Origin of the sequence: Micromonospora sp. RHAY321 (assembly GCF_023896955.1) — a bacterium.
GTDB lineage: Bacteria > Actinomycetota > Actinomycetes > Mycobacteriales > Micromonosporaceae > Micromonospora.
Genome location: NZ_JAMHIW010000001.1, coordinates 54,013 through 168,158 on the forward strand (window position 1 = coordinate 54,013; position 114,146 = coordinate 168,158).

The 114,146-nt window shown below is 70.8% G+C and carries 109 protein-coding genes and 1 pseudogene (1 of these 110 running past the window's edge); 56 read left to right on the plus strand and 54 right to left on the minus strand.

The window, feature by feature from the left end:
- Window positions 1-74: 74 nt before the first annotated feature.
- Window positions 75-379: pseudogene (locus M8C17_RS32060) on the plus strand (DUF4158 domain-containing protein); the annotation flags it as partial.
- 35 nt (window positions 380-414) lie between these two features.
- Complete coding sequence (locus M8C17_RS32245; RefSeq protein WP_374556535.1) at window positions 415-639, plus strand: hypothetical protein; 225 nt, start codon at window positions 415-417, stop codon at window positions 637-639.
- A 54-nt stretch (window positions 640-693) separates the two neighbouring features.
- Here M8C17_RS32245 and M8C17_RS00310 read toward each other — a convergent pair whose 3' ends face one another.
- Window positions 694-1,407 carry a VOC family protein gene (locus tag M8C17_RS00310; RefSeq protein ID WP_252414084.1) on the minus strand — a complete coding sequence of 238 codons (714 nt, stop codon included), beginning with the start codon at window positions 1,405-1,407 and terminating at the stop codon, window positions 694-696.
- A gap of 36 nt (window positions 1,408-1,443) precedes the next feature.
- On the opposite strand from M8C17_RS00310, the gene M8C17_RS00315 reads away from it, so the two are divergent.
- Complete coding sequence (locus tag M8C17_RS00315) at window positions 1,444-1,983, plus strand: hypothetical protein (protein ID WP_252414085.1); 540 nt, start codon at window positions 1,444-1,446, stop codon at window positions 1,981-1,983.
- A 62-nt stretch (window positions 1,984-2,045) separates the two neighbouring features.
- Window positions 2,046-2,714 (plus strand): HAD family hydrolase, encoded by a 669-nt coding sequence (locus tag M8C17_RS00320; RefSeq protein WP_252414086.1) that lies wholly within the window; start codon window positions 2,046-2,048, stop codon window positions 2,712-2,714.
- A 211-nt stretch (window positions 2,715-2,925) separates the two neighbouring features.
- Here M8C17_RS00320 and M8C17_RS00325 read toward each other — a convergent pair whose 3' ends face one another.
- Window positions 2,926-4,146 carry an MFS transporter gene (locus M8C17_RS00325; protein WP_252414087.1) on the minus strand — a complete coding sequence of 407 codons (1,221 nt, stop codon included), beginning with the start codon at window positions 4,144-4,146 and terminating at the stop codon, window positions 2,926-2,928.
- A gap of 53 nt (window positions 4,147-4,199) precedes the next feature.
- On the opposite strand from M8C17_RS00325, the gene M8C17_RS00330 reads away from it, so the two are divergent.
- A complete protein-coding gene (locus tag M8C17_RS00330; protein WP_252414088.1) occupies window positions 4,200-4,967 on the plus strand; it encodes a DeoR/GlpR family DNA-binding transcription regulator in 768 nt (255 codons plus the stop codon).
- A gap of 17 nt (window positions 4,968-4,984) precedes the next feature.
- Complete coding sequence (locus M8C17_RS00335) at window positions 4,985-5,635, plus strand: HAD family phosphatase (RefSeq protein WP_252414089.1); 651 nt, start codon at window positions 4,985-4,987, stop codon at window positions 5,633-5,635.
- Window positions 5,636-5,761: 126 nt separating this feature from the next.
- On the opposite strand, the gene M8C17_RS00340 is transcribed toward M8C17_RS00335, so the two are convergent.
- A complete protein-coding gene (locus M8C17_RS00340; RefSeq protein ID WP_252414090.1) occupies window positions 5,762-6,445 on the minus strand; it encodes a TMEM175 family protein in 684 nt (227 codons plus the stop codon).
- A gap of 268 nt (window positions 6,446-6,713) precedes the next feature.
- On the opposite strand from M8C17_RS00340, the gene M8C17_RS00345 reads away from it, so the two are divergent.
- The 4 genes from M8C17_RS00345 to M8C17_RS00360 all read left to right on the plus strand — a co-directional run bounded on the left by M8C17_RS00345 (window position 6,714) and on the right by M8C17_RS00360 (window position 10,031).
- Entirely contained in the window at window positions 6,714-7,724 is a 1,011-nt protein-coding gene (locus tag M8C17_RS00345) for a mechanosensitive ion channel family protein (RefSeq protein WP_252414091.1), read from the plus strand.
- 3 nt (window positions 7,725-7,727) lie between these two features.
- Window positions 7,728-8,084, plus strand: a complete 357-nt coding sequence (locus tag M8C17_RS00350) for an aldo/keto reductase (protein ID WP_252414092.1) — start codon at window positions 7,728-7,730, stop codon at window positions 8,082-8,084.
- 286 nt (window positions 8,085-8,370) lie between these two features.
- The gene (locus M8C17_RS00355; RefSeq protein ID WP_252414093.1) at window positions 8,371-8,859 is read left to right on the plus strand and encodes a hypothetical protein; all 489 of its coding nucleotides are present in this window, start codon (window positions 8,371-8,373) and stop codon (window positions 8,857-8,859) included.
- A complete protein-coding gene (locus M8C17_RS00360) occupies window positions 8,856-10,031 on the plus strand; it encodes a zinc-dependent alcohol dehydrogenase (RefSeq protein WP_252414094.1) in 1,176 nt (391 codons plus the stop codon). Before M8C17_RS00355 ends, M8C17_RS00360 begins: the two co-directional genes overlap by 4 nt.
- Window positions 10,032-10,345: 314 nt before the next feature.
- On the opposite strand, the gene M8C17_RS00365 is transcribed toward M8C17_RS00360, so the two are convergent.
- The 3 genes from M8C17_RS00365 to M8C17_RS00375 are packed head-to-tail and all read right to left on the minus strand — an operon-like array spanning window position 10,346 to window position 12,911.
- Window positions 10,346-11,128 carry an ABC transporter permease gene (locus tag M8C17_RS00365; protein ID WP_252414095.1) on the minus strand — a complete coding sequence of 261 codons (783 nt, stop codon included), beginning with the start codon at window positions 11,126-11,128 and terminating at the stop codon, window positions 10,346-10,348.
- Window positions 11,129-11,159: 31 nt separating this feature from the next.
- Window positions 11,160-11,918, minus strand: a complete 759-nt coding sequence (locus tag M8C17_RS00370) for an ABC transporter permease (protein ID WP_252414096.1) — start codon at window positions 11,916-11,918, stop codon at window positions 11,160-11,162.
- Between the two features lie 15 nt (window positions 11,919-11,933).
- Window positions 11,934-12,911: an ABC transporter ATP-binding protein gene (locus M8C17_RS00375; RefSeq protein WP_252415040.1), complete on the minus strand. Its 978-nt coding sequence runs from the start codon at window positions 12,909-12,911 to the stop codon at window positions 11,934-11,936.
- A gap of 362 nt (window positions 12,912-13,273) precedes the next feature.
- On the opposite strand from M8C17_RS00375, the gene M8C17_RS00380 reads away from it, so the two are divergent.
- The 5 genes from M8C17_RS00380 to M8C17_RS00400 all read left to right on the plus strand — a co-directional run bounded on the left by M8C17_RS00380 (window position 13,274) and on the right by M8C17_RS00400 (window position 19,259).
- Window positions 13,274-14,953, plus strand: coding sequence for a glycoside hydrolase family 3 protein (locus tag M8C17_RS00380; RefSeq protein WP_252414097.1), 1,680 nt, complete (start codon window positions 13,274-13,276; stop codon window positions 14,951-14,953).
- A 10-nt stretch (window positions 14,954-14,963) separates the two neighbouring features.
- Window positions 14,964-16,253: an exo-beta-N-acetylmuramidase NamZ domain-containing protein gene (locus M8C17_RS00385; protein ID WP_252414098.1), complete on the plus strand. Its 1,290-nt coding sequence runs from the start codon at window positions 14,964-14,966 to the stop codon at window positions 16,251-16,253.
- Window positions 16,254-16,264: 11 nt separating this feature from the next.
- Complete coding sequence (locus tag M8C17_RS00390; protein WP_252414099.1) at window positions 16,265-18,064, plus strand: serine hydrolase; 1,800 nt, start codon at window positions 16,265-16,267, stop codon at window positions 18,062-18,064.
- 67 nt (window positions 18,065-18,131) lie between these two features.
- Window positions 18,132-18,638, plus strand: coding sequence for a hypothetical protein (locus M8C17_RS00395; RefSeq protein ID WP_252414100.1), 507 nt, complete (start codon window positions 18,132-18,134; stop codon window positions 18,636-18,638).
- Between the two features lie 45 nt (window positions 18,639-18,683).
- Entirely contained in the window at window positions 18,684-19,259 is a 576-nt protein-coding gene (locus M8C17_RS00400; RefSeq protein WP_252414101.1) for a maleylpyruvate isomerase N-terminal domain-containing protein, read from the plus strand.
- Window positions 19,260-19,271: 12 nt separating this feature from the next.
- Here the strand turns inward: M8C17_RS00400 and M8C17_RS00405 are convergent, their stop codons facing one another.
- Complete coding sequence (locus M8C17_RS00405; protein WP_252414102.1) at window positions 19,272-19,808, minus strand: GNAT family N-acetyltransferase; 537 nt, start codon at window positions 19,806-19,808, stop codon at window positions 19,272-19,274.
- Window positions 19,809-19,844: 36 nt separating this feature from the next.
- Window positions 19,845-20,330, minus strand: a complete 486-nt coding sequence (locus M8C17_RS00410; RefSeq protein ID WP_252414103.1) for a DUF1992 domain-containing protein — start codon at window positions 20,328-20,330, stop codon at window positions 19,845-19,847.
- Between the two features lie 224 nt (window positions 20,331-20,554).
- On the opposite strand from M8C17_RS00410, the gene M8C17_RS00415 reads away from it, so the two are divergent.
- Window positions 20,555-21,205 (plus strand): LysE family translocator, encoded by a 651-nt coding sequence (locus M8C17_RS00415; protein WP_252414104.1) that lies wholly within the window; start codon window positions 20,555-20,557, stop codon window positions 21,203-21,205.
- Between the two features lie 14 nt (window positions 21,206-21,219).
- On the opposite strand, the gene M8C17_RS00420 is transcribed toward M8C17_RS00415, so the two are convergent.
- From M8C17_RS00420 to M8C17_RS00430, 3 genes are read right to left on the minus strand one after another with little or no spacing between them, the layout of a single operon-like run.
- Window positions 21,220-22,059: an SDR family oxidoreductase gene (locus tag M8C17_RS00420; RefSeq protein WP_252414105.1), complete on the minus strand. Its 840-nt coding sequence runs from the start codon at window positions 22,057-22,059 to the stop codon at window positions 21,220-21,222.
- A complete protein-coding gene (locus M8C17_RS00425; protein ID WP_252414106.1) occupies window positions 22,056-23,390 on the minus strand; it encodes an NAD(P)/FAD-dependent oxidoreductase in 1,335 nt (444 codons plus the stop codon). The genes M8C17_RS00420 and M8C17_RS00425 overlap by 4 nt, the downstream gene beginning before the upstream one ends.
- Window positions 23,391-23,446: 56 nt before the next feature.
- Entirely contained in the window at window positions 23,447-24,094 is a 648-nt protein-coding gene (locus M8C17_RS00430) for a TetR/AcrR family transcriptional regulator (protein WP_252414107.1), read from the minus strand.
- A 70-nt stretch (window positions 24,095-24,164) separates the two neighbouring features.
- Here M8C17_RS00430 and M8C17_RS00435 point away from each other — a divergent pair, with 70 nt between their 5' ends.
- The 4 genes from M8C17_RS00435 (at window position 24,165) to M8C17_RS00450 (ending at window position 27,967) form a co-directional block, all read left to right on the plus strand.
- Window positions 24,165-25,514 carry an MFS transporter gene (locus M8C17_RS00435; protein ID WP_252414108.1) on the plus strand — a complete coding sequence of 450 codons (1,350 nt, stop codon included), beginning with the start codon at window positions 24,165-24,167 and terminating at the stop codon, window positions 25,512-25,514.
- 46 nt (window positions 25,515-25,560) lie between these two features.
- Window positions 25,561-26,736 carry a hypothetical protein gene (locus M8C17_RS00440; protein WP_252414109.1) on the plus strand — a complete coding sequence of 392 codons (1,176 nt, stop codon included), beginning with the start codon at window positions 25,561-25,563 and terminating at the stop codon, window positions 26,734-26,736.
- A gap of 49 nt (window positions 26,737-26,785) precedes the next feature.
- The gene (locus tag M8C17_RS00445) at window positions 26,786-27,376 is read left to right on the plus strand and encodes a pyridoxamine 5'-phosphate oxidase family protein (RefSeq protein ID WP_252414110.1); all 591 of its coding nucleotides are present in this window, start codon (window positions 26,786-26,788) and stop codon (window positions 27,374-27,376) included.
- Between the two features lie 249 nt (window positions 27,377-27,625).
- Complete coding sequence (locus M8C17_RS00450; RefSeq protein ID WP_007460094.1) at window positions 27,626-27,967, plus strand: RNA polymerase-binding protein RbpA; 342 nt, start codon at window positions 27,626-27,628, stop codon at window positions 27,965-27,967.
- Between the two features lie 62 nt (window positions 27,968-28,029).
- Here M8C17_RS00450 and M8C17_RS00455 read toward each other — a convergent pair whose 3' ends face one another.
- The 9 genes from M8C17_RS00455 to M8C17_RS00495 all read right to left on the minus strand — a co-directional run bounded on the left by M8C17_RS00455 (window position 28,030) and on the right by M8C17_RS00495 (window position 38,305).
- Window positions 28,030-28,554 carry an FxsA family protein gene (locus M8C17_RS00455; protein WP_252414111.1) on the minus strand — a complete coding sequence of 175 codons (525 nt, stop codon included), beginning with the start codon at window positions 28,552-28,554 and terminating at the stop codon, window positions 28,030-28,032.
- A gap of 65 nt (window positions 28,555-28,619) precedes the next feature.
- Entirely contained in the window at window positions 28,620-29,429 is an 810-nt protein-coding gene (locus M8C17_RS00460) for a polyprenol monophosphomannose synthase (RefSeq protein WP_252414112.1), read from the minus strand.
- 34 nt (window positions 29,430-29,463) lie between these two features.
- The gene (gene lnt, locus M8C17_RS00465; RefSeq protein WP_374556560.1) at window positions 29,464-31,098 is read right to left on the minus strand and encodes an apolipoprotein N-acyltransferase; all 1,635 of its coding nucleotides are present in this window, start codon (window positions 31,096-31,098) and stop codon (window positions 29,464-29,466) included.
- 482 nt (window positions 31,099-31,580) lie between these two features.
- A complete protein-coding gene (locus M8C17_RS00470) occupies window positions 31,581-32,918 on the minus strand; it encodes a glutamate mutase L (protein ID WP_252414113.1) in 1,338 nt (445 codons plus the stop codon).
- On the minus strand, window positions 32,915-33,307 hold the full coding sequence (locus tag M8C17_RS00475) for a hotdog domain-containing protein (RefSeq protein ID WP_252414114.1): 393 nt from the start codon (window positions 33,305-33,307) through the stop codon (window positions 32,915-32,917). The genes M8C17_RS00470 and M8C17_RS00475 overlap by 4 nt, the downstream gene beginning before the upstream one ends.
- The gene (locus M8C17_RS00480) at window positions 33,304-34,062 is read right to left on the minus strand and encodes an OAM dimerization domain-containing protein (protein WP_308209329.1); all 759 of its coding nucleotides are present in this window, start codon (window positions 34,060-34,062) and stop codon (window positions 33,304-33,306) included. The genes M8C17_RS00475 and M8C17_RS00480 overlap by 4 nt, the downstream gene beginning before the upstream one ends.
- Complete coding sequence (locus M8C17_RS00485) at window positions 34,059-35,618, minus strand: lysine 5,6-aminomutase subunit alpha (protein ID WP_252414115.1); 1,560 nt, start codon at window positions 35,616-35,618, stop codon at window positions 34,059-34,061. Before M8C17_RS00485 ends, M8C17_RS00480 begins: the two co-directional genes overlap by 4 nt.
- Window positions 35,619-35,685: 67 nt before the next feature.
- A complete protein-coding gene (locus M8C17_RS00490; RefSeq protein WP_252414116.1) occupies window positions 35,686-37,251 on the minus strand; it encodes an amidohydrolase in 1,566 nt (521 codons plus the stop codon).
- Window positions 37,252-37,255: 4 nt separating this feature from the next.
- Window positions 37,256-38,305, minus strand: a complete 1,050-nt coding sequence (locus M8C17_RS00495; protein WP_252415043.1) for a zinc-binding alcohol dehydrogenase — start codon at window positions 38,303-38,305, stop codon at window positions 37,256-37,258.
- A 154-nt stretch (window positions 38,306-38,459) separates the two neighbouring features.
- Here M8C17_RS00495 and M8C17_RS00500 point away from each other — a divergent pair, with 154 nt between their 5' ends.
- The 3 genes from M8C17_RS00500 (at window position 38,460) to M8C17_RS32065 (ending at window position 41,992) form a co-directional block, all read left to right on the plus strand.
- Window positions 38,460-39,866, plus strand: a complete 1,407-nt coding sequence (locus tag M8C17_RS00500; RefSeq protein ID WP_252414117.1) for a KamA family radical SAM protein — start codon at window positions 38,460-38,462, stop codon at window positions 39,864-39,866.
- Between the two features lie 75 nt (window positions 39,867-39,941).
- The gene (locus M8C17_RS00505; RefSeq protein ID WP_252414118.1) at window positions 39,942-41,096 is read left to right on the plus strand and encodes a low temperature requirement protein A; all 1,155 of its coding nucleotides are present in this window, start codon (window positions 39,942-39,944) and stop codon (window positions 41,094-41,096) included.
- A 194-nt stretch (window positions 41,097-41,290) separates the two neighbouring features.
- A complete protein-coding gene (locus tag M8C17_RS32065) occupies window positions 41,291-41,992 on the plus strand; it encodes a DUF2382 domain-containing protein (protein ID WP_252414119.1) in 702 nt (233 codons plus the stop codon).
- Window positions 41,993-42,091: 99 nt separating this feature from the next.
- Here M8C17_RS32065 and M8C17_RS00515 read toward each other — a convergent pair whose 3' ends face one another.
- Window positions 42,092-42,985 (minus strand): polysaccharide deacetylase family protein, encoded by an 894-nt coding sequence (locus M8C17_RS00515; RefSeq protein WP_252414120.1) that lies wholly within the window; start codon window positions 42,983-42,985, stop codon window positions 42,092-42,094.
- 59 nt (window positions 42,986-43,044) lie between these two features.
- Between M8C17_RS00515 and M8C17_RS00520 the strand changes: the two genes are divergently transcribed.
- The 3 genes from M8C17_RS00520 to M8C17_RS00530 all read left to right on the plus strand — a co-directional run bounded on the left by M8C17_RS00520 (window position 43,045) and on the right by M8C17_RS00530 (window position 45,766).
- The gene (locus M8C17_RS00520) at window positions 43,045-44,037 is read left to right on the plus strand and encodes an AraC family transcriptional regulator (RefSeq protein WP_252414121.1); all 993 of its coding nucleotides are present in this window, start codon (window positions 43,045-43,047) and stop codon (window positions 44,035-44,037) included.
- A 169-nt stretch (window positions 44,038-44,206) separates the two neighbouring features.
- Window positions 44,207-44,656 (plus strand): nitroreductase/quinone reductase family protein, encoded by a 450-nt coding sequence (locus M8C17_RS00525; protein WP_252414122.1) that lies wholly within the window; start codon window positions 44,207-44,209, stop codon window positions 44,654-44,656.
- A gap of 81 nt (window positions 44,657-44,737) precedes the next feature.
- Window positions 44,738-45,766, plus strand: a complete 1,029-nt coding sequence (locus M8C17_RS00530) for an aldo/keto reductase (protein WP_252414123.1) — start codon at window positions 44,738-44,740, stop codon at window positions 45,764-45,766.
- Window positions 45,767-45,805: 39 nt separating this feature from the next.
- Here the strand turns inward: M8C17_RS00530 and M8C17_RS00535 are convergent, their stop codons facing one another.
- Both M8C17_RS00535 and M8C17_RS00540 read right to left on the minus strand, forming a co-directional pair.
- Window positions 45,806-46,147, minus strand: coding sequence for a YnfA family protein (locus M8C17_RS00535; protein ID WP_252414124.1), 342 nt, complete (start codon window positions 46,145-46,147; stop codon window positions 45,806-45,808).
- A 45-nt stretch (window positions 46,148-46,192) separates the two neighbouring features.
- Window positions 46,193-46,387: a CsbD family protein gene (locus tag M8C17_RS00540; protein ID WP_252414125.1), complete on the minus strand. Its 195-nt coding sequence runs from the start codon at window positions 46,385-46,387 to the stop codon at window positions 46,193-46,195.
- Between the two features lie 238 nt (window positions 46,388-46,625).
- Here M8C17_RS00540 and M8C17_RS00545 point away from each other — a divergent pair, with 238 nt between their 5' ends.
- Entirely contained in the window at window positions 46,626-47,237 is a 612-nt protein-coding gene (locus M8C17_RS00545; RefSeq protein ID WP_252414126.1) for a histidine phosphatase family protein, read from the plus strand.
- Here the strand turns inward: M8C17_RS00545 and M8C17_RS00550 are convergent.
- The 3 genes from M8C17_RS00550 to M8C17_RS00560 form a co-directional block, all read right to left on the minus strand.
- Window positions 47,167-47,673, minus strand: coding sequence for an Lrp/AsnC family transcriptional regulator (locus M8C17_RS00550; RefSeq protein ID WP_252414127.1), 507 nt, complete (start codon window positions 47,671-47,673; stop codon window positions 47,167-47,169). The genes M8C17_RS00545 and M8C17_RS00550 overlap by 71 nt on opposite strands.
- 117 nt (window positions 47,674-47,790) lie before the next feature.
- On the minus strand, window positions 47,791-48,933 hold the full coding sequence (locus tag M8C17_RS00555; RefSeq protein WP_252414128.1) for an acyl-CoA dehydrogenase family protein: 1,143 nt from the start codon (window positions 48,931-48,933) through the stop codon (window positions 47,791-47,793).
- A complete protein-coding gene (locus tag M8C17_RS00560) occupies window positions 48,930-50,045 on the minus strand; it encodes a Xaa-Pro peptidase family protein (protein WP_252414129.1) in 1,116 nt (371 codons plus the stop codon). Before M8C17_RS00560 ends, M8C17_RS00555 begins: the two co-directional genes overlap by 4 nt.
- A 230-nt stretch (window positions 50,046-50,275) precedes the next feature.
- Here M8C17_RS00560 and M8C17_RS00565 point away from each other — a divergent pair, with 230 nt between their 5' ends.
- Complete coding sequence (locus tag M8C17_RS00565) at window positions 50,276-51,646, plus strand: glycosyl hydrolase family 18 protein (RefSeq protein ID WP_252414130.1); 1,371 nt, start codon at window positions 50,276-50,278, stop codon at window positions 51,644-51,646.
- Window positions 51,647-51,706: 60 nt separating this feature from the next.
- On the opposite strand, the gene M8C17_RS00570 is transcribed toward M8C17_RS00565, so the two are convergent.
- Window positions 51,707-52,588 carry a winged helix-turn-helix transcriptional regulator gene (locus M8C17_RS00570; protein ID WP_252414131.1) on the minus strand — a complete coding sequence of 294 codons (882 nt, stop codon included), beginning with the start codon at window positions 52,586-52,588 and terminating at the stop codon, window positions 51,707-51,709.
- Between the two features lie 83 nt (window positions 52,589-52,671).
- Between M8C17_RS00570 and M8C17_RS00575 the strand changes: the two genes are divergently transcribed.
- Window positions 52,672-53,949, plus strand: coding sequence for an MFS transporter (locus M8C17_RS00575; protein ID WP_252414132.1), 1,278 nt, complete (start codon window positions 52,672-52,674; stop codon window positions 53,947-53,949).
- A 12-nt stretch (window positions 53,950-53,961) separates the two neighbouring features.
- On the opposite strand, the gene M8C17_RS00580 is transcribed toward M8C17_RS00575, so the two are convergent.
- The gene (locus M8C17_RS00580) at window positions 53,962-55,029 is read right to left on the minus strand and encodes a DUF4037 domain-containing protein (protein WP_252414133.1); all 1,068 of its coding nucleotides are present in this window, start codon (window positions 55,027-55,029) and stop codon (window positions 53,962-53,964) included.
- A 119-nt stretch (window positions 55,030-55,148) separates the two neighbouring features.
- Here M8C17_RS00580 and M8C17_RS00585 point away from each other — a divergent pair, with 119 nt between their 5' ends.
- Window positions 55,149-55,376, plus strand: a complete 228-nt coding sequence (locus M8C17_RS00585) for a hypothetical protein (protein WP_252414134.1) — start codon at window positions 55,149-55,151, stop codon at window positions 55,374-55,376.
- A gap of 58 nt (window positions 55,377-55,434) precedes the next feature.
- Window positions 55,435-56,361, plus strand: a complete 927-nt coding sequence (locus M8C17_RS00590; RefSeq protein ID WP_252414135.1) for a 5'-3' exonuclease — start codon at window positions 55,435-55,437, stop codon at window positions 56,359-56,361.
- Between the two features lie 30 nt (window positions 56,362-56,391).
- Here the strand turns inward: M8C17_RS00590 and M8C17_RS00595 are convergent, their stop codons facing one another.
- A complete protein-coding gene (locus M8C17_RS00595) occupies window positions 56,392-57,003 on the minus strand; it encodes a TetR/AcrR family transcriptional regulator (protein WP_252414136.1) in 612 nt (203 codons plus the stop codon).
- A 136-nt stretch (window positions 57,004-57,139) separates the two neighbouring features.
- Between M8C17_RS00595 and M8C17_RS00600 the strand changes: the two genes are divergently transcribed.
- Window positions 57,140-58,159: an aldo/keto reductase gene (locus M8C17_RS00600; RefSeq protein ID WP_252414137.1), complete on the plus strand. Its 1,020-nt coding sequence runs from the start codon at window positions 57,140-57,142 to the stop codon at window positions 58,157-58,159.
- Window positions 58,160-58,204: 45 nt separating this feature from the next.
- On the opposite strand, the gene M8C17_RS00605 is transcribed toward M8C17_RS00600, so the two are convergent.
- The gene (locus tag M8C17_RS00605; RefSeq protein WP_252415044.1) at window positions 58,205-58,924 is read right to left on the minus strand and encodes a SigB/SigF/SigG family RNA polymerase sigma factor; all 720 of its coding nucleotides are present in this window, start codon (window positions 58,922-58,924) and stop codon (window positions 58,205-58,207) included.
- Between the two features lie 384 nt (window positions 58,925-59,308).
- Between M8C17_RS00605 and M8C17_RS00610 the strand changes: the two genes are divergently transcribed.
- The gene (locus tag M8C17_RS00610; RefSeq protein WP_252414138.1) at window positions 59,309-60,133 is read left to right on the plus strand and encodes a hypothetical protein; all 825 of its coding nucleotides are present in this window, start codon (window positions 59,309-59,311) and stop codon (window positions 60,131-60,133) included.
- Window positions 60,134-60,165: 32 nt separating this feature from the next.
- Here M8C17_RS00610 and M8C17_RS00615 read toward each other — a convergent pair whose 3' ends face one another.
- Complete coding sequence (locus M8C17_RS00615) at window positions 60,166-60,558, minus strand: DUF6223 family protein (protein WP_252414139.1); 393 nt, start codon at window positions 60,556-60,558, stop codon at window positions 60,166-60,168.
- 276 nt (window positions 60,559-60,834) lie between these two features.
- Here M8C17_RS00615 and M8C17_RS00620 point away from each other — a divergent pair, with 276 nt between their 5' ends.
- Complete coding sequence (locus tag M8C17_RS00620) at window positions 60,835-61,965, plus strand: sensor histidine kinase (RefSeq protein ID WP_252414140.1); 1,131 nt, start codon at window positions 60,835-60,837, stop codon at window positions 61,963-61,965.
- On the plus strand, window positions 61,962-62,624 hold the full coding sequence (locus M8C17_RS00625; protein WP_252414141.1) for a response regulator transcription factor: 663 nt from the start codon (window positions 61,962-61,964) through the stop codon (window positions 62,622-62,624). The genes M8C17_RS00620 and M8C17_RS00625 overlap by 4 nt, the downstream gene beginning before the upstream one ends.
- Window positions 62,625-62,720: 96 nt before the next feature.
- On the opposite strand, the gene M8C17_RS00630 is transcribed toward M8C17_RS00625, so the two are convergent.
- Window positions 62,721-63,929, minus strand: a complete 1,209-nt coding sequence (locus tag M8C17_RS00630) for a sugar MFS transporter (RefSeq protein WP_252414142.1) — start codon at window positions 63,927-63,929, stop codon at window positions 62,721-62,723.
- 49 nt (window positions 63,930-63,978) lie between these two features.
- Here M8C17_RS00630 and M8C17_RS00635 point away from each other — a divergent pair, with 49 nt between their 5' ends.
- On the plus strand, window positions 63,979-65,070 hold the full coding sequence (locus tag M8C17_RS00635; protein WP_252414143.1) for a LacI family DNA-binding transcriptional regulator: 1,092 nt from the start codon (window positions 63,979-63,981) through the stop codon (window positions 65,068-65,070).
- Here M8C17_RS00635 and M8C17_RS00640 read toward each other — a convergent pair.
- Complete coding sequence (locus M8C17_RS00640; protein WP_252414144.1) at window positions 65,051-65,713, minus strand: response regulator transcription factor; 663 nt, start codon at window positions 65,711-65,713, stop codon at window positions 65,051-65,053. The two genes, M8C17_RS00635 and M8C17_RS00640, sit on opposite strands and share 20 nt — an antisense overlap.
- Complete coding sequence (locus M8C17_RS00645; RefSeq protein WP_252414145.1) at window positions 65,710-66,840, minus strand: sensor histidine kinase; 1,131 nt, start codon at window positions 66,838-66,840, stop codon at window positions 65,710-65,712. Before M8C17_RS00645 ends, M8C17_RS00640 begins: the two co-directional genes overlap by 4 nt.
- Before the next feature lie 144 nt (window positions 66,841-66,984).
- On the opposite strand from M8C17_RS00645, the gene M8C17_RS00650 reads away from it, so the two are divergent.
- Genes M8C17_RS00650 through M8C17_RS00665 form a run of 3 tightly spaced genes read left to right on the plus strand, consistent with a single transcriptional unit; the run spans window position 66,985 to window position 70,163 of the window.
- Window positions 66,985-67,971: a carboxymuconolactone decarboxylase family protein gene (locus tag M8C17_RS00650; protein WP_252414146.1), complete on the plus strand. Its 987-nt coding sequence runs from the start codon at window positions 66,985-66,987 to the stop codon at window positions 67,969-67,971.
- Window positions 67,972-67,980: 9 nt separating this feature from the next.
- Window positions 67,981-68,427, plus strand: coding sequence for a DUF6220 domain-containing protein (locus tag M8C17_RS00655; RefSeq protein WP_252414147.1), 447 nt, complete (start codon window positions 67,981-67,983; stop codon window positions 68,425-68,427).
- Window positions 68,424-70,163, plus strand: a complete 1,740-nt coding sequence (locus M8C17_RS00665; protein ID WP_305884669.1) for a multicopper oxidase family protein — start codon at window positions 68,424-68,426, stop codon at window positions 70,161-70,163. The genes M8C17_RS00655 and M8C17_RS00665 overlap by 4 nt, the downstream gene beginning before the upstream one ends.
- A gap of 85 nt (window positions 70,164-70,248) precedes the next feature.
- Here M8C17_RS00665 and M8C17_RS00670 read toward each other — a convergent pair whose 3' ends face one another.
- Window positions 70,249-71,022: a hypothetical protein gene (locus tag M8C17_RS00670; RefSeq protein ID WP_252414148.1), complete on the minus strand. Its 774-nt coding sequence runs from the start codon at window positions 71,020-71,022 to the stop codon at window positions 70,249-70,251.
- A 399-nt stretch (window positions 71,023-71,421) separates the two neighbouring features.
- On the opposite strand from M8C17_RS00670, the gene M8C17_RS00675 reads away from it, so the two are divergent.
- Window positions 71,422-72,206, plus strand: a protein-coding gene (locus M8C17_RS00675; protein WP_252415046.1) for an IS5 family transposase whose coding sequence is annotated in 2 segments (ribosomal slippage) — window positions 71,422-71,731 and window positions 71,731-72,206 — 786 coding nt in all. Because the reading frame shifts where the segments join, the coding sequence is not laid out codon by codon here.
- Between the two features lie 23 nt (window positions 72,207-72,229).
- A complete protein-coding gene (locus M8C17_RS00680; RefSeq protein ID WP_252414149.1) occupies window positions 72,230-72,607 on the plus strand; it encodes a hypothetical protein in 378 nt (125 codons plus the stop codon).
- A 53-nt stretch (window positions 72,608-72,660) separates the two neighbouring features.
- Here M8C17_RS00680 and M8C17_RS00685 read toward each other — a convergent pair whose 3' ends face one another.
- The 7 genes from M8C17_RS00685 to M8C17_RS00715 all read right to left on the minus strand — a co-directional run bounded on the left by M8C17_RS00685 (window position 72,661) and on the right by M8C17_RS00715 (window position 78,997).
- On the minus strand, window positions 72,661-73,368 hold the full coding sequence (locus tag M8C17_RS00685; protein WP_252414150.1) for an alpha/beta hydrolase: 708 nt from the start codon (window positions 73,366-73,368) through the stop codon (window positions 72,661-72,663).
- A gap of 582 nt (window positions 73,369-73,950) precedes the next feature.
- Window positions 73,951-74,607, minus strand: a complete 657-nt coding sequence (locus M8C17_RS00690) for a DedA family protein (protein WP_252414151.1) — start codon at window positions 74,605-74,607, stop codon at window positions 73,951-73,953.
- Window positions 74,608-75,044: 437 nt separating this feature from the next.
- The gene (locus M8C17_RS00695) at window positions 75,045-75,695 is read right to left on the minus strand and encodes a DedA family protein (protein ID WP_252414152.1); all 651 of its coding nucleotides are present in this window, start codon (window positions 75,693-75,695) and stop codon (window positions 75,045-75,047) included.
- Entirely contained in the window at window positions 75,696-76,253 is a 558-nt protein-coding gene (locus tag M8C17_RS00700; RefSeq protein WP_252414153.1) for a phosphatase PAP2 family protein, read from the minus strand. It lies immediately after the preceding gene.
- 452 nt (window positions 76,254-76,705) lie between these two features.
- Window positions 76,706-76,918, minus strand: a complete 213-nt coding sequence (locus M8C17_RS00705; protein ID WP_252414154.1) for a hypothetical protein — start codon at window positions 76,916-76,918, stop codon at window positions 76,706-76,708.
- Between the two features lie 878 nt (window positions 76,919-77,796).
- Entirely contained in the window at window positions 77,797-78,324 is a 528-nt protein-coding gene (locus tag M8C17_RS00710; RefSeq protein ID WP_252414155.1) for a carboxymuconolactone decarboxylase family protein, read from the minus strand.
- 370 nt (window positions 78,325-78,694) lie between these two features.
- On the minus strand, window positions 78,695-78,997 hold the full coding sequence (locus M8C17_RS00715) for a hypothetical protein (RefSeq protein ID WP_252414156.1): 303 nt from the start codon (window positions 78,995-78,997) through the stop codon (window positions 78,695-78,697).
- An 848-nt stretch (window positions 78,998-79,845) separates the two neighbouring features.
- Here M8C17_RS00715 and M8C17_RS00720 point away from each other — a divergent pair.
- Window positions 79,846-80,754 (plus strand): helix-turn-helix domain-containing protein, encoded by a 909-nt coding sequence (locus tag M8C17_RS00720; protein ID WP_252414157.1) that lies wholly within the window; start codon window positions 79,846-79,848, stop codon window positions 80,752-80,754.
- 66 nt (window positions 80,755-80,820) lie between these two features.
- The gene (locus tag M8C17_RS00725; RefSeq protein ID WP_252414158.1) at window positions 80,821-81,402 is read left to right on the plus strand and encodes a dihydrofolate reductase family protein; all 582 of its coding nucleotides are present in this window, start codon (window positions 80,821-80,823) and stop codon (window positions 81,400-81,402) included.
- Window positions 81,403-81,451: 49 nt separating this feature from the next.
- Here M8C17_RS00725 and M8C17_RS00730 read toward each other — a convergent pair whose 3' ends face one another.
- The 4 genes from M8C17_RS00730 to M8C17_RS00745 form a co-directional block, all read right to left on the minus strand.
- Window positions 81,452-82,327 (minus strand): endonuclease/exonuclease/phosphatase family protein, encoded by an 876-nt coding sequence (locus tag M8C17_RS00730; RefSeq protein WP_252414159.1) that lies wholly within the window; start codon window positions 82,325-82,327, stop codon window positions 81,452-81,454.
- A 91-nt stretch (window positions 82,328-82,418) separates the two neighbouring features.
- Window positions 82,419-83,081 (minus strand): GyrI-like domain-containing protein, encoded by a 663-nt coding sequence (locus tag M8C17_RS00735; protein ID WP_252414160.1) that lies wholly within the window; start codon window positions 83,079-83,081, stop codon window positions 82,419-82,421.
- Entirely contained in the window at window positions 83,065-83,598 is a 534-nt protein-coding gene (locus M8C17_RS00740; RefSeq protein WP_252414161.1) for a PadR family transcriptional regulator, read from the minus strand. The genes M8C17_RS00735 and M8C17_RS00740 overlap by 17 nt, the downstream gene beginning before the upstream one ends.
- Before the next feature lie 68 nt (window positions 83,599-83,666).
- Window positions 83,667-84,608: a DMT family transporter gene (locus M8C17_RS00745; protein ID WP_252414162.1), complete on the minus strand. Its 942-nt coding sequence runs from the start codon at window positions 84,606-84,608 to the stop codon at window positions 83,667-83,669.
- A gap of 91 nt (window positions 84,609-84,699) precedes the next feature.
- On the opposite strand from M8C17_RS00745, the gene M8C17_RS00750 reads away from it, so the two are divergent.
- Complete coding sequence (locus tag M8C17_RS00750) at window positions 84,700-85,596, plus strand: LysR family transcriptional regulator (RefSeq protein ID WP_252414163.1); 897 nt, start codon at window positions 84,700-84,702, stop codon at window positions 85,594-85,596.
- Between the two features lie 114 nt (window positions 85,597-85,710).
- Here M8C17_RS00750 and M8C17_RS00755 read toward each other — a convergent pair whose 3' ends face one another.
- The 3 genes from M8C17_RS00755 to M8C17_RS00765 form a co-directional block, all read right to left on the minus strand.
- Window positions 85,711-87,369, minus strand: coding sequence for a thiamine pyrophosphate-binding protein (locus M8C17_RS00755; RefSeq protein ID WP_252414164.1), 1,659 nt, complete (start codon window positions 87,367-87,369; stop codon window positions 85,711-85,713).
- 13 nt (window positions 87,370-87,382) lie between these two features.
- Entirely contained in the window at window positions 87,383-88,144 is a 762-nt protein-coding gene (locus M8C17_RS00760; protein WP_252414165.1) for a cyclase family protein, read from the minus strand.
- Between the two features lie 151 nt (window positions 88,145-88,295).
- Window positions 88,296-88,640, minus strand: a complete 345-nt coding sequence (locus M8C17_RS00765) for a DUF1801 domain-containing protein (protein WP_252414166.1) — start codon at window positions 88,638-88,640, stop codon at window positions 88,296-88,298.
- A 211-nt stretch (window positions 88,641-88,851) separates the two neighbouring features.
- On the opposite strand from M8C17_RS00765, the gene M8C17_RS00770 reads away from it, so the two are divergent.
- Window positions 88,852-89,316 carry a MarR family winged helix-turn-helix transcriptional regulator gene (locus M8C17_RS00770; protein ID WP_252414167.1) on the plus strand — a complete coding sequence of 155 codons (465 nt, stop codon included), beginning with the start codon at window positions 88,852-88,854 and terminating at the stop codon, window positions 89,314-89,316.
- A gap of 156 nt (window positions 89,317-89,472) precedes the next feature.
- Here the strand turns inward: M8C17_RS00770 and M8C17_RS00775 are convergent, their stop codons facing one another.
- A complete protein-coding gene (locus M8C17_RS00775; protein WP_308209332.1) occupies window positions 89,473-91,059 on the minus strand; it encodes an alpha/beta hydrolase fold domain-containing protein in 1,587 nt (528 codons plus the stop codon).
- A 1,259-nt stretch (window positions 91,060-92,318) separates the two neighbouring features.
- Between M8C17_RS00775 and M8C17_RS00780 the strand changes: the two genes are divergently transcribed.
- Both M8C17_RS00780 and M8C17_RS00785 read left to right on the plus strand, forming a co-directional pair.
- Entirely contained in the window at window positions 92,319-92,564 is a 246-nt protein-coding gene (locus M8C17_RS00780; RefSeq protein WP_252414169.1) for a GNAT family N-acetyltransferase, read from the plus strand.
- Between the two features lie 186 nt (window positions 92,565-92,750).
- A complete protein-coding gene (locus M8C17_RS00785) occupies window positions 92,751-93,122 on the plus strand; it encodes a helix-turn-helix transcriptional regulator (RefSeq protein ID WP_252414170.1) in 372 nt (123 codons plus the stop codon).
- A gap of 129 nt (window positions 93,123-93,251) precedes the next feature.
- Here M8C17_RS00785 and M8C17_RS00790 read toward each other — a convergent pair whose 3' ends face one another.
- Window positions 93,252-93,821, minus strand: a complete 570-nt coding sequence (locus M8C17_RS00790) for a hypothetical protein (protein WP_252414171.1) — start codon at window positions 93,819-93,821, stop codon at window positions 93,252-93,254.
- A gap of 137 nt (window positions 93,822-93,958) precedes the next feature.
- Between M8C17_RS00790 and M8C17_RS00795 the strand changes: the two genes are divergently transcribed.
- The 6 genes from M8C17_RS00795 to M8C17_RS00820 all read left to right on the plus strand — a co-directional run bounded on the left by M8C17_RS00795 (window position 93,959) and on the right by M8C17_RS00820 (window position 99,735).
- Window positions 93,959-94,840 (plus strand): fructosamine kinase family protein, encoded by an 882-nt coding sequence (locus tag M8C17_RS00795; RefSeq protein ID WP_252415047.1) that lies wholly within the window; start codon window positions 93,959-93,961, stop codon window positions 94,838-94,840.
- Window positions 94,841-95,010: 170 nt separating this feature from the next.
- On the plus strand, window positions 95,011-95,331 hold the full coding sequence (locus M8C17_RS00800) for an IS110 family transposase (protein ID WP_252414172.1): 321 nt from the start codon (window positions 95,011-95,013) through the stop codon (window positions 95,329-95,331).
- Window positions 95,307-95,627, plus strand: coding sequence for an SDR family oxidoreductase (locus tag M8C17_RS00805; RefSeq protein WP_252414173.1), 321 nt, complete (start codon window positions 95,307-95,309; stop codon window positions 95,625-95,627). Before M8C17_RS00800 ends, M8C17_RS00805 begins: the two co-directional genes overlap by 25 nt.
- A gap of 162 nt (window positions 95,628-95,789) precedes the next feature.
- Complete coding sequence (locus M8C17_RS00810) at window positions 95,790-96,251, plus strand: MarR family winged helix-turn-helix transcriptional regulator (RefSeq protein ID WP_252414174.1); 462 nt, start codon at window positions 95,790-95,792, stop codon at window positions 96,249-96,251.
- A gap of 482 nt (window positions 96,252-96,733) precedes the next feature.
- A complete protein-coding gene (gene wrbA / locus M8C17_RS00815) occupies window positions 96,734-97,351 on the plus strand; it encodes an NAD(P)H:quinone oxidoreductase (RefSeq protein WP_252414175.1) in 618 nt (205 codons plus the stop codon).
- A 116-nt stretch (window positions 97,352-97,467) separates the two neighbouring features.
- Window positions 97,468-99,735, plus strand: coding sequence for an LLM class flavin-dependent oxidoreductase (locus M8C17_RS00820; protein WP_252414176.1), 2,268 nt, complete (start codon window positions 97,468-97,470; stop codon window positions 99,733-99,735).
- Between the two features lie 826 nt (window positions 99,736-100,561).
- Here M8C17_RS00820 and M8C17_RS00825 read toward each other — a convergent pair.
- A complete protein-coding gene (locus M8C17_RS00825; protein ID WP_252414177.1) occupies window positions 100,562-100,831 on the minus strand; it encodes a hypothetical protein in 270 nt (89 codons plus the stop codon).
- Between the two features lie 313 nt (window positions 100,832-101,144).
- A complete protein-coding gene (locus tag M8C17_RS00830) occupies window positions 101,145-101,645 on the minus strand; it encodes a hypothetical protein (protein ID WP_252414178.1) in 501 nt (166 codons plus the stop codon).
- A gap of 859 nt (window positions 101,646-102,504) precedes the next feature.
- Between M8C17_RS00830 and M8C17_RS00840 the strand changes: the two genes are divergently transcribed.
- From M8C17_RS00840 to M8C17_RS00850, 3 genes are all read left to right on the plus strand, one after another.
- The gene (locus tag M8C17_RS00840) at window positions 102,505-105,459 is read left to right on the plus strand and encodes an AAA family ATPase (RefSeq protein WP_252414179.1); all 2,955 of its coding nucleotides are present in this window, start codon (window positions 102,505-102,507) and stop codon (window positions 105,457-105,459) included.
- Between the two features lie 80 nt (window positions 105,460-105,539).
- Window positions 105,540-105,692, plus strand: coding sequence for a hypothetical protein (locus tag M8C17_RS00845; RefSeq protein WP_252414180.1), 153 nt, complete (start codon window positions 105,540-105,542; stop codon window positions 105,690-105,692).
- A gap of 14 nt (window positions 105,693-105,706) precedes the next feature.
- Entirely contained in the window at window positions 105,707-111,895 is a 6,189-nt protein-coding gene (locus M8C17_RS00850) for a S8 family serine peptidase (RefSeq protein WP_252414181.1), read from the plus strand.
- Window positions 111,896-111,977: 82 nt separating this feature from the next.
- On the opposite strand, the gene M8C17_RS00855 is transcribed toward M8C17_RS00850, so the two are convergent.
- Window positions 111,978-114,146, minus strand: partial view of a penicillin acylase family protein gene (locus M8C17_RS00855; protein ID WP_252414182.1) — the 3' portion only. It continues 1,017 nt past the right edge of the window; the window shows 2,169 of its 3,186 coding nt (coding positions 1,018-3,186); the start codon falls outside the window, past its right edge; its stop codon occupies window positions 111,978-111,980.

The following is a 114,146-nucleotide window of genomic DNA, read 5'->3' on the forward strand; positions in this document are numbered from 1 at the left end:
ATCGCCGTTTCCGGGCATGGACGGCCACGACGACCAGTCGACTTCCGACCCGGCCATGACCCGACTTCCCGGAGATCAACCAGGCTGAGCTCATCCGGCACTTCACGTTGACCGGTGCGGACGAGGCGTTCGTGCGTCAGTTCCGTACGGGCCGCAACGTGCTGAGCGTGGCGTCCAGCTGTACACGCTGCCGTGGCTGGGCTTCGTACCCGACGAGGTCGCCACGGCGCCGGCCGCCGCCGTGGGCCGGCTCGGGATCGCGATGATTGAGCTGTGTGGGTATGGCGAGCGGCAGCAGACCCGTACGGATCATCTGCGCGAGGTGGCCGGCTACGCCGGTTGGCGGTCGATGGACACTGGCGAGTGGAAGGACCTCGAGCCCTGCGGCGTCGGCATCACGAGCAGACTGAGCAGATGTGGTGCCTGACCCTGGCCACCAACGCGATCGTCTGCTGGCCAACGGAGTACCACGGCCTCGGCGTGGCCGCCTTACGCCGGACCGGCCGCGACGTCGACGACGAGGTCCTGGCGCACATCTGGCCACCCACCACGAGACGTGCACTTCTACAGCACCCACTCCCCCGACATCGACGGCGAACTCGCCCAACTCGACACCGACGGCTCCCGGCAAATAGCTGACCGTGCCCTGGCTCAAGGTCTCAGCCGGGGCACGGTGTCAGCTGGATGCGGCACCTAGGACAGCGCTGCCGCAAGGTCGTTAGCGGCCTCATACGCAGTAGCAGCCCGTGTCGCTTCGTCCGCGCTCAAAGCGACACGGTCAACACGGGCCAGCATCTCGACCACCGTGGCCGGATCGTTCAGGACCAACGCAACCTCAGCGCGGTAGACGAGCACCTCCACCAACGCGACCGGGTCGTCATCTGCCTCGGGATGGGCCAACGCACTGTCAAGAATTCGAGCCGCCTGCCGGGCGTCCCCTCTGGAGTCGGACTGCACGACGGCGTTCGCCATCGCCTTGCCCAGCCGCCCAGTCGGCGCCGGCCCGGGGGACGCCGGGGCGTTTTGGAAGACGCGGATCCAGTTGCCGCCCGGATCGATGACGCTGAAGCCGCTCAGCCCGTCGGCGTTCTTCCGCGCCCGGGGCCGGGTCATCCGCGGCGTCCCGGAGACCAACACCTTGCCGTACGCGGCGCGCATTCCCGCCGCGAAAGCCCGGTACAGCTGCCCCGTGTCCGTGGTCAGCACGAGACACGAACCGTAGGACTGCGCCGGATCGAACCCCGCGATCTCGAAGAACTGCAGATGTAGATCTTCACGTTGCAACCCCACGCACGGGTTGGGCTTGCGCTGCTTGTAAGTGGTGTGGAAACCGAGCACCTCGTAAAAGGCGACGATGTCGTCGATAGACGCGCAGGGCAGCAGGGGAACGGTTACCTCGTTGGTCACCCGTACTTCGTAGCCGTCGTGAATGGGCACATGCACATGGAAATGACCGATCGTCAGCCAGAGACGACTGAACGGCCGATACAACGCAAGCTGCGGTTCGAGCGCTGGCTACGGCGCCGCGCGAACGCGGGCCCGTCAGCAGTCGCACCCGCAACGACCTCGGCCAGCAGATCCAGCGCGCCGGCGACTTCCTCGCGTGGACGCAGCAAGACGACCTCTGTCATCACCCAGCACCGCCGTTTCGGCGACCCGCCAACACCGGTCCCCGAAACCGTCGCCGAACTCCTGCTGGCCCTAGGCGACCAGCGCACCAACATGCACACCGCCATCAACCGCGACGCCGGCTGGCTGTTCCACGGCCGCCGAGCAGGCCAACCCCTGACCACCCGCACCATCGCCCTTTTCAGCCGCGACCTCGGCATCCCGACGGTCCCCAGCCGCCTCGCCGCGCTGCGCCAGCTCGTGCTCCAAGCCCCGGCACCCGTCATCGCCCAAGCCCTCGGCTCACCACACCACCCAACGGCACCACACCGCCGCTGGTGGCACTGGAACCGTTACGCAGCCGACGACAGCTGACCAGACCGGCAGCCGCTGAACGTTGTCGAGGCGGACGGACAGCGATCAATTACCGTGCCAGCATGCAGCGACTGGCGTTGTTCGACCTGGACAACACACTCATCGATCGGCAGGCGGCGTTTCACGCATGGGCCGAAGAGTTCGTGACCGATCTTGGACTCGACGACAAGGCCCTGACCTGGCTGATCTTCGCCGACGCACACACGTCCGGCCCCAGAGGCCCCTTCTTCGCCGCAGTCCGTAACGAATTCGATCTCACGCAACCCCCCGAGGATCTCTGGCAGCAATACCGCCGACGCATGCCCGAACTGGTCTCCTGCCGAGCCGAGAACCTCGCCGCTCTCCGACAGTTGCGCTCGGCAGGCTGGCGCATCGGGATCGTGACCAACGGCATGACCGACAACCAGAAGGGGAAGATCCAACGAACGGGGTTGGACGCCCTGACAGACGCCTGGTGCATCTCCGATGAGGTGGGCATCCGCAAGCCCGACCCGGCAATCTTCCAGATCATCGCTCAACGATGCGGAACCTCCACGGAGCACGGCGGGTGGATGATCGGCGACGACCTGACTCTCGACATCGCCGGCGGTCACGGAGCAGGCCTACACACGATCTGGCTGCACCCCACCCGATCGCCCCACAAGTTCGTGGACCCACCGCCAGACTTCACCACGGCCACCGTGACCGACGCCGTCCAGATACTCCTGACTCACGACGGCCTTACACCCTGACACCGCAGGCACGCACCGATGATCACCGGGCGTGACGATCAAGACCGAACTGGGCCGAATACGCGACGTCCGATTACCGCACCCTGCCAGTCGGGCGGGCCTCGGGGCGAGCGCGCCTGGCCGCACGTCCAGGGATTCCGCCTTTTTCACCGGCCGCCCGTCCAGCCTCGCCTCGATTCCCAAACTGTGGTGGACGCTCGGTTCCGGTTGCTCAGTTCGCGGAGTGGGCGTTGACGTACGCCGGCTCGGTGGTCGATGCCTGCGACCGGCTGGCGCGCAACATGGGCGCGGTCACCGCGGCGATCACGCAGAAGATCAGCGGAAGCAGGAACGCGTGATTGAGCCGCGTGACGTGGGTGAGCGCGCCGATGACGGCCGGCCCGGCCAGCATGCCGAGGTAGCCGAGCCCGGCGACCCGGGAGACGTTGGTGGCCGCCGCGGCGGGATCGGTGTGCCCGGCCGCGCTGAACAGCTGCGGAATCGTGCCCGCCAAACCGGCCCCGAACAGAGTCCACCCGGCCAGCGCCACGGGAATCGACGGGGACCAGACGACCAGCACCAGCGCCGACGCGGCCAGTGCGGAGCCCCACCGCAGCACGGCAACCGGGCCGAAACGGGCGGCGATGCGGTCGATGAGCAGCCGCCCGACGGTCATCGCGGTCGCGAATGCGCCGTAGGCCAGCGCCGCGGTGGCCGGCTGCGCGTCCAGCACGTCGCGCATGGCCAGCACGCTCCAGTCGGCCGCTGCGCCCTCGCTGAGCATGAGCATCAGAGCCAGCGCGGCCAGGATCCAGATCCGCGGCGGGGTCGACCGCCAGCTTGGCTTGACCGAAGCCACGTCAGCACCGGGTGCGGTGCTCTGCGGCTTGGCGAGCAGCCCTGGGAAGGAGCCCGCGGCGATGACCAGAGAGAGGACGCTGACGGCGGTCAACGTGGTGGCGGGGCTCCAACCCCAGCTCAGAGTACGAGCCGCCAACAGGGACGCGAGCACCCCGCCGAGGGAGAACAGTGCGTGGAACGCCGACATGACCGGACGCCGGTAGCCAGCCTCCACCTGCACGGCGTGCGCGTTCATGCTGACGTCCAGGCAACCGTTGCCCAGCCCGAGCACCAGCAGGGCGGCCCCCAGTGCCCAGCCGTTGGTCGACAGGCCGGGCAGCACCAGCGCGGCGCTGAGGAACAGCGCGCTCAGCGGGACCACCCGCCGGGCGCCGAAGCGGTCGGTCAGTGGGCCGGCGATCTGCATGCCGATGAACGCGCCGCCGCCGAGCACAAGCAGCAGCGAGCCGAGGGTGGCGTGGCTGATGCCGGATCGGTGCTCGATCGCCGGGATGTGCACCACCCAGATTCCCAGCACGAAGCCGTTCAGCGCGAAGTACAGGAAGGTGGCGGCCCGAGCGGCTCGCAGGTCTTTGGACACGTCAGCGAACATAGCAAACAGATTTGATGTTCGTAAGGTTGCAAGTCGGGCGGGGGTGATGTTCAATGGCCGTCATGACGACGACCGCTGATCGACACCGCCACATCGTCGATGCCGTACATCAGGCCGGGCAGATCAGCGTCGCCCGACTGGCGGAGCTGACGGGAACGTCGGAGATGACGGTGCGCCGGGACCTGGACCAGCTGGCCGAGCAAGGCGTGCTCGAGCGCTACCGCGGCGGTGCGCGCAGTCTGGTGCTGCGTGGGCAGGAGCCGCCGTTCGCCGTGCGCGCCCATGAGGAGCGCGAAGCCAAGCAGCGCATCGCGGCCGCGGTAGTGGAGATGCTCGCCGACGGTGAGGCTGTCGTGCTCGACAGCGGCACCACCTGCCTCGAGGTCGCCCGCTTGATGACCGCACGCCGGCTGACGGTCATGCCGATGTCGCTGCACGCCGCGAACGTCCTGACGGGTGCACCGCAGCTGAGGTTGCTGTTGCCCGGCGGCGAACCGCGCTCCGGCGAGCTTGCCCTCATCGGTCCCCTTGCGCAGGCATCTCTGCAAGCCCTGCGTTTCGACACCGCGATCATCGGCTGCTGCGGGCTGAACGCCGCCGGGCTGACCGCCTACGATCTGGACGACGCGGCGATCAAACGCGCGATGATCGCCTCCGCCCACCGAGTCATCGCAGTCGCTGAACCAGCGAAGTTCGCCCGCACCGCGCTGGCCCACGTCGCACCGGTGTCCGCACTGAGCATGGTGATCACCACCGACGAGGCATCGCAGGACGATCTGACCAATCTGACCGCCGCCGGCACGATCGTGCGTACGGCATGAGTACCACCCCGGCCGCCGTGCTGTTCGACCTGTTCGGTGTCATCGCCCGCAACCAGCCTCCGGCAGCCCGGGACGCGCTCACCACGCTCGCCGGCGTCACTGCCCCCACGTTCTGGGACGCCTACTGGAAACACCGCGCCGCCTACGACCGCGCTGATGTCACCGCCACCACCTACTGGCATCGCGTCGCCGCAACCCTGAACGTCAGCTTCGACGAGGATCGCACCGCCGCGTTGATCGTCGCGGACATCGGGAGCTGGAGCACCGTCGACGACGACATGGTCAGCCTGATCGACCACCTCGCAGCATCAGGACCGCGCCTCGGGCTGCTGTCCAACATCCCCGAAGAACTCGCCGCGCACTACGAACTGCACCACGGCCGCTGGCTGCGCCACTTCGACGTCGTCGCGTTCTCCAGCCGCACCGGCCGGGCCAAGCCCGACCCCGCCGCCTACCGCTGGTGCTGCCAGGCACTCGGTCTCGCCCCCGAGACCGTCCTGTTCATCGATGACCACGCCGAGAACGTCCATGCCGCAGCCCGATTGGGGATGCGAACGCACCTGTTCACCAGCCGAGACGAAGCCGCACGAGCTATCTCCGGCACGTCGCCGCGTGCGCCGGCCAACAAGCACAGGCCAGAGACCGCACGTGGTGGCCGGGCTGGATGAGCGGCGACCGGCGTGCACGAGTGCGGCGAGCATGGTCAGCGCGTCGTACACGACGGGCTCGGCGAGGATGTCGCCGTCTGCGAGTCGATCAGCTTCCGAGCTGTCTTCGAGCCGGTCGCCGGATCGTCAGTTCTCCGATTGCGGGGGGCGAGGCGCGAACCGGCGGGTGAACGGGACCTGGTAGAGACCGGCGCTGGTGACGGCGTAGAACAGCGGCAGCACGACGAAGATCACCAGACCGGCGAGCGGCGCGACCAGGTACCCGATGAGGCCTGCGGCGGCATAGAGGATGACCCCGACGAGCGCCCGCACCCGCTCGGTGGGGAAATGCCGCTCACTCACCTCCGCCACGAGCAGGTCCTTGCGCCGAGCCAGGTAGTGGAAGAACGCCAGCCAGCTCGCGCAGAGTAGCGCGCCGATCAGTGCGTAGAAGGCGACGGCCACACGTTGGTCCTGCTGGTCGTGCTCTTGGAGTGCGTGCGAGACGACCGCGGTCGGGAACGGCAGCAGCGCGGTGGTGAACAGGACGAGGAGGTTCACCCAGTGCAGGCCCCGATCACTCTCCTTGACGCGATTGAATGCGCCCTTGTGGTTCAGCCAGACGATGGCCACGTAGGTGTACGAGGCGAGATAGGCGAGGTAACTCGGCCACTGCTCCAGCAACCCGAACAGCAGGCGACCGGGCGGCACGTCCGGCACCCGGAGATCCAGCACGAGCAGCGTGATGATGATGGCGAAAACTGCGTCACTGAACGCTACGGCACGGCTGTTGTCCGACCGGATGCCGATGTCGTTGGTCGGCCTGCTCATGGCCGTGGCTACCCGCCGACACCCGCGCTAATCGGCTCCTCGTAACGGAGCCGCTGCGCAGCAATCGCCGCGCTCGAGCTCTGGCTGTTCGGCATCCGCAAGCGCACCAAGCCCGGCTACCCGGAGACCGCCGAGCGGCTGACGAAGGCCGCTCAGCGCCTGTTTGTCGATGTTTGCCGCTCATCACCGGACCGGATGGCACCCTGGGCACGTGGACTGGGCAGGGAGCTGAGAAAGGCGGCATCGGGATCACGGTGAACGACCTCTGATGCGTACCGCGTTGATCGTTGTAGCCGCGCTGGCGACGGCCGTGGTCGTGGACCTGATCTCCGGCATGGTGGTCCGCCGGGTAGCTCGCGGCCGTTACAGGTGGCTCCTGGAACCGCTGCGGCACGCCTGCCGCCGCCCGGCGGCCGCGGTCCTGCTGGTCGCAGCGCTGTACTACGCGCTGCCACCCGAACCGGCAGGGTGGCCGCGTCACCTGCGGCACGCCATCCTGCTGATCCTGATCGCCGCCAGTGCATGGCTGGTGAACAGGACGTTGAGCGTGGTCGAAGTGGTCTCGTTCAGCAAGCTGCCGAGCGACTTGGTCACCAGCCGGCGCATCCGGCGGGCCCGGACCCAGATCCGCCCCGTGCGGCGGCTCACCGTCGCCGTGGTGACGATCGTCGCGATCAGCCTGATCCTGATCACGTTCCGGCCGGTACGCGTCTTCGGCATCTCCATGCTGACGTCGGCGGGAGTGGTCGGCGCAGTGATCGGCCTGTCCGCCCGAACCGCACTCGGCAACGCGTTCGCCGGCGTCCAGGTCGCCTTCGCCGACGGGCTGCACGTCGGCGACGTGCTGGTGGTGGACGGCGAATGGGGCCGGGTCGAGGAGGTGAAGCTGACCAACGTGGTGATCCGGCTCTGGGACGACCGGAATCTGATCCTGCCGACCACATACTTCACCGAGCGGCCGTTCCAGAACTGGACCCGGAACGAGTCCCGGGTGGTCGGCAAGATCCAGATGCATGTCGACCACACCGCCGAGCTGGACGACCTGCGCCGGGAGGCGCGCCGCCTGGTTGAGTCCTCACCGCTGTGGGATCGCGGCCAGTGGGTGCTCCAGATGGTCGACTCCACCCCGCAGACGGTGGTCATCCAGGTGCAGGCCTCGGCGGCCGACGGTGCCAGCGCCTGGGACCTGCGCTGCGACCTACGCGAGGGACTGATCCGGTACCTGCGCGAACAGCACCCCCAGTGGCTGCCCCGCACCCGCAACCAGTACCAGCCCTGACCGGTGACCAATCAGATCCTGTACAACCTGACCCGCCGCGGCCCGGAGCACGACCTGCTGCCGTGGCTACGCGAGCACCGCATCCCGGTGATGGCGCACTCGCCGATCGAGCAGGGCAGACTGCTGGGGCACGCCCAGGTCGCTGAGGGCGCCGCCCGGCACGGGCCCACGCCCGCTCAGGTGGCGCTGGCCTGGCTGCTGCGGCAGGAGACGGTTGCGGCCATCCCTCGATCGTCCAGGCCCGAACACACCCGGGAGAACGCGGAAGCGCGCGACCTGCAGCTGACTGAGGAGGACGTGGCGGAACTCGACACGGCGTTCCCGCCGCCGTCCGGCCCGCAACCGCTGGAGATGTTGTAGGGCCAGCGACCGTTTCGGCGGGAGCCAGGCGAGATCACCGTCGAGCTGGTGGCGCGATGTCATCGGGGTTTCCCCGCATGCTCACCGGCGGCCGGATGTGGTCCCGCATAGCCAGGTCGACGACCGTCATCACTGGCATGGTCTCGTCCCACAGCACCCGACCAGCCGGCAGTCACCTAGTGCCAGAATCACCCCTGTGCGGCCCGCCCCTTATGAAATGGTTTGCTCTGAACGCTGCCAAATATCGACGGCACCCACACGAGCAGATCAAGCGACAGGGGCGGACATGAGGTGGCTGATCGGCGGAGGGGCCGTGGTTGCCGGCGGGATGGTCGCCCGGCGCCTGCTCGGCGGGGCTGGCCGGGGCAACGATCACTGGCAACGGGGTCAGGCGCAGCGGCGCGAGCCGCGGTGGCATGTGGCGACGGTGAACCGACCGCCCAGTGACGTCGCCCCGGGCGGACGGTTTCCCGAGCCGCTGGCCGGGCTCGGCGACGCCGTCGAGGTCCAGGTCCGGCCTGCCCCCGGCGACCGGGGAACAGAGATCGCCGTACGGCTGCGCGACGGTGCCCGACTCCCTGTTGCCGCCGCGGCCCGACGGGCCACCGGCCGAGATCCTGAGCAGGCGATCCGGGCGGCCCTGCGAGAGTCGAAACAGCTTATCGAGACCAGTGAGGTCCTCCGCCCGGACTATCCACCCACCACCGAGCCGACTCCGGTGAACAAGCCACTGCGGATGGCCACCCGACAGGGTCGGCGGGAGGGACGGCTGTGAAGGCCCTGGTCTGGGAAGGAGCCAACGAGCTCGCGGTGCGGCAGGTTCCGGACCCGCAGATCCGCAACGAGCAGGACGCCATTGTCCGGGTCCGCCGGACTGTGACCTGTGGCTCTGACCTGCACCTGCTCGGCGGGTACATCCCGTTCATGGAACGTGGCGATGTCCTCGGGCACGAGTTCCTTGGCGACATCGTCGAGGTCGGCCCCCAGGTACGCAACCACAAAGTAGGCGACCGGGTCGTCGTCTGCTCGTTCATCTCCTGCGGCAAGTGCTGGTACTGCCAGCAACAACAGTTCTCGCTGTGCGACAACGGGAACACGAACCCGATGATCACCGAGAACATCTGGGGTTCCGCGCCCGGAGGCTGCTACGGCTACTCGCACGCACTCGGGGGCTTCGCTGGCAGCCACGCTGAGTACATCCGTGTCCCCTACGCCGACCAGGGTGCCTTCAGCGTCCCGGACGGGGTGAGCGACGAGCGCGCGCTGTTCGCCTCCGACTCCGCGCCGACCGGCTGGATGGGCGCCGACCTCGCCGGGGTCAAACCGGGTGATGTCGTCGCAGTCTGGGGTGCCGGCGCGGTAGGGCAAATGGCCGCCCGCGCATCCGTGCTGCTCGGTGCCGATCGGGTGATCGTGATCGACCGACTCGACAACCGGCTCCAGATGGCCCAGACGCATCTCGGCGTCGAGACGCTGAACTACGAGCAGCAGGACGTCAGCGGCGAGCTGCTGGAGCGCAGTGGCGGTCGAGGCCCAGACGTGTGCATCGAGGCAGTCGGCATGGAATCGCACAGCAGCGGTCCGCAGTTCTGGTACGACCAGGTCAAGCAGCAGCTGCGGATCGAGTCCGACCGTCCGATCGCTGCCCGGGAGGCGATCTACAACTGTCGCAAGGGCGGCAGTGTGTTCGTCCTGGGCGTGTTCGCCGCCCTGGTGGACAAGTTTCCACTCGGGGCGGTGATGAACAAGGGGCTGACGCTGCGCGGCGCACAGCAGCACGGACAGCGCTACATTCCCATGCTGTTGGAGCGGATGGCCCGCGGCGAGCTGGTCACGGAGCATCTCGCGACGCACACCATGCCGTTGGACGAAGCTCCGCGCGGCTACGAGATGTTTAAACAGAAACTCGACGGATGCGTACGGGCCGTCTTCCAACCCACCAGCTGACCGGTACCGCCGAGGCCACCGTCACCGTCGTCCTCGCACCGCCCGTAGCTCGACCTCACTGGCCGCACCGCCACGCCGACCGACGTGCGTCGCGAGGCCCAGTCCCGCGGCGGCGACGACTTCCTCGTCCACGTCGCCGTGCCCAGCGTGGACAGCTTGCACGCCTTCCTGATGACAAGTTCAGCGGACGCCGCGAGATCGCCGGGTTCCGCAGCTCGGTGATCTACCAACACGCCCGCAAGCGGGTCATCGAACCCCTCGACCCGTAACACGGCGAGATGATCCGCACCGCCATCGGCGACGTCGAGGTGTTGTCAGCGCAGCATCGCCCGGGTCATTCGGCGGGTGGCGACGTACATCGCGATGGACCCGAAGGCGATGAGGTAGACCACGGGGATCAGCAGGTCCCAGCTGAGGCGGCCCAGCGCGGGTTCCCGGACGAGCTCGATGCTGTGGTAGAGCGGTAGCGCCCGGATCAGCGGCTGCACGGCCTCCGGGTAGACCGACAGCGGGTAGAACGTCGTCGCGAAAAGGTACATCGGCAGCATGAAGAGCTGGATGTACTGGAAGTCGGGGAAGTCACGCAGGTACGTCGTGACGGCCAGTCCACCCGCGGCGAACGCGTAGGAGATCAGCACCGACGCCGGCAGGGCCAGCAGCACCCAGGCCGAGGTGACGAGCCCGCCGAGCGCCATGAGGGTGAGGAATCCGATCGACGTCAGCAACGCGTTGATCATCGCGCTGGTGACCTCGCCAACGGCGATGTCGGTGACCGAGAGCGGCGTCGGCAGGATCGCGTCGTAGGTCTTCTCGACCCTCATGCGGACGAAGACACCGAAGCTGGTCTGGTTGAACGCGGTGTTCATCGCGGTCGTGGCCAGGATCGCCGGGGCCACGTAGACGGCGTAGGGGACATCGACCCCGGGTACCGTGCCGACGAGCAACCCGACGCCGACACCGATCGACAACAGGTACAGGATCGGTTCGACGAGGGCGTTGAGCAGCGGCGTGACCGACCGGCGGTAGAGCATGAAGTTGCGTTCGACCAGAGCCAGGGTCCGACGTCGCGTCCAGGTGGGTACGGCGACGGTGGTCATGGTCTCTCCACGGGGTTGTTGGCGTCGGCGGTCACGGATGCAGCCTTCGGCGGTAGGTGATGCGAGCGACCAGGAAGCCGCCGACCGCGAGCGCCAGCAGGTAGATGACGTGGACGGAGCTGCCGATGATCGTCGCCGTGCCGAGGCTGAGCGTGCGGCACAGCTCCACCCCGTGCCACAGCGGCAGCACGTAGGACACCGGTCGGATCCACTCTGGTAGCTGCGAGACCGCGAAGAACGTACCGGAGAACATGTAGAGCGGCATGATGACGAAGCGGAACACCGTGTCGATGTGGCGCAGCTTGCGCACGCCGACTGCCCACGCCGCGGCCGGTGCCGCGAACGCGACGCCGGTCAGCGTCGCGCCGAGCAGGGCGCCGAGCGCCCACCACCCTCCGATCAGCCCGAACGCGGCCATCACCACGATGAAGGCACCGCTGGCGATGAGCACCCGGAAGGCGATGAAGAGCAGGTGCCCGGCGGCGAGCTGCTCCGGCTTGAGCGGCGTCGGCGTGGCACCCCGGTAGGCTCCGAAGCCCGCAGCCCGGGCGACCCCTGCGGATCCCTCCAGGAACGCGTTCTGCATCGCCGCCGCGGCCAGCATGCCGGGAGCGAAGAACGCCGCGTAGGTGACACCGGCGATCTGGGTTGGCGCGTTGTCGTCGACGAGGGAGCCCAGGCCGGCGCCGACACCGATGAGGAACAGCAACGGGTTCAGGACGTTGATCACGATCGAGCCGCGCCAGGTGCGCCGATAGAGCGTGATCCAGTATCCGAAGGAACGAAGCACCGGTGGTCTCTCCTGCTACTCGATGAGCGATCGGCCGGTGAGCTTGAGGAACACGTCCTCCAACGTCGCGCGGCGGACCAGTGCGGTGAGTGGCGTGAGCGACATGGCGTGCACCGTGGACAGGGCCGCCTCGCCGTCGGCGGCGTAGACGAGCACCCGGTCGGGAAGCAGTTCGACGCGGCCGTCGGTGTCGTTGCCGCCGGTGGCCAGTGGCGACGTCCGGAGCTTCTCCGCCGCGGTGTCCCGTTCGTCGAGGCGGAAGCGGAGTTCGAGAACATCTCTGGTCGCGTACCGGGTGATCAGATCGCGAGGCGAGCCGTGCGCGACGATCCGACCGTGGTCGACCACGACGAGGCGGTCGCAGAGCTGCTCGGCCTCGTCCATGTAGTGCGTGGTGAGGATGAGCGTGACGCCCTCCTGCTTGAGCCGGAAGAGCCGGTCCCACAGGATGTGCCGAGCCTGCGGGTCGAGGCCGGTGGTCGGTTCGTCCAGCAGCAGGATGTCGGGTTCGTTGATCAGAGAGCGGGCGATGGTCAGCCGCCGGCGCATGCCGCCGGACAGCGTCTCGACCTGGTCTCCGGCCTTCTCCTCAAGCTGGGCGAAGCCCAGCAGTCGGGTCACGCGCTCGCGGATGACCGCCCGCGGCAGGCTGAAGTATCGCCCGTAGATGTGCAGGTTCTCCCGGACGGTGAGCTCGTTGTCGAGGCAGTCGTCCTGCGTCACGACACCCAGTCGGGAGCGGATCTCCGGCCCCTGTCTCATCGGGTCCATTCCGAGCACGCGCAGGCTGCCGCCGCTGATCGGGGACGTCGCGGCGATCATGCGCATGGTCGTGGATTTGCCGGCACCGTTGGGGCCGAGAAGTCCGAACGCCTCACCCCGCTGGACCTCGAAGTCGATGCCGTCGACGGCGCGGAACTCCGCTGTGGACCTGCGCCGGGGATAGACCTTGGTCAAGCCGGTCGCCGCGACCAGAGGACGTTCGCTCACCAGGGCAGCCTACGGATGACAACTTGCAACTGCAAGATTTAAACAAGAGTACGCAAAATCTAGACAGGGCAGTCGGGGCGGGGCGCGCCGGTCGGTACCAGCAAGGCCGGCCGGAGCGGGTTGCCAGCACCTTCAGGTGATCGCTGGCGGCAATTTGTAGGTTGTCTTCTTGACGGGCGGTTGACACGTAGCTAAGTTTCAGCCACCCGGACTGAGAGGCGTCTATGCAGACCCGACTCGTTACCGCGACCGCCTGGGCGGCCACACTGGCGGTCACCCTCGCCCCCCTTCCCGCCCGAGCCTCCGACCGACCAGCACACCCGTCGTCGGCCGAGCACGGCTGGGTCACGTCGACGCTGCGACACATGAGCCTGGAGCAGAAGGTCGGGCAGCTCTTCGCCACCTACGTCTACGGCGGTGACGCCACCGAACCCACGGCCGCCGACCGGGCCGCGAACCGGGCCGCGTTCGGCGTCGAGACGCCGGCGGAGGTCATCGACCGGTACCAGCTCGGGGGCGTCTGCTACTTCTCCTGGTCGCACAACCTGGACAGTCCCCGCCAGATCGCCACCCTCTCCAACGGACTCCAGCGAGCCGCCCTCGGCAACGGTGCGAAGGGCCGGGTTCCCCTGCTCATCTCCACCGACCAGGAGCAGGGCGCCGTGCTGCGGATGCCCTCCCCCGCCGCCCAGTTCCCCGGGTCGATGGCGCTGGGTGCCGCACGCTCCGCGGGGGCCGCCCGGACGGCGGCGGAAATCACCGGGCGTGAGCTGCGCGCCGTCGGCATCCGCCAGCCGTACGCGCCGATCGCCGACGTCAACGTCAACCCGGGCAACCCCGTCATCGGCGTACGGTCCTTCGGCGCCGACCCGACCCTGGTGGGCGACCTGACCGCCGCCCAGGTCGCCGGCTTCCAGGACCGGGCCGGGGTGACCGCCGTGGCGAAGCACTTCCCCGGGCACGGCGACACGGCCACCGACAGCCACACCGGCATCCCGGTGATCAACCACAGCCGCGCGGAGTGGGACCGGATCGACGCGCCGCCGTTCAAGCGGGCGATCAGCGCCGGCGTCGACTCGATCATGACCGCGCACATCGTGGTCCCCGCGCTCGACCCCTCCGGCGACCCGGCGACGTTGTCGCCGACGATCCTCACCGGTGTGCTGCGCGGTGAACTCGGCTTCCGGGGCGTCATCGTCACCGACGCGCTGAACATGGCCGGCGTACGAACGAAGTACGGCGACGAGCGGGTGCCCGTGCTGGCGCTCAAGGCCGGCGCCGACCAGCTCCTGATGCCGCCGGACCTCGCCCTGGCCCGGGACGCGGTGCTGCGGGCCGTCGCCGACGGCGAGCTCACCGAACGCCGCATCGACGAGTCGGTCCGGCGCATCCTCGCCATGAAGTACCGCCAGGGACTGGCCCGCTCACCGCTGGTCGACGTGGAGAAGGCGGTACGGACGGTCGGCGCGCCGGAGCACCTCGCCGCCGTCACCCGCGTCACCGACCCGACGCTGACCGCCGTCCGCAACGACGCCGGCATACTGCCGCTGCCCCGCGCCGACCGGTCGGTGCTGGTCACCGGTTGGGACAGCGCCGCCTTCACTCCGATCGCGACGGTCGCCAACGGATTCACCGCCCGCGGCGCCCGCACCACCGCCCGGCCGGCGACCATGCCCTCCGACGCGGTGATCGCCGCGACAGCCACCCAGGCCGCCGCGCACGACCTCACCGTCGTGCTGGTGAACAAGGCGTGGGACACCACCGTCACCGACCCGCGCGCCACCCAGCAGCGCCTCGTCGCGGCGCTGCTCGGCACCGGGAAACCCGTGGTCGTCGTGGCGGTCCGCGATCCCTACGACATCGCGTACCTGCCGGGCGTGACCACCTACCTGGCGACGTACTCGTACACCCGGGCGGCGATGGACGCGCTCGTCCGCGCGCTGCACGGCGAGCTGTCCCCGAGCGGACGGCTGCCCGTCACGATCCCCACGGCCGATGGGTCGGGCTCCGTGCTCTACCCCTACGGCCACGGCCTGAGCTGGTAGGAGGCAACCAATGCAGCGGAGGAATTTCCTGGCCGGCGCGGTCGGTACGGGCGCGCTGGGAGCGACGGCGCTCGGTGTCGGACCGGCGGCAGCCAACTCCCGTGGCCGTCAGGTCCGCACCGGCCTGGACGAGCTGGTGTCCTCCGGGTTCGCCGAACTCGCCGGCCAGCGGGTGGGTGTCGTCTCCAACCCGACCGGCGTCGACGCGTCCTACCGGCACCTCGTCGACCTGATGCACGGCTCGGGTCGGGTGCAACTGGTCGCGGCGTTCGGCCCCGAGCACGGCTTCCGCGGCTCCGCGCAGGCCGGCGGCAGCGAGGGCACCGGCACCGACGCCCGCACCGGCATCCCCGTGTACGACGCGTACGGCGCCTCGCTGGCCCGGTGGGAAGCCATGTTCACCGAGGCCGGTGTGGACACGGTGGTCTTCGACATCCAGGACGTGGGGGTCCGCTTCTACACCTACATCTGGACGATGTACACGTCGATGGTCGCCGCCGCCCGGGTCGGGAAACGCTACGTCGTGCTGGACCGGCCCAACCCGATCGGCGGGCGGGCCTACGGGCCGATGATGACCACGCCGTACACCTCGGGGGTGGGCCTGAAGGAGATCATCCAGCAGCACGGGATGACCGTCGGGGAGCTGGCCCGCTTCTTCAACGCGACGTTCCTGCCGGTCGAGGCGGGCCGGCCGGTCGACCTGCACGTGGTGCGGTGCCGGCACTGGAAGCGCGACGACCTCGCCGCCGACACCGGCGTGCCCTGGGTGATGCCCAGCCCCAACATGCCCACCCCGGACACCGCGCTGGTCTACCCGGGCACCGGCCTGTTCGAAGGCGTCGCATCGATCACCGAGGGGCGCGGCACGTGCCGACCGTTCGAGCTGATCGGCGGGCTGGCGACCGACTTCGACCACCACTGGGGCGACCGGCTCAACGCCCGGAACCTGCCCGGAGTGGAGTTCCGCGAGGCGTACTTCTCGCCGACCTCCGCCGGCCAGAAGCCGGCCCTGCTCAACAAGCTCTGCGCCGGCGTGGAGGTCAAGGTCGTCGACGCGGCCGCGTACGACCCGATCCGGACCGGCGTGGCGATGCTCGTGGAGGCGCACAAGTACCCGGCGTTCGCCTGGCGGCAGGACTCGTGGGACACCGTGCGCCCGTACTGGATCGACAAGCTCACCGGCTCGCCGCGGCTGCGTACCCAGATCGACGCCGGAGCCGACGTGGACGACGTCGTCGGCGCCTGGGCCGACGAGCTGGCCACCTTCAACCGGCGACGCCGGCCCTACCTGCTCTACTGAGGAGTGCGGTCATGACCAGGTCGACCCGCCGTCCGCTCCGCCCACTCGCGCTCGCCCTGGCCCTGGCGGCCCTGACCACGACGCTGCCGGCCACCGCCGCGGCTGCCGCGGCACCCCCGTCCGGGCCGCCGACCGTCACTCCCGCCGACATCCACTTCCGGCACGACACGCTGCGCCGCGGCACGGCCCGCCAGGTCGGGCTGCTCCCCGACCAGGTGGATCGCCTGCCCACCGACCTGGCGGCGTATCTGCAGCCGACACCGGACCATCCCGGATACCCGGCGTACTCGGGCGCGGTGGTGCTGGCCGCCAAGGACGGCGTGGTCGTCCAGCACGCCGCCGTGGGCAGCGCCGTCAAGTACGCGTCTGTAGGGCCACCGCCCGGCCTGGTCGGCGTGGAACTCCCCGCCGACCAGCAGATCGCGACCCGGCCCGACACCATCTTCGACCTGGCGTCGGTGTCGAAGCTGTTCACCACGATCGTCACCATGCAGCAGGTGGAGCGGGGGCGGGTGGAGCTGGACGCGCCGGTCGCCCGGTACGTCCCGGAGTTCGCGGCCGGCGGCAAGGCGACCGTCACCGTCCGGATGCTGCTCACCCACACCTCGGGTCTGCCCGCGTTCACGGCGCTGTGGAGCAGGTACCCGACGCCGGAACAGCGGTTCGCCGCCGCGCTCGCCACACCCCTGTCGGCGGGTGCGACACCCGGTTCGCAGTACGTCTACTCCGACCTGGGGCTGATCGCGCTGGGCGTGCTGGTGGAGCGGGTGACCGGACGGCCGCTGGCGGAGCTGGTCCGCGACGGCGTGACCCGGCCGCTGGGCATGACCGACACCGGCTACAACCCGGGCCCGGAGCAGCGGTCACGGATCGCCGCGACCGAATACCAGCCGTACGCCGGGCGGGGCATGGTCTGGGGTGAGGTGCACGACGAGAACGCCTGGTCGCTCGGCGGGGTGGCCGGGCACGCCGGGGTCTTCTCCACGGCGGCCGACCTGGCCGTCCTCTGCCAGTCGCTGCTCAACGGCGGCGAATACCACGGTCGGCGGATCCTGCGGCCGGACACGGTGCGGGCGATGCTGGTCAACCACAACGCGCCACTGGAGTCGGCGTACCCGGAGAGCGACCGCGGGCTCGGCTTCGAGCTGAACAAGCACTGGTACATGATGGGGCTCTCCTCGCCGGTGGCCTTCGGGCACACCGGCTTCACCGGAACGTCGATCGTCGTCGACCCGCTCTCCCACTCGTTCGTCATCATGCTCAGCAACCGGGTGCACCCCGACCGCGGCTGGGGCAGCAACAACGTGGCCCGCCGTGCCGTCGCCCGCGACCTGGCCGAGGCGATGCCGGTGCGGCCGCGCTCGGCCAGCGCCTGGCGGGCCGACCCACGCGACTCCAAGACGAGCACTCTCACGGCGCCGCTGCGCCGGCCCGCGCGGGACGCGACGGCGAGCTTCCTGCTCTGGTACGACACCGAGCCCCGCTACGACAGCGCGCGGTTCGAGGTCTCCACCGACGGCGGGCAGACCTGGGCCACCGCGCCCATGCGGCTGCGCGACGGCGGACACCGGTGGACCTCCGACGGCACGGTCACCGGCTACGGAGGCCGCGTGTGGTGGCAGGTCTCGGTGTCGCTGCCCGACCAGGCCACGCACCTGCGGTGGAGCAGCAGCACCGACGGCTCCGGCCAGGGGCGTGGCGTCTACGTCGACCGGGTCGTCGCCCAGGACCGCGACGGTGTGCTCTTCTCCGGCGAAGGCGCCGACGCGTCCCGACTCGTCGCCAACGGGTGGTCACCGGCGCGGAGTTGAGCCGTTCGTCCGGGGCGGGCGTCAGCAGTTTGACCCTCGACCGGGTTGAGGCCCGAGCATCGGCGACATGGACGACCAGCCGACACCCGACCCGACCATGACGCGCATCATCGAAGCGGTGCAGCTCGGCCAATCCGGTACACCGGTCCAGGCCCGCGAGTTGCTCAGCACACTGTGGGACGAGATCGGCCCCACCGGTGACGCCCTGCACCGCTGCACCCTGGCCCACTACCTCGCCGACCTGCAGGACACCGCCGAGGCCGAGCTGGTGTGGGACGAACGCGCGTTGGCCGCGGTCGCCGACCTCACCGACGAACGCGCCCGGCAGCACCACCACGCGCTTCAGGTGCGGGGCTTCCTCCCGTCGCTGCACCTGAACCTCGCCGACGTGCACCGACGACTGGGTCACACCACCCGTGCCCGGGCGCACCTGGCCACCGCTCGCAGCCTCGCCGAGGACCTGCCGGCCGACCAGTACGGCGACCTGGTTCGTGCGGGCATCCAGCATGTCGACCAGGCGCTGGCGGCGGGCTCGACACACCGCCTCGACTCGCATCCCGCCGCGGCTGGGTGACGATCCCGGTTGCGCCGTCGGAGCACCAACTGCGAGGGTCGACGGATGTCAGCGGTGACCGGCGCCGACCTGCTTCAGGCGGCCGACGAGACGATCCGGGTGCTGCACCCACACCGGGAGCGCGACTGGTCGGTGCCGGCCGGCACGCTGACCTGGAGCTGCTGGACCACAGCGGCGCACGTCGCGCACGACCTCCTCGCGTACGCCGGCCAGGTCACCGGCCGCCCGGATGACGGCTACCTGCCGTACGACCTGCGGGTCTCCCCCGACGCGAGCCCGGCGCAGGTGCTCACCGTGCTGCGTGCCTGCGCCGGCCTGCTCGCCGCCGCCGTCGACGCCGCCGCGCCGGACGCACGGGCCTGGCACTTCGGTCCCTGCGACCCGGCCGGCTTCGCGGCGATGGGGGTGGCCGAGACCCTGCTGCACACCCACGACATCACCCTCGGTCTCGGCGTGCCGTGGCAGCCGCCGCAGCGGCTGAGCGCGCTGGTGATGCGGCGACTCTTCCCGGACGCCCCGGACGGCGACGCAGCCGACGTGCTGCTCTGGATGACCGGTCGCGGCGAGCTGCCGGGTCGGGCACGGCGCACGTCCTGGAACTGGCGGGCGGCGGTGGACTGAGCCGTTCCCGCGTCAGGGGGCGGTGAGCGTGTGCCGGTGACCGTCGAGGGGGAAGGGCGGCCGCGCCGGCAACACCTCCTGGAACAGGTAGCCGCTCTTCTGCGCCACTCGGCAGGACGCGACGTTGTCCACCTGGTGCAGCAGGTCGAGGCGCTCCAGCGCTTCGAACCGGTCGAACGCCCACCGACTGACCATGGTGACCGCCCGTGGTGCGATCCCCCGGCCGCGCGCCCACGACGCCGTCCAGTAGCCCACCTCGGCTGCCGGCCGGTCGGGAGCGGCGCCCTTGAGCACCACGTTCGCCACGAGCCGTGGACCGTCCGCGCCGTCCTCGAGGACGGCGAAGCTGTACCGACTGCCGTCGTCCCAGTCGTCCCGTACCCGATCCAGCCACTGCCGACCCTCGGCGGCGGTGGTCGCGGGGACCCGGGTCCACCGGCGCAGCACCGGATCCCGGTATGCCGCCAGCAGCGCGTCCAGGTCGTCCGCGCACCAGCGGCGCAGGACGAGTGCGGGAGAGGTGGCCGACGCCCTCGACTCGATGACCATCCGCACAGTCTGCCGTCGCCGTCGCCGCCGCGGGGGTCAGCCCCGGCGGCGCCAGCGCAGCCACCAGCCGCGGCGGGGCCGGCGGGCCGGTGCGGCGACGGTCGCCGGCTCGGTGGCCGGCGTGTGGGCCTCGCGCCGGTCGCGCTCGGCGCGCCAGCCGCGGACCACCTCGTCGGCGTTCACCGGACGCACCACCACCCGAGGCCCCTCGGGGTTGCGCAGCCAGGCCACGATCTGCGCGTTCAGCTGCCCCACGAAGTCGCGTACGGACTGCTCGGTGGGCAGGTCGCGGACCTCGTCGGGGACCTGCTCGATGCGCCGGCGCAGTTGCAGCGGGGTCGGCAGCAGCAGGTCGCTGGGCAGCGCCTCGCGCTCCAGGAAGCTCTTGATCCACCACGACTCGTCGTACGGCGTCCCTTTGCCGGGGATCGGCTTGCCCATGCCGGGCAGGTTGTCGAACTCGCCGCGTTGCACGGCTCCCCGGATCTGCGCCTCGACGGCCGCGTCCCACGCCTCGGTCACTCTGCGGCACCTCCCTGGCCACCGTAACGCGCCGCCTCCGGCGGGCAACGCGCACCGCAAGGAGACAGCGCGGTCGGGCCGGTGACCATTCCCGGGCTCGGTCGAGAGGGTGGTTTCGGACCGGACGACCGCTTCCGGCGGCAGGCCACGACCTGGCAGGTGGCCCTGTGCCGGGATCCTCCTCCGGCCTACGGTCGGTGGGGGTATCGGTGAAACGGGGCGTCATGGTGGGTACGGGTGCACTGCTGGGCATCACGCTGGTCGCGCTGGGGCTGGTGCTGACGCCCGGCCCGAACATGGTCTACCTGATCTCCCGCTCGGTGGCGCAGGGCCGCCGCGCCGGGATGATCTCGCTGCTCGGGGTGGCCGCCGGCTTCGGCGTCTACCTGGCCGCGGCGGTCGCCGGCCTGGCCGCCGTCTTCGTCCTGGTGCCGACGCTGTACGCGGTGGTGAAGCTGGCCGGGGCCGGCTACCTGCTGTGGCTGGCCTGGCGGACGCTGCGCCCGGGTGGGCAGAGCCCGTTCAGCCCCGCGCCGCTGCCGCCGGACCGGCCTCGACGGCTGTTCACCATGGGCCTGGTCACCAACCTGCTGAACCCGAAGATCGCCATCCTCTACGTCTCACTGCTGCCGCAGTTCATCGACCCGGCGCGGGGGCACCTGGCGGCGCAGAGCCTGCTGCTCGGCCTGACCCAGATAACCGTCGCGCTGACCGTGAACGCGCTGATCGTGCTCACCGCCGGCTCCCTCGCCGGCTTCTTCGCCCGCCGGCCGCTGTGGCTGCGGGTGCAGCGCTGGGTGACCGGCACCGCGCTGGCCGCGCTGGCCGTCCGGATCGCCACCGACCGCTCCCGCGCCGCGGTCGCCACTCCCTGAGCCGCCGCGGTGGTTCAGCGGCCCGGTTCGCGGTGCCGCCGCAGCATCCCGGCGGCCAGCGGCGCGGCGTCGAGGTCCCCGGCGGCCAGCCGGGCGGCGAGGGTACGACGGACCAGCCGGTCAGCCAGCCCGGGCGCGTGCCGGCCGACGGCCAACTCGACCCGCCCGCGCGTCGTGGTCGCCACGTCCCGGGGTGCCCGTCGGGCGGCGGCGGCGCGCAGGATCGCCGCGACCACGCCCTTGACGGGCTCCGGCCGGGACACCCCGCGCAGGGACAGGCCGGCCTCGGCGGTGCTGTCGTGGATCGGTGAGGCCACCATGCTCGGGTAGACGACGCTCACGCCGACGTGGGTGCCCACCTCGTGGCGCAGCGCGTCGGCGTAGGCGACCAGTGCCCGCTTGCTGACCCCGTACGCGGCGGCGAGCGGCAGCGGCAGCACCGCCATCCGGCTGGCCACGAAGATCACCCGTCCCCGTGCGGCGATCAGCGGAGGCAGTGCCGCGGCGGTGGTCCGCCACGCGGCGAGCAGGTTCACCTCGAGCTGCCGGCGGACCGTCTCGTCGGGCGGCAGCTCCGCCGGGGCGGGGCCACCGACCCCGGCGTTGTTGACCAGCAGGTCCAGCCCGCCGAGCCGCTCGACGGCGGCGCGGACGGTCGTCGGCACGGCGGTCGGGTCGGTCAGGTCGCAGCCGAGCACCGGCAGGTCGTCGTCGGGGCGCGCGTGCAGGTCCAGCCCGACGACCCGGGCGCCGGCGGCGGTCAGCGCGGCGCCGAGGTGACGGCCGAACGTGCCGCTGGCCCCGGTCACCAGCACCCGGCGGCCGGCCAGCCCGGTCGCCGTCCGGTTCCTCACTGCCCCGCTCCAAGCAGCGAGGCCGTGCGGGCGCGGCGGCTGCCGGCTGCCAGCTCCCGGGTCAGCTCGGCCAGGTACGCGTCGAAGTCCACCCGCATCGCCGGGCGGCGTTGACCCCAACGGGCGGTCGCCGCTCGCAGTTCGGCCCGGCAGGCGGCCCGCTGCCGCTGCGCCTCGGGCAGCGCGTACCGGCCGGCGAGCTGCGCGGCGATCAGTTTGGCCTGCGCCTCCACCAGAGGAAACGCCGATCCGGTGGACTGCATCAGCCCGACGAACGCCAGGCCGGGCGCGTCGGGGTGGAACACGTGCCGGTACAGCGGCAGGGTGTCCGCACCCCCGCCCAGCAGCGCCGGATCCAGGAACGGGATCTCCACCCGGTAGCCGGTGCACCAGATGATCAGATCGACCGGGTCGCTGCGGCCGTCGGTGAACTCCACCCGGTCGCCGTCGAGGGCGGCGACGCCGGGACGGGCCTCGATGTCGCCGTGGGTCAGCCGGGACAGCAACCCGTCGGAGAGCGTCGGATGGTCCTGCAGGAAGCCGTGGGTCGGCGCGGGCAGCCCGTACCGGGTGGGACTGCCGACGGCGGTGGCGAGCATGGCCTGGGTGATGCGTTGGCGCAGTCGCCACGGCAGCCGGCGGGCCAACGCCCCGTTGAGCGTGTCCGAGGGGCGGCCCAGCAGGTATTTCGGGACGACCCACACGCCTCGGCGCAGCGACAGCAGCGTGCGGGAGGCCGCGTGGGAGGCGTCCACCGCGATGTCCATCGCGGAGTTGCCGCCCCCGACGACCAGGACCCGCTTGCCGGCCAGTTGCTCCGGGCCCCGGTAGTCGTGGCTGTGCAGCTGCTCGGCGGTGCTCGCGCCGGGGTACGGCGGGTCGGGCAGCCGGGGCACGCGGTTGTGGCCGTTGGCGACCACGACGGCCTCGACGGTGACCTCGACCGGGCCGTCGGGTCCGCTCGCCCGCACGGTCCAGGTGCCCGCCGGTTCCCGGGTGACCCGCTCGACGGTGTGGCGCAGGCGGATGGTGTCGCGCAGTCCGAAGCGGTCGGCGTAGTCGGCCAGGTATCCGGCGATGCGCCGGTGGTCGGGGTAGTCGGGCCAGTCGGCGGGCATCGGGTGGTCGGCGAACTGGGTGCGGCCGCGGCTGGTGTTCAGGTGCAGCGTCCGGTACGCCGGTGAGTCGGGCGCGCCGTACACCCAGAGGCCGCCGACCTGGTCGGTGGCCTCGAAGCAGACCGCCGGCACACCGGCGTCGCGCAGTGCCTTGACGGCGGCGAGCCCGGCGGCTCCGGCGCCGATCACCGCCACCCTGGGTCGTGCGCCCATCGCTGCCCCCATTTAATCCAACGTCCGATGGATAATCGTCGGGCGCGGGCGACCCGTCAAGGGGCCGGCGGTCCGTACAGGCCGTCCAGGAAGCGGTGCACGAACGTGCGGAACTCGCGCCGCTCCCGGGCGCCCGGCGCACCCGCCGCCAGCGCCACCACGTGCCCGTGCGCCGCCCAGACCAGGCTCCGGACGGTGATGTGCGGAATCGGTTCGACCAGCGCGCCGGCCGCCGCCGCGGCGGTGAGCAGCTCCGTCACCAGCCGGTACAGCGGCTCGGCGTAACGCTGGTCGAGCTCGGCGTGCCGCTGTGGCTCCAGCCAGCGCCGCAGCCACAGCGCCGTGGTCTCCGGCCGGTCCTCCAGGAAATCCACGAAGACGTCGACCAGGTCGTGCAGGGCGCGCCGCGCCGCGTCGGGCCCCGCGTCGAGGGCCGAGTGCGCCTGCTCGGCCGCCTTCGTCAGGACCTCCCGCTCGGCGGCGAAGACCCGCGCGAAGCAGGCGTCGTAGAGCGCGGCCTTCGTACCGGTGTGGTGGGCGACCGTGGCGACGTCCACGCCGGCGGCGGCGGCGACCTCCCGCAGCCCGACGGCGTCGAAGCCGCGCTCGGCGAAGAGCGCGGTGGCCGCGGTGAGCACCACCTCGCGGGTCTGGCGGGTCTCGTCCCGCCGGGGCCGACCCGGGCGGCGTCGGGGCATGGTCATGGCCGCCATTCTGCCCCTAGAATCCAGCAACCGTTGGATTGGCGGGCTGATGCCCGGAGAGGACACGGCGATGACCGGGCTCGACCGGCGGCCCGCCGCCGCCACCGACGAAACACTGCCCCGCGGCCCGCTGGCCGGCTTCGCCGCCGGCTCGCTCGGCATGGGCGTCTGGGTGACCGTGCCCGGCCTGCTGCTGCTGTACTTCCTCACCGACGTGCTGGCCGTCGGGCCGTGGCTGGCCGGTCTGGCGCTGCTGCTGCCGAAGGTCGCCGACGTGCTGCTGCACCCGTGGGTCGGGCACCGCGCGGACCTCGAGCAGACCCGCCGCGGCGACCGGCGACGACTGCTGCTGCTCGGCTGCGCCCTGCCGCTCGCGTTCGCCGCGCTGTTCGCGGTGCCCGGCGGGCTGACCGGCGCGCCGGCCGCCGCGTGGGTGGCGGTGTTCTTCGTCGCCGGCAACCTGCTCTTCGCCGCCTACCAGGTGCCCTACCTGGCCACCCCGGCCGACCTGCGCATCGGCTACCACGAACGCACCCGGCTGATGGCGTTCCGGATGGTCGTGCTGACCCTGGGCATCCTCGTCTCCGGGCTGCTGGCCCCACTGCTGACCGGCGGCGACGCCGCGACCCGCGGCGGCTACCAGCGGATGGGCGTGGTGCTGGCCGTGGGGATGGCCCTCGCCATGCTGGTCGGGGTCGTGGGCATCGCCCGGCTGCGCGGCTCGGCGGCGGCGACCGGTCCCGGCGGGCACGGCGGGTGGCGGGCGTTGCGCACCGCCCTGCGCGACCGGCAGTTCCGCTGGCTGGTCGCCGCCTACCTGGCCATGTCCACCACCACCCACCTGGTGCTGGCCGGGGTGCCCTACTACGCCGAGTACGAGCTGCGTGACCCCGGCCTGACCACGGTCCTGGTGGCCGCGTTCGTCGCACCGGCCCTACTGGTCACCCCGGCCTGGCTGGTGCTGGCCCGCCGTGTCGGCAAGCAGCGGGCGCTGCTCGGCGCGCAGGGCGCGTTCGCCGTCGGCTCGCTGGTGCTGGCGGTGGGCCGACCGGCCGGCCTGCCGGTGCTGGTCGGCGCGGTGGCGGTGCTCGGGGTGGCGTTCGCCGGCATGCAGCTGCTGCCGTTCTCGATGCTGCCCGACGTGATCCGCGCTGCCGGCGCGGCCGGCGCCGGCACCTACACCGGCGTGTGGACGGCCACCGAGGCCACCGGTGCGGCCCTCGGCCCATACGCGTACGCCCTGTGCCTGACCGTCGGCGGGTTCGTGGCCTCGACCGCCGGTCAGACGCCGGTCCAGCCGGATGCGGCGCTCGCGGCGGTCCGCTACGGGTTCGGGCTGCTGCCCGCCGTGGCGATGCTCGTCGCGCTGCTGCTGCAACGCCGCTACACCCTGGACGCGACCGCGCGGGCGGCCAGCTGACGGCACGGCGACGCCGCCGGTCGCCCGGCACTAGACTTCGCCCTCGATGGACGCCCAGCCCACCTCCGCCGAGACCCGCCCGTGCGCCCACTGTGGACAGCCGGTGCCGCAGCGCGTCGGCGCGGGTCGACCGTTTCGCTACTGCCGGGACAACGACGGCGCCTGCCAGCGCGCCTCCCGCAACAGCCGGATGCGCCACCGCAACGCCCCGGGCCTGCCCGGGCAGGTGGCGCGCACCTGGGAGGTGGTGGACCGGCTCGACCAGATCGTCGAGACGCTCACCGAGTCCCTGCACGCCGAGCTGTCCCCGGTGGGTGTGCAGCGGCAGCTGGCCCAGGCCCGCGCCGAGGCGGCCACCGAGGTCGCGGCGGCGCAGACCGAACGCGACGAGGCCCGCGGTGACGCGGAGGACGCCGCGGCCGACGCGGCGCGGGCCCGCGAGCAGGCCCGTGCGGCGCGGGTCGACGCCGAGGACGCCCGGCGGAGCGCCGAGGCGGCCGTGCAGCAGGCCGCCGCGGCGCAGGAGCGGGCCCAGCACGCCGAGGCCGCGCGCGACCAGGCACGCCACGACGCCAGCGCGGCCGAGGCGTTGCGGGCTCAGGCCGAGCGGGACCGCGACCAGGCGCGACACGAGCTGCGGGACCTGGGCGCGCAACGGGACACCGACCGGCAGCGGATCGCCGACCTGAGCGTCGAGCGCGACGCGCTGCGCGCCGACGCCGAGCGGGCCACCCGGGCCGCCGCCGAGGCGACCGAACGGGCGCACCGGTGGCAGGGCGAGGTGCAGGACGTACGGCGCCAGATCGAGCAGGCCCGCGCCGACGCCGCGCGGACCCGCACCGAGGCCGCCGACGCGGTCCGGGCGCGGGAGCAGGCAGACCGGGCTCGCGACCGCGCGCAGGTCGCCGCCCGGGAGGCCGACGACGCGCGGCAGGAGGCCGCCGAGCTGGCGGCGCAGCTGCGCGCCGAGCTGGCCGCCACGGTCGCCCAACGCGACGCGCTCGCCGCCGAGGTGGGCGCCGCCCGGCAGGCCGCGGCCACCGCCGAGGGCCGGCTCACCGCCCTGACGGTACGGCTGGAGGCCGCCGAGACCGACCGCGACCTGGCCCAGCGGCGGGTGGCGCAGCTCGGCGACCAGGTCAGCGACTTGGCCCTGGCGCTGGCCCGGCTGGGCCCCGCCCCGCAGCCGCCGGCCGCCGGCGCGGACAGCGCGGTGGGATGAGCCGACGGCGGGTGCCCGGTGCGCGCCACGACCGGGCGATGATGGGCGGGTGGGAAAGACATACGAGCGCATCGAAGGCCGGCTGCGGACCTTCATCGAAGCCCAGCCGATGTTCTTCACCGCCACCGCGCCGCTGGCCGGTGACGGCACCATCAACCTCTCCCCCAAGGGCCTGCGCGGGTCGTGGGCGGTCCTCGACGAGCAGACGGTGGCCTACCTGGATTTCGCTGGCTCCAACGCCGAGACGGTGGCCCACCTGCGGGAGAACGGCCGGATCACGCTGATGTGGTGCGCCTTCGAGGGCCCACCGAACATCGTCCGGGTGCACGGGCGCGGTGCGGTGGTCTTCCGCGACGACCCGCGGTGGGCCGGGCTGATCGGTCACTTCCCGGACGTCGACACCAGCCAGCACGGGCTGCGCGCGATCGTCGTGGTGCACGCCGAGCTGATCCGGGACACCTGCGGCTACGCCGTGCCGTTGATGACCTACGACGCGGACCGCGATCTGCACGGCAAGCGCTTCGCCCGGGAGGACGACGCGTCGCTGAGCGAGTACTTCACCAAGAAGGAGCACGTGGCGCGCAGCATCGACGGCCTGCCGGGGCTGCCGCTGCCGCTGCCGGCGACCCCGGTGGTGTGAGCCCACGCGGCGTGGGGTGATCGCCACCGCAACCTGCGCCGCATTCGGGCGGTTAACATCCCCGGTGGCGGCGGAAACGCTGCACCGTCACGACCCGCCCGGGGATCACCTGGTGGAGTGACCGTCCTGGCCGGCTACCCTTGGTCGCGGCCCACCCGTGGACGCCTCACGCCCTCGGGCGGGAATGGCTGGGCGGGAACGCACCGTTACACCCAGAAGACCAGCACCACGAACGAGGGGAAGTCGATCATGGGCGAGCGTATGCTGCGCGGAAGCCGCCTGGGCGCGGTCAGCTATGAATCCGACCGCAACACCGAGCTCGCGCCGCGTCAGACCCGCGAGTACCTCTGCGCCAAGGGCCACCAGTTCGAGGTGCCGTTCGCCGTCGACGCCGAGGTCCCGACGACCTGGGAGTGCAAGTTCGACGGCAGCGTCGCTCGACTCGTCGACGGCAACGAGCCGGAGCAGAAGAAGGCCAAGCCGCCGCGTACCCACTGGGACATGCTGCTGGAGCGGCGCTCCATCGCCGAGCTCGAGGACATCCTCGCTGAGCGGCTCCAGGAGGTTCGTACCCGCCGCGGCCGCGCCTGAGCCGCACCACGCACGACACGGCGCCCCCGGGGTTTCCCCGGGGGCGCCGTGGTGTCCTGCGGTCAGTTGCGGCCAGGCTCGACGATCTCGCCCTCGATGGCCCGGCCGCCGTCGACCACCACCGGTTGCTCCGGGGCGGGACGCGGCGGCGGTTGCGGCGCACCCTGGCGCACCCGCACGGTGCGGGGGCCGAACAGGTCACCGGCGACCATCGACGACACCCGCCGCTCGGTGGTGCGTTGCACACCGGCGCGCGCCAACCGGCGCAGCGGCGGCACCAGCAGCAGCAGGCCCACCAGACCGCTGACCAGACCGGGCACCGCCAGCAGCAGCGCACCGCCCAACCCGACCAGCCCGTCGGTCACCTGCCGGCCCGGGGGCTGCCCCGCCTGAGCGGCGGAGCGGAAACCACGCCAGGCGCGCATGCCCTCGCGGCGCAGCAGCACCAGCCCGAGCAGTGAGGCGGCGAACACCAGCAGCACCGCCGTGCCGAACCCCAGCGCGCGCCCCACCAGCACGAACACGGCCAGCTCCAGCACCACCGCCAGCAACAGGGCCAACGGCACGAACCTCAGTCCTCGGCGCATCTCACCTCATCGCCAATCCGCGGCACCCGGACAAGTACCGCCCTTCCAGCATGACACGGCCACGCTCACGGCCACCGCACCTGACCGGTGGGGGTGCCGTTCAGGCTCCGGCGCAGCGCCTGCCGCCGGTCCTGCACTCCCCAGGTGGTGATCCGCCACAGGGCCTCGGCCACGATCCGGGGGCTCATCTTGCTGTCCCCACGTTCCCGTTCGGCGAAGGTGATCGGCACCTCGACGATCCGCACCCCGGCCCGGTGCGCCAGCCGGGACAGCTCCACCTGGAACGAGTAGCCCTGGGAGCACACCGACTCCAGGTCGATGGCGTCCAGGGCGCTGACCTTGTACACGCGGTAGCCGCCGGTGGCGTCCGAGACCGGCATGCCCAGGGCCAGGCGCGCGTACAGGTTGCCGCAGCGCGACAGCAGTAGCCGCCGCAGCGGCCAGTTCACCAGCTGCGCGCCCCTGGTCCACCGCGACCCGATGACCACGTCGGCGTCGCGGGCGGCCTCCAGCAGCGCCGGCAGGTCCTCCGGGGCGTGCGAGCCGTCGGCGTCCATCTCCACCACCGCGTGGTAGCCGCGCTCGCGGGCCCAACCGAACCCCGCCAGGTACGCCGCACCGAGGCCCTGCTTGCCCTCCCGGTGCAGCACCTGCACGTGCGCGTCGGCGCCGGCCAGGTCGTCGGCGATCGCGCCGGTGCCGTCGGGGCTGTTGTCGTCGGCGATCAGGATCTCCACCGCGGGGGCCGCCCGGCGGACCCGGGCCACGATCGCGGCGACGTTGTCGGCCTCGTTGTAGGTGGGGATCACCACCAGCACCCGACCCACCCCGGGCACGCCGCCCGGACGCCGGATCGTATCGGTCGCCTGGATCACGGTTCCTCCGCTTCCGCCGGCGTACCGGCTGCTGCTATCCGGGCATGACCCTCTGCCGCCGGCGCAGCGTCGCCGCGCCGACCAGCGCGGCCGCCGCCAGCCCGGCGAGCGCCACCTCCGGCCACCAGCCGAGCCGGGTGGCGAGGGTGGTTCCGCCGTCGAGCCGCAGCTGCCGCACCACGACCTCCCGGGTGTTGAACCCGGTGGCGTCGCTTACCCGGCCGTCGGGGGCGACGAACCCGGACACCCCGACCGTGGAGGCCATCAACGCCGGCCGGCCGTGCTCGACCGCCCGCAGCCGCACCATGGCCATCTGCTGGCGGGCCTCGGCCACGTTGAACGTCGCGTTGTTGGTCTGCACGACGAGCAGTTGCGCGTCGCCGGTGACGGTGTCGCGGACCACCTCGTCGTAGGCGACCTCGAAGCAGATGACGTCGCCGAGGACCATCCGGCCGGTGCGTACCACGCCCGGGGTGCTGCCGGCCACGAAGTCCGACCGGATCAGGTCGACCTTGTCGCTGACCATGCGGGCCACGTTGCGCAGGGGCACGTACTCGGCGAACGGCACGGGGTGCCGCTTGGCGTACAGCTGGGTCAGGTCCGGGCCGGTGCCGGGCTGCCACAGGACGCCCGCGTTGCGGACCTGACCGGCGCCGGGGCCGAGCAGCACCGCGCCGACCAGGATCGGCGCGCGGACGGCGTCGGCGGCCTGGGAGATGCGGGCGCCGGCGGTGGGGTTGCGCAGCGGGTCGATGTCGCTGGAGTTCTCCGGCCACACCACCAGGTCGGGTTGGCGCTGCGCGCCGGTGGCGACCCGGGCGGCCAGCTCCAGGGTGGCGTCGACGTGGTTGTTGAGCACCGCCTGCCGCTGGGCGTTGAAGTCCAGCCCGAGGCGCGGCACGTTGCCCTGCACGATCGCCACGGTCACCTCGGCGCCGTCACCGGCGGCGGCGACGGGCACCAGCAGACCTCCCGCGCTCAGCGCCACCGCGGCGGCGGCCGGCACGGCCACCGGCAGCCACCGTCGCGCCGGTGGCGCCTCCGCGGGTGTTTCCCGGGCGGCGGTCCAGCCACGCCACGCGGCGGTGACGAGCAGCCCGCCGACGAGGGCGACCGCGAAGGTGACCAGCGGGGCGCCGCCCAGCGAGGCCAGGCGCAGCAGTGGGGAGGAGTCCTGGCTGAACGCCAGCCGTCCCCACGGGAACCCCCCGAACGGGGTGCGGTCGCGCAGCGCCTCCTGGCCCACCCAGAGCAGCCCGGTCAGCACCGGCCACGCCCACCGGCTGCGGTCGGCCAGCGGCGACACCCAGGCCGTGGCCACGCCGAGCAGCGCCAGGTAGCCGGCCTGCAGCAGCGACAGCAGCACCCACGGCAGGTAGCCGGTGTGCAGGTTGGTCCAGGCCAGCAGCGGCCCGAACAGCGCCAGCCCGGTGAGGAAGCCCAGTCCGGCGCCGGCGCGCAGCCGCCGTCGGTGCGCGGCGGCGGCGAGCAGCGCCACACCGACCGGCGCGAGCGGCCACAGCCCGTACGGCGGGAACGCCACCAGCAGGGCCAGGCCGGCGGCCACCGCCATCGGCACGGCCACCCTCAGCGGCAGTGGCCGGTCGGCAACCGTCGGCTCAGGCGGCACCGCCGGGGTGTGGGTCTCATCCCGGTCCAGTGTCGTCACGGCAGCTTCCCCTCGATCACGGGGCGAAGGCTACCTGGCCTGCGGGGGTGGCGGCCGCATCGGGCCACCGGGGACGAACCACCCGGCGGACATGAAATCGGGGCGCGGCTCGCGCCGCGCCCCGATGCTCCCAGGCCCTCCCCGGCCGGTGCGGCGAGGACGAGGCACGCCGACCTTCGGACCGACCGGACGCGGACTGGCTGCCCCCGCCGGGCCGTTGTCTACTGGCCGTGCACCTCACCCTGCCCGTACACCGGTAACCGCGACCGGTTCGCGCCGCCCCGCCGACCCCCGCCCGCTGGACCTGGCCGCCGCGACGATGATGCTGAAACATGTCGCTCGGCCAGCGGACGAAGGGACGAAGCGAACAACAGCCGCTTCCCGTGGTAGGACTCAAAGACGGTACGTGTTGCACCCCGCCTCCTGTCAACCCGCCCCCGGCCTGTCGTGTGTTGCGACACGGCGTGTCGGGTCGGCGTGTCTCAATGCGTGGTCAGGTGGTGGCGCAGCAGAGCGCTCGCGGCCGCCCGGTGCTCCTCGGCGAGCAGCCCACCGGCGGCCAGCACGTAGTCGACGTCCACGGCGGCGCGGGCGTCGCGCGGCAGCGCCCACCCCCCGGCGTGGTCGCCGAGGACCGCCGCCAGCACCTGTCCCGCCGTGCCCGCCGGGGCGTGCCGCAGCACCCCTCCGGAGCCGACCATCAGTCGCACGTCGCGCAGGTCCCGGCCGGCGCGTTCCCCGGTGGCGGCGCCACGGGCGTGCCGGCGCAGCGCCACCGTCGCCGCGAGGGTGGCGATGCGGGCGTCCACGGCCCGCTCGGCGTGGTCGGCGGCCAGGAACGCCGGGTCGGCGGCGCGTCGTGCCGCGGCGGCGGCCAGGTCGTCCTGCTCGGCGGGGGCGAGCAGTCGTTCCTCGGCGGCGGCGCGGACGACCCCGGGGGCGCTCCACCGCATGCCCAGGTCCCCCTCCACGGTGCGGGCCCGCCACAGGCTGCCGGCGACCTCCCGGCCCGGGCCGGTGGCCCGCTCGTCGGGGGTGAGCACCGAGTACACGTCGGTGGTGGCCCCACCCACGTCGACCACGGCGAGGTCCCCGCCGATGGTGTCGGCGAGCACCTCCACGCCGGTGAGCACCGCGTCGGGGGTGGCCGCGCGGACCAGCCGCGCGAACCGGGTGCCCCGCGACAGCCGTTTGCCGCCGATGACGTGACGCAGGAACACCGCCCGGATCGCCGCGCGCGCCGACGCGGGCGCGAGCACCCCGATGCGGGGCAGCACGTTGTCCGCGGCCGTCACCGGCACCCCGGCGGCCTCCAGCAGCGCGGTCAGCTCCGCGCGTGTCTCGCCGTTGCCGGCGAGGACCACCGGCACCCGCCAGCGGGCCCGGGCCAGCCGCGTCGCGTTGTGGGCGATCGTCTCGGCGTCACCGCCGTCGGTGCCGCCGACGAGCAGCACCACGTCCGGTCGGGCCGCCCGCAGCGCCGCCAGGTCCGCCGCGCCGAGCCGACCGGCGGCCACGTGCACCACGTGCGCGCCGGCGGACAATCCGACCCGCCGGCCGGCCTGCGCGGTGACCAGCGGCTCGTAGCCGATCACGGCCAGCCGCAGCCCACCACCGGCCGACGAGCACACGTACCACGGCACGTCGCGGACGCCGAGCCCGGCGGTGGCGGCCGCGACCGCGGCGTCCAGGCCGCGCAGCACGTCGGTGCCGACCGTGGTGGGCGCCGACGCCGCGCCCACCAGCACACCGGCGGCCAGGTCCACCACGGCCGCCTTGGTGTACGTGGAGCCGACGTCCGCGCAGACCGCCAGGGTCACGACGCGGCGGGAACGACCACGGTGCCCGTCGCGGTGACCGCCACGATCGGCGGGTCGAGCACCTCGGCGGCGGACTCGGAGCGGTCCGGGCGGCCCCGGCACACCACCGCGCAGCTCAACTCCAGGGTGCGGCTGCGGGTGCCCACGCGGGACACCTGCGCGGTCACCTCCAGCACGTCACCGGCGCGGATGGGCGCGGTGAACCGCACGTCGGAGTAGCCGGCGAACAGGCCCTCGTCGCCGTCGGTGCGGATGCACACCTCGGTGGCCACGTCACCGAACAACGCCAACGCGTACGCCCCGTCGACGAGGTTGCCGGCGTAGTGGGCGTGGGAGTACGGCACGTACCGCCGGTGCGTCACCGTCAACCCGAGCCTGGAGTCGGTCATGCCATCGCCTTCCGCTGCGTGATCAGGGCGTGCACCAGATAGCTGGCCACCTCGCCGGGGGTGGTGCCGCGACCGAAGATCCGGTCCACGCCCAACTCGTCGGTCATCGTCTCGTCGAAGCGGGGACCGCCGACGATCAGCAGCGGGCGCCGCCCGGCGGGCATCGCCTCCCGGAACGCCGCGGACATCTCCCGGGTGTTGTGCAGGTGCGCGTCGCGTTGGGTGACGACCTGCGACACGAGCACCGCGTCGGCTTTCTCCGCCCGGGCGGCCTCCACCAACTCCGGGACGCTGACCTGCGCGCCCAGATTGGTGACCTTCAGCTCCCGGTAGTACTCCAGGCCCTTCTCCCCCGCGATGCCCTTGACGTTGAGGATCGCGTCGATGCCCACGGTGTGCGCGTCGGTGCCGATGCACGCACCGACCACGGACAGCTTGCGCCGCAACCGCTGCTTGATCACCGTGTTGACGTCCTTGGCCGACAGCAGCGCGAAGTCCCGCTCCACCACCTGCACCGCGTTGAGGTCGACCAGGTGGTTGACCCTCCCGTAGACGACGAAGAACGTGAACCCGTCGCCCATCGGTTTGGCGTGCACCACCATCGCCGGGTCGATGCCCATCCGGTTGGCCAACTGCACCGCGGCGCCCTCGGCCCGCTTGTCGTGCGACACGGGCAGGGTGAACGACACCTGCACCATCCCGTCGCCGGTGGTGTCCCCGTACGGCCGCACGATCGCCTTCTGCGTCCCGCTCACGCGGCGGCCTCCAGGATCTCGGTGGCCGGGTTGCAGTAGTCGGCCTCGTGGGCGGCGACCCCGGCCAGGCCCTTGCCACGGTCCGCCGGCCGCTTCATGATCCCGAAGGTGCCCTCGGCGATGGCGGTCAGCAGTGTCTGTTCGCCGATGCGCTCCAGCAGGTCCAGCGCCTCACCGAGGACCTGGTTGGCGCGCCGCCGGATGAACCCGCCCGGCGCCGGCACGAAGTCCTCGTGCAGCCCGCCGGCCGCGCCCAGCACGTAGCGCACGTTCTGCAGGGCGATGTCCCGGTCGGACAACCACGGCGTCACCACCGCCTCGGTCATCATGCCCACCAGCAGGATGCCCTGCCCGGTCAGTGTGCCCGCCAGGTTGAAGAACCCGTCGAGCAGGTTGCCGCGGAACACGTCGCCGGTCATGTGCTTGGTCGGCGGCATCCACTTCAGCGGCGCGTCGGGGAACAACTCCCGGGCCAGCAGCGCGTGCGCCAGCTCCAACCGGAACGACTCCGGGACCTCCGGGTTGATCTCGAAGGCGTGCCCCAGCCCCAACTGCCAGTCCGCCAGCCCGGCCTCGTGGGCGAAGAACTCGTTGAGCAGCTGCGACACCGTCACCGTGTGCGCCTCGTCGACCGCGTCGGCGGTGGTGAGGTAGTTGTCCTCACCGGTGTTGATGATGATCCCGGCGCGGGCGTGCACCTGCCGGGAGAACCGCTGGTCGACGAACGTGCGGATCGGGTTGATGTCGCGGAACAGGATCCCGTACATCGAGTCGTTCAGCATCATGTCGAGGCGTTCCAGGCCGGCGAGGGTCGCCATCTCCGGCATGCACAGACCGGAGGCGTAGTTGGTCAACCGCACGTAGCGGCCCAACTCCTTCGACGACTCGTCCAGCGCCGCGCGCATCAGCCGGAAGTTCTCCTGCGTGGCGTACGTGCCGGCGAACCCCTCCCGGGTGGCGCCCTCGGGCACGTAGTCCAGCAGCGACTGCCCGGTGGACCGGATCACGGCGATCACGTCCGCGCCCGCCCGCGCCGCCGCCTGCGCCTGCGGGATGTCCTCGTAGATGTCCCCGGTCGCCACGATCAGGTAGATCCACGGCCGCTGCTTCGGGTCCCCGTGCCGCTTGATCAGCCGGTCGCGTTCGGCGCGCCGCCGGTCGATGCGCCGAACACCCGCCGCGACGGCCCTGCGCGCCGCCGACCGGGCGGCTGTGGCGGCCCGACCGGTGGGCACGGCGAAACGCACCGACCCGGCGGCGGCCTTCTGCGCCAGCAGCGTCACGTCGGTGATGCCCTCACGGGTCAGTGCGTCGAACACCGGCACCGCCACCCCGTGCCCCAGCCCCACGTCCGCGACGACCGCGTCGACGAGCCGGTTCACCCACGGGATGCCGTCGGGGTCGGCGCCGGTCACCCCGGCCAGGCGCAGCACCGCCCGCTCCACCGACACCGTCGTGTGGCTGCGCGCCAGGTCCACCACCGGCTGTCCGGCCCGGCGCGCCAACTCCCGTGCCCGCGCCACCAGCACCGGATCGAGGTCGAGTTTGCCGGTCACGCCGCCGCCCCCGCCACATCGACCATCGGCGCGCTGCCGTGCCTGCCGGTCCGCTCGCTCTGCTCGCTCACGACGACCCTTCCTGATAGATGACCTCACCGCGCAGCACCAGGCTCCGGCACACCGGCAGCGGCGTCGGGTCCTGCGGACCCCGCAGCTCCGGGTCCTCGGCCTGCAGCACCGGCAGGCCCCGCTCGACCCCCGCGGGCGTCGACCACACTGCGAACGTCGCCGGTGCGCCCAACGCGAGGACCCCCTCGACGTCCAGGTGCACCGCCCGCCACCCACCGCGGGTGTGCGCGGCGAACGCCGCCCGCACACTCATCCGCTGCGCCGGGTTGTGGTGCGCCGCCGCGGCCCGCACCGACCCCCACGGGTCCAGCGGCGTCACCGGCGAATCCGACCCGAACGCCAGCGCCACACCCACTCCGTGCATCGCGCCCATCGGGTTGGACTCCAACGCCCGGTCCAGACCCAACCGCGACTCGTACATCCGGCCCGCGCCGCCCCACAGCCGGTCGAACGCCGGCTGCATGCTCGCCACGATCCCGTACTCCACGAACCGGGCGATCATCGGCTTGTCCATGATCTCCGCGTGCTCGATGCGGTGCCGCGCGGCGCGCAACCGCTCCACGCCCAGCGTCGACGCCGCCGCCGCGAACCCCTCCAGCACCGTGCCGATCGCCGCGTCACCGATGGCGTGGAATCCGCCCTGCATGCCGTGCGCCGCACAGTCCAGCAGGTGGTCGCGGACCTGCTCGGCCGACAGGTACCCGTGCCCGCAGCCGTCGCCGTCGCCGTACGGCTGCGACACGTGCGCCGTGCGCGAACCCAGCGCCCCGTCGGCGAACAGGTCACCGCCGGCGCCCACCGCACCCAGCTCCCGGGCCCGCGCCGCGCCGCCCAGCTCACCCCAGTACCCGTACACCTCCGGCAACCCGGCGCCGGAGATGCCCAGCAGACCGGTGAAGTCCTCCTCGTCGGAGATCTCCGGGCCGCCGCACTCGTGCACCGCCGCGATACCCAGTGACGCCGCGTGCGCCAGCGCCACCCGCTGCGCAGCGACGCGCTGCGCCCGGCTCACCGAGCCCTGCGCCGCGGCCCGCACCACGTGGTGGGCGTCCCGACGCAACCACCCCGACGCGTCGTAGCCCGCCTCGGCCGCCGCCTGCGGGCACGCCGCCAGCAACGCCGTCGACACCAGCGCCGAATGGATCGACGCCTGCGACAGGTACACCCGTCGGCCACCGGCCGCGCGGTCCAGGGCCGCCGCGTCCGGCAGCGCCGGATCCGGCCAGCCCGACTCGTCCCAGCCGTGCCCCAGCACCACCGCGTCGGCCGGCAGACCCGCCGCGAACGCGGCCACCGCGTCGAGCAGCTGCGCCGCCGAACGCACCGCGGACAACTCCAGCCCGGACAACGTCAACCCGGTGTCGGTGGCGTGCACGTGCGCGTCGACGAACGCCGGCGTCACCAACGCCCCACCCAGGTCCACCACCCGGTCGGCGGGCGGCGCGTCACCGTCGGGTCCCAGCCAGGCGATCCGCCCACCGGAGACCAGCAGCGCGGTCGCGCTCGGATCGGCGGGACAGTGCAGGACGCCGCCGCGGTACAAGGTCGAGGGGTTCGTCATGACCTCAGTCTGCCGCGATCCGCGTCGCGAACAGCCGACGCACCCCCGGCTCGGCGCGCAACAGCCCCAACGCCAGCTCCGCGTGCCCCGGCACGTACCCGTTGCCCACCAGCATCGTCACGTCCGCGGCCAGCCCTTCGGCGCCCAGCGCCGCCGCGGAGAAGCTCGTCGCCATCGAGAAGAAGATCACCGTGCCGCCGTCGGCGGTCGCCAGCACCGCCCCGTGCTCACAGCCCGGCACGTCCACGCAGACCACCGTGACGTCCGCCGGGCTGCCCAGAGCCGTGGTCACCGCCGTGGACAGCGCCACCGGGTCCCGCGCGTCGGCCAACGCCACCACCGAGGCCAGGCCGGCGGCCGTCAGCGCGTCGCGCTCGGCCTGCACCGGCACCACCCCGACGGTACGCGCGGCGCCCGCCCGCCGCGCTGCGGCGAGGGACAGGGAGCCGCTCTTGCCGGCCCCTCCGATGACCGCCACGCGCACCGGCGTCGGGTCACCGGCCCGCCGTCGATCCTCCACGTAGCGCGACACCACCCGCGCGGTCAGCGCGGGCGCGCCGCACACGTCCAGCACCGCCAGGGACAGTTGCGGGTCCTCGTCGTCGGGCAGTACCGCGGCGATGGAGCGGGCGAACAGGATCGCCCACCCGTCGCAGGGCACCTGCTCGCTGCGCCCGTCCCAACGGGCCAGCCCGTCGGTCACCGCAAGGGGGGTCAGCGTCAACGACACCAGGGTGGCCACCCGGTCGCCGGGCCTGAGGCCCAGAGGGGAGCGCCGGCCGGCCTCCTCCACGGTGCCGATCAGCATCCCGCCGGAGCCGGTCACCGGGTTCTGCATCTTCCCCCGGGTGGAGATGATCTCCAGCACCTCGGCGCGGACCGCGTCACCGTCACCGCCGTGCTTCTCCGACAGCTGCCGGAAGCTCGCCGCGTCCAGGTTCAGCCGCTGCACCCGGATCCGCACCTCGTTCGGGGCGATCGCGGCGGACGTGTCCAGCCGCCAGGCCGCCTGCGGCAGCACCCCCGCCGGTTCCACGACGCGGTGCAGTCCCACCGGTGACGTCACGCCCACCTCCCCTGTCCAGCCGTCCGAAGCCCCGGTCAGGGGCTCGCGCAACGGGAAAACTTACGGCAGACTAATTTCTTCGCCGGATATTTTCCAGTAGCCTTCGGGTTTCGATGATCAGCCGCAGCACCGAGGAGGGGCCGTGACCCAGACCCAACCGGTTGAGACCATCCCTCAACCCCGTCACGCCCCGGTCGCCGTACCGACCGCCGGGCAGCCGTACGAATACCACCGCCGCCCCCTGGTCGAGCCCGACTGGACCCGCTTCCCCGGCTGGCGACACGTCACCCGCGACCAGTGGGAATCCGCCCAGTGGCAGCGCGTCAACTGCGTCAAGAACATCAAGCAGCTCCGCACCGTCTTCGGCGACCTCATCGACGAGACCTTCTACGCCGACCTCGAGGCCGACCAGAAGGCCCTGGCCACCATGTCGATGCTGGTGCCACCCCAGATGATCAACACGATGGTGCCGTTCGCGCCCCTCACCACCGAGGCGCTGCTCGCCGACCCCATCCGGCGCTACATGATCCCGGTCGCCTCCGACCGACGCACCGACTGGCCGTCACACCCCTACGCCAGCCGCGACTCCCTGCACGAGCACGACATGTGGGTCGCCGAAGGCCTCACCCACCGCTACCCCACCAAGGTCCTCGCCGAGCTGCTCTCCACCTGCCCCCAGTACTGCGGGCACTGCACCCGCATGGACCTCGTCGGCAACTCCACCCCCGCCGTCGACAAACTCAAGCTCACCCTCAAGCCCGTCGAGCGCTACGACGCCCACATCACCTACCTCAAGGCCCACCCCGGCGTCCGCGACGTGGTCGTCTCCGGCGGCGACGTGGCCAACGTGCCCTGGCGCAACCTCGAGTCGTACCTCATGCGGCTCCTGGAACTGGAGACGGTGCGCGACATCCGGCTCGCCACCAAGGCCCTCATGGGCCTACCCCAGCACTGGTTGCAGCCCGACGTGGTCGAGGGCCTGGAACGCGTCGCCCGCACCGCCGCACGACGCGGCGTCAACCTCGCCATCCACACCCACGTCAACCACGCCCAGTCACTCACCCCACTGGTCGCCCGCGCCGCCCAGACCGCCCTCGACGTCGGCGTCCGCGACGTCCGCAACCAGGGCGTCCTCATGCGCGGCGTCAACGCCACCACCCCCGAGCTGCTCGACCTCTGCTTCGCGCTCCAGGGTGAGGCCGGGATCCTGCCGTACTACTTCTACATGTGCGACATGATCCCCAACGCCGAACACTGGCGAGTCCCCGTCTGGCACGCCCAGCAACTCCAGCACGACATCATGGGCTACCTGCCCGGCTACGCCACCCCACGGATCGTCTGCGACGTCCCCTTCGTCGGCAAGCGCTGGGTGCACATGCTCACCGACTACGACCGCGAGCACGGCATCTCCTACTGGACGAAGAACTACCGCACCTCCATCGAGTCCGCCGACCTGGAGGCGCTCAACAAGCGCTACGCCTACTACGACCCGATCGACACCCTGCCCGCCACCGGCCAGCAGTGGTGGACCACCCACCACAACGACTGACCCACCAGCCACGACGCCCCCGCGGAACCCGCTTCCCGGGGGCGTCGCGCATTCCCGACGACTACCGTCCCCACCATGGGACACCCGCGGCCCGCCCCTGACACCGGCACCGCCGCCCGCGTCGCTCCCATCGAGATCTTCTTCGACGTCGTCTTCGTCCTGACCATCACGCAGCTCACCCACACCCTGGAGACCGACCTCAGCTGGGCCACCCTCGGCCGCACCGTGCTCATCTTCGGGCTGCTCTGGTACCTCTACACCGGCTACGCCTGGCTCACCAACCACGTCCCACCCCGACGCAGCACCGACAAGCTGCTGCTCCTCGCCGGCATGGCCGGCTTCCTGCTCACCGCCGTCGCCCTGCCCGCCGCCCTCGCCGACACCGGTCTGGTCTTCGCCATCGGCTACCTGATCGTGGTCCTCGTGCACCTCCTCCTGTTCACCCACTCCGACGCCCGCGCCGGCGTCCGCCGGCTCGCCCCCTACAACCTCGGCGCCGCCCTGCTCGTCCTGGCCTCCACCGCGTTCAGCGGCCCCGCCGTGCCCGCCCTGTGGACCGCCGCCGTACTCACCCAGGCCGTCCTGCCCTACCTGCTCCCCCGCCACTCCTGGATCAGCGTCGCCGCCGCCTTCCACCTGAGACCGGCGCACTTCGTCGAACGACACGGCCTGCTCGTCATCGTCGCCCTCGGCGAATCCGTCATCACCATCGGCATGGGCGTCCCCACCGACCACTTCACCGCCGGCAGGGCCGGCACGATCCTCCTCGCGCTCGCCCTACCCGCCGCCCTCTGGTGGATCTATTTCGCCGACACCCGGCCCGCCGAGGCCGTCCTCGCCGACGCGGCACCCGCCGCCCGCAGCCGAATCGCCGCCAGGACCTTCGTCCTCCCCCACTTCCTGCTCCTGCTCGGGGTCATCCCCGCCGCCGCCGACCTGCACGCCACCGTCGCCCACCCCGACCAACCGGCCACACCCGGCGCCGCCCTCGCCCTCAGCGGCGGCGTCACCCTCTTCCTGATCGGCATCGCCGCCACCCGCCGCGCCCTGGGCCTGCCCATCCCCCGCAGCCGCCCCACCGCCGCACTGGTGGTCCTGGCCACCATCCCCGTCGGAGTCACCCTCCCCGCCACCGTGCAACTCGCTACCGTCACCGCCGTGCTGGTGCTCATGCTCCTGTCCGACGCGCGCAGGCGTGTCGGACGCCCCAGGACACCGGTCGGTCCCTGACGAGGGATGGGATGAGTGTTCACGTCTTTTCCTTCCCTCGCATTTGCCACAGGGTGAGCGCAACATCCCCGTCGGCTCCGGTTACGCCTGGTCAGCCGTTCGGGCCACTCGTCCACTTCGCGTAGGCGCGGGGTGCCGAATAGCCGGGGACTCGTCGGGTACGCGGACGGTGACACGCGAGAGGAGGACGACCCGTGCAACTCAATGAACAGCAGGTGCGTTCGCTGTACGGCCAGGACGTCCAAGACCAGTCGGGTTCCACGATCGGCACGGTCCGCCAGGTGTGGGCCACCGCAGGCCACCCGGCCTGGGTCAGCGTGCAAACCGGCGGTGGCCGTGATCCGATGGCCCCGCTGAGCAACGCGCAGATGCAGAAGGGCAAGCTGAAGGTCGCCTACGACCAGGCAGACGTCCGCAGCGCCCCGAGCGTGGAGCCCGACAACGACACGCCGCTGAACGCCGAGCAGACGACGCAGCTCTACGCGCACTATCGCATGCAGCCGAAGCAGACGCCGCAGGCCCGCGAGGAACTCATCCGCTCCGAGGAGCGGCTGCGCGTGGGCACCGAGAGCCAGCCTGCCGGCAAGGCGGTGCTGCGCAAGAACGTGGTCACCGAGAACGTGCACACGACCGTCCCGGTCGAGCACGACGAGGTCTACGTCGAGCGCGAACCGATCACGGCCTCGGACGCGGGCAACGTTCGCGCCGGCATCGGCGAGGCACAGCAGGAGATGCAACTGCGCGCCGAACGGCCCGTGGTGGCCAAGGACAGCGTGCCGGTCGAGCGGGTCCGCCTGGCCAAGAACGAGGTGGTCGAGGACCAACCGATCGACGAACAGGTCCGCCACGAGGAGATCGAGGCAAACATCCCGGAGCCCAGCCGCCGCCGACGGTAAGCGCCAGGCTGGACACCAAGGGCGGGCGGGTCATCAGTACCCGCCCGCCCGCTCCGTGCCGGCACGGAACGGGCGGGCGGGCCGAGTCGGCCCGGCGCTTCAGGCGCCGGCCAGCACCTCGGACAGCGGCGCCGGGACCAGGCCCCGCTCACGCAGCCCGGCCAGGATGTACGGCAGCGCCTCGTCGGTCATCCGGGCGTTCGCCTCCGTCACATGCATGATCACAACCGACCCGGGGCGTACGTTGTCCAGCACCGCCCGCACGAGCGGCTCCCAGGCCGTGGCGAAGGGGTCCCCGCTCACCACGTCCCCGTCGACCACCGTCACCCCCAACGGCGCGAGCGCCTCCAGGGCCGCCGCGTCATGGCAGAGCCCCGGAAAGCGGAAGTACCGCGTCTGCCGCCCCCCGTACGCCTCGATCACCTCGAACGTCTTCGCCGCGTCGTCGGTCATACCCCGCGCGGGCAACCGCGGCAGGTCGTAACAGTCACCCGTGTACGCCAGGTGCCCGAAGGTGTGGTTGGCCAACTCGAAACGCGGATTGCCGGCGATCCGCCGGGTGGTCTCCGGATAGCGCTGCACCCACTTGCCGGTCAGGAAAAAGGTGGCCGCAACCTGCTCCCGCTCCAACACATCGAGGATGCGCAGATTGGCGTAGGACCTCACCCGCCCGGCGCGCAGATTGCCCAGCATCCCGTCGGTCATGTCCGCGTCGAACGTCAACGCCACCCGGTTGCCGGTACGCGGTCCGTGATCCACCACCGGCGGCCGGGTCCCCGGGCGCGACGCGCCTGGCATGGTGGCCGCCGGTCGGGGCTCCTGGGTGGTCGCGGCAACCGCAGGCACCGTCGGGGCAACCGGCGCGACGAACGACCCGCCGATGGTCGTGGACGGAGCGGGCCGCGCGGACCGCCCGATCAGCGACGCGGCAGCGCCGACGACGGCCACCGCCACCAGAACACCGAGCAGCGGGCGCACCCAAGATCGGATCACGGCGGTGATCATCCCAGACGTGAAGAAGAACCGTGTCCCCCAACTGTCAACCAGACCCGGTGGACGCTCTCACGAAACTGGCGACTCCTTGCACGATCCTGCCGCTCGCCAGCGGTCATCGCAGGTGTCGTGCTGCACTGTCGGATATGCCCCTGGCCGAGCTTCGCGACCTGCTGGAACGGCACGTACGCCTCGATCTGAACACCGCGATCGAAGGCGTGCGGGTCTGCCGGATCGACCACACCGCCTCCCCGGTCTCCTCCATGTCCGGCAAGGTGCTGGCGGTCATCGCCCGGGGTGGCAAGCGCCTCGCACTCGGCGACCAGATGTACGAATACGGCCCGGGTCAGTACCTCGTCGCCTCGGTTGACCTCCCGGTGACGGGGCACGTCATCGAAACCACCCCGGGCAACCCCACGCTCGGCTTCGGGATGACCCTGGAACCCGCCGCCATCGCGGAGCTGCTACTGGGGGCCGGGCCGGGCGACCTGCCGCAATCACCCGGCACCGCGCGGCCCGGAATCGCGGTCAGTGACGCCCCGGACGAACTGCTCGACGCCATCGTGCGGCTGCTACGCCTGCTCGACCGCCCACACGACCGCAGGACGCTGGCCCCCCTGTTCAAGCGCGAGATCCTCTGGCGGTTGATGACCGGCGAACAAGGTGAGACCGTCCGGCAGATCGGCCTCGCCGACAGCAGCCTGAGCCACATCGCCCGGGCCGTGCGATGGATCCGGGAGAACTACACCCGGCCGTTCCGCGTCGACGAGGTGGCACAGCTCTCCGGAATGAGCGTCTCCGCGTTCCACCGGAACTTCCAGGCGGTGACGGCGATGAGCCCCATCCAGTTCCAGAAGCACATCCGCCTGCAGACGGCGCGACTGCTGCTGACAAACAGCCCCAACGACATCAGCCGCGTTGCCCACCGCGTCGGATACGACAGCCCGTCCCAATTCAGCCGGGAGTACCGGCGACTGTTCGGCGCCCCGCCCAGTATCGATGCCTTGCGCATACGGGCCGGATCCGGAAGCACTGGCGCCGCACTTCCCTGACACCGGCAAGAGGATCGTGCAACCACTCGACACGATTTGCCTAGTTCGGCCTCCGCGGCGCTGCTTCAATCGACGTATCAGAACATGGGGGAAGAATGACATACCGCGCAATAAGCCGAACCAAAACCGAGGGCGACATGGCCCACCACGACGAGCCCTCAATCCGCCCATGACGGCTAACGACGCCGTCGCACGCGCCCTCGCCATCGGACCGGACTCGTCCGCGGCCGAGCGCACCATCGACATCACGACACTGGGAGCACGCAGCGGCATCCCACGCCGCGTCGAAATCTGGTTCCACCGCGTCGACGGCCGCTGGTACCTGACCGGCATGCCCGGGCCCCGCAGTTGGTACGCGAACCTGCGCGCCCACCCACGGTTCACGGTGCATCTCAAGCACGGTGTCACAGCCGACCTGCCCGCCACCGCGGTACCGGTCGACGAGCCGACACGACGGCGGGTGATCACCGCGGTCCTCGACCTCCAGAATCGACCCGAGATCGCCGCCCGGGTCGGCCGGCGCCAGAGGTTCGACGACTGGTTCGCCCGCAGCCCACTCGTCGAAATCGTGTTCGACGACGAGCAACTGCGCACCGCGGCCTCCACGCAGTCCGGATAGCACACACCACAGGAACGGTCACGCGCGCCGTTCCTGCCCCGCACGGAACCGACCAGTCACAGAATCACTCCAAGGGACGAAATGAAATACCGCAACCTGGGCCGTACCGGAATCAGCGTCAGCCCGTACTGCCTCGGCGCCATGATGTTCGGCGCCATGGGAAACCCCGACCACGACGATTCGATCCGCATCATCCACAAGGCACTGGACGCAGGGATCAACTTTGTCGACACCGCCGACGTGTACTCCGGCGGCGAATCCGAGGTGATCGTCGGCAAGGCCCTCAAGGGCCGCCGCGACAACGTCGTGCTCGCCAGCAAGCTGCACTACCCGATGGGCGAGGACCCGAACCAGCGCGGAAACTCACGCCGCTGGATCACCACCGCGGTCGAGAACTCCCTGCGCCGCCTGCAGACCGACCACCTCGACCTCTACCAGATCCACCGCCCCGACCCGTCCGTCGACGTGGAGGAGACCCTGTCCGCCCTGTCCGACCTCATCCACAGCGGCAAGGTTCGCGCGATAGGCGCGTCGTCCTTCCCCGCCTCGGACATCGTCGAAGCGCAGTGGGTCGCCGAACGGCGCGGCCTCGAACGCTTCCGCACCGAGCAACCGCCGTATTCGATCCTCAACCGGAGCATCGAACGCGAGGTGCTGCCGGTCTGCCAGCGGTACGGGATGGGCGCGCTGGTGTGGAGCCCGCTGGGCCAGGGCCTGCTCACCGGCCGGTACCGCAAGGGCCAACAGGCCGACAGTCACCGGTCGGGCTACACCCCGCAGCACTTCAGCGACGAGCGCAAGCTCGACGTCGTGGAGCAGCTCATTCCGCTCGCCGAACAGGCTGGCATGCCGCTGACCCACCTCGCGATGGCGTTCGCGATCGCGCACCCGGGCGTCACCTCGGCGATCATCGGGCCGCGCACCATGGCACAGCTCGACGACCTGCTGGCCGGCGCCGACGTCACCCTGACCGACGAGATCCTCGACCGGATCGACGACATCGCGCCGCCCGGCACCGACGCAGGCCCCAACGACGTGGCCTACGTACCACCGGCCATGTCGAACGTGGGCCTGCGCCGCCGGCCGGTCGCGGAGCGTTCCGCCGTCTGAACGACGATCGCGTGACGGCGCGTCGGCATGCCAGCGACGCTAGGCCGACGCGCCGCGCGGCGCGTACATGATGACCGCGACGCCGAGCAGGCAGAGCGCCGCGCCGACCAGGTCCCACCGGTCCGGCCGGAAGCCGTCCACCAGCATCGCCCAGCCCAACGAACCCGCCACGAACACCCCGCCGTACGCGGCCAGGATCCGGCCGAAGTGCGCGTCCGGCTGGAACGTGGCGACGAAGCCGTAACAGCCCAGCGCCGCCACTCCGGCGGCGATCCACCACAGGCCGCGTTGCTCCCGCCAGCCCTGCCAGACCAGCCACGCCCCACCGATCTCGGCCAGCGCGGCCAGCGCGAACAACACCAGCGAACGAAGCACGGTCACGCCGCCGACCCTAGCCGGCTGCGAACGCGCGGGTCCCCGGTCAGCTCACTTGTTGAAGGCGTCCTTGATCTTGCTGCCGGCTTCCTTCACGTTCTGTCCGGCCTGCTTGGCACGCGCGTTGCTCTGCTGGCTCGCGCCCTCGCCGCGCATCGACTCGTTGTCGGTCGCGTCGCCCATCCGCTCCTTGGCGGCGCCGGCCACCTGCTCGACCTTGTTGCGTGCCTTCTCGGTGAAGCTCATCGCGCCTCCTCCGTCTGGCGGGTGTTCCGACCGCTTGCCCACCCCGCTGGTGCCGAAACGTTTGTCGCGGACCGCACATCGCGTAAGGCATCCTAGGAAGATAGTAAGGGACCCTTCGTTCGGTGCCTACGACGCATGGATCACCGTGGGTGACGCTCAACGGCTGCCGTCGGAGCCACCCCACAGCGGCATCCGTACCCACCCGGTGCTGTCATCCCCGCGATGGTTAACTGGGCGCATGGGAGAGCTCCTGCTGATCCGGCACGGCGAGACCACCTGGAGCGCCACCCGACGGCACACCTCGTACACCGATCTGGAGCTGACCCCCGACGGCGAGCGGCAGGCCCGCACCCTCGCGGCGTTCCTCGCCGGCCGGCGTTTCGTCACCGTGCTGGCCAGCCCCCGCTCCCGGGCGCTGCGCACCGCGCAGCTGGCCGGGCTCACCGTCGACGCCGTTGACGAGGACCTCAGCGAGTGGAACTACGGCGAGTACGAGGGACGCACCACCGTCGACATCCACTCCGACCAGCCGCACTGGAACATCTGGACCGACGGCTGCCCCGGCGGAGAGTCACCCGCGCAGGTGGGTGACCGGCTCGACCGGGTGCTGACCCGGGTCACCCCGCTGCTCGACCGGGGCACCGTGGCGCTGGTCGGCCACGCCCACAGCCTGCGGGTGCTCGGCGCCCGCTGGATCGGCATGCCCCCGTCCGCCGGCGGCCGACTGCGGCTGGACACCGCCACGGTCAGCGTTCTCGGTCACGAGCACGGCCGGCAGGTCATCCTGCGGTGGAACCAGCCGGCTCCTCCGGCACCCGGGACCGCGACCGACTCGGTGGCGCGGCACTGATCTTCGGGGGCCGGTTCTCGTACGGGGTGGACAGGACCACCGTCGTCCGGGTGGTCACGTTCGCCGAGGTGCGGATCTCCTGGAGCACCCGCTCCAGGTCGGTCGGGCTGGCCACCCGCACCAGCAACATATAGAAGTCCTCCCCCGCCACCGAGTAGCAGGAGTCGATCTCGGGCAGGTGGGCCAGTCGCTCCGGCGCGTCGTCCGGCTGCGACGGGTCGAACGGCCGGATCGCCACGAACGCGGTCAACGGCAGGTCCAGCGCCTCGAAGGAGACCCGGGCGGCGTACCCCTTGATGACCCCGCGCTGCTCCAGCCGGCGCACCCGCTGGTGCACGGCGGACACCGACAGGCCCACCTTCTCGGCCAGGTCGGTGTACGACAGCCGGCCGTCACCGGTCAGCGCTGCGACGATGGCGCGGTCGATCTCCTCCACGGCGAGCAACCTACCGGGAAAAACGGCTGACGGCGACGACGCTCCCACGGCACCGCGCGGGCGGCGGGCCGCGGTGGACCCACCGCAGCCGCGCCACCACGCATCGTCGCCTGGTGCTCAGCCCTTGGCGAGAGCCCGGGAGATCACCACCCGCTGGATCTGGTTGGTGCCCTCCACGATCTGCAGCACCTTGGCCTCGCGCATGTACCGCTCCACCGGGTGGTCGGCCACGTAGCCGGCGCCGCCGAGCACCTGCACGGCATCGGTGGTCACCCGCATCGCCATGTCGGTGGCGAAGAGCTTCGCCTTGGCCGCCTCGATCGAGTACGGGCGCCCGGCGTCGCGCAGCCGGGCCGCCGCGAGGGTCAGCGCGCGGGCGGCGGAGATCTGGGTGGCCGCGTCGGCGAGGGTGAAGCCCAGCCCCTGGAAGTCGATGATGGCCCGGCCGAACTGCTGCCGCTCCCGGGCGTATCCGACGGCGTAGTCCAGCGCGGCCTGGGCCAGCCCGACGGCGCAGGCCGCGATGCCCAGCCGGCCGGAGTCCAGTGCGGACATCGCGATGGTGAAACCGACACCCTCGCCGCCGATCAACCGATCGGCCGGCACCCGCGCCTCGTCGAAGGCGAGCTGCGCGACCGGCGAGGCGCGCAACCCCATGGTCCGCTCCGCGGCCTGCGGTGTGATGCCCGCGGTGCCGGCGTCGGCGAGCAGGCAGGAGATGCCCTTCGGGCCGGGCCCGCCGGTGCGACAGAAGATGTTGTAGAAGTCGGCGACCCGGGCGTGGGTGATCCACGCCTTGGTGCCGGAGACGACGTACGCGTCGCCGTCGCGGACCGCCCGGGTGCTGAGCGCCGCCGCGTCGGAGCCGCCCTGCGGCTCGGAGAGGCAGTACGCGCCGAGCAGGTCGCCGCCGAGCATGTCCGGCAGCAGCTTGCGCTGCTCGTCGTTGCCGAACGCGGCCACCGGGTAGCAGGACAGGGTGTGCACGCTGACCGCCTCGGCGACGGCGAGCCAGCGGCTGGCCAGGATCTCCAGCACCTGGAGGTACACCTCGTACGGCTGGGCCGCGCCGCCGTGCTCCTCCGGGTACGGCAGGCCGAGCAGGCCCGCCCGCCCGAGGGTTCGCAGCACGTCGCGGGGGAACTCGGCGCGCTCCTCGAAGCCGGCGGCTTTCGGCGCGAGCTCGCGGTCGGCGAGCTCGGTGGCGAGGTCCAGCAGGTCGTGGGCCTCGTCGGTGGGGAGGATCCGGTCGACAGTCATAGCGCGATGAGCTCCGTGGGGGTGGTGTTGAGCCGTTGCACGCCGTCTGAGGTGCAGACGACGATGTCCTCGATGCGGGCGCCGTGCCGGCCCGCGAGGTAGATGCCCGGCTCGATGGAGAACGCCATTCCCGCCTCCAGCGGCCGGTCGTTGCCGGCCACCAGGTAGGGCTCCTCGTGACCGTCCAGGCCGATGCCGTGGCCGGTGCGGTGCAGGAACGCCGGGCCGTAGCCGGCGGCGGTGATCGGCTCCCGGGCGGCGGCGTCGGCTTGCGCGCCGGTGATCCCGGGCCGTACCGCCGCCACGGCGGCGCGCTGGGCGTCGTGCAGCACCGCGTAGTAGTCCAGGAACTCGGCCGGCGCCGGCCCGCCCGCGACGTAGGTGCGGGTGCAGTCCGAGCGGTAACCCGAGGCCATGGTGCCGCCGATGTCCACGACCACCGGCTCGCCGGCGCCGATCGGCCGGTCCGAGGTGCCGTGGTGCGGGCTGGCGCCGTTCGGCCCGGCGGCCACGATGACGAAGTCGACGGTGACGTGCCCGGCGGCGCGGATCGCCGCGGCGATGTCGGCGGCCACCTCGGCCTCGGTGCGCCCGGGGCGCAGCCACTCCCCCATCCGTCGGTGCACCTCGTCGATCGCCGCGCCGGCCTCGGCGAGCGCCGCGACCTCTGCGGGGGATTTGCGGATGCGCAGCTCGCGCAGCACCTCGCCGGCGAGCCGCTGCGTGGCGTCGGGGAGAGCGGTGCGCAGGGCGAGGACCTGCTCGGCCCACATCCGGTCGGCCAGACCGACCGTCGTGACGGGGCCGTCGAGGGCGGTGACGACCAGGGGGTACGGGTCGGCGCCGTCGGGGTGGTCGACGATGCGTACCCCGGTGGCGGGTGCCGGGGACGCCTCCGCCGCCGGCCGCTCCAACGTCGGCACGATCAGGGTCGGCTCGCCCTGGGCGGGCAGCACCAGGCAGGTCAGCCGCTCCCCCTCGTGGGCGTCGTACCCGGTCAGGTAGCGGAGATCGGAGCCGGGGGTGAGTAGCAGGGCGTCCAGGCCGGCGGCGGCGGTGGCGCGCTGCGCCGCGGTCAGCCGGTCCGGCGGGTACAGCTCGTCGGTTCCCACGCCGTCAGCTTAACGGTCGTTTGGGGATCGCCGGGAGTGGGCGCGTCGCCGCGCCGCGTACATCCCGGCCGCCGGAAGCCCGGAAATCCACCGACGTTGATTGACGTCGACAGTTAACACTCTTTAAGATTTGGCTGCCTCGAGGCCCACCCGTCCCTGCGTCCCGTACCGCCCGCCCGCGACGACCCCGCGCGGGCGGCTGTCGTCCCCCGCCCACGGGAAGGCCCCCGATGTCCTCACCACTGCGCCGCGCCCTCGCCGCCGGCCTGCTCGCGCTGGCCACCGCCGGCGCCACCCTCACCCTCGTCCCCACCGCCGCGCAGGCCGTGGTGCTGCCCAACAACTTCAAGAGCGTCGGCTACATGCCCTCCTGGGCCGGCAACGTCAACACCATCCAGTACAACAAGCTCACCCACATCAACTACGCGTTCGTGCTGCCCAACAACGACGGCAGCCTGCGCGCCGTGGAGAACCCGAGCAAGCTCTCGTCGCTGGTCTCCCTCGCCCACGCCAACAACGTCAAGGTGTCGATCGCGGTCGGCGGCTGGAACGACGGCAACGACTCGGCCTTCGAGGCCCTCGCGGCCAACTCCGGCAGCCGGACCAACTTCGTCAACAACCTGGTCAACTTCGTCAACCAGTACAACCTCGACGGCGTCGACATGGACTGGGAGTACCCCGACCCGGGTGCCTCGGCCAACAACTACACCCAGCTCATGACGCAGCTCGGCAGCGCCATGCACAGCCGTGGCAAGCTGCTCACCGCCGCCGTGGTCTCCGAGGGCGGCAGCGTCGAGGGCGTCCAGACGGCCGTGTTCGCGCAGGTCGACTGGCTCAACATCATGGCGTACGACGGCGGCAACCCGCACGCCAACTACGACTGGTCGGTCGCCAGCATCAACCTGTGGAAGTCGCGCGGCCTACCGGCCAGCAAGGCCGTACTCGGGATCCCGTTCTACAGCCGCCCCGGCTACTACACCTACTCGGCGCTGGTGGCCATGGACCCGGCGAACGCCAACCGGGACTGCACCACGGTCGCCGGGGCCCAGCAGTGCTACAACGGCATCCCGACGGTGAAGCGCAAGACGCAGTGGGCGCTGGCCAACGCCGGCGGCGTGATGAACTGGGAGCTGTCGCAGGACACCACCGGCTCGACCTCGCTGGTCAGCGCGATGTACGACACCATCATGGGCGGCACCACCCCGCCGCCGACCGGCCGCACCGGCCCGATCACCGGGATCGGCGGCAAGTGCGTCGACGTGGCATCGGCCAGCACCGCCAACGGCACGGCCGTGCAGTTGTGGGGCTGCAACGGCAGCAACGCGCAGAGCTGGACCGTGGCCAGCAACGGCACGCTGCGCGCCCTCGGCAAGTGCGCGGACATCGCCGGTGGCTCCACGGTCAACGGCGCCAAGGTCCAGCTGTGGGACTGCAACGGCAGCGGCGCCCAGGTCTGGCAGGCCCAGTCCAACGGGACGCTGCGCAACCCGCAGTCGGGCAAGTGCCTGGACGCCACCGGAAACAGCTCCGCCGACGGCACCCGGTTGCAGATCTGGGACTGCTTCGCCGGCGCCAACCAGCGCTGGACCCTCCCGGCCTGACAGCCGCACGCAAGGGCTCCCCGCGGTGACGCGGGGAGCCCTTGCGCACATCCGCCCCGATCAGGCGGTGCGGTGCTCGCGGACCAGGTCGAGCATCTCGTCCACCGAGCCGGCCGGATCGGTGACCGGGAACTGCACGGCCCGGACCACCGCCGCCGGGTCGACCAGCACCGTCAGCCGCTTGAAACGCGGGACCCCACCGGCGCGGAAGGTGGGCAGCAGCAGCCCTGCGGCGAGCCGACCGTCCTGGTCGGACAGCAGCGGGAACGGCAGCCGGGCGTGCGAGGCGAACTCGGCGAGCTGGTCCGGCCGCTGCGTGCTGACGCCCCGCACGTCCGCACCGGCGACGCGGAAGTCCGCGTACCGGGTGGCGTAGGTGTTCGACTCCAGCGTGCAGCCCCGTGCACCGGGAATCTCCGCCCAGCCCGGCGGATACGCGTGCGCCTCCGGCGCGTACGCCCCGGGAAAGAAGTAGAGGACGCTCCAGGCGTCGGTGCCGGTCAACGCGACCGGCTGCCCGTCGGGTCCGGGGAGGGCAACGTCGGGCAGTCGCCGGCCGATCAGGTCGTGCACCCGGCGCGCCTCGCCGGAGGCGGCGTCGGCGGTCGCGGTCAGCTCTCCGTCACCCATCAGGTGCCTCGTCCCCCAGTCCTGCAGTGCGATCAGCACCGGTAGCAGTCCTTCACCCCTGGCAGTGAGCAGGTAGTCGTGGCGCGGTGGGTGCTGCGAGTACGGCCGCCGCTCCAGCACACCGTGCTCGACCAGCGCGGTGAGGCGTTCGGTCAGCGCCCGCCGGCTGACGCCCAGCTCGCGTTGGAGCGCGTCGAAGCGGGTCGTCCCGCCCGCGATGTCGCGCACGATGAGGAACGTCCACCAGTCCCCCAGCACGCCGAGCGCCTGCGCGATGCCGCAGTCCGCGTCGGCAAGATCCTCCCGCCGCACCCGTCACCCCCGTCCGTGTCGGCTTCGACTATAGTCCGTTCCAGATTGGAACGCACTGGCTCGGCTGAACGGGGGCGGACGACATGCGCGTCGGAGAGCGGGCCGGAGTGTTCTGGCGATGGTGGACCGCCGGCACGACCAGCATGGTCGGGTCGGCGGTCGGCGCGGTGGCCCTGCCGCTGACGGCGCTCACCGTGCTCGACGCCACCGCGTTCCAGATGGGCCTGATCGCCGCGGCCAGCTACGTCGCCTGGATCGTGATCGGGCTGCCCGCCGGCGTCATCGTGCAGCGCCTCCCGTTGCGCGGCGCCCAGATCGGCGCCGACCTGGCCCGCGCGGTCGCCGTCGCGTCGATCCCCCTCGCCTGGTGGTGGGGCCACCTCACCGTCACCCACCTGGTGGTCACCGCACTCGTGGTCAGCTTCGCCAACGTGCTCTTCGACGTGGCCAACTCGACCTTCCTGCCCAGCATCGTCGACCGTGAACAGCTCCAGTCGCGCAACAGCCTCACCTCGGCCACCCACGCCGCCACCCAACTCAGCGGCCCCGCGCTCGGCGGCCTCGCCGTGCAGGCACTCGGGGCGGTGCCCACCCTGCTCGTCGACAGCGCCAGCTACCTCGTCTCGGCCGCGCTGCTGCGTACCCTGCCCGCCCGCCGCGCCGACGCGCCGGACCGCTGGCCGCCGGTCGGCGAGCTGATCCGCCAGGGCTGGCGCTTCGTCGCGTACCACCCGGTGATGGGCCCGAGCATGTGGGCCGCGACGGCGATGAACTTCGTCTGCGGCGCGCAGTTCGCGCTCTACCCGCTCTACCTGGTCCGTGAGCTGCACGCCCCCGCCGGTCTGGTCGGGATACTCCTCGCCGTCGAGGGTGCCGGCGCACTCGTCGGAGCGGCGCTCACCTCATGGATCACGACACGGATCGGCACCGCACGCGCATTGATCGCCGCCGGGTTCACCACGGTCGCCGGGGCGTTCCTGATCCCCTGGGGCACCGGCTGGCCGGCGTACGCCGCCTTCGCCGCCGGCAACGTCGTCTTCTCCCTCGGGACGGTGGTCCTCAGCGTGACCACCCGGACCTACCGGCAGATCGCCAGCCCGCCCGACCTGCTCTCCCGGGTGATGGCAACGGTGCGGTTCGTCTCCTGGGGCGCGATCCCGGTCGGCGGGCTGGTCGCCGGCGCGGTGGCCGGGCCGCTGGGCGCCCGGGCGACCCTGCTGATCGTCGCCGGCGTGGTGGTCGCCGCGCCGCTGGTGCTGCTGCTCTCCCCCGTCCGGCACCTGCGCGACCTCACCGACCACGACCGCGACGAGGGCCCGACCCAACCCGACGCGCCGGCGGTCACCGTCGGGGGTCGGTGACCACACGGCCTGTCAGAGGCTGCCGGCGACCCGACGCACCCGGGCCGCGTCGGCGAGCACATCGGCGCTGTGCACGTACTGGTCGATCGCACCCAGCGGCGGCCGGTGGCGCAACGCCGGGTCGGTGATGGCGGCACTCAACGCGGCGGCGACCCGCTCGGCACGCAGCACCAGGAACGGGCGGCTGTGAAAGGGCTCGGCCCGGGCGTGCACCGGCGCCGCCAGAGCGGTCTCGTCGGTCCACCGGGCCACCGTCTGCAGGGCCTCGACGAGCCCGGCCTGGCGCCGTGCCCAGTCGCCCGGGCCGAGCGCGTCGCCAAGCGCCGCGATCACCGGCTCCGCACCGGCGACCCAGCCGAAGACCGTGCCGAGCCACTTGTCGTACGGCGGCCAACGCCGGTGCAGCAGCAGGCCGAGCCGCATCAGGTCCCGGGCCAACCCGGCGGTCACCACCCGGCTGCCCAACTCGTCACCCACCTCGGCGCACCGGCCGGGCAGGTGCTCCGCCTGCGCGATCCGGGTCCAGGCGGCGGCGAGCACGTGCCGCCACACGTCCGACGGATACCAGTCCACCGCCGTACGCCGGGCCGTCAGCGCGCCGCCGAGACCGTCGTGGAAGACCGCACCGCCGGTCACCTCCGCCAGCCGCTGCGTCGGGATGGCGAGCCAGTCCGCCGTGGTGACCCCGGCGGCCGGGTCGAAGCCGAGCCGGCAGCGCCACCAGCCAGCCACCTCGTCGACGCTGACCCCGTGCCGGCTGCCCACCGGATCGGCGCGTCCAAGCCGCTCGTTCTCGCCGGAGAAGCGGGTCGGCCAGCCGAGGAATTCCATCGGCAGCTCGGCGCTCAGCGCGGCGTGCAGGTCGGGGATCCGGGCCGCCTCGGCCGCCGGGACGAACAGCTGCAGGCGCGGCCCCCAGTCGTGGTCGGTGGACCGCGCGGTGTCCAGGCCGAGCAGCTCCGACCCGCCGTCGAGTAGTCCGGCCGCGTACCGCAGATCGGGGTCATGGCGGCGCAGGATCGGCGCGACCACCTCGTCGTGGTAGCGGCGGGCCAGCGTCAGACCGGGAAGGAACGCCATACCGGCAGTCTGCGCCGCGCGGCGACCAGCCCGCAGCGCGGTTTGCCGGCCCGGACGTCCCCGGAGGTCATAGCCTGGATCGGAGTGCCCGCGCGGGCACCCCGACCGGGAGGACCGACGTGGCACCGAACGAGGCGAACCCGGCGGCGACCCGTCGTCGCCGGCAGCTGTGGGCCGGGGTCCTCGCGCTTGTCGGCCTGGTTCTGCTGGTCATCGGCCTCACCGTGGCCGACGGCGTCGCGGCCTGGGTCGAGGTGGTGGTGGCGATCCTGCTGCTGGTGGCGAGCTACGTCGTGCAGTACCTGGCCCGGCGCGAGACCCTCTACCGGCGCGGCGAGCGGCGCTGACACCACCGGCGGCCGGGCGTACCCCCGATCGTCGGAGGGCTGTGCCAGGCTGTCGGGCGTGGCACACCGATCCCCGATCCTGCTGATCGACGCACCCAGCCTCTACTTCCGCGCATACTTCGGCATCCCCGAGTCGGCCGCCTCGGCCGAGGACGGCACCCCGGTCAACGCGGTCCGCGGTTTCCTCGACATGCTCGCCACGCTGATCCGCGGGCGCGGTGCGGACCGGATGGTCTGCGCCATGGACTACGACTGGCGCCCGGCGTGGCGGGTCGACCTGCTGCCGTCGTACAAGGCGCACCGGGTGGCTCCGCAGGGCGGCGAGGTCGTACCGGACACGCTCTCCCCGCAGGTGCCGATGATCCTCGAGGTGCTGGCCGCCGTCGGCATCACCGTGGTCGGGGCGGCCGGCTACGAGGCCGACGACGTGCTGGGCACGCTGTCGGTGACCCAGCCGGGCCCGGTGGAGGTGGTCTCCGGCGACCGGGACCTGTTCCAGCTCATCGACGACGCCCGGCCGGTCCGGCTGCTCTACGTCGGGCGGGGCGTGGCGAAACTCGACGACTGCGACGACGCGGCGGTGCGCGCACGCTACGGTGTGCCGGCCGACCGGTACGCCGACTTCGCCGCGCTGCGCGGCGACCCCAGTGACGGCCTGCCCGGGGTGCCGGGCGTGGGCGAGAAGACCGCCGCCCGGCTCATCGAACGGTACGGGAACATCGCCGGCATCCTGGCCGCCCTGGACGACTCGGACTCGTCCTTCGCGCCGGGCCTGCGCGCCAAGCTGGCAGCCGCCCGCGACTACCTGGCCGTCGCGCCGACGGTGGTCCGGGTCGCGCTGGACGTGCCGCTGCCCGAGCTGCCCACCGCGCTGCCGACGGCGCCCGTCGACCCGGACCGCCTGCTCGAGCTGGCCTCGACGTGGAACCTGGCCGGCTCGGCCCGCCGTCTGGTGGACGCCCTCGCCGCCCGCGCCGACGCCTGACCACCGGCGGTCCGGTGACCGCCGGGCACGTCACGATGTCGCGGCCGACCCTCCCTGGTGGACGCGCAGTCCTGCGATGACGAGTTCGACCATGCGTCGCGCGTCGTAGCGGGGGTTGTTGTCCGCACCGATGCACAGGTTGCCGACGCCGCGCAGCAACTCGTAGGCCTGCACGTCGCGGCGGATCTCGCCCGCCCTGGCAGCGGCGTCGAGCAGTTGGGCGCACACGGGCACGAGGCGGTCGATGAAGTAGGCGTGCAGGGTCTGGAAGGCGGCATCGTCGGACTGCAACGCCTCGGCGAGGCCGTGCTTGGTGACCAGGAAGTCGACGAAGAGGTCGATCCACCGCGCCAGGGCGGCGTGCGGGGTGCCGCTGCTCGCCAACAGCGTCGGGCCGGCCGCGGCGCACGCCTCCACCTGGTGTCGGTAGACGGCGACGATGAGGTCGGCGCGCGTCGGGAAGTGCCGGTAGATCGTGCCCACGCCAACGCCGGCCCGGGCCGCGATGTCGCGCACCGGGGCATCGACGCCGGAGGCGATGAACGCCGCGGCGGCAGCGTCCAGCAGTGTCTCCTGGTTGCGCCTGGCGTCGGCGCGCTTCCGGGGGGCTGGCGACCCGGACCCGCCGTCGGTGTCGACCACGGCCTCACCACCTCCGTCACTCCGCTTGGCAAACGGAACGCTGTTCCGTATATTGGTTAACGGAACACTGTTCCGCTTGCCCATGATGCCAGAACGGGCGAGCCGGAACCCAGCCGCCCCTCAGGAGGAACAACTCATGCAGTACCGCACTTTGGGCCGGACCGGTGTGCAGGTCAGCACGCTCGTGCTCGGCGCCATGAACTTCGGCAGTCTGGGCCGTACCACCCAGGACGAGGTCACCGCCATGGTCGACGCCGCCCTGGAGGGCGGGATCAACCTCATCGACACCGCCGACATGTACAGCCAGGGCGAGTCGGAGGAGATGGTCGGCAGGGCCATCGCCGGCCGCCGTGACGACATCGTGCTGGCCACGAAGGCGACCATGCCCATGGGCGACGAACGCAACCATCAGGGCAGTTCCCGACGGTGGTTGGTCACCGCCCTGGACGACAGCCTGCGCCGTCTGGGCGTCGACCATGTCGATCTCTACCAGATCCACCGCTGGGACCCGAGGACCAGCGACGAGGAAACCCTGTCGGCGCTGACCGACCTTCAGCGGGCGGGGAAGATCCGCTACTTCGGCTCGTCGACGTTCCCCGCGTACCGCATCGTGCAGGCCGAGTGGGCCGCCCGGGAGCACCACCTGAGCCGTTACGTCACCGAACAGCCCAGCTACTCGATTCTGCAGCGCGGGATCGAGGCCCACGTCCTGCCCGTGACCGAGCAGTACGGGCTCGGCGTCCTGGCATGGAGCCCGTTGGCCTCGGGCTGGCTGTCCGGTGCCGTCCGCGCGGGCCAGGACATCACCACCAGCCGTTCGACATTCATGCCGCAACGATTCGACACCACCATCCCCACCAACCGGGCCCGACTCGATGCCGTCGAGCAGCTCGCCACGATCGCCGACGACGCCGGTCTGACGATGATCCAGCTCGCGCTCGGCTTCGTCACCGCACACCCCGCCGTGACCAGCGCGATCATCGGCCCCCGCACGATGGACCATCTGCACTCGCAGCTCGCCGCCGCGGACACCGTGCTCTCCGCCGACGTGCTCGACGCCATCGACACGATCGTCGCTCCCGGCGTCGACCTCGCCGCACACGAGAAGTTCGACACGCCGCCCGCCCTGCTCGACCCGGCGCAGCGGCGTCGCTGATCGCGTCACGTGGGCGGCGCTGGCGACCGGCGAGGTGGGCGGTGGTCAGTAGGCGTCGACCAGCGTGGTGCGCAGCTTGGCCAGCGCGCGGGCCAGCAGGCGGGACACGTGCATCTGCGAGACGCCGACCTGTGCAGCGATTTCGCTCTGCGTCTGGTTGCCGTAGAAGCGCAGGGTGAGGATCTTTTGCTCACGCTCGTCGAGCGTGGCCAGCGCCGGACCGAGCGCCACCCGCAGCTCAGCGATGGCGAACTCGGCGTCTTCGCCGCCCAGCATCTCGCCCAGTTCGGTGGCCCGCTCGCCGTCGCCGACCGGGGTCGACAGCGACACCGCGTTGTACGCCCGCGCACCTTCCAGTCCTTCCAGGACCTCTTCCTCGGTGAGCTTGAGGTGGGCGGCGATGTCGGCGACCGTCGGCGAACGACCCAACGTCTGCAGCAGCGTGCTGTTGGATTCCGAGATCGCCAGGCGCAGCTCCTGCAGCCGGCGGGGCACCCGAATGTCCCACGTGCGGTCCCGGAAGTGGCGCTTGATCTCCCCGACGATGGTGGGGATGGCGTAACCGGCGAAGTCGACGCCACGGGATGGGTCGAACTTGTCGACTGCCTTGATCAGGCCCAACGCCGCAGTCTGCGTGAGGTCCCCGGTCGGCTCGCCGCGCCCGCTGTAGCGGTGGGCGAGGTGGGTGGCCAGCGGCAGCCAAGCCTCGATCGCCCGGTCCCGGAGCGCGGCACGTGACGGATCGTCGGCGGGCAACGCCGCCATTGCGAGGAGCAGCTTCGTGGCGGGTGAGCGGGTCGACGCGTCGTGGTTGATGCGAGCGCTTGTCGGGGTGGGCCGGTCGGTGGTGGTGATCATGCTGGTTCCTCCGCATCGCGACCGGCGGCACTCCGTCTCTGCGGCGCCGACCGTCTGAACAGACGGTAGACCAAAGGTCTGCTGAAACCTAACCGAAAGGCCGATGTGTCACTGGCCTCTGCTCTGAGATATCGCGAGCCGCATCACGGGCGGTGCGGGAGTCCCAGCTACGTCATACGGTTCGTGGTCGCAGGTCATCACAATGGACACAGCAAGCCGGGCGAGAACGTCAGTTCCGTTTTGGATGCACATGATCGTCATCCCCGCCATCCACGGCTGAGGAGCCCACGAGTGCAGGTCAGCATGGCCACCAGCGCGGGTAGGGCCGGCCGCCCGAACGAGGACTTCGCCGGCGCTGTTCCCGGCGCCGCCGTGCTGCTGGACGGCGCGGGCATCCCGGGCACCGAGTCCATCTGCTCCCACGGTGTCGCCTGGTACACGCACCGTCTCGGCGGCGCGCTGCTCGGCCGGCTGTCGCGGGACGACGGGCGGGACCTCGCGGCGATCCTCGCCGACGCGATCGACGAGACAGCGGCCGATCACCGCAGCACCTGCGACCTCACCGACCCCAGCAGCCCGCAGGCGACCGTGGCGATCGTCCGCGCCCACCAGGGCCGCCTGGATCACCTCCTGCTCGCGGACTCCTTCCTCGTCCTCGATGAGGCCGGGGACGGTCCGCAGGTCATCACCGACGAGCGTGAGGTCGCCAGCAGGCGCCTCTGCTCGGCACCGTTGGAGGGCGTTGCGACGGGCACACCGGAGTACGACCGCATCCGAGAGTCCTGCGTTCGGACGATGCGGTCCCGACGCAACCAACCGGGCGGCTACTGGATCGCCAAGGATGATCCGCGGGCCGCGGAGGAAGCGGTGACCGGCAGCCGGTCCCTCGACGGCCTGGCCGGCCTCGCGTTGCTCAGCAACGGGGCCAGCCGCATCGTCAGCCCGTACGACCTGACCGACTGGCCGGGCGTGCTCGGCCTGCTCGGCGCGGACGGGCCGGCCGAGGTCATCCGCCGCGTCCGGCAGGCCGAAGCCCGCGGCCCCGTGGGCGCCGATGCCCAGGTTCCTGACGACGCCACGGTTGTGCACTGCACCCACCTGCCGCGTCGCCACTGACCCGGCACTCCGCCGGGTCAGCGACGCGGCGGTCAGTCAGCGCGGCGGGGCCGGGCCAGAGCCAACCCGCCGACGACCAGGGCGATCAGCCCCACCACCAGGGCCACGTACGCTCCGCCGCGCCCGTTGCCGGTGCCGATGCCGCTGTCGGAGGTGACCACGACCAGCCCGCCGAGGGCCATGGCGATCAGCCCTGCCGCCAGGGCCGCGAAGGCCCCGAGGTGCCCGGTGCCGAGCCGACCGCCGGGGCGGGCCAGCGCCAGCCCGCCGATGATCACGCCGACCAGCCCCAGCACCCCGCCCACGCTCGCCCCGAGTCGACCGGCGCTCATGGTGGTGACACTGGCGGCGGCCGGCTGGGTCGCCACCTGCGCGGCCGCCGGGGCGGCGAACCCGACGCCTCCGATCAGGACGGCTCCGGTCACGGCGAGCACACGTCGAACTGACCTGAGGGCTACCGGTGAGCTCATGGTCCGCTCCCCTTTCGTACGTCTGGCTTCCGAGGTTCTGATGTCGCCCTGATCCTGTCGCCGTTCACACCGCCCGTCGTCCCGCAGCCGCAGGCAGTTCGCGCTGCCATCGCTGACGCATCCCGCTGCTGCGGACGCCGCAGGCGCCGCGAAGGTACTGCGTTCGCGGTAGACGACAGCTCGTCCGCCAGCAGGAGTCGCCCCACGGTGACATCGGGCTAAGGTGCGCCCATGAGCACAGGACGGCCCGCTGTTCGGGCCGGTGTCAGAGACTGGGCCATCGCCGTCTGCGTGGCGGCGGTGCTGCTGATCGCCGGGCTGTCCGAGGACCACTCCGCCACGAACACCGACCTGCTCGGCTACGCGCTGCTGGTCGCCGGTGGCCTGGCCCTGTCCGCGCGCCGCCGGGCTCCCGTACCCGTCCTGGCCGTCACCGGGCTGTGCGCGGTGGGCTACCAGGCGGTCGGCTTCGACGTGCCCGCCGTCGCGTTCCTGTTCGCCGTGTACGCCGCCGTGCGGGCGGGCCATCGCGTCGTCACGGTGGTGGCGGCCGTGCTGATGCTGGCCGCTCTCCCCCTCGCGGCCCTCGCCCTGCCACAGGAGATGTCCGTGACCGAGGCGCTCGCGCGTGCCCGGGGCGCCCTGGAACTGGCCTGGCTGGTCGCCGCCGGCGCCGCGGGTGAAGCGCTGCGGCAGGCCGAGCGGCGGGCGGACGAAGCTGAGCGCACGCGGGAGGAGACCGCAAGACGCCGCGCCGACGAGGAGCGACTGCACATCGCGCGGGAGCTGCACGACTCGCTCACCCACCAGATCTCGATCATCAAGGTGCAGGCCGAGGTCGCCGTCCACCTGGCGCGCAAGCGCGGTGAGCAGGTGCCGGAGGCCCTGCTGGCGATCCGGGAGGCCGGCCGTGAGGCGACCCGCGAACTACGGGCGACCCTGGAGACGCTGCGCGACGACGGCACGGCACCGCCGCACGGGCTCGACCAACTCCCGGACCTGGTGCAACGGGCCCGGATGACCGGCCTGGACGCGACGTTGACGATCGAAGGACAACGACCCGAGGTGCCCGCCGCGGTGGACCGGACCGCCTACCGGATCGTTCAGGAGTCGCTGACCAACATTGCGCGTCACGCCGCCGCCGCCTCGGCCTCGGTCCGCATCGACTACCGCCCGGACGCCCTGGCGATCCGGGTCGACGACGACGGCAGTGCCACCCCGGACACCGCCCCGATGCCTGGCGTCGGGCTGCTCGGAATGCGCGAACGCGTCACCGCGCTCGGCGGTCGCCTCCGCGCGGAACCACGCGACGAGGGCGGCTTCACCGTCCACGCCGAGCTCCCCGTGAGCCGGACGGCATGATCCGCGTCCTGCTGGTCGACGATCAGCCGCTCCTGCGCAGCGGTTTCCGCGCGCTCCTCGACGTCGAGGACGACATCGAGGTGGTGGCCGAGGCCGCCGACGGCGCGGAGGGCCTGGCTCTCGCCAGGAAGCACCTGCCCGACATCGCGCTCGTCGACATCCAGATGCCCGTCCTGGACGGCATCGAGGCGACCCGGCGCATCGCCGCCGACCCGGCCCTGGCGCGGGTGCACGTCGTCATCCTGACCAACTACGGCCTCGACGAACACGTCTTCCACGCGCTGCGCGCCGGCGCCGCCGGGTTCCTCGTCAAGGACATCGAGCCTGAAGACTTCCTGCACGCCATCCGCGTCGCCGCGCGCGGTGACGCCCTCCTCGCGCCGTCGATCACCCGCAAGCTGATCGATCGGTACGTCACCGCGCCGCTCCACGCGGTTTCGGAGAGGACTCTGCACGGGCTGACCAATCGCGAACGCGAGACCGTGGCCCTGCTTGCGCAGGGCCTGTCCAATGACCAGATCGCCGAACGCCTGGTGATCAGCCCGCTGACCGCCAAGACCCACATCAACCGGGCGATGACGAAACTCCACGCCCGTGACCGTGCCCAACTCGTGGTCCTCGCCTACGAATCCGGTCTGGTGACCCCGCGCAACCGCTGAAAGCCGGGAAGCTCGGCCAACGACCGGCGGCGCTCATCCCGACGGGCACGGATGCCCGACTGGAGCTTTCGGGGTGAATCGCGGCGAGGCGCTCGTCTACGCGGTGGTGCGGCGGGCGCGAAGCCCGCCCCACAGCAGCAGGACGCAGAGGCCGATCAGCACCGGCTCCAGCGCGAAGGCGGTGGCCAGTCCGTGCTGGTCTGCCAGGCTGCCGAGCAGGTAGGGGGAAGCGGCGGCGACCAGGCCGAGGATCATCTGCGAGCGGGCGTTGGCGCGGTCCTCACGACCGTCGGCGGCGTCGAGGGTGAGCGCGAGTGCGAGCGGATAGAGGTTCGCGATGCCCACTCCACACAGGAACAACCCCAGGATCGCGAGGGCAGGTTGATCGGTCAGCCAGAACAGGACGAAGCTGGCAGCGGTGACCGCCAGTGAGGCGTACAGAAGGGCGACGCTCCGGCCGGCGCGGCGGGTGAGCCGCGCGCCGAGCAGACGCCCGATCAGGATGCCGAGGTAGTTGCTGCTCAGCGCGGTGCTGGCCGCGGCGGCGGACAAGCCGGTGTGCAGGAGCATCTGGGGGCCGAAATAGACCAGACAGAACTCGATCGCCGAACTGACCGCGGTCAGCACGGCGAACAGCCAGCAGGCCACCGGCAGCCGTCCGGCACCCCGGGTGGCGTGGCGCTGAGGCGCCGTCGGCAGCGGTTGGCGGCGGTAGCGCAGGTAGAGCACCACGAGGACGGCGGCCGGCAACGCGAACGCGGCGCGCCAGCCCACCGCGCTGGCCGCCAGCGCGCCGAGGACCAGCGGGGCGAACACCGCGGACGCGCCGGCGCCGATGTTGGCCTCGGTCAGCGCCCGGTCCCGTCGGCGACCGTGCCGGTCGGACAGGATCGCCTGGATCACGGTCAGCAGCGTCGTCCCGGCCAGACCGAACACCCCGGCTCCGAGCAGAGTGGCGGGGACGCCCTGGCCAAGGGTGAACAGAGCCGCACCGATGACGGTGGCCAGAGCGGAGGACCACAGCAGCACGTCCCTCGCCAGACGGCGGGCCGCCCACGCGAACCCGGCGCCGGCCAGGGCCGCGCCCATCGACCACAACACCGAGTAGACGCCGAGCAGCGTGTAGGAGAAACCCACCTCCGCACGCAACAGGCTCACCGCCGGCCCGAAGGCGTACAGCCAGAACGTGTAGCAGCCCACCGCGGCGTACGAGAGCACGGTCGGCGCGTCCCGCACGAACGAGTCGGCGTCTTTCGGCTCGGAGGGATCGGCCGAGGTCACCCCGGCAGCGCTCGGGACGCCCATCGCAGGCTTCTGCCTCGCTGTGTATCGATACACAAGTAGAGTCTGGGCCATGAACCGCCCCGCCGGCAACCCGAAGCAGCGGCCGACGATGCGCCAGGTGGCTCTCGCCGCCGGCGTCTCGCCGATGACGGTCTCCTACGTGTACTCCCAACCTGAGCGGGTGTCGGCCGAGGCTGCGGCGAAGGTACGCGCGGCAGCGCTGGAGTTGGGCTATCCCGGGCCACACCCGGCCGCCCGCTCCCTGCGTCGCGGGCGGGCGGGCTCGCTCGGCGTCGTGCTCGGTGAGCGGCTGAGCTACGCCTTCGACGATCCGCAGGCAGCGCGCTTCCTCGCGGGGGTCTCCGACGTGTGCGCCGCCGAGGGCGTCGGACTCACCCTGGTACCGATCACCGGCGCACCCTCCGACGCCCAGCGTGTCGCGCAGGCAGCCGTGGACGGCTTCGTCGTCTGGACCACCAGCGACGACGATCCGGTCCTGGACGCCGTCACCGACACCGGCCTGCCGGCGGTGGTCCACGCCGGTCCGCACGGACGGGGGATGCCGGTGATCGGCATCGACGACCGGGCCGCAGCCGCTGCGATCGGACAGGTGGCGTTCGCCGGGGCCCGGCGTCCGCTCGTGCTCGGCTTTCCGCTCGACCGGAGCCGCACCCGTCACCTGCTCACCGGCGACGAACCGGTAGGCATGAAGTTCCCGGTGACCCGCCACCGGTGGGAGGGCTTCCGGGACGCCTGGACGCACGCGGGCCATCCGGCCGCGGATCTGCGACTGGCCGTCTGCCCGGTCAACCACATCACCGAGGGCGAAACCTTCGCCTCGGAACTGCTGGAGGGCACCGACCCGCCGGACGCCATCGCCGCCATGAGTGACGAACTCGCCCTCGGTGCCCTGCGAGCCGCCGCACGCGCCGGCCTGCGCGTACCCGACGACCTGGCCGTCACCGGCTGGGACGACAGCGACACGGCCGCACCCGCCGGGCTGACCACCCTGGCACAGTCCCTGCGCGACCAGGGAGCTCACTGCGCCCGGGCCGCGCTCGGACGCCCCACCAGGGCCGCAGCGCGGCACGAGTGGCACGTCGTGGCGCGCACGACCACCCGCCGTCCGAACACGACCGGTGTCACCGACGGCGCGGCGTGACCAACCCCGACTCGTACGCCCACACGACCAGCTGGGCACGGTCACGGCAGTGCAGCTTCGTCATGGCCCGGTTGACGTGTGTCTTGGCGGTCAACGGGCTGATCACCATGCGCGAGGCGATCTCGTCGTTGCTCAGCCCCCGGGCGACGAGCTCGACCATCTCCTGTTCGCGGGCCGTCAGCACGTGCCGGCCGGCGGCCGGGTCGGCCCGGGGCGGGCCGGCGACGAACTCACTGATGAGCGCCCGCGTGACCACCGGTGCGAGCAGCGCGTCCCCGCGCGCCACGACAGCAACGGCCTGCAGCAGGTCGGCGGGGTCGGCGTCCTTCAGGAGGAACCCGCTGGCGCCCGCGCGGAGGGTGGCGAAGACGTAGGAGTCGAGCCCGTAGTTGGTCAGGACGAGGACGCGAACCGCGGCGAGGTCGGGATCGGCGGCGATGCGGCGGGTGGCTTCGATGCCGTCGAGTCCCGGCATCTGCACGTCCATGAGCACGACGTCCGGCCGTAGGCGTCGCGACAGGTCGACGGCCGCGGCGCCGTCGGCGGCCTCCCCCACGACCTCCAGGTCGTCCTCGGCGTCGAGCAGCGCCCGGAATCCGGCCCGCATCAGAGCCTGGTCGTCGGCGAGCAGAACGCGGATCATGCGGGGCCGTCCAGCGGGAACGTGGCTCGTACCGCGAACCCGCCGTCGTCACGGGCGGCGGCGTTCAGCACGCCGCCCAGTCCGGTGACCCGTTCCCGCATACCGCGCAGGCCCACACCGGGTGTCACCGGTCGGACCGACGACGCCTGGCCGTCGTCGATGACCGAGACGGTCAGCGTTGCCGGGGCGTACTCGACGGTGATCCGCGCGGTGGCGGGGCCGGCGTGGCGGGCCACGTTGGTCAGGGCCTCCTGGACGACCCGGTACCCGGCCTGGTCGACCTCGGCGGGCAGGTCGCGGCGCTCACCCGTGACGGTCACCTGCACCGGCACGCCCGCCGCCCGGGTCCGCTCGGCGAGCTCGTCCACACGGGCCAACCCGACGCAGTCCGCGGCGGAGGGCGAGCGCAGGACGTCCAGCGTCGACCGCAGTTCCCGCATCGCGGCGCTGCTGGCCTCCTGGATCGCCAGCAGCGTGGCCGACGGTTCCTCGCCGTGCTTGCGGGCCAGGTGCAGGGCGATCCCCGCCTGCACCTTGATGACGGAGATGCTGTGGGTCAGCGAGTCGTGCAGATCCCGGGCGATGCGCAGGCGCTCCTCCCCGGCGCGGCGCAACGCCATCTCCTCACGGGTGCGTTCGGCCTCGACCGCCCGCTGCTCGACCTGTTCCAGGTACGCCCGACGCTGCCGGGCGACGAGCCCGGCGACGTTCGCGGCCACGAACCAGCCCAGCAGCAGGGCGCTGCGCTCGACGATCTGCTGACCGGGCCGCCCGGCGGGCGCGACCGAGATGTCGCGGGCCAGGAAACCGCCGAGGAAGACGACGCTGGCCAGGGCGGTGACCAACCGGTGCCCCCGCCAGGCGGCCACGTAGACCGCGCCGAGGACGGGAAACGCGGCGGCCACCCCGGCGTGCACCCGCAGGTGGAGGCCCAGCATGGCGGCGGTCACCGCGATCAACGCCACCACCGGGTAGCGCCGACACACCGCCACGGCCGCCGCCATGACCACGATCAGGGCGACGTCGACCACCCGCACCGGTGCGGCGTCCGGCGCGATCACGGCGTTGGCGAACAGGAGGACGCCGAGGGTGAGACCGCTGAGGGCGTACGGCAGGTCGCGGCGCATGGTCGAACTGTAGAACGGCCGTCGTGGCGGAAGCGTCCCGCGCGCGCAGTAGATGAGGCGTACTGCGGGCGCGGTATCGGCGGCGGGGCAAGTGCCTGCGGCGGCACGACGCTTTCGCGGCCCGCCGAGGCAAACATCGAGTCCATGACATACCGCTTCTTCGTTCCCCCTCCCCCGAAGGCCGCGACCGGCCTCACCGCGGAGGTCTACGGGCAACTGCGCGACGAGTTCCTCGGGCCGGCGCCCACCTTCCAGGCACTGTCGGCCGTGCCGGAGGTGCTGGCCGCGACCTGGGCGCTGATGCGCGAGGCCCTGCTCGCCGGGGACGCGTCCCGGGTCGACCGCGAGGTCGTCGCGTCGGCGGTGTCGCGGGCCAACCGCTGCCGGTTCTGCGTCGACGCCCATGTGATGCTGCTGCACGCGCTGAGCGAGCACGAACTGGCCGAGGCCATCGCCGCGGGCGCAACGCCACCGGCGCCGGGGCACGCCGAACTCGTCGGATGGGCCGAGGCCAGCCGCAACCCGAAGGCCGCCGCCTGGACCAGCCCGTACCGCCCCGAGATCACCGGCACCCTGCTCGCCTTCCACTTCATCAACCGGGTCGTCTCGGCGCTCCTCGACCCGGATCTGCTGCCCGCCGGTCTGCAACGCTCACGCGTGGTGCGCTCCGTCGGAGGTCGCCTCTACGCCAGGACTGCCCGGGAGCCGAAGGAGCCGGGCCGCGGTCTGTCGCTTCTCGACGCCGGCACCACACCGCCGGCCTGGGCCGGGGACAGCCCGGTCGGCGTCGCGTACGCGGCGCTGCGCGACGCCGCCCTGCGAGGCGGTGAGCTGCTGGGCGACGTGGCCCGCCAGACCGTCACGGCGACCGTGCGCTGGGAGGACGGACGGCACCCGGACCGGCCCGCGGAGTGGGCCGCCGACCTGATCCGGGACCTGCCCGGCACGGACCGCGTCGGGACGCGCATCGCGCTCCTGGCGGCGTTCGCGCCCCACGCGATCCGAGCGGGCGACGTCGCGCTCTGGCGGCTCTCCCACCCGACCGACGCCGACCTCGTGCGGCTGGTCGCGTACGGCGCGATCGCGGCCACCGATCACGTTGCCCGGGCACTGGCCCCGGCTCATCTCTAGGAGGTCCCCATGCGCAAGGCCTTCGTCATCGTCAGCGTTCTGCTGCTCGTCTCATTCGCCCTGCAGTTCCTCTTCGCCGCCGTCGGCGCGTTCACCAAGCCCGCCGGCGACGGCGCATACGCCCTGCACAGCTTCAACGGAATGGCGGTGATCCCCGTCCTGACCCTGCTCACCATCCTGCTCGCCGTGCTGGCGAGGGCGCCGGGCCGGCTCGTCGGACTGGCGATTCTGCCGCTCGGCCTCGTCCTCGTGCAGGTGCTCGTCGCCGCGCTCGCCAACGGATCCACCGACGCCGCTGGCGCCACCACCGCGTTCGGCCTCACCATCGGGGCACTGCACGCCCTCATCGGAATCATCGCGGTGCACGTCGTGGTCGGCGTCAGCCGGGGAGCGCAAAGGCTGGCCCAGCCGGCGCCGGCGGACGTCACTCCGACGGCCGTCAGGGAGCCGGCATGACGACCGGCTCCCTGCTCGCGGCCGACCTCGTGATCGCGGTCCTCGCGGCCGCCGGGTGGCTGGGCGGCGGCGCCGCGGCGGCCGCCCGGCGCCGTCCCCTCGCGTTGGGACTGGCCGCCTTCGCGCTGCTCGCCACGCTGGCGCGCGCGGTCACCATCACCGCGCTGGCCCGCGCCGGCTGGTGGTTCGCGGCGGAGAAGGTTCTGGTCGCCGCGCCGCTGTCGCTCGCGGCGGTGGCCGCAGCCGGGCCGCGGCTGCTGCGGGCCCCGGCCGACATCCGGTCCGCCGCGGTCCCGCTCCTCTTCGCCGGGTACGCCGTGAGCGGCGGCCTGCTCGTCACCGTCCTGCACGGCTATCCGGCGTCGGCGGGCGCGGGGCTGCTCGCGGTCGCCGGGGTCGTCACGGCCACCGTGGTGTCGTGGCGCGTCCTCGGCCGGCGCCCGTCCCGGACGGTGTCCCGGGCGGCTGTCGTGGTGGCGGTGGCGGCGCTGGTGACCGGAACCGGGCTGGCCGCCGCTCCGGGCGCCGCTCCCGCCGTACCCCATGATCGTGAATATCGGGATGCGCGGACCGCGGGCGAACCGACCAGGCGGTTCACCCTGACGGCCGGGACCGCCACGGTGAACGTCAGCGGCCGGGACGTCGCGGCGTGGGCGTTCAACGCGCAGGTTCCCGGGCCGGAACTGACCGCCACCGTCGGCGACGTCCTGGAGGTGACGCTGCGCAACCGGGACATCGAGCGGGGCGTCACACTGCACTGGCACGGGTACGACGTGCCGAACGACCAGGACGGGGTACCCGGCGTGACGCAGGCGGCGGTGCTGCCCGGGCAGGAGTTCGTCTACCGGTTCCGCGCCGATCAGGCCGGGACCTACTGGTACCACACGCACGCGGTGTCCGACATTGGCGTGCGGAAGGGCCTCTACGGCGTCCTGGTGGTGCGCCCGGCACCGGTGACCGGCGTCGACGTCACGGTGCCGGTGCACACCCTGGACGGCCTCCCGCTGCCCGCGCCGAGAACCGAACCGGTCGAGGCGGGGACACCCGTGCGGCTGCGGCTGATCAACACCGACAGCACGACGCACCGGTACGCCCTGGCCGGGACCCCGTTCCGGGTCGCCGCGATCGACGGCTCCGACCTGCGCGGCCCGACCTCGCTCGTGGACACCGCCGTGTTGATCCCGGCCGGGGGACGCTACGACCTGGTGTTCACCGCGCCCACCACACCGGTGGCGCTGTTCGTCGACGGACGGGCGGTCTACTCGACCGGGGCGGTGCCGGCGACGCCCGGCGAATGGCCGATGCTGGATCCGCTCACCTACGGCGTCGGCTCACCGGTGCCCTGGACGCGGTTCGACAAGGAGTTCACGCTCGTCCTCGATCGGGGCCTCGACCTGTCCGGACTGCTTCCGCGGTACGCCCACACCGTCAACGGCGCCGCTGACCCGGACATCCCGCCCCAGGTCGTACGCCTCGGCGACGTCGTCGCGTTCACCATCGTGAACCGATCCCAGGTCGTGCACCCGTGGCACCTGCACGGACACCACGTCCTGGTGCTGTCCCGCAACGGGAAACCGGCGACCGGGAGCCCCTTGTGGCTGGACTCGTTCGACGTCCGTCCCGGCGAGGTCTGGAAGGTGGCGTTCCGGGCCGACAACCCCGGCATGTGGGCCAACCACTGCCACAACCTGGCCCATGCCGACGCCGGAATGACGCTGCACCTGATGTATTCCTGACGCAGAGGGGTGACCGGATGGCGGCAGCTACGCGTCCTGCTCCCCCGCCCGGCTGCGGCACTGCCACCGGCTCGTACCGACCTGACTAGCCCGGGTAGGAGTCGCCAATCACCAGTTCCCGGATCTCGAGGATGCCCGGCCAGAACGGGGAGAGCGGGTCCTTACCGCGGCGCAGCCAGAGGGTCGTGCCGTCGGCGGACGTCGCGGTCTCGATGAGGTGGTCGGCGTCCGCCTCGATGCGGCCGGTCTCGACCGGGCCCAGGCCGAGCATCTGCGCCTCGGTCGGCAGGTCGGCGCGAGCGAGGTACAACAGGGCAGCGCGGCCCGGGTTCACGCTGACCGCAGCGGGCTCGATGCGGGCCAGCCACGGCTCCAGCGCCTCCACGGTCCCGGCGATCGTGGTCGCCGGGACGGTGACGAAGAGCCGCGCGACGACGTCGACCTCGGCCGGCCCGATCTCCAGGCGGCGGTCGGGGGTGAGGCCGGCGCCGTGGGTCGCGCCCTCCCAGCCCAGGTACTGGTCGGCCCGATCGATCATCAGGCGGGTGGCCGGCGGGCCGGACGGTGCTTCGAGGGTTTCGGCGTAGCGGACGTTCCGCGAGTAGACGAAGTCCTGCTCGCGCCAACCGAAGCGGTGCAGCAGCCGGTGTGCCATGGCGTGCATGGCGCGTTCCTCGTTCACGGCGACGAGGGAGCCCGACAGCAGCAGGTCCGCGCGTTCGACGTCGACGTCTATGCCGTCGGCGCCGATCTCGTCGGCGAGCGGAGCGTATCGGCGCAGAGTTTCGGTGGCATTCGCTGTGCCGCGTTCCAGGCTGAGCATGGCCTTCATCGCGAACGGCGGCTTGTTCTTCGCCACGAGTGCTCCTTACCGATAACGGGGCCTGGCGAACGAGGCCCGATTATCCAGGAGCCCGTCGGGGGGTGAGGCGGCCGATCGGCGAAATGTTGCAGCGCCCTCCGTCCTTGCCGAAGGTCAGGCTGCCGTTGCGCCGGGCTTGAGGCGCACCTCGCCCGCTCGGCGCGCTGCTGCTCCGGCTGCACTTCTACGCCGGCATCCTCTGGCCGGTGACAGCATCAGCCGACAGCGGGCATCCGGTCGGACATCCTCCTGCCTGGGCACCTACCTTCGAGGCGATGGACCGGACAGCAGCGCAAGGGGTCACGTGATGACAATCGGGGGCGAGGCGTCGACCTCGCGGTGGGTTTCTGCGATGGGTGGAGCTGACCGACGGCGTCTCGGACGACCTGGGCCGAGATCGAACCGCTGCTGCCACCTCGACCGCCTCGCCGGCACCGGTTTACGGGCCGCAAGCCCCTCGACGACCGCAAGGTGTTGTGCGGGATCCTGTTCGTGCTCTACACCACGATCCCGTGGGAGTACCTACCCCAAGAGCTCGGGTTCGGGTCGGGCATGGCCTGCTGGCGTAGGTTGCGGGACTGGAACGACGCCGACGTGTGGCAACGCCTGCACGAAGTCCTGCTCGGCAAGCTGAGAGCCGCCGACCAGCTCGACATGTCCCGGGCGGTGATCGACGGCACCCACATCCGGGCCCTCAAGGGCGGCCCAAAACCGGTCCAAGCCCGGTCGACCGCCGCAAGCCAGGCTCGAAACACCACGTCATCACCGACGCAGGCGGCATCCCCCTCGCCGTCACACTCACCGGCGGCAACCGCCACGATGTAACCCAACTCCTGCCCCTGGTCGACAAGATCCCACCGATCAAGGGCATCCGAGGCCGACCGCGACAACGACCCGAGCGGATCTATGCCGACTGCGGCTACGACTACGACACGTACCACCGCGAGTTACGCGCCAAAGGCATCGCCCCAGGTATCGCCCGACGCGGCACCGACCACCGCTCAGGGCTCGGCACCCGACGCTGGGTCGTCGAGCAGACCATCGCCCTACTGCACTGGTTCCGCCGTCTGCGCATCCGCTGGGAGATCCGCGACGACATCCACGAAGCGTTCCTCACCCTCGGCTGCGCCATCATCTGCTGGCGCCGACTCCACCGCTCAGAGCTGAAAGTTGCTAGATAGACGCGGGAGCTTACGGTTGCGGGGTGAAGCTTGACTACTACTCAGCAGCCGAAGGCGTCGACGTCGCCAGTGGCCGGGCAGACCTTTGTCACCTCGCTGACCTAGTAGCAAGCGGAGGTGAGCTCAGCCTTGCGCCGTCCGCTCACCCGCGGCACCTCCGGGGTGTGGTCATCGAAGTGACGCAGGGTCCCGTCGCCATTGCTGTCGACGATCGCAGCTATCTCACCATCCAAGGTGGCGCGGAGAGCCGGTCGTTCCTTGCCGACCTGCTACGCGATGTAGCCAACATGGATGACGGCGGCCACGTTCACCTGGAGCACTTCGAGGGCCACCATTTCCTGGCACGAGACAGCGTGCCGCTCATCGTCAACAGTCCGCATGGCGGGATGCCTCGGCGCTGATCAAGCGATGCCACGTTCGAAACCACCCCACAACATCACTTCGTTAGGAGTTGTTAGGCGGTGCTGTTCACGCCGTTGGCCGCATCCTTGATCAGCGAGGCCACCGCTGCCGGCTGGGAAACGTAGACCGAGTGGCTTCCGGCCGCCTCCACCACGGTCGCGCCGGTGCGCTCGCTCATCGCCCGCTGCGCCGCCGGCGGGATCATGTTGTCCCCGGTGCTGACCAGGTACCAACTCGGCTTGGTGCGCCAGGCAGGTTCGGTCACCTGACCGCCCAGCGCGTCCACCCCCCACGGGACCTGGGAGTCAGCCATGAAGGCGGCCTGCTGCGGGGGGAGATCGCCGGCGAACGAGTCGGGGAACTTCTCCCGGTCGAGCAGCAGTAGACCGTCCCTGGGTGGCAGGATCGGCGGCACGGGAGCGCCGGGTGGCGGGTTGGCGATCAGGGTGTTCACCGACTCTCCCTTGTCTGGGGCGAACGCGGCGATGTAGACCAGCGCTGCCACCTTAGGGTGGTTTCCGGCCTCGGTGATGACTGCTCCGCCATAGGAGTGGCCGACGAGGATCACCGGCCCGTCCTGTCCATCGAGGATCCACCGGGTGGCGGCTACGTCACCGGCGAGCGAGGCAGTGGGGTTCTGAACGATGGTGACGCGGTAGCCGTCCTTGGTGAGCTCTTCGTAGACGCCCTGCCAGCCGGACCCATCCACGAAGCCGCCATGCACGAGGACGACGTTCTTCGCCGTCGAGTCTGAACTCATGGTGTTCCTCCAGCTCGGGAGCGTCCGGCGGGACTTTGACAGTAGGCAGACGTCGTGACCGCCGATTTAGTCATCTGACTTGCATCTGAAAGGGCCCGGGGAGGGCGGCACTTTGCCCCGGGCAGGCCGTGGGCAAGCGGGTGCCCTGGCTACATCGACCAACTCCGGCCAGCCGATGCTTACCTGTTTTTCCCGCCTCCATGCCTGAGTGACGTCAGGGCGCGGTCGTACGCGCCTGGGCTGGGGCGGCGCTGGTTGCATGTACCCGAGTCCTAGCCGTGTTCGCTAGGAGGGCCGGACATGTCCGGCTGGGCCGGTGATCGGGCCACGCGTTCATGCAAACATACGACGCGGACACTACGAACTCGGACTCGACAGTCGGCACGAGCTCCGGGTCGTCACGGCGTTCACTGAACTCGCTTAGGTGATCTGATCGCGGACCCGATCCGGCCTAACCGCGTCTCCCAATCAGATAACGCAACGGCCTCCCGCCGGTACAAGCCGGAGCATATCGACTTGGCGGCGGGGGGATAGCTCGGGCACTGTCCTCAGCCCCGCACGCAAGGGCACTAGGGCATTCTGTCAGTCGGTGTCGCGCGCTCGTCCGCCCGGTTCTGCCGGTGAGCTGAACGTATGTCGCTGGGTGGTGTGGTGGCGGATCCGCCAGGCAATGACGGCGGTGACCGCGACCGCGAGGACGATCAGGGCGGCGGCCCGGCCGAAGGTCTTCTCAACCGTGCTGTAGGAGTTCCCGGCAAGGTAGCCGAGTACGACCGTGCCGGTTCCCCAGACCAGGGCACCGGCGGCGTTGAAGGCCAGAAATGTGCGGTACGGCATGTGGGCGGTGCCGGCCAGGGCGGGCATGACCGCGCGGAGGAACGCGACGAAGCGGCCAAGGAAGACGGCCGCGCCGCCGCGGCGGGCGAGGAGGTCGCGGGCGGCGTCTATCCGCTGTTCGCGGCGCCGCAGGGGGCGGGTGCGCAGCAGCCGCGGGCCGAGATGGCGGCCGACTTCGTATCCGGCGCTGTCGCCAATGATCGCGGCGCCGACGACCACGGCGATCATGACCGGTAGGGCGACGTGGCCGCGGCTGGCGGCGACGCCGCCGAGAATGGCAGCGGTTTCCCCCGGGAGCAGGAACCCAATGAACAGCGCATCCTCCGCGAAGACAAGCAGCCCCACCAGCAGGTAGGCGCCGACGCCTTGCAGGGCCAGCAGCCAGTTGATCAGTCTGGTCATGGCAGTCGTACCGGCGCCGGTACGACTGCCGCCGGCCGCCGGCGGATTCCCGGCAGCGCGCCGAGCAGGCGCGGGACCGAACGGGACGCCACGACGCGGTGACCTTGAGCCTGTGCCACCGTGGCTTGCGCAGTACCACTGAAGGCCGCTGCCAATGTCAATCACCCCTTTTGAGGGAACGGAGACGACATGCGGCCGTGCGCGCGACTGCGCGGGCGACACGTGATGAGCCTCTTCGCGGCATCGCCCCACGTCGGCTCCGCGATTCTTGTAAACGGCATCGGAGGAACGGCACAGGCCGGGGCAAAGCCTTTCACACCGGGTGCCCCCCGCGCGGATGATCCCCGTCTTCACACCAAGGCGGCGCTACAACAGGCGCGGAGGCGTGCCGCGATGTGCAGGCCGGTTTCGCCCTCCGCTTCCGCGGCGGCGGCCGGTCAGCGCCCAAGGCCGCCCGGCCCGAGTGGCACGTCGGGCGCCGAGGTATGCCCGCGATGCCGGGCGCGCAGCAGTTCGATGGCGATGGGTACGACCGAGACGAGCACGATGCCGATGAGGATGAATTCGATGTGGGAGCGAACGAACGTGACCTGTCCGAGAAGGGCGCCGAGCACGGTGACCCCGGCTCCCCAGAGGCTGCCGCCGACGATGTTGTAGGCGACGAATCTGCGGTAGTGCATCCGGCTCGCGCCAGCGACGATCGGAGTGAAGGTGCGCACGATCGGCACGAACCGGGCCAGCACGATGGAGCGGGCCCCATACCGGTCGAAGAAGCCCTGCGCCCGGTGCAGGTTCTCCTGGCGGAACAGTCGGGATTTCGGGCGTCGGAACAGCCTCGGTCCGACGCGGCGTCCGAACAGGTAGCCGACCTGGTCACCGGCGATTGCCGCGACCACGACGAGGAGGCACACCAGCCACAGCGGATACGGTAGGTAGTGGCTGCCGGCGACCAGCAGCCCGGTGGTGAACAGCAGCGAGTCTCCGGGCAGGAAGAACCCGAGCAAGAGTCCCGATTCGGCGAACACGATCGCGAGGATGCCGACGAGGCCGAAGGTGGCGATGAGCCACTGCGGGTTCAGGACGTTCATTCAGCTACTCCATCCGCTTAAACCGGAAGCGCCGGCCGTCGGTTGATCAAGATCTCGTCGTCGGTCCACCATCCACGTCACGGTCACGGCGAGGGCAGCGATGGCGAGGCCCGCGAGGATGTCGGCCGGGTAGTGCACGCCGACCCAGACCCGGGACGCACCGATCATGGTGGCCAGCACCGCGAGCAGGATGCCCCAGCCCTTGCTCAGAAACACCCTGACACCGAACGCCACGGTGAACGCCGCAGTGGCGTGATCGCTTGGCAGGGATACGCCGTTGTCATGGGCGATCAACTGGTGGACGTGGTGGGTCTGGAACGGCCGCACCTCGCCGTTGAGGTGGGAAACAATGAGAGTCCCGAGGAAGCCCACCGCAAGCGCGGCGCCCAGGGCGATGACCGGCCGGAGTCGCCCGCGCCGCAGCGTCACCGCTCCGAGGACGGCGGCGATGGAGAACACCAGGTAGATCAGGTACTGCGCGGCGAACTCCATCATGTCGTCGATGCCATCCACTCGCCCGGCATGGCCATTGACCAGCTCGAAAAGTCGGTAGTTCATGCCACCTTTCGCCTATCGTCCTGGGGAGCTGCAGCCCGCTCGGATGTCGCCCCCGCAAATATGCATCTGCCTTAGGTTCTGCGTTGGCGGTAGCCCCTCCGGGGCGGCCGGTAAGTCGTCCCTCGTCGGTCTGGGCTAGCGTGCGGGGAAGCGCAGGATGCGGTCATCACCACCGCGTGCGTCCCTGTGGCCCGTCGGTGTTGGACGTGGTCACCCAGAGCACGCCGTCTGGGGCGATCTGCACTGCCCGCAGGCGGCCGTAGCGTCCTACCAGCTGTGCGGAGGGATCACCGGCCCTCGCCGTTGAGGGGAATGGTCCACAGACGCTGGCCTCGCAAGGCCGCCACGTACGCCGTATCTCCGGCAATGGCGATGCCCGATGGCGAGGCGTCGCTGACTGGCCAGGTGATGACCGGATCGTGTCGGTGCGGGAGTCCGCCGTCCGGTCCGGGTCACGGGAGCCGCTGCCCGAGCAGGAGCACGTTCATCGCACCGGTGAGGGCCTGGGTCGGGCGGGACTCCTCCGGAAGCCCGGCGAACGCGTCGGTGCGGGACAGGTTGCCGTTGAGCGAACGGCCGTAGGCGGCGACCGCGATGCCCCCACCGCCTAGCACCAGCAGTGCCGCCGGCACGCCGATCAGAATCTGTCGAGATCGTCCTTGCACTCGCTTCAACCTTCCACGCCCAGCGGGGAAACCACTCGTGTTCGATGGTTACCCAACGTAATGGGGAAAGCTGGGAGGCGGCTTGGAGTTGCTGCAGCCCGCAGCAGATCTCAACCGAGCCCTGCTGACCGCGCGTTGCTCAACCAAGGCCTGAGTAAAGCCGGTCAGCCTCTCCGGCCGAGCGCAGTGACTGCCGCCGGGCAGCGAACGGTAGCGTCGGTGGACGACCACAGCCTTCGACCGGGTGATCCGCAAGAAACGGTTGCACGTCGACCTGACCGGGAGAGTCCAGCGGACGGCGCCGGCACACGAGCGGACGCGGAGGCGGGGCCGGCGCCAGCGACACTCGCGCTTCTGGGCTCGGAGGGGTACGTGTCGCCACCGCCTTCGTCGCGACCCGGATCACCTCTTCGGCGGGTGTGGGATAGCCTCGCCGGAACCCGCATCCGCCAACACGCCCTCCACACGCCGGCGTCCTCGTCGCGCCTTTCCTGGTGGTCGCCGCACTGATCTGGCTCGCCTACACGGTCACCCCGCAGCTGGACGGCATCCTCTGCAGGCTGGCTCACAGTTCGTCATCGCCACCCACTCCCCCATCCTGCTGGCCGTCCCGCACGCCCGAATCCCGAAAATCGAAGCCAACGGCACCATCAGGCACGTCGACTACGACGACGCACAACCGGTGCTGATGACCCGATCATTCCTGGCCAACCCGCAGCGGTTCCTGCACCACCTGTTCAACGACGACAGCTGACCCCGGCCGGCACGTGCAGGCGCGGCAGGAACCACAAGCCGGCGTACGACCCGACCTCATCGTCCTGGCCGCTATCGACACTTACCGCATCGGCCTCGGCGCCGCCCTGATCCCGGCTTTGCCATCAGCCGATGGTGCCGTAAACGGCGGCGCCCATCGGCTCGTCAAGTTCCAGATCCGTTACCGCGGCGACCCGGGCGATCATCATGTATTGCCCGATCACCATCAGGAGTTCGACCACCTCGCGCGGGGAGAGTCGCCCTGTCAGTGCGGTGACGGTTTCGTCGGAGGGGCGGACGTCGCAGACGACTTCGGTCGTGAAATGCAGGACAAGCCGCTGGTCTGCCGAGAAACAGTCGGCTTCGATCTCGTCGCGCCCGAGCGCGTGGATCATCTCGTCGGTGGCGCCGACGGAGCGAGCGATCGGCTCGTGCTGAACCCACTCGTACCGGACGTCGCTCAGCCGGGCAACTCGCAGGATCGCGATCTCGCGGAGCAGCGGGTCGAGGGCCAGGTCCTTGAGCAGCGTGCCTCCCCAGCGCATCCAGGCTGGAAAAGTCGTCTCGGCGTTGGCCATCACGCGGAAGAACTTCAGGGGAAGCGCGGCCTGCAGCGCCTCGCGGACCACCACTGGGGCGTCGGCAGGGTTCACGTATGGTAGGCGACTCACAATTTTCCCCTCGTAATCGGCAAATCAGGCCTCATGGCCCATTATCCGATCGCCGCCATCTGCCGGACTGGCATTCGGGAAAGCGCAAGCGGTGACCAATGACCTGCCGCTACGGCGACCTGGTGAAGGGGGCTCCGATGAACTACGTCGGCGGTGGCGGGGAGGCGTTCGGGCTGAGCCGAGCGGACTGAGCTGTGCAGCGGCACCAATGCGAGGCGTGGGCCGGCCGGTGACCCCTTCGAGTTCGCGGAAGAGGCTCACCGCATCAGAGGACCATGACAGCGGCGGCCCTGCCCTTGGTCCGATTGCGGCCGGCCGGCGTCGCCGGCCCGACACCGCCCGACGTTGACGGTCAGCCGACCGCCGGTCCGTTGATGAGCTGGTCCAGGGCTGCGGTGTACTCCGCGTCGCCGGGCGGGGTGTTCTGGCTCGTCGAGGTGGTGCCCTTTCGCACCAGCGTGGCCGGCGGACAGGAGCCGTGGCTGCTGCCGTCGATGACCAGGGTCTTCACCAAGCGGCCGGAGTCGATGGCGTAGACGTCGAGCCGGTGCCGTCCCTGGTACAGGGTCATCTCAACGCCCTCGCGGTACTGGCAGGTCGCGAGCGGGGCCGGAGAGGCGGGTCCGCCGAACGTCAGGCACCCGACCAGACGCATCTGCTCGATGGGAGCCGGGTCCCGCAACATGCGGGCGTTGGCGGCTCCTCCGAACCATGCCACTGTGGATGGGTCGAGCACCACCGTCGGGTGCGGCCCGGCGCCCCGATAGACCGGCGCACCCGCGAATCCGGGGCCGCGACGGTCGCAGATCCGGCGGAGGGCGTGCGCGTCACCGGCTGTCTCACTCGGATCCGCGGCTTGGCCTGACACGGCCGCGCTCGAGTTACCGGCACCGGCTGGCGCCGCGTCCCGGTGCGGCCGGACGACAACGTACAGCGCGACGACGAACAGCACGGCCACCACACACGCCACCCACCACGTGGATCGACGGCGCACGGCCTGAACGGTTTCCGATCCCTCCACCGACGGATCAGCCGCTTCGCCGGTTACCCCACTGGCGCGGGCTCTGGACCGAGCCTCGGCCGCCGAGGTGCTGACCCTTTCCATACGGTTGAGGCGAGGCGACCTTGCCCTTCGCGCGTCGGGCAGCCCGATTTGCGTGAACGGCAGGCTGGTCGGTTTCGGCCACGGTTGAGGTGTCGGCATCCGCCGCGTGGGCGTCTTGGACGGGCTCGGGCTCCGGCATCGGTATCTCCCTGGATTCGTGGGGCGCCGTGTGGACCATCGACAGCCGACGGACTCGGACTGCTCGACGCTGGTGCGGGCACCTTGACGGTATCGCAACGTCGAGTCCGTCCGATCGACGGTTACGGTGACCACTTCGCTGACCTGACGCCGCGACGGCACGCCCAGCGCGTCCAGGACGGTGGACGGAGCGCTGCTCGTCGATGTCGGCCGGATGTGCGGCGACGAAGGTCGGCGGCCGGAGATGCCGCGCCGGCTCGATGCTGGCGGCAGCGCGGCTGGACCGTCCCGGCGCACGATGCCGGCGGGGCGTCGGCGATGCTGTGGGCGTGGAGTACGTGTCCAGAGCGCCGCGATCGCCGCTGGACGGGCTGATCGACGACCTTTACTACCTGGAGGGTGTGTCGCCGTACGCCCGGCTGACGCTGCCGGCAAGTCCGGCGGCGTTTCTCATCGTCAACCTCGGGGCGCCGTTCCGCATCCGTGCCGGCACCGACATCGAGACGGTCGAGTACGCCGACGGCTGCGTGGTCACCACGCCCACCCGCGCGTTGGAGTTCGGCTACCCACCCCGGACCCGGTCCGTCGGCGTGCACTTCAAGCCGTGGGGGCTGGCGCCGTTCCTGCCGATGCCCGCGGCCGAGCTGTGTGATCGGCCGGTGACGGTGGAGCAGGTTTGGGGTCGACCCGCCATCGCCGAGCTGCGAGACCGGCTGGCTACGGCCGAGGGACCTCACGAGATGCTGACGCTGCTCGAGGAGGAGCTAATGCGACGGCTAGGCGATGGGGCCGGCCTGGGGCTGGTCCGCCATACGAGCCGCATCATCGCTGCGACCAGCGGGGCGGTGGCTATCGACGACCTGAGGGTTTCAGCCGGTGTCAGCAGCACTCACCTGGCACAGCGGTTCAAGGAGCTCATCGGCGTCACGCCGAAGCGGTTGGCCCGCAGCTACCGCTTCGCCGCCACCGTGTTGTCGATCAACCCCGCCGAACCGATCGACTGGGCCGACCTCGCCAGTGGCGCAGGCTACTTCGATCAGGCCCATTTCGGCCACGAGTTCCGGGCATTCACCGGGCTCACACCGACACGATATGTCGAGGTCCGGCAGCGGTTCCTGCGCGAACATCCCGGCCACGTACTGGACAACTGGCCGCTGCCGACCGATTGATTTCGTACAAGAGCGACAGCCCACGAAACTCTAACCTGAGGGCATCCCCCAAGCAGAGGAGCGCCCATGGGCACAGTAGTCATGTACAGCTCGGTGTCGGTCGACGGCTTCATCGCGGACGAGAACGACCAGCCCGGACCGCTGTTCGACTGGTTGCTCAGCGGTGACGTGGCGTTGGACGAGAGCGGCGAGTTGAAGGTGTCACAAACGTCCTACGACTACACCCGGCCGTACTGGGACCAGATCGGGGCGACTGTCGTCGGCCGCCACGTCTTCGACATGACGGACGGCTGGGGCGGGAAGCCCCCGGGCGGGATCGACCACGTGGTCGTCGTGACGCACCGGCCGGAGCCAGAGGGCTGGGACCCCGAGGCGCCGTTTCACTTCGTCGACGGCGTCGAAGCAGCCGTGGCCAAGGCGCAGGAGCTTGCGGGTGACCGCATGGTCGAGGTCGCCGCCGGCGACGTCGGTGGCCAGGTGCTTGCCGCGGGCCTGGTCGACGAGGTGCGCATGGACGTCGCACCCGTGGTGTTCGGGTCCGGCAAGCGCTACTTCGGGTCGGTCCACGCACAGCACCTGTTGGAGGATCCTGACGTGGTGATTCAGGGCAACCGGGTGCTTCACCTGCGCTATCGGGTACGCCGTTGACCGATCTGAGCGGGTTCACCTCCACCGAAACCTTCCTTGTGCGAGCGCATCAGTTCTGGACGGAGAAGGTCGCGACGACACCGTTGTGGTCAGATCTGGTGCCACCGACGATGTCGTAGTCGGTCATCCACATCAGCTGGTACTCCGGCAGCCGCTTCCAAAAGTAGACGTAGTCGATGTGCCGGTTGCCGTGCGTTCCGGTGCCCTTCTCGCCGTAGAGGTTGTAGTTGGAGCGCAGGTTCGGCAGCTCGTTGGCCTCGAAGACCTGCCACGGGAACTTCGCGTACCCGTAGCTCCGGTCGGCGCTGAAGTCGACGTTGAGGTCACCGCTGACGATGACCTGGCCCTCGCCCTGCTTGTCGACCGCCAGGTCCTTGAGACCTTGGAACTGCGCCTCGGCGCACCTGGTGCGCGGCAGATCCTCCGGCCGGCCGGCGGTTTCGATGCTGGCCACCGCGTGGGCGTTGATGTGCGTCACGTTGCGGCCACTGGCCTTGTGTGAGTACTTGACCCAGTTGTTGTACCGGGCGGGCGGCACCTTGCCCGGTCCGTTGGTGTCACACACGAAGATCGAACCTTCATCGAGTACGTCGAACATGCTCTTCTTGGCAATCAGCGCCTCGCCAGCCTGGTTGATCCCGCCCGGCGCGTACAACCACCAGCCGTTGTCGGCGGCCCAGGTCTCCAGAAAAGCCTTGCGATTGCCGACCTCGTTGAGACCGACAAGGTCCGCCTTGGACGTGATCAGGTTCAGGTCGTGTACGAAGTCGGCCTGAGTGAGTCCGTTGTAGATGTTCAGCGTCGCCGCCTTGAAGGTCACCGTCGCCGCGACCGCCGGGGTAGCCGGCAGCAGGGCCGCCACCAGCGCGACCGCTGCCGAGAGTGCGCCCAAGGCCCGGGCTGACCAGTGCGTTGTCCTGCGCATCGACTTCCCTTCCTACGAACCGTCGTCTGCGGCGGCGACGCACACTATCGATTCGAGTCGACGCGGCACCGAACATCGGAGGAACAAAGGCTTATGAAACAGGGCCCGGATCCACACTCGCCGAGTCGATGGTGACTGGCTGCCTGAGGATGGTGCGTTGCTTGCCGGGTGCGACCCTGCGGAAGTCGCTGAGGTAGATCTCGTGGTGAGTTCCGGCCATGCGGAGCCGGTTGGCGGGGATGTACTGATGATGCAGTTGTGCGAGTACGTCGGACTCGTCGTCGAAGGAACCGACGTGCAGCGTCTGCACGCACCGCCCCTCGGACAGCGTCTGGAGGCGGACGTCGTCGAGGCGCACCGGTCGGTTCCTGGCACCGGCTTGCCCGACGGCGGTGGCGAACATGGACTGGCCGATCCAGTCGGGGACCATGAGCATCAGCGTCCAGTGCCACCGTGACTTGTGCCGTGCGGTGGTGAAGGACGCCATGTCCTCGGCCCACCACAGACCTTCCAGGGGCGGAACAACGTAGTCGCGCCCGAGGCCTCGCTTGCTGGCGAACTTCAGCTTGTACGCCGTCGGGTAGAGCGCTTCGATCGCCTCGGTGAAGGCGGGCGAGGTGTTGGGGTTGCCGTGACCGTCGATCATGAGGTACTGCATGTCGGGTACCTCGACTGTCCGGAACCGGCCCTGTTGTGCCTGGTAGGCGTCAAGCGTCTTCTTGAAGTCGATCTTGGCTTCAGTTTTGTTGGTCATGGGGCACCTGGACTCGGGAGACGAGCCACTGCCTTTCTGCGTCCATGAGGCTGAGGGAGTAGGAGAACACCTCGCGCGCCGCGCCCGGAAGGGGACCTTGCGCCTGCCGTGCCGCCTGGAGTGCGGCGATCCGGGCTTCGAGCTGCGCCAGCCGGGTCCGCAGCGCCTGCTCGTACTGCTGCGCCGTGAGCATGGCCAGGTTGGCGACGCCGACCAGCAGTGGCTGCGGGTGTGGACGTGCCTCGGCGATGAAGGCCAGCGCGTTCTGTGTCGCGACCCGGCGGCCCTCGGCGGTCGGATGGAAGATGCGGCGGGACTTGGCGGCGGCCGGAGCCTCCGGGACGTGGAGCAGACCGCGCTGCTCCAGCTTGGTGAGCAGGTAGTAGATCGAGGAGAACCCGATGTCGGTCCACTGTCGTATCCCCCGCTGCTCGATCACCTGCTCCAGGTCGTAACCGTGCTGCGGCCGTTCGATCACCAGGCCCAACACGGTCAGCTCAGCGGGAGTCAGCTCCACCACCGCATTCTAGCGCTAGAATAGTGGTTGATGCCGTACCTCCTGCTCCCTTTCCGCGAGGCAGCAGGTCAGGTTCTCGAGGGGACCTGCGCGGCCGGGGCTTCCGCCAGCGCTGGCACCGATGGCGGCCGTTCGGCTCGGCGCGTCAGACCGACCCCGACAAGCACGACCACCATCCCGGCCACGATCCGAGGGCTGAGTCCCTCGTCGAGCACGATGGCCCCGAGCGCCACCGAGACCACCGGGAGCAGATAGCCGACGGTCGCTGCGTTGGTGGCGCCTTCGGCGGCGATGATCCGGTAGGTGAGGTGGAAGGTGGCTCCGGTGGCGACGACGCCCAGGATCACGACGGCGATCAGCGTCTTCGGGCTGATCTCGATCGGCGTCAGACCACCGGCCGGCAGGGTCAGCGCGGTCAGGCCGGTCGCCGCGATGAGCTGTGCAGTGGACAGCGAGATGGTGGGGATGCCCCTGCCGACGAGGTTGTGGCCGATGTAGGCGAAGCCGACGGCGTAGCTGGCGGCCCCGACGACGATAGCGAAAGCGCCCCACCCGACCGGCCCGGTCATCTGCCACGGCGCAAAGATCATGACAACACCGGTGAAGCCCAGCAGGAGACCGCCCAGCCGGACCGGCCGGAGTCCACGCTCGGAGTGGCTCAGGACGCCGATCAGCACGGACCACAGCGGGGTCGTCGCGTTCAGTACGCCGGCCACCCCGGAGTCGATGGTCTGCTGGCCGATGCTGAACATGGCGAACGGCAGGGCGTTGCAGAAGAAGGCAGCCACAAGCAGGTGACCCCAGGTTCTCGCATCCCGGGGCAGTCGTCGACCTGAGCCCAGGCACGCGATCAGGAGAGCGGCCGACCCGAGTGCGCACCGGCTGATGGTGACCTGGACCGGCGTCAAGGCGTCCAGGGCCAGCTCGATCCAGAGGAAGGTTGATCCCCACAGCAGGGCGAGCACGCCCACCCGCATCCATGCCCATGTCCTGTGCACGGCACCAGTCATCCTGATCTCCTTGATCCGTCCGCATGAACAGTGCCGTGCCCAACTGCATAGCAAAAGCGAAAGTTTCTGTACGAGAGTTAAGCTCTGCTACATGCTCGATGTGAGACGCATGCAGGTACTGCGCGCGGTGGTCACCAGCGGGTCGGTGACGGCGGCAGCGGCGCACCTCGGGTACACCCCCTCCGCGGTGAGCCAGCAGGTGGCGGCGCTGGAGAAGGAGGCCGGGATCGCGCTGCTCGAACGAGTCGGCCGGGGTGTGCAGCCCACGGCTGCGGGCCGACTGCTCACCAGGCACGCGGCCGTCATCAGCCAGCATGTCGCCGAGGCCGAGACAGCGCTGGCCGACCTACGCATGGGACGTACGGGCCGGCTGAGGATCGGCTACTTCGCCTCCGTCGGCCCGAACCTGCTGGCGCCCGCCGTCGCCCGACTCCGGCGCGAGCACCCCGGCGTGCTGATCGATCCCAAGCTGACCGATCCGGATGATCCCCTGTCCGAGGTGGAGCAGGGCAACGCCGACCTGGCCATCGTGGTCCGCCGACCCGGCGACGAGAGCCACCAGGGCATCCGCGTCCGCCTGGTGCACCTGCTCGGTGATCCCTACCAGGCCTTGCTGCCCACCGGGCATCCGCTCGCCGCGCAGGAGGTGATCGACCTGGCTGACCTCGCCGGCGAACCCTGGGTCGGCAGCGAGCCGCCTGGCCCCTGTCTGGAGCCCATCATCGACGCCTGTGCCGCCGCGGGCTTCAGCCCGGACTTCGTCGCGAAGTCGGAGGACTACGCCACGGCACAGGCATTCGTCGCGGCCGGCCTCGGAGTTGGCCTCATCCCCCGCCTCGGACTGGGCACCCAGCACCCTGGCGTCCTCATCCGCCAGGTTCGCCGCCCAGAGCCGATCAGGACGATCTACGCCGCGGTTCGGGAGACCTTACTGGGCCAGCCCGCACCGCGCGCGCTGATCGACGCCCTCATCGACGCCGCGAGCTAGCGATCCTCGCGCCTGACACCACCAGCGTCCAGCACGCGCCGGTCCGGATCAACGACGACCTCGTACACGTACCGTTAAGCCGCAGTTGACAATGGAACCCGGCACAGCGAGGACTCAGTGGCCCCGGAACGCCTCCTCCAGCCACCATGAGCCGCGCGCTGCGCAGACCTTGGCGTCGACCACCAGCGGCCGGGTACGGGGGCCAGCGAGCCAGCGGCGTACCGGCCCGAGATCGTCGAAGGTCCGGACGGTCAACCCGTCGCAGCCGTAACCACGGGCGATCGCGGCCAGATCGGTGTCGGGGAAGGTGACCGTCTCCAACGGGTACCCGTCCGGGCCGAAGTGGTGCACCTCGGCGCCGTACGCGGCGTCGTCGTAGATCACCACGAGCAGGGGTAGCGCCAGCCGGACGGCGGTGACCAGTTCGGCCGCGGACATGACGAAGCCGCCGTCGCCGACCGCGGCGACGGTGAGCCGGTCCGGCCGGGCGACCGCCGCGCCGAGCGCACTGGCCAGGCCGAGCCCGACCGACTGGAACGCCTGGGTGAAGCAGAATCCGGCCACGTCCGGCACGTCGAGCCACATGGACGGGTAGCCCATGAAGTTGCCGGAGTCCACCACCACCGTCCGGTCGGGCGGCAGCAGGTCGTCCAGGGCGGCCGAGAGGGTCCTCGGGTCGATCGTCGCCGGGGCGCCGGCCCGCGCCGGCATGCCCTCGTCCCGGTACGGGACCGTCCGCCACCGGCCGTGATCGCGAATCCGTTGTGCCAGCTCCGGCGTACGCCAGCCGCCGGTCCCGGCGTCCACGGCCCCCGTGGAGCCGGCGCCCAGCCGACCGAGCACCGCCTCGGCGACCGCCGCCACCTCGCCGGCCACCGTCAGGTCAACCGGGCGGTTCACCCCGAACGCGGCCCGGTCCTGGTCGACCTGGACGACGACGGCGGAAGGCGGGATCAGTTCGCCGTGCCGGGTGGTCCACATGTTCAGCGTGCTGCCCCATGCGACGACCAGGTCCGCCGTGCCGATCAGCTCGGCGGCGAGCGGGGTGGCGAAGCCGCCGGCCACGTCGATGTTCCACGGGTTCCCGGCGAACAGTCCCTTCGCCGCGGCCGAGACCGCGAGCAGCGCGCCGCACGCGTCGGCGAGCCGGGTCAGCGGTTCCCGGGCCGCCCGGGCGCCCCGACCCGCGATGAAGACCGGTCGACGTGCGGCCTGGAGCGCGGCCAGCAACGGCTCGACCTGCGGGGCGGTGGCCGGGGTCGGCGCGACCGCGGGGACCGGGCCGGACCACGGTTCGGTCACGGTGTGCTGCACCTCCAACGGGAGGCCCAGCACCACCGTCGCGCCCCGGGCGGCGGCCCGATACGCCGCGCCCGCGTCCTCGGCCGCGTGCGCCGCGCGTACCCGGTGGAAGTCGGCCCCGACCGAGGTGGCGAGCGCCGGCAGGTCGATGAAGAAGTTCGACCGCGGCGCGGTCGCCTCCGGGGCCAGGACCACCATCGGGGTACGGCTCTTCGCCGCCTCGGTGAGGCCGGTCAGCGCGTTGGTGACACCCGGCCCCTGGTGCACCGAGAGCAGGCCCACCGTCCCGGAGGTGCGGGCGTACCCGTCGGCCATGCTCGCCGCGCCGCCCTCGTGGGCTGCCGCCACGAACCGGGCGCCGGCCGCCACAAGCGCGTTCGTGACATGGAAGTTGCCGCTGCCGACCACCCCGAAGACGTACCGTGCGCCGTGTCCGTACAGAACCCGCCCGACCACCTCGGCTACCCGCATCGAGGGCCCGGTCCTACCGTTCGACCAGTGCGAGGACCCGGCACGGGCTGCCGGACCCGGAGACGATCGGCAGCGGTCCGGCGATCACCACCGCGCCGGTGGCCGGCAACTGCGCCAGGTTCCGTAGCTGGGTCAGGCCGTACTTGTCCTGGCCGAGCAGGAACGAGTGGCACGGAAACGGCGGGTCGAACGAATGCGCAGCCCCCGCGTCGGTCCCGACCGTCTCCACCCCGACGCCCTGGATCGGCGACTCCTCGGCCAGCCAGCGGGCGCACTCCACGGAGATCCCCGGGGTACGCCCGGAGTTCGCGTACCGCTCAGGGTCGTCGCCGTACGCGTCCCAGCCGGTGCGATAGAGCAGCCAGCCACCGGTGGGCAGGGCGCCATGTTCCGCCTCCCACGCCTTGATGTGCTCGACCTCGAGCAGAAAGTCAGGGTCGTCGGCGGCGTCGGCGGCGTGGTCGATCACCACCGCCGGGGCGATCAACTGGCTCACCGGGACCTGCGACACGTCCGCGCCCTGTTGACCGGTGACCCAGTGCACCGGGGCGTCGAAGTGGGTGCCGGTGTGCTCGCCGGTGGAGAAGTTGTTCCAGTACCAGGCCGGACCGCGGTCGTCGTACCGGCTGATCTCGCTGAGCTGGAACGGCCAGGTCTGGCCGAACTGCTCGGGCAGACCCAGGATCGGGGTCTGGTCCGAGAGCGGAGCGGTGAGGTCGACAACCTGGATCCGGCCGCTGGAAAGAGCGGCGACAAACTCCTGCAGCACCGTCATGCGGCGACGGTACACCGCGTTCACGCTCCACGATGGACCCAGCACGGGGCGTGTCAGCGGCGCCCTTGGGGTGAAGGTGCCGGACACGGACGGCCGCCGCCTGGGCTTCGCGGTGCGAGGACAAGACCCTGCCCGGCAGACACGCTGGCGGCTACAGGGCAGTCGCGGTCTTCTCCAGGATGCTGGCAAGTGCGCCGTAGTCGACGGTTTGCCCGTCCCGGATGTCAACGGCCTTGCGCTCACCGTTGCCCAACGCCCGAAGGAACCCCTTGACCTCCGGAACGTCCGTTGCGTTGAACACCATGAACGAGACCTTGTCCTTGGCTACCGCGATGACGGCCGCGTAGTGCCCGTTCTTGAGGTAGTGCGGCTTGCCGTACTGGAGCCGCTCCTCGACATCTGGAATGGTCTGGCCGACCATCGCGCGCAATTTCTCACACACATCGATCTGCCACGGCTGCGCCTTGTTGATGTACTGGGTGACGTCGTCACTCATGGTCTTCGCCTCCATCATCACTGCCACATTCGGGTCGGACACGCAGGACGGCCTGCTCGGCGCTGGCCGACCTGCACCTTTCGACCGCGGGGCGGGTGCTCATAGCGTGCGTCTCCTTGTTTGCCCCTGCGGCGAGGTGAGGATCAACTGAGAACACGGTATAGTCACGGTTCTTGATAGTCAAGACCGATTACTAACCGAAGGGGTTCTGATGACCGCCACCGCGCCGAAGCCGGACCTGGGGGCTTTGACCGGGCAGCTGATGCGAGCATTGCAGGAGGAATTGTTCGAGACCCTCGGCGAGCAGGGGCATCCGGATGTTCGGCCGCGGCACGGTTCGGTCCTGGCGTTCCTTGAGCCCGAAGGAGTGCGTTCGACCGATCTGTCGGCCCGCTCTGGCCAGCACAAGCAGGTCATCGGCACGATCGTCGACGAGCTCGTCAGCCTCGGCTATGTCCGCCGGGAGCCCGACCCCGCTGACCGTCGCGCCAAGCTCATCGTCCCCACCGAACACGGTCTCGACGAGATCGCCAAAGCACGAGCCATCCTGGCCACCATTGAACAGCGCCTCGAACACACCCTCGGCGAGCAGCGCTTCGCCACCTTCCGGGAGGCGTTCCAAGAGGTTACTCACCTTCAGCGAGGCTGGCGGCAAACCGGCAACCGACCGGCCTGAGCGACGAGCACCCCCTCAACGTCCACCCCGCTCAAGCTTGCCGCATGCTCCTGGTGGCTTACCTGAACTGGGCCTTCCAGCACGACAACCAGCCGCCCAAACGGTCGGCGGCCCGTGTCGACCCGCAGCGCGGTGGTCGCCACCTGGGCCGATGGCTCAGGCGGGACGCACGGTTCGGTCCGCTGCCGCAGGCTGCGCAAAGCGCTGGGTGAGATGCTCGGCGGCGGCCTGCTGGGCGTGCGCCGCCCTGTCAAGGACTGCGGCGGCGCCAAAGAACTCGTGCATCATCCCGTCGTAGTGGGCCAGCCCGGTGTCCACGCCGGCGGCCTGCAGGTGGCGGGCGAACTCCTGGCCCTGGCTTCGCAGCACGTCACGCTCGTCGGTGATGACCAGCGTCGGTGGCATGCTCCGCAGCTGCGCGGCGTCGAGGGAGAGCAGGTCGACGCGGGGATCCTGGGCGCCCTCGGGCACACCGGCGAAGGCGTGCATCGCCATCCAGGACAGCAGCGGCCGGTTCAGCGGGCGGGCATCGGCTGCGTCGGTCATCGAGTCGCCGAACTGCTGCGCGGTGGCCAGTGGGTAGACCAGGACCTGGGCTGCCGGGCCTGGCTCGCCGGCCTGTGCCAGCTGTAGGCAGGTGGCAGCGGCCATCGTCGCGCCGACCGACTCGCCACCGATGGCGACACGTGTGGGATCGCCTCCGAACTCCGACGCGTTCTCGCGCAGCCAGCGCCAACACGCGAGGACGTCGTCGTGAGCTGCCGGGAAGGGATGCTCGGGAGCGCGACGGTATTCGGGTGACACAACGATGGCACCAGTGCGGTTGACCAGGCCTCGGCAGGACGCATCGTAGGTGTCCACGTCGTAGAGCACCCAGCCGCCGCCGTGGATCCACATCACCACCGGCGCGGCACCGGCTTTGGCCTCCCGGGGGTGGTAGATGCGTAGGTTGATGCGGCCACCGTCTGCGATCGGCACCTCCAGCTCCTCCACCGCTCCGACCGGTTCCGGTTCGGTGGACCGGCCGTCCTCGGTCAAGATCCGGTGGACGGCGTCGACGAGTGTGGGTTGCTGGCGGGCCTGCTCCGGGGTGAGGATCTCCGGTGGCAGCGGGCGCAGCGCGGCGAAGGCGTCCAGTAGCCGCTGGGCCTGCGGGTCGAGCAGACCCGAGGCATCGGTGGCGAGCCGCCGGTCGCGGCCCGAAACCCTGTCCCGCCCCTTGTCGAGCAGGACAGCGGCGGGGTCGGCGAGTTTGTGTCCGGTGCCGCTGGACGGGGCGTTGGGGTGTGCTCGAGTCGGTGCGGCCCGCTTCGCCGCCAGGAACTCCCCGCCGAGGCGGGCCATGACCTGGGCCCCCACCGCGCGGCGGAACTCCGGCAGAAACTCGCCCTCCTCCTCCGCTACATGCTCGCGGATGTCGGCCATCAACGTCGTCAGCGCGCGCTCGAACTCTCCGCTGCCCGGCTCTGCCCGATCCAGGACGATCAACTGCTCCTTGGCCGCGTGGTGCTCGTCGCGGGCATGTCGCGCGTCATCGGCCTCACCCGCATCCGCCATCTGCGGATACAGGGTCCGCTCCTCGGCGTCGGCGTGCAGCGCCAGGTTGAAGCCGACCTGGTCGGCCAACGTCCGGCGGTCACCCCGCCCGGCCTCCAAGTGCTCGAACAACCGTGACACCACCGCATGATCATCAGCGATCAGGTGGTCGATGTCCCCCGGCTGCGTCTCGTATGAAAGTCCCACTGTCCGTACCCCCGTATCGGCGAGTCGGACATTACCGCTGCTTCCCGGCTAGATCGGGGTCATTCGGCAAGAGAGCCCTCGCCGACGTCGACCGCGACTGCCGGAACCGGCCGCGCCGGCAAGCCCTCAGGCGTCGCGCCTCCGCGCCCGCTTGAGGGCGGCCTCCGACGGTCGCCGCGAGCCACGAGAGCTATGACAAATCGCGCACGCCAGGGAGGCGGGCTGCTCTACCGCCCCTGGGGCCGGCCCTGGGTGGCTCCTTCGGGGCGGCTGGCATCGCCGACACGACCGGCCTGGCCGACATCACCTGTCGCCCCAGTTTCGCTGCGCCCGGCGGCTTTGCGGCGCCGTACCGCCGCGGCTCCGACCGCTCCCGCCGCGAACAGAGCCGCCATCAGTGGCCATGGAGCGCGACGACGAGCCACAGCTTGTTGCTTCCCTGGTGTACGCCGACGAGCCGCGGCCTGTCGAGCCTTCAGGAACCTCTGCGCTCTCATTTCCTCATTGTCAGCACCGGGGCCGGCCGAGGTGGCGAAATCGGCGAGCCGCCCAGTCTCATCCTGCCAACACGACCACGATGATGGCGAGGCACCCGATCAGCAAGGTGATTCCGCCGAACACGACGAACGGCCACCACGCGCGTGCAGCCTGCCGTTGCTGCGGAAGGGGCTGAGTCGGCAGGTTCCAGCCCGGAGGTGCAGCAGAGCCGCTGTGGCGGCCTGGCCAGCGTGGCGGTGGGGTCCGAGGGGCCGACTTAGCCATGTTCGGGTTGCCTCCGACGGGCGTCATGGTGCGCTGAAGGGGCAGACGGCTGCGCGTTCACGAGGCCGCCCACCCGACCTTCCACCCAAAAGGCGTTGCTCGTTCATGGTGCGTTACAGCGTCCGCGATGCAAGAAGGTCCGCCCTCCATTCGCCGGGACGGCCGATCGCCGCGTCGTCGCTGCCCGAGGTGCCACCTTGTTGCCGGCGACGTGCGACCAAGACCCAAGCCCGGCCGCATCAGCCACCTCCCGCTCAGACCGTGGCGTGCAATCATACCCGGAGGGGGTATGCTGGCGCGGCTGGTGAGCTTCTACGGCTCTGTCACATGCGAGGAACCCGTGACCTACCTTCTACGAGCAGAAACGCCCTCCGTTGAGGTATCGACATCTGCGGGTCGCCGCCGGGCTCAGTCCGAAGTCCGTCGACGCGGCCGTGAATGGCCTGGCCGGGACCTGGCACTCTGTCGTCGTATACGACGACGACCATCCGGTGGGGATGGGCCGGATCATCGGCGACGGTGGCACGGCGTTCCAGATCGTTGACATGTGCGTTCTGCCCGAGCATCAGGGACTGGGACTTGGCAAGAGGATCATGGATGCCCTGATGCAGCGGCTCGTTGATCGGGCACCTCGGACCGCCTACGTCTCACTCATAGCAGACGGCAAGGCGCGCTACCTCTATGCGCAGTACGGCTACGCGGAGACCGCGCCGGAGTCGGTGGGCATGGCTCGCCAACTCTGACGACGTTGCGTGCATCCCGCCGCACCGCCAATCGTCATCGCGAAAAACTCACCATCATCGCCGTCCTGGTCGCCTCATTGGCACTCTGCCACTCGGCGTCGCCGGACCCCCTCGCGACCCGGTCCCGCGATCGCTATCGGCGTACTCGTCCGGTTCCACCGGCCTATCGATGGAGTTGGTGCAACGATGGAGGGCGTGACACCTGCGAAAACTGCTGTGCCTGCGATCTCGCCGCTTGCTGGCGAGCCGATCAAGCGCGCTGATGCCGAGCGGCTCGCGAGAGTGCTGAAGGCGTTCGCCGACCCGGCCCGACTGCGACTGCTCAGTCTGATCCAGTCCACTCCGGAGGGCGAAGCGTCGGTCAGCGACCTCACCGCGCCACTCGGTCTCTCCCAGCCGACCGTGAGTCATCACCTTCGGATCCTCACCGAGGCTGGCCTGCTCGAGCGCGAGAAGCGCGGGGTCTGGGCGTACTACCGCCTGGTGCCTTCCGCGATCACGGCAATAGCCGACCTGTTGACGCCACCCCGCAAGCGGGCGACGAAGAGGGCCCGCTGATCGGCCCGATGACACCCTGTTTCCGGGCGGCTGACGCAAGGCGTCTCGTCTTCAGGATGCGTGCCGCCTTCTCCTGAGAGGCGCCCCGGCCAGGGAAGGCACCGACAGTCGCCGCCCGACGAGGTAACGTCACGCGGGCTGGAGGTTGTGTTCGCGGTCGGTGAACAAGTCCACGTCACGGGGCCCCAGCTTGGCGACACGGCGCGCATGCAGGGCGAGCTGTCCCCGTGCTTCGCCCAGGCGGCGGCTGGCGACCAGCATCTCATCGGTGGCGTCGAACGCCTCCTGGCCGCTGGACTTCATGGCAGCGTCCATCACCCCGTTGAACGCGGTCATGAGCCCGTTGGCCAGGGCAATGCCGTCCTGGTCACCGCTGGTCCAAATCTCCGACCAGGCGGCCTCCACCGTGGCCATGTCCCTGGCCAACCAGTCGTGAAGCACCATCGGATCCAAAGGCTTGTGCCCACCAAGCAGCTGGTTACCCACCTCCCGCAGGCCCGAGCGCCAGTACTTGGTCTGCCGCAGCGCCTCGGCCTTGTGCGCGAGGCGCAGAGCGCCAGACAGCATGAGGATGTACGCCCGCTGAAGGTCAGCCTGCTCCCGGTGTCGCCGCCTCAACCGACTCTGCACCATGACCACGAACAGCGATGCGAAGGCGGTGATCGCGGAGCCGAGCAGGGCGGCGATGGTGGGATTCACGCCGACATGATGCCTGCCGATGGTTCACCCTGCATTCGGGGGGCCACAAAAAGATCAACCTCCTGGAGGTCGGTCCCCGGGAGGTGTTCACATAAAATCTTGCCAACAAGCGCCCGGCCAAAGAGGAGCCTGTCGTGATGCGCTCGGCAACGTTCCTGCGGGAGTGCCTGCTCCGGGCAGGGATGCGCGATGTCCTCGCGGTGGAGCCGGCGGCGGGTGGGCTCGCGGCGCTCGCGGGCATAGCCACCCGCCGGGACGCGCCGCCGGTGTTCGTCAAGGCCTTCGCCGACCCGCCGGCCGACGACGTCTTCGTCGCGGAGGCCGAAGGGCTGACCGCCCTGCGCGAGCTCGGCGGCGTGGCGACACCCAAGGTGATCCTGGCGGACCGGGAACTGCTCGTGCTGTCGGTGCTGCAGCCGAGGCCACACAGCGAGACCTTCTGGGAACAGTTCGCGCACGCGCTCGCCCACCTGCACACGAGCACGACCCACCCGCGCTTCGGATGGCACCGCGACAACTGGCTGGGCCGCCGCCGGCAGATCAATAGCTGGGATGACGACGGCCATGCGTTCTTCGCACAGCACCGACTGCTTCGGTGGCTCGGGCAGCCCCGAGTTGAGGCGGCACTCGACCGCGAAGACCGGGCGGCACTGGAGCGGCTGTGTCACCGGCTGCCCGACCTGCTGCCGAACCGGCCGGCATGCCTGACCCACGGCGACCTGTGGGCACAGAACGTCCTCGCCACCCCGGACGGGCAGCCCGCGCTGATCGACCCGGCGGTGTCCTACCTGTGGGCCGAGGTCGACCTCGCCCACGTGTGGTCCACCACTCCCCCGCCCGAGGCGCAACGATTCTTCAAGGTCTATGCAGAGCTGACCTCCCTCGACAACGACTGGCCGGCCCGCATGCCGATCATCCAGCTGCGACAACACCTCGCCGTGCTGGCCCAGTTCGACGACGACTGGGGCGCAGGCGACCAAATCCGCGCCACCCTTGCCCCGTTCCGCACACGAACCTGACCGTCGACTGCTCTCCGTTGATCCGTTGCCACAACAGGCTGCAGTATCCCGCCGACCCGCGTTTCGCGGCGAGCGAGATAGCCACATTGCAGCCTGGCGGGATCAGGGGCACATCGAAGTCATCAACGACCGCGAGAAGGTCCTCGCGCAAGGCCGATTTGGCACCGACCGTGACGGGCTACCAGACAATGCTCAAGCTGGGCCGGCAGCACAAGGACCGGATCTGGGCGGTCGAGGGCTGCAAAGGCATCGGCAAACACATCGCCCAGCGGTTGGTCGCAGACGGCGAGACCGTGGTGGACGTGCCCGCGAAGCTGTCCGCCCGGGCCAGAGTTTTCGACACCGCCCAAGGTCGAAAGACCGACTCGGTCGACGCGCACAGCGTCGCGGTCGCCGCCTTACGCAGTAAGGGTTTAAGCTGTTCGGCCGAAACGGCGGCAGCATCGTCAACATCAGCTCGACCGCCGTGCACCTGTCCCAGGCGAACCTGATGATCTACACCGCCACGAAGAGTGCCGTCGAGGCCATCACCCGCGTACTGGCCAAGGAGCTGGGCCCCCGGCAGATCCGGGTGAACGCCGTGGCGCCTGGCGGAACGGAGACCGAGGGCGGGCACGAGCACGGGCTCATCGACAGCCCGTACGTCAAGGAACTGATTGCCCAGACCCCGCTCGCCCGACTCGGTCAACCCTCCGACATCGCTGGCGTCGTGACATTCCTCGCCGGTCCGGAGGCACGGTGGCTGACCGGAGAGGTCATCCTGGCCTCGGGCGGTCTGCGACCCTAGGGGTGCATCAACGGCGGATCGACCGGGGGTCGCTGGTCGGCGTCGCTCCGAGCGCGAAGCCGACCCGGCCGGCCGACCCCGCTCAGACATGATTGAAACGCCCGCTTAGAAACGTGGGGTGAGGTGTCAGTGACGTGTCACCCTTCCGATAGGCTTGGTGTCATGGCTGATCCCGAGTGGCTGACGGAGCGCGAGCAACGAGCATGGCAGGGTTTCCTCACCATGCGAGAGGAAGTAACGCGCCGACTGAATCGCCGACTGCTCCTCGACTCCGGCATCTCGGAACCGGACTACGCCATCCTGGCCACGCTTTCCGAGGCTCCGGAGGGCCACCTCCGCATCCTCGAACTGCGGGAGCGTCTCATGTGGGAGAAGACCCGTCTCACCCACCAGCTCTCACGCATGATCAAGCGTGGGCTGGTCGAACGGCGGCCCGCCGACCCCCGCGGGGTGTACGTCGCCCTCACAGCCGAAGGCCGCGAAACCATCCTGGCGGCCGCCCCGCTTCATACCGCCTATGTGCGCCGCTCGTTCATCGAGGCGCTCAGCCCGGTTCAGCTCGACGCCCTGGCCACCATCTCCGAAACGGTACTGAAGCACCAGCGGGGTAAGCCCGAGGAATGAGCGAGGCGCGAGCGCGGTACCGCCGACGTCTCGGACATCCGGGGCACAACACGCGGACCCCCACCTCATCCTGATCGAGCGCCAGCAGTTGAGGGTGATTCGTCACTGTTGCGCACTCCGCGAAGGGCCATGAGCCGCCCCTGCAGGGGCAGGCGTCGAGCCCTCGGTATGCCGCACCGATGCCGCGAAGCGAACCGCAAGGGGCGTAATAGGCGCCAGGTGGCAGCCCGTCCTTGGGAAATGGACGCGACGGCGAACAGGTTGCCGAAACCAGCACATCCCGACCCAGCGGCGCCTGGCCACCCGCAGCATCGGCTGCGCCAGGCGATCGCATGGGAGATACGTCACCCGGTCGCGGGTTGATGTATCACCCATCGCGTGTCTAGCTTTAGAACAGACGCCCGCACCCTGCGGGGAACTTGACCCACCGCTGCGCTGTGCGCTGTGCGCAGGCAACGTGGTCACTAAACGAAGGACCTCTGATGCCCGATCCCGTCAAGCTCGCCATCGTCTACTACTCGTCGACCGGAACCGGCACCGAAATCGCGAAGGCGGTCGCTGCCGGCGCCGAAAAGGCGGGCGCCGAGGTGCGCATCCTCAAGGCCGCCGAACTGGCCCCGCAGGCAGCCATCGACCGTAACCCGGTCTGGGCTGCCCACCATGACGACACCGCCCACCTGCCGGCCCCCACGCTCGACGACATGGAGTGGGCGGACGCGGTGATCTTCGGATCTCCGACCCGGTTCGGCAACGTCGCAGCACAGCTGAAGCAATTCATCGACAGCCTCTCCCCCTTGTGGGTTGCGGGCAAGCTGTCCAACAAGGTCTACAGCGGCTTCACCTCCACCGCGACCCTGCACGGCGGACAGGAGTCAACGCTGCTGGCTCTCTACAACACCATCCACCACTTCGGCGGCGTCATCGTCCCGCCCGGATACACCGATGCGGTTAAGTTCGCCGACGGCAACCCCTACGGCACCTCGCACTTCGACGCGCAGGGCACCATCCCGGTCGGCGAAGAGACCCGCGCCTCCGCCCGCTACCAGGGCGAACGTGTGGTTCGGTTCGCAAAGGCGCTCAAGCTGGGTCTCGACGCCTGATCTCCCCGAGCGCCGCCGGTTCCGGATATCACCGGCGGCGCGAAGGACCATCGCCTTCGACGGCCGGCTCTCCATGGGCCGCCGCTAAACTCACACGACACGAGATACGCGGTCACATGCCCGACTATTTGCACTCCCTCAGCTTCGGCACCTCCATCACGCCGGCGAACGCTAAGCCCGGAGGTGCCCCGGCACTCGCCCGGTTCAGCGAACAACTCGGCTACAACTTGGTGACGTTCCAGGACCACCCGTACCAGCCGGCCTTCCACGACACCTGGACGCTGCTTACCTGGGTTGCGGCCGTAACCGAGCGGATCCATGTCGCGCCCAACGTCCTCAGCATCCCCATGCGGCCGCCAGCGGTGACCGCCCGCGCGGCCGCGAGCCTGGACCTGCTGTCGGGCGGGCGCTTCGACCTCGCCCTCGGCGCCGGGGCCTTCTGGGACGCCATCGAGGCAATGGGCGTCCGGCGCCTGACCCCTGGTCAGGCCGTCGACGCGCTCGGCGAGGCGATCGACGTGATGCGCGGTATCTGGGCGGCCGGCGAGCGGGCCCCCCTGCGCTTGTCGGGCACGTACCACCACGTCAACGGCGCCAAGCGCGGCCCCGCGCCGGCCCACGACATCCCCGTCTGGATCGGTGCCTACAAGCCGAAGATGCAACGGCTCATCGGCCGCAAGGGGGACGGCTGGCTGCCGTCCACCTCCTACCTCAAGCCCGGCGAACTCCGCACCGGCATGCGGATCATCGACGAGGCCGCTGTGGAGGCGGGCCGGGACCCGCGGGAGATCCGGCGGCTGCTGAACGTCTCCGGCACCTTTGCACGCGACGGGCGCGGCTTCCTCGACGGTCCCGGCACACAGTGGGTCGAGGACCTGCTGCCCTATGCCCTTGAAGACGGCGTGAGCACGTTCATCCTCGCCTCCGACGATCCCGCCTCCCTCCAGCGGTTCGCCGAGGAGGTCGCGCCCGCCCTGCGCGAGGCCGTGGCCCGTGAACGCGGCGGCGACGGCGGAGGCCCGACGCTGCGCAGCACGGCCGTCCGAGCCGCGCGGCGCCCGGGCATCGCGTACGACGACGTGCCCGCCACGCTCGCCTCGGCAGCGGTCGAGCCGGGTGACGCCCGGTACAGCCGCGTGAAATCCACATACATACGCGGCGGCTCACCCGGCCTTGTACTGCAGGTACGGGACGCGGCCGAAGTCGCGGACGCGCTGGCGTTCGCGCGCGAGCACCCAGCCCTACCCCTCGGCGTACGCAGCGGTGGACACGGCATCAGCGGCCGGTCCACGAACGACGGCGGCATCGTCATCGACGTCTCCGCGCTGAACACGATCGAGGTGATGGACAAGCGGACCAGGAGGGTCCGCATCGGCCCCGGCGCCCGGTGGGCCGACGTCGCCCAAGCTCTGGCCCCGCACGGCTGGGCGCTGAGCTCCGGCGACTACGGCGGGGTCGGCGTGGGCGGGCTCGCCACGGCGGGCGGTGTCGGGTGGCTGGCGCGCGAACACGGCCTGACCATCGACCACCTCAGGGCGGCGGACATCGTGCTCGCCGACGGGCGCACGGTCCACGCGAGCGCCGAGGAGAACCCGGACCTCTTCTGGGCAGTGCGCGGCGCCGGCGCGAACTTCGGCATCGTGGTGTCCTTCGAGTTCGAGGTTGACGTCGTCGGCGACGTCGCCTGGGCGCAGCTGGTGTTCGACGCGAGCGACACCGCCCAGTTCCTCAAGTCCTGGAGCGCGGTGGTCGAAGCGGCCCCCCGCGACCTCACCAGCAATTTGGTCCTTGGCGGCCGGCGGCGCGGGCGGCCGGTATACGCGCAGGTCCTAGCGGTGGTCGATTCCGACGACCCGGACACCGTGCTGGACCGGCTGAAGCCTTTTGCGGGGATCGCCCCGCTGCTGGACCAGTCGATCCAGATCGTGCCGTACGCGGCGGTCATGGCGAACGTCAGGGACGGGGGTCACGACGGTCAGGGCGAGCCGCACGCGCACTCGGGGCTCGTCGAGCACATCACCCCGGAGTTCGCGGCGGAGGCGGCCGAGCTCATCGACACCGGCGCGGCGTACTTCTTCCAGATCCGCTCCGTCGGCGGCGCGGTGTCCGATGTGCCGCCGGACGCCACCGCGTACGCGAACCGGTCGGCCAACTTCTCCGTGGTGGCCTTCGGCACGAACGCGTCCGGGCTCGACCAGCGGTGGGAGCGGCTGCGCCGCCACTTCGCCGGGATGTACCTGAGCTTCGAGACGGGCCTCGACCCGGAGCGCATCGACATCGCCTTTCCGGGCGACACCCTGACGCGGCTGCGCGCGCTGAAGGAGCGGTACGACCCCGAGAACGTCTTCCGGGACAACTTCAACGTGCTCGGCGCGACTCCGTGACCGGCCGCCGAGGGCCGCCACCACTCGGTGCAGAACGCGACGCTCACCCGCTGCCAACCCTGACCCAGGTCGTAAAGCCCAACCTTGTTTCCCATGGGCCCGGCGTGGCGTGGCACCCGGCCGCGAGCTGTCCGGCGGACAAGAGCGACCAGGATTTCCAGCGCGTGGCGGACTGGGCCGCGCTGTTCACGCCGTTGGCCGCATCCTTGATCAGCGAGACCACCGCCGCGGGCTATGGAGTCCGACCACCTAAGCGGAGTACTCACTCAATTCGGCATGTGCGGCCGCCGCAGGCCTGACGACCCCACGGCCATCGCTGAACGAATCGTCCGTTCAGCAACGGCCAGCGCCCTGCGAGGTTTAGTCGGGAGCTCCACCCTTTTAGGCACCCCCACGCCGGGCGCACCGATGGACCACTTCAAAGGGCGAGTAACGTGGATGACCCGGTTTCGTCGGTGTCATTGACTGCCATTGCCCGGTAACCCGTCTGCCTCCGCAGCCAGGCGTTTCCGGACAGGCGGAACCGCCGCCGGCACCAGTACGGCCACCCACACCGCTATGCATGGATCGACGCCGCTCCTGCCCGCTGCGGCTGGTCGAGGCTGCGACGCAGGATGCGGCGGGAACGCTCAGCGGCCGAGTTCGCCGCGGGTTGAATCCTTGTCCGTCTTTGCGGCACACGCCGAGGCAGCGGTCGACTGTGGTTCGGGTGCGTAGGGCGCCGACCTCGCCGGCGCCGTTGAGCAACTCGCGACGTTCGTGGTGTCACGCCCACCGCGCCGTCCCCGCGCAGCGCCAACGACGGTCTCGCCCCCGCCGGAGTGGGTTATCCCTCTGTAGTGGGTCGGCTGTGCACCACCAACTCGTCGATCTCCAACCGGCCGACGCGCAGCTCCCGCACGACTGCCCGGCGGATCGCTAGCCGCCCGATGACCAGCGCCCCGACGGCCACGGCCCCGACGGCCAGGGCCCCTACGGCGAGGGCGCCGAGCGACGCCGCCCCCGCAGCCCGCGCGCCTGTAGCCGCCGCGCCTGTCGCCACCGCGCCGTTGGCGCGCGTCCCGGTCAACCGCATCGGGCGTACCTCTCGCTTCATCCCCCCATTGTCCGCGTACCGCCGGCCGCCCGCTCCCCACAGATCCCGGATGTCACCCCGCCGCCCTATCCTGGCCCGTACCGTCCGCTCCGGTCACCGCCCGCCAGGTGTCCGCCCGCCAGGTGTCCGCCCCCCAGTGGTCCCCGTCGTCGCGTACCGGGCGGGCAGGCGAACGCGCCGCTGGAGACGTGCCGCAGGTACTCGTTCATCTTGTTGGACGAACCGGGTAATGGACCTGTCCTTCGTCCGGCCCGCGATCTAGGGCATTGTCCGGTGAGCCGCCGGCTGCCGGGTGGCCATTGGCAGCGCGCGTTTACCTGGAGGTCAGCTGCTGAGCCAGCCGATCCAGGCCGTCCTTGATCAGCTGCCCGTACTGGTCATCGCCGAGCGCGCCGATCCCCGCCTGTGCACGCTGAAGGTACCCACGGGCATGGTCGAGATCGCCGAGCTTGCGGTAGCACTCGGCCAAGCTGAGGTGCAACGATGGATACAGACCTGCCGCCGAGATCGGCACCCCAGCCTGCGCCAATCGGGCGTCGGTGAGCAGGTCGGCCGCCACCAGCGCTCGTTGATCCCAGATCAACTCCTGCTCGACGTCGTCCTGCACGTCGGCCATCGAGTGCGCGAGAACGCAAACGTGCAAAGGATCGCCTCGTTCCCCGCCGGTCTCGTCCCAGATCTGCGCGAACAAGTCACGGGCAGCCTCACGCTGGTCCTGACCATGATGCAGCTGCACACCTTGGTTGATACGGGCAAGCGTCACATCGGCGTTCAACGGCTGCTCGTGCGCAGCTTCATCTCGCGACGAGGGCATGGATCGTATTCTGCCCCAACACCATCTACGTCCCGTCGATCAATCCGTTTGTTGCCGTCGCAACGATGGTGACCGAATAGTCGCGGGTCTCGGTCGCCTTTACCGCGGCCCACACGGGTTGTTCCGGGGCCAGGTGAAGGTGCGCGGCGGCGGCCCGGGGTGATGTCGGCGGCCACATTGACGGGCCCTGGGAGTGGGATCCGGAAGGTTGTCGCCCTGGCGTTGGATGCCGCCGATCGTCACGGGCCAGACGTTGCGGGGGCTGCCGTCGGAACGCTGTGGGTACCGCGCGACGGCCGATGGTCGGAGCGCGACGAAGACGTCGCCGTCGTGGCGGTCGACGGTGGTAGAGGGAGAAGTCGGCCCAGAGCCGGACGGTGTGGCCGTCGGTCTGGCCGCAGTGCAGGTTGAGTCCGACGAGCCGGCGAGCACGAGGGCTCGAATTCGTGGCAAGACGCTCGCCGCCTGCCGCGACCACCAAGCCGACACGCTGCTCCTCTTCGGCGCCGTCGCCGCGAACAGCCGGGTACGAGGCCTCGCCGACCAACGCTGCGCCGCAACCAAGATCCAACGCTGTCCTCGCTATCGCGTGGGCGCCTGCCACAGCCCGACTTGTGGCCGCACGCTCGATGGCGGGGATTATTCGCGGGAACGCTCTTGTCGGCTGTGAGCGGGGGTCGCCAGTGCCGAGAAGTCGATGCCCTAGGCGACCCACCCCGCGGACGGCGCACCTACGACGGCGGATCAGCACAGCCCCGCCCTCGCCGATCGGGGCCGGGCGTCCTGCGATGAGGCTCCCGCAACGCGAGTCGCCGCGATGGTACTTGTGCCCGAGCATCGAAAAGCGAGATCATCACGCATGCTCGACCCCTCGCCCGAGGACGACGGGACTTCACCGACCGTTTCCACGCCGCACTTCGTGGGTCGTGATCGGGAGATGGCGGCGCTTCGGAGCGCCTTGGCCCGGCCACCGGCGATCGTGCTGGTAGAGGGCGAAGCGGGGATCGGGAAGAGCCGACTGCTGCGAGAGTGGCTGGCCACGCCGGACCAGCGCACTGCCTTGGTGTCGGTGTGCCCACCGCTTCGCGAGTCGCTGACGTTGGGGCCGATCGTCGACGCGTTCCGTGGGATCGACCGCCCGGTGTCGCGATTGCGGCTCACCGAGCTTGCGGGTGCGTTACGGCCCCTGTTCCCTGAATGGTCCTCGGACCTGCCGCCCGCACTGCCGCCCTTGGACGATGCCAAGGCAGCACGGCATCGCCTGTTCCGCGCCCTGGAGGAGCTGCTGCGGGCTCTGCGTGTCGACGTTCTCGTGCTCGAGGACGCGCACTGGGCCGACGAGGTGACCTTGGAGTTCCTGCTGTTCGTCACCTCCCGACAGCAGTCGTACGGGCCGAGCCTCGTGATCTCCTATCGGCCGGAGGAGGTGGACGACGGATCACTGTTGCTGCGGCTGACGTCCCGGTTGCCCGCTGGCGTGACCCAGCTGAGGATCGCCCTGGCGCCCATGCGACCCGACCACACGGCAGCGCTGGTGTCCTCGATGTTGGACGGCAACCCGATATCACAGGAGTTCACGACGTTCATGCACGAGCGGACCGGTGGCGTTCCGCTGGCGGTGGAGGAGTCGGTTCGCCTCATGTGCGACCGCGCCGACCTCGTCTTCCGCGACGGACAGTGGGTCCGGCTGAAGCTGCGCGAGCTTCAGGTGCCGCCAACGGTGCGCGACTCCACCCGGGAGCGAGTGGGCCGTCTGTCGCCGACGGCGCAGCAGGTGTTGCGAGCCGCGGCTACGTTGGCTGAGCGGTCATCGGTGGCCACGATCGCGATGACCGCCGGTCTGTCACCAGCCGCGTGCCGAGGCGCTGTCGCGGAGGCGGCCGGCGCCGGTGTCCTGGACGGAGACGACCGCGGCCGGTGGCGATTCCGGCACGTGCTGGCCGCCACGGCTGTCTACGAGGCGATCCCGCTGACCGACCGCAGACACTTCCACCTGCTGGCCGCCCGGGCCTTGGAGCACATCCATCCGCCGCCTGTGGCACAACTTGCCCACCACTTCCGGGAGGCGGGCGAAACGCAGTCCTGGGCGCGGTACGCCGAGCAGGGTGCCGAGCTGGCCATGGCCTCGGGTGACCACACCAAGGCGGTCGACCTGCTGGTCGATCTGTTGACGTGGGCCGTGCTGGCGCCGGTGGATCGGGCACGGGTCGCGCGCATCGCCGGAGTTGCCGCACTGGGCCGTCGTGAACCGGTGGACGAGGTTTATCACCGCGTGATCCGTACCTTGCGCTCGGTGCTGGAGACCCCCGGTCTCTCCGCCCGCCAGCAGGCCGAGATCCGCAACCCCCTGGGTCGGCTCCTGATCACCGGGGGTGAGGCGCAGGCCGCTCTCAGCGAGCTGGAGCAGGCGGTGGCCAACCTCGACCATGACCCGGTCGAGGCGGCTCGGGCAATGACCTACCTTGGCTGGGCCTATGCGGGACCGTGGCCGGCGTCGACCCATCGGCGTTGGCTGGATCGCGCCGCTGACCTCACCGCCGAATTCGATTCTCCCGCCGAGCGGCTGAACCTGGCCGGTAACAGAGCCGCGGCGTTGCTCATGCTCGGCGAAGAGGAGGCCTGGGACGTTGTCGCCGGCCTGCCCATCGACGGCGCGACCGCGGCGGAGCGTCTCGACGTGGCCCGCATCCACGCAAATGTCGGGACCGGCGCACTGATCTGGGGTCGGTACGCCGACGCGGTGGAACACCTCGCCGTGGCCATGCGCCTTGCCGAGGCCGAGCAGGCGTCCCGGTTGCACCACAACGTCGAGCTCGAACAGGCCAACCTGGCGTGGCTCACGGGTCGGTGGGAGGGTCTCGCGGAGCGAAGCGCGGCACTCGCCGATGCTGACCGGGACCGGCCGGCGCACTACCTCGGCAGCATTCGCCTCGCTGCCCGGCTGGCAGCCGCAGCCGGACGGCGGCGCGCCGCGGAGGAGCAGTTTCGGCTGGTCCTCGAGGAGTCTGCCCGTCTCGGCGCGGCCGACGACACGATGGAGGCCGCCGCTGCGCTGGCCAGACTGTGGCTGACGGACGGAAACAGCGCCCGGGCGCTGCAGATCACGAACGAGCCGATGGACACCGTCCGGAGAAAAGGCATCTGGGTCTGGGCGACGGACCTCGTCCCCGCCCGGATCGAGGCGTACCTCGCCGCGGGCGATGTGAAGGCCGCGACTCGCCTGGGCGACCAGTTCGCCAGAGGACTGCGTGGCCGTACGGCGCCTGCGCCTCGCGCCGCGCTCACCGTATGCCGTGCCCTGCTGCTCGCCGCGGCCGGAGACCACGCCCGCGCGGCGACGGCATACGATCGGGCGGCGCGCGCCTGGAGCGCGTTGCCGCGCCCCTACGACGCCGTGCTCGCCCGCGAGCGTCAAGCCGAGGCGCTCATCGCGCAAGGCCGGATCGAACAGGGCCGAGAGCTGCTGGCGGCACAGTACGAGCAGCTGTTCAGGCTTGGCGCCCGCGGCGATGCGGACCGGGTCGCGCAGCGGCTTCGCGAACACGGCGCCGAGGTCCCGCGACTGTGGCGCGGCGGCCGACGCGGGTACGGCGACCAGCTCTCACCTCGCGAGCTCGACGTGGTCCAACTGGTTGTGGCCGGCAAGACGAACCGGGAGATCAGCCGGATCCTGGCCAAGTCGCCGGCCACAGTGGATCAGCAGCTGCGTGCCGCGATGCGCAAGTTGAAGGTGAGCTCCCGGACCGCGCTCGCGGTCAAGGCAGTGGAGGCCGGAGTGTTCGCCGAAGAGGACTCCCTCGACGACGCGTCGTGAAAATTGACGTATCCGCTGGATAGCAACGGTCACTCGTCGCGCCGAGCATGACTCCATGATTCATAGCCCTTGGGCAATGCATGCCTGAGCGACCTGTCGCGGCTGACGACTCCGCCATCGAGCACCCGCCACCACCCGAGGTTGCCCGCGAGCCACGCGTCAGCGCCCCCGACGCCCGTGACGCTGACGGTGGCGACGACCACAAGAACCACGACCCCTACCAGCCCCTGTAGGTCGAAGGACTCTCATGAAACTCAAAGCCCTCGCGGCTTCGCTGGCCGTAGCGGTCGGCCTGAGCATGATCCAGGCACCACCGGCGTCCGCCGCTGAGCCGGATCCCGGCGCCGCCGCCAACAAGATCGCTTCGAGCCTGAAGGACCGCTTCCGCACGTCTCCGGCTTCCGACTTCTGGATCACGTTCGAGACCAGAGCCGACCTCGGGCCAGCGAAGAAGCTCGCCGATTGGACAGCCCGTGGTCAGTTCGTCTACGACGCGCTGACCGCAGCGGCGAAGGATTCCCTGGCATCCGTCTCCACCGACCTCGACCGGGCGGGCGTCAAGTACACCTCCTACCCGATCGCCAACGCCGTGCTCGTCAAGGGGGGCACCGAGAAGCTCGCCCTCAACGTGGCCTCGAAGGTGCAGGTCGCCGAGATCCACGCGACGCCGCAGGTCGCGCTGGTCGAGCCCGTGGACGAGAAGATCCCCACTGACCAGGCGGCCCGCCCCGCCGCCCCGAAGGCCGCCGCCGAGGCGGGCACCGTCTCGTGGGGTCTGGACGCCATCCACGCCCCGCAGGCGTGGGCCATGGGCGCCACCGGCGCGGGCATCACCGTGTCCAACCTCGACTCGGGCGTTCAGTTCGACCACCCCGCCCTGGCGGGCCAGTACCGCGGCACGAAGCCCGACGGCACCGTCGACCACAACTACAACTGGATGGCCACCCGGGGCACGTGCACGGGCGCACCGTGCGACGACAACGGACACGGCACGCACACCATGGGCACCATGGTCGGCGACGACGGCACCAACCACGTCGGCGTCGCCCCGGACGCGCAGTGGATCGCGACAAACGGCTGCTGCGACAGCACCGGCGTCGAGTCGCTGCTGCGGTCCGGCTGGTGGCTGCTCGCCCCGACCGACGTCCAGGGAAACAACCCCGACCCGTCCAAGCGCCCCCACGTCGTCAACAACTCGTGGGGACAGACCGTCGAGCACAGCTTCGACGACTTCTTCCAGGCCATCGACGAGGCCTGGAGCGCCGCGGGCATCTTCAGCGTCTGGTCATCGGGCAACACCACGCCGTACGCGGCCTGCGACACCGTCTCCTCGCCCGGCTCCGCCGAGAGCGCCTACTCCGTCGGCGCCTACTCATCGGACGGCACGCTCGCGTTGTTCTCCCGCAAGGGCGAGGGTGAAGGTGGCCGGATCAAGCCCGAGATCTCCGCTCCGGGCGACGGCGTCCGTTCGTCCTACCCGAACAACAGCTACACCGAGATGTCCGGCACCTCGATGGCGGCACCCCACGTCGCCGGCGCCGTCGCGGCGCTGTGGAGCTACGACCCGACCCTCATCGGGCAGGTCGAGGCAACCCGCCGCCTGCTCGCCGAGTCGGCCGTCGACGTCGACGACACCGAGTGCGGCGGCACCGCCGATGTCAACAACAAGTACGGCGAGGGCCGGCTCGACCTCGTCCGCCTGATCGAGCTCGCGCCCCGGCAGGGCGGCACCCTCACCGGTGTCGTCACCGCCAACGGCGCCCCGGTCCCCGCTGCCGAGGTGACGATCAGCGGGCCGTTCAGCCGGTCGATCGGAACCGACAAGGACGGCCGGTTCACCACGAACCTCCCGGTCGGCGACTACCAGCTCAGCACCAGGGTCTTCGGCTACCTGACCGCTACCGCCAACGTCACGATCACCCTCGGCCAGGACACCTCCGTCAAGCTGCCGCTCACGGCCGCCGTGCGGCACGACATCAGCGGCAGGGTCGTCGATGACAAGAAGCGGCCCGTCCCGAACGCCGACGTCTCCGTCAAGGACACGCCGCTGAAGCCGGTACGCACGGATGCCAACGGCGCGTTCACGATCACCGCTGTCCCCGAGGGCGGGTACACGCTGACCGTCAAGCCCAACGCCTGCTTCTCCCCCACGACCGTCCCGCTGACCGTCGGCGCGCAGAACGAGTCGCGTGAGATCCCGGTCGGGCTCGTCGTCGACGAGGGCGGCTACAGCTGCGCCGTCTCCGACGGCGAGTACCTGCGCGGCACCGACCCGGTCGCGTTCACCAGTGGCGTGTGGGCGACGGTGAAGCTGCCGTTCCCGATCGCGCTCTACAACGGCAGCCACGACGCCCTCGGGGTCAGCCTGCGCGGCGTGATCTCCCCGGACACCAGCACCGGTCCCGGCAGCGGCGGTGCGGGCGTCTTCCCGTTCTACGTCCAGACCCCCGTCGAGTTCGCCCCCGGCGGCGGAGTCTTCACGGCAGCCACCAAGGTCAACGGCGAGGACGCGTTCGTCGTCGAGTTCCGCAACGCCAAGCTCTGGGCCTATCCGGACCGGTCGGAGTACACGGAGCCGGTCAGCTATTCGGCCACGCTCACCCGCTCGGGCACCGTGATCTTCGGCTACGGCGACGGCATCGGGACCGACGACCCGGTGACCGCCGGCGCACACGGCATCACCGGCATCCAGGGCTGGGCCGGCATCGACGGCATCCGGTTCTCCGACAGCGCCCCGGTGCTGCGCGACGGGATGACCGTCACCTACGACATGCCTGACTTCGGGTACCTGGACGCGACCGTCGTCGACCAGAACGACGGGTTGCCGGTGGCCGGGGCCAAGGTCTCGTTCACGAACAAGTCTGGGCTCGTCGAGACCGTCACGACCAACGGGACGGGCGTCGTGCATCGCCAGCTTCCGGTCGGCGACTACACCATGACGGTCGACGCGCCGAACTACACGACCGCGGCGTACCCCTTCTCGCTCGACAAGCTCTACGCGAACGCCAAGATCGACGCCCGGCTGACCACGGGCGTCGCCGGCCTGAAGGCCGACGGCCTCGACGCGCTGTTCGGTACCGACCAGAACGGCGTGGGCTCGCTGACGCTGACCAACAACGGTTCCGCCCCACTCACGTACAACCTGGGCGAGGCCGCGCGCCACCCCGACCTTGACGCCGCCGACGCCACCGGGCGCACCGGAAAGGGTGCGGCCAGCACGATCGACCTCACCGCCTGGAAGGCCGGCGCGAGCGGCATGAAGCCGTCGAACGTCGACGGCAAGGCGGCGACGGCGACCAAGGCGGAAGCACAGGCGGCCGCCAAGGTCGGCCCGACCGCCGGCGGGGAGGTCATCACCCGGATCCCCATCCCGGGCACGATCGCGGAGAAGGAGCCCTCCGGCGTCGGGTACGACGGCGACGTCTGGGTCCACGACTACAACGCGCGGACCAACACCGCCTACACGGTGACGGGCAAGCGGACCGGGAAGGTCTTCGACGCGTCGTGGAACCCCGCGTACCGGGCGTTCGACATGGCGCTCGACACCAAGACCGGTGACATGTGCCAGATGGAGGACAGCCCGGCCAGCTACATCCACTGCTTCGACCGGGAGACCGGGAAGGAGACCCGGCAGATCAAGGGTGACTGGTCCACGCTGCAGCTGACCGGACTCGCCTACAACCCGACGGAGGACGTCTTCTACGTCGGCGGCCGGAGGAACGGCATGATCGGCACCGTCGCCGGAACGTCGCACGACAACGCCGGTGCGCTGCTGTCCTTCTGCGCCCCGCCGCTGCCCGAGGTGATGGGCCTGGCCTACAACCAGGCGTCCGACACCATCTGGTACACCGACCTCACCTCGAACAGGCCCACCCGCCTGCTGCAGGTCGACCCCGACGACTGCTCGCTGGTGAACGCGTGGTGGTTCCCGGGCCAGAAGGCGGGCCAGGGCGGCGGCCTGGAGACCGACTCGACCGGGGCGCTGTGGGCGGCGGACCAGGTCGCCGACGACGTCGTGCTGGTCGACGTCGAGGACGACCTGCTCACCGACCTGCCGTGGCTGTCGCTCTCCTCGACCGGCGGCACCCTCGCCCCGGGTCAGTCGACGACCGTCAAGGTCTCGATCTCATCGAAGGACACCAAGCCCGGAGTTCTCGGCGCGAACATCGTGGTGAGGTCCGACTCCGGACGCCAGTCCAAGACCTACGTCCCGGTGACGCTCACCACCACGAAGTACCAGGTCGGCGTCAACGCCGGCGGCCCATCGTTCACCGACGGCTCCGGCTACACCTGGTCCGCCGACCAGGCCGCCGGCAAGGAGGCGTGGGGCTACGAGGGGAAGACGAAGGTCGGCACCACGAAGTCCGGGATCGACCGGACGACGGACGACGCCCTGTTCCAGTCGCAGCGCACCACGCCGGACAAGCAGTTGTTCTACCGCTTCCCCGACGCGCCCAAGGGCACCTACGCGATCGATTTCGGGTTCGCCGAGATCGAGAAGGTGGCCAAGGGCAAGCGGGTGTTCGACGTCCTCGTCAACGGAACGCTGGCGGAGTACGCGTACGACGCGGCCGCGGCCGTGGGGCCGAACGCCGCCGACTGGCGCACCGCCGTCGTGAAGCACGAGGGCGGTCCGCTGACCGTGGAGCTGCGGGGCTCGAAGGGCCTGAAGGCCCCGACCATCGCCGCGCTGCGGGTGACGCTCGACCCGCGCGCGGACACCGCGGAGCCGGAGCCCCAGCCCGAGCAGCCGGAGCTGGGCCCCGTCCCGGTGGCCCCCGCCGGTCGCTCGTACTCCATGAAGGTGACCGACGGGCTCTACCGCCAGGGCACGGAGGAGTCCGGGTGGCACGGCGACGACGTCTGCGGCGTGCTGTGGTTCGACACCAGCTTCCTGTTCCCGTTCTACGACACGGCCTGGGACGGCGTGTGCGTGACGACGAACGGCCAGCTGATCTTCGACCAGGCCAGCGCCGTGGGAAACAACACGGAGCTGCCGTCGCCATACGCGTTCGACGCGATCTATCCGCTCTGGGACGACCTGGTCGTCGACGACGAGGCGGGCATCTACTTCGGCACCACCGAGGTGGACGGCCTGGCCGCTGAGGTCATCGAGTGGCGCAACGTCGCCTTCTACAGTGACCAGACGGCTCGGGTGAGCTTCTCGGTCACCCTGGTCGCGGACGGACGGATCCAGATCGGGTACGGCGACGGCGTCGGCGGCGACAACCCGCTCACCCGCGGGTCGTCGGCGACGGTCGGCGTGGAGAGCCTGACGCGCAACCCCGCGAGCCAGCACTCCTTCGACCAGCCCGTCCTGAAGGCCGGCCTGGGCCTGGAGTACACCCTCCCGGCCGCGGGGACGGTCGAGGGCACGGTCACCGACAAGAACGACGGTAAGCCGATCGAGGGCGCGATCGTCACGCTCAAGGGGCCGGCCGGTGAGCGGGTCATCACCGCCGACGCGAAGGGCCGGTGGAAGGCCCAGGCGCTCATCGGCGAGAACACCGTGCAGGTCGAGGCGCCGAACTACGTCACCGCCAGCCACCCCGTGACCATCGCCAGGAAGGATCAGGCCGAGGTGGTCGACACGGCGTTGACCACGGGCGTCGCCACCGTCACCGGAGCTGACTTCGACTGGCTCCTCGACAAGGGCCAGAAGGCGACGGCCGACGTGAGCGTGACCAACACCGGCTCCGCCCCGCTCGAGGTGCGGCTCAGTGAGCAGAAGCGCACCAGCGACGGCGGGCACGAAGCCGCCGACCTTGCGTGGCTGACCCTCACGGGCGCGGCCGCGACCGGGACGGTCACGCTCGCGGCCGGCGAGTCCACCACGGTCACGGCGACGGCCGACAACGCCGGCGTCGAGCCCGGTGTGCTCGTCGGGGACGTGCTCGTGGCGTCGAACGCCGGCAAGGGCGAGGCCCAGCTCAAGCCGGTTCGCCTGGCGACCTCGGCCTACTGGAAGGGCGTCGACGTGGGCGGATCCGGGCACGTGGGTGCCGACGGCTTCGTCTGGTTGCCCGACCAGCAGCTCGGCTCACGGCCGTGGGGCTACGTCGGCGGCAAGGCGCATGCCAGCAAGGCCGACATCGCCGGCACCGAGGACGACGCGCTGTTCCGCACCCAGCGGACCGGCGAGACGTTCAGCTACGTGTTCAAGAACGCCCCCGCCGGGACGTACCGGATCGGCCTCGACTTCGCCGAGATCGAGAAGGTCAAGGTCGGCAAGCGTGCCTTCGATGTGCTGGTCGACGGCAAGGTCGTGCTCTACGACCACGACGTGCAGGCGAAGGTGGGTGCGCTGACCGCGGACACGAACACGGTCACCGTCGAGCACGCCGGCGGGGATCTGAAGATCGAGCTTCTCCGCGACAAGGGCGAAAGCGACCCGATCCTCAACGCCCTGAAGGTCCAGCAGGACCCGCGCCTCTGAGCTAGTCCAACCTATCCACCAACAGTGGTCAGAGCCTCCACGGAAAGGATCGCCGTGGAGGCTCTGACCACGACTATCGAGATCAGCGTCCGTACAGCTCGAATTCGTAGAGCGAGAACCCGTACGAGGTGGCTCGCTTGACCCCGTACACCCGCACGTAGCGGGCGGTGACCGGGGCGAAGGTGGCGTTGTCGACGCCGCCGTTGCCGGTGGTGGTGGTGAACACCGGCGTCCAGGAGCTGCCGTCGCCGGAGACCTCGATCCGGTACGACGTGCCGTACGCGGCTTCCCAGCGCAGCACGACCCGCCTGACGCTGCGGGCCGCGCCGAGGTCGACCCGCAGCCACTGGTTGTCGTTGTAACTGCTGGCCCATCGGCTGCCGAGGCTGCCGTCGACCGCCTTGTCCGGGGTGTGGCCGGTGAGGAACTGGGTGCTCGACGCGGTGGTCGGGCGGCCCTGCGCCAGGTTGGTGACGTCGTCGCCCCGGCGCGCCGGGAATGAGACGACCTGCTGGTAGGTGGGACGGTTCTGCCAGGCGATCAGCGGGTGGGTGATGCCGCCGAGCCCGGACTGGGCGATCGAGTCGGCGCACCACTGGTCGCCGGCCCCGCAGGACTTGTCGCCTGGATAGACCGTGGTGGCCGGCACCGCGGCGGCTTGACCGAGCGTGTCGAGCAGGGACTGCCGGCACGCTCCGAGGTTGCCGTTGCCGCAGTACGCGCGGCCCAGCCCACCGGCCACCGGGTCGCCGAGGACGGTGCGCAGGTCCTTGTCGACGTAGCCCCACCAGCCGTACTGGAACGACGAGCCCTTGTGCGCCTGACCCTGCAACGCCCAGCTCGCGGCGCCGTCGCGTCCCCCGTTCTGGCCGCCCGACGGCGCCTCGTTCACCTCGATGGCGTCGACCAGCGCAGCGTAGAGGTCCGGCCCGAGGCCGGGGCGGAACTGCGCCGAGGCCAGCAGCGGCCACCAGGCGTCGAAGATCCGGATCGCGTCGGCGTGCTGGTAGACCTTGGAGCCGGGGGACGTCTCCACCCGACGGGCCCCGGCCTGCTGCCAGGCCCGCAGCTTGCTCACCGCGTCGGCCAGCGCCGGATCCGTGACCGGTGTGCTGTCCAGCACCCGCAGCAGGTCGCCGAGAACCTGCTGGCCGCGTAGGTCGGTCACCGCCGCGTCCGCCATGATCTTGACGACGTCGGCGCGGCCGAGCTTGCGCTGGGCGATCGCGGCGCGCACCGGGCCGTCGAGCAGCTGACCCCGGTGTACGGAGCCGAAGCTGAAGTTGCCGTCCGCCGCCCCGAAGTCCCGCGCCTGCTTGTTGTTCCAGCTGACGTAGTAGTCCTGGTTGACCGACTGCGGATGCGCCGACGCCGGGGTGTAGGTGGCGTCGTTGGTGTCCGGGTTCCAGCCGGCCCACTCGTACGCCGGCTCGGCCTTCGTGGGCAGGTTCGGGTCGGCGGTGGCCGGACGGACCGGGTTCGAGCCGGAGTTGACGTACGCCGCCTCGGTCGAGTTGACGTAGAACCAGTTGAACGCGTACCCGACGGTGGCCGCGGACGCCTGGAAGGCCGCCGCGCTGCCCATCGCCGACGGGTCGTTGTAGGCCTGGAAGCCGATCGCCGAGTCAGCCTCGTGCCGGTAGGTCGAGCGCAGTTTGGTGAACGCGGTCGGCTGCCCGTTCACCAGGCCCCGGTAGGCCACCAGCCCGTACTTGGTGCGCAGCGCGCGCAGTGTGTACGAGCCGGCCGGGGTGGAGTCGGCCAGCGTCGGGGACCAGGAGTTGCGCTGCTCCAGCGCCTCCATGGCGAGGCACTGCCCGTGGTAGAGGTAGCGGTTGGTGTGCAGTGTCGGGGCGCTGCCGTCGGTGGTGCACAGCGGCACCGCGTACGTGTCGGTGAGGTCCTGGGAGGCGGAGGTCGCGCTCCACGCGTAGTCCTGGCCCCGGCCGAGCAGCACGTAGAGGTTGAGCCCGGCGAACGCGGCGCCGCGAGCGCTGATGCCCGGCCCCTGCAGCTCCTGAAGCATTAGCAACTGCGGCGCGAAGTAGCCGGTCTGCGGCCCGAACACGGCAACCGGGTTGCCGGTGGTGGTGTGCCGTCCGGAGACCACGACCGCGTTGGACATGCCGTGCGCGCGCAGGTTGGACAGGCCGCCGAGCAGCCCCTGGGTGGCGGTGCTGGCGCCGGTGCGGGCGGCGGCCCCGCCGGTGCCGTCGTAGGCCAGCGGTTCGGCGACCACCGAGCCGGCGTC

Coding starts and splice junctions, on each gene's coding strand:
- M8C17_RS32245 (WP_374556535.1), top strand. CDS start 415: ATGTGGTGCCTGACCCTGGCCACCAACGCGATCGTCTGCTGGCCAACG.
- M8C17_RS00315 (WP_252414085.1), top strand. CDS start 1,444: ATGGAAATGACCGATCGTCAGCCAGAGACGACTGAACGGCCGATACAA.
- M8C17_RS00320 (WP_252414086.1), top strand. CDS start 2,046: ATGCAGCGACTGGCGTTGTTCGACCTGGACAACACACTCATCGATCGG.
- M8C17_RS00325 (WP_252414087.1), bottom strand. CDS start 4,146: ATGTTCGCTGACGTGTCCAAAGACCTGCGAGCCGCTCGGGCCGCCACC.
- M8C17_RS00330 (WP_252414088.1), top strand. CDS start 4,200: ATGGCCGTCATGACGACGACCGCTGATCGACACCGCCACATCGTCGAT.
- M8C17_RS00340 (WP_252414090.1), bottom strand. CDS start 6,445: ATGAGCAGGCCGACCAACGACATCGGCATCCGGTCGGACAACAGCCGT.
- M8C17_RS00345 (WP_252414091.1), top strand. CDS start 6,714: ATGCGTACCGCGTTGATCGTTGTAGCCGCGCTGGCGACGGCCGTGGTC.
- M8C17_RS00355 (WP_252414093.1), top strand. CDS start 8,371: ATGAGGTGGCTGATCGGCGGAGGGGCCGTGGTTGCCGGCGGGATGGTC.
- M8C17_RS00365 (WP_252414095.1), bottom strand. CDS start 11,128: ATGACCACCGTCGCCGTACCCACCTGGACGCGACGTCGGACCCTGGCT.
- M8C17_RS00380 (WP_252414097.1), top strand. CDS start 13,274: ATGAGCCTGGAGCAGAAGGTCGGGCAGCTCTTCGCCACCTACGTCTAC.
- M8C17_RS00385 (WP_252414098.1), top strand. CDS start 14,964: ATGCAGCGGAGGAATTTCCTGGCCGGCGCGGTCGGTACGGGCGCGCTG.
- M8C17_RS00390 (WP_252414099.1), top strand. CDS start 16,265: ATGACCAGGTCGACCCGCCGTCCGCTCCGCCCACTCGCGCTCGCCCTG.
- M8C17_RS00395 (WP_252414100.1), top strand. CDS start 18,132: ATGGACGACCAGCCGACACCCGACCCGACCATGACGCGCATCATCGAA.
- M8C17_RS00400 (WP_252414101.1), top strand. CDS start 18,684: ATGTCAGCGGTGACCGGCGCCGACCTGCTTCAGGCGGCCGACGAGACG.
- M8C17_RS00405 (WP_252414102.1), bottom strand. CDS start 19,808: ATGGTCATCGAGTCGAGGGCGTCGGCCACCTCTCCCGCACTCGTCCTG.
- M8C17_RS00415 (WP_252414104.1), top strand. CDS start 20,555: ATGGTGGGTACGGGTGCACTGCTGGGCATCACGCTGGTCGCGCTGGGG.
- M8C17_RS00425 (WP_252414106.1), bottom strand. CDS start 23,390: ATGGGCGCACGACCCAGGGTGGCGGTGATCGGCGCCGGAGCCGCCGGG.
- M8C17_RS00430 (WP_252414107.1), bottom strand. CDS start 24,094: ATGACCATGCCCCGACGCCGCCCGGGTCGGCCCCGGCGGGACGAGACC.
- M8C17_RS00435 (WP_252414108.1), top strand. CDS start 24,165: ATGACCGGGCTCGACCGGCGGCCCGCCGCCGCCACCGACGAAACACTG.
- M8C17_RS00440 (WP_252414109.1), top strand. CDS start 25,561: ATGGACGCCCAGCCCACCTCCGCCGAGACCCGCCCGTGCGCCCACTGT.
- M8C17_RS00450 (WP_007460094.1), top strand. CDS start 27,626: ATGGGCGAGCGTATGCTGCGCGGAAGCCGCCTGGGCGCGGTCAGCTAT.
- M8C17_RS00455 (WP_252414111.1), bottom strand. CDS start 28,554: ATGCGCCGAGGACTGAGGTTCGTGCCGTTGGCCCTGTTGCTGGCGGTG.
- M8C17_RS00475 (WP_252414114.1), bottom strand. CDS start 33,307: ATGACCGACTCCAGGCTCGGGTTGACGGTGACGCACCGGCGGTACGTG.
- M8C17_RS00490 (WP_252414116.1), bottom strand. CDS start 37,251: ATGACGAACCCCTCGACCTTGTACCGCGGCGGCGTCCTGCACTGTCCC.
- M8C17_RS00505 (WP_252414118.1), top strand. CDS start 39,942: ATGGGACACCCGCGGCCCGCCCCTGACACCGGCACCGCCGCCCGCGTC.
- M8C17_RS00525 (WP_252414122.1), top strand. CDS start 44,207: ATGACGGCTAACGACGCCGTCGCACGCGCCCTCGCCATCGGACCGGAC.
- M8C17_RS00530 (WP_252414123.1), top strand. CDS start 44,738: ATGAAATACCGCAACCTGGGCCGTACCGGAATCAGCGTCAGCCCGTAC.
- M8C17_RS00540 (WP_252414125.1), bottom strand. CDS start 46,387: ATGAGCTTCACCGAGAAGGCACGCAACAAGGTCGAGCAGGTGGCCGGC.
- M8C17_RS00545 (WP_252414126.1), top strand. CDS start 46,626: ATGGGAGAGCTCCTGCTGATCCGGCACGGCGAGACCACCTGGAGCGCC.
- M8C17_RS00555 (WP_252414128.1), bottom strand. CDS start 48,933: ATGACTGTCGACCGGATCCTCCCCACCGACGAGGCCCACGACCTGCTG.
- M8C17_RS00565 (WP_252414130.1), top strand. CDS start 50,276: ATGTCCTCACCACTGCGCCGCGCCCTCGCCGCCGGCCTGCTCGCGCTG.
- M8C17_RS00575 (WP_252414132.1), top strand. CDS start 52,672: ATGCGCGTCGGAGAGCGGGCCGGAGTGTTCTGGCGATGGTGGACCGCC.
- M8C17_RS00580 (WP_252414133.1), bottom strand. CDS start 55,029: ATGGCGTTCCTTCCCGGTCTGACGCTGGCCCGCCGCTACCACGACGAG.
- M8C17_RS00600 (WP_252414137.1), top strand. CDS start 57,140: ATGCAGTACCGCACTTTGGGCCGGACCGGTGTGCAGGTCAGCACGCTC.
- M8C17_RS00605 (WP_252415044.1), bottom strand. CDS start 58,924: ATGGCGGCGTTGCCCGCCGACGATCCGTCACGTGCCGCGCTCCGGGAC.
- M8C17_RS00620 (WP_252414140.1), top strand. CDS start 60,835: ATGAGCACAGGACGGCCCGCTGTTCGGGCCGGTGTCAGAGACTGGGCC.
- M8C17_RS00625 (WP_252414141.1), top strand. CDS start 61,962: ATGATCCGCGTCCTGCTGGTCGACGATCAGCCGCTCCTGCGCAGCGGT.
- M8C17_RS00630 (WP_252414142.1), bottom strand. CDS start 63,929: ATGGGCGTCCCGAGCGCTGCCGGGGTGACCTCGGCCGATCCCTCCGAG.
- M8C17_RS00635 (WP_252414143.1), top strand. CDS start 63,979: ATGAACCGCCCCGCCGGCAACCCGAAGCAGCGGCCGACGATGCGCCAG.
- M8C17_RS00640 (WP_252414144.1), bottom strand. CDS start 65,713: ATGATCCGCGTTCTGCTCGCCGACGACCAGGCTCTGATGCGGGCCGGA.
- M8C17_RS00645 (WP_252414145.1), bottom strand. CDS start 66,840: ATGCGCCGCGACCTGCCGTACGCCCTCAGCGGTCTCACCCTCGGCGTC.
- M8C17_RS00650 (WP_252414146.1), top strand. CDS start 66,985: ATGACATACCGCTTCTTCGTTCCCCCTCCCCCGAAGGCCGCGACCGGC.
- M8C17_RS00655 (WP_252414147.1), top strand. CDS start 67,981: ATGCGCAAGGCCTTCGTCATCGTCAGCGTTCTGCTGCTCGTCTCATTC.
- M8C17_RS00665 (WP_305884669.1), top strand. CDS start 68,424: ATGACGACCGGCTCCCTGCTCGCGGCCGACCTCGTGATCGCGGTCCTC.
- M8C17_RS00685 (WP_252414150.1), bottom strand. CDS start 73,368: ATGAGTTCAGACTCGACGGCGAAGAACGTCGTCCTCGTGCATGGCGGC.
- M8C17_RS00690 (WP_252414151.1), bottom strand. CDS start 74,607: ATGACCAGACTGATCAACTGGCTGCTGGCCCTGCAAGGCGTCGGCGCC.
- M8C17_RS00695 (WP_252414152.1), bottom strand. CDS start 75,695: ATGAACGTCCTGAACCCGCAGTGGCTCATCGCCACCTTCGGCCTCGTC.
- M8C17_RS00700 (WP_252414153.1), bottom strand. CDS start 76,253: ATGAACTACCGACTTTTCGAGCTGGTCAATGGCCATGCCGGGCGAGTG.
- M8C17_RS00715 (WP_252414156.1), bottom strand. CDS start 78,997: ATGCGTCTGGTCGGGTGCCTGACGTTCGGCGGACCCGCCTCTCCGGCC.
- M8C17_RS00720 (WP_252414157.1), top strand. CDS start 79,846: ATGCTGGCGGCAGCGCGGCTGGACCGTCCCGGCGCACGATGCCGGCGG.
- M8C17_RS00725 (WP_252414158.1), top strand. CDS start 80,821: ATGGGCACAGTAGTCATGTACAGCTCGGTGTCGGTCGACGGCTTCATC.
- M8C17_RS00730 (WP_252414159.1), bottom strand. CDS start 82,327: ATGCGCAGGACAACGCACTGGTCAGCCCGGGCCTTGGGCGCACTCTCG.
- M8C17_RS00735 (WP_252414160.1), bottom strand. CDS start 83,081: ATGACCAACAAAACTGAAGCCAAGATCGACTTCAAGAAGACGCTTGAC.
- M8C17_RS00745 (WP_252414162.1), bottom strand. CDS start 84,608: ATGACTGGTGCCGTGCACAGGACATGGGCATGGATGCGGGTGGGCGTG.
- M8C17_RS00750 (WP_252414163.1), top strand. CDS start 84,700: ATGCTCGATGTGAGACGCATGCAGGTACTGCGCGCGGTGGTCACCAGC.
- M8C17_RS00755 (WP_252414164.1), bottom strand. CDS start 87,369: ATGCGGGTAGCCGAGGTGGTCGGGCGGGTTCTGTACGGACACGGCGCA.
- M8C17_RS00760 (WP_252414165.1), bottom strand. CDS start 88,144: ATGACGGTGCTGCAGGAGTTTGTCGCCGCTCTTTCCAGCGGCCGGATC.
- M8C17_RS00765 (WP_252414166.1), bottom strand. CDS start 88,640: ATGAGTGACGACGTCACCCAGTACATCAACAAGGCGCAGCCGTGGCAG.
- M8C17_RS00770 (WP_252414167.1), top strand. CDS start 88,852: ATGACCGCCACCGCGCCGAAGCCGGACCTGGGGGCTTTGACCGGGCAG.
- M8C17_RS00780 (WP_252414169.1), top strand. CDS start 92,319: ATGGGCCGGATCATCGGCGACGGTGGCACGGCGTTCCAGATCGTTGAC.
- M8C17_RS00785 (WP_252414170.1), top strand. CDS start 92,751: ATGGAGGGCGTGACACCTGCGAAAACTGCTGTGCCTGCGATCTCGCCG.
- M8C17_RS00795 (WP_252415047.1), top strand. CDS start 93,959: ATGCGCTCGGCAACGTTCCTGCGGGAGTGCCTGCTCCGGGCAGGGATG.
- M8C17_RS00810 (WP_252414174.1), top strand. CDS start 95,790: ATGGCTGATCCCGAGTGGCTGACGGAGCGCGAGCAACGAGCATGGCAG.
- wrbA (WP_252414175.1), top strand. CDS start 96,734: ATGCCCGATCCCGTCAAGCTCGCCATCGTCTACTACTCGTCGACCGGA.
- M8C17_RS00820 (WP_252414176.1), top strand. CDS start 97,468: ATGCCCGACTATTTGCACTCCCTCAGCTTCGGCACCTCCATCACGCCG.
- M8C17_RS00825 (WP_252414177.1), bottom strand. CDS start 100,831: ATGAAGCGAGAGGTACGCCCGATGCGGTTGACCGGGACGCGCGCCAAC.
- M8C17_RS00830 (WP_252414178.1), bottom strand. CDS start 101,645: ATGCCCTCGTCGCGAGATGAAGCTGCGCACGAGCAGCCGTTGAACGCC.
- M8C17_RS00840 (WP_252414179.1), top strand. CDS start 102,505: ATGCTCGACCCCTCGCCCGAGGACGACGGGACTTCACCGACCGTTTCC.
- M8C17_RS00845 (WP_252414180.1), top strand. CDS start 105,540: ATGCCTGAGCGACCTGTCGCGGCTGACGACTCCGCCATCGAGCACCCG.
- M8C17_RS00850 (WP_252414181.1), top strand. CDS start 105,707: ATGAAACTCAAAGCCCTCGCGGCTTCGCTGGCCGTAGCGGTCGGCCTG.